This window comes from Streptomyces sp. cf386, assembly GCF_900103585.1.
Lineage (GTDB): Bacteria > Actinomycetota > Actinomycetes > Streptomycetales > Streptomycetaceae > Streptomyces.
This window is the reverse complement of record NZ_FNHV01000033.1, coordinates 1-85,745: the sequence shown is the minus strand read 5'-3', so window position 1 is coordinate 85,745 and position 85,745 is coordinate 1. Positions and strand designations below refer to the sequence as shown.

The window sequence follows — 85,745 nt, the reverse complement described above, 5'->3', positions numbered from 1 at the left end:
CGGGACGGTGACCGGCTGCGCTTCGTCGGCGCCGCGACCCGGCGGATCGCGCGCGGTATCGACCTGGACGAGATCGTGATGGGGCTGTGCCGGGCGACCGTGCCGACCTTCTCCGACGCGATCCTCGTCTACCTGCGCGACCCCCTCCCCGTCGGCGACGAACGGCCCACCGGCCCCGTCGTCCTGCGCCTGCGCCGCACGGACCGCATCCCCGAGGAACGGGACACCGACGGCGGCTTCCTGCCCGCGCAGGCCCAGCCGGAGCCGACGGAGCTGGCCGAGTTGTCGGCCCTGACCGCCGAGTTGTGCGAGGTCCGCCCCGGCGGCGCGCTCGCCGAGGTCCTGCGCGGCGTACGCCCCGTCTTCGCCGACGCACCCGCAGCCCGCGCCGCCCTGCCCGAACTCCTCGGCGACGACGGCGAACTGATCATCCCCGACGGACAACGCGCCATCCTCGCCCCCCTACGAGGCCGCCGCCGCGTCATCGGCGCCGCCGTCTTCCTACGCCGCCCCGACCGCCTCGCCTTCGAACCCGACGACCTCCTCGTCGCCGCCCAACTCGCCACCCACAGCGCCCTCGGCATCGACAAAGCCGTCCTCTACGGCCGCGAGGCCTACATCGCCGACGAACTCCAGCGCACCATGCTGCCCGAAACACTCCCCCGCCCCACCGGCGTCCGGCTCGCCTCCCGCTACCTCCCCGCCGCCGAAACCGCCCGCGTCGGCGGCGACTGGTACGACGCGATCCCCCTGCCCGGCAGCCGCGTCGCCCTGGTCGTCGGCGACGTCATGGGCCACTCCATGACCTCGGCCGCGATCATGGGCCAACTGCGCACCACCGCCCAGACCCTCGCCGGCCTCGACCTGCCCCCACAAGAAGTCCTCCACCACCTCGACGAACAGGCCCAACGCCTGGGCACCGACCGCATGGCCACCTGCCTGTACGCCGTCTACGACCCCGTATCCCACCGCATCACCATCGCCAACGCCGGCCACCCACCACCCGTCCTGCTCCACCTCGGCGGCCGGGCAGAAGTACTCCGCGTTCCCGCGGGCGCCCCGATCGGCGTCGGCGGCGTCGACTTCGAGGCCGTGGAACTGGACGCGCCGGCCGGAGCGACGCTGCTTCTGTACACCGACGGCCTGGTCGAGTCCCGGCTGCGCGACGTCTGGACCGGCATAGAGCAACTACGCGAAAAGCTCGCCGCGACCGCCCAGCTCACCGGACCCGACCACCCCCCGCCCCTCGAAGCCCTCTGCGACGAAGTCCTCGACATGCTCGGCCCCGGCGACCGCGACGACGACATCGCCCTGCTCGCCGCCCGCTTCGACGGCATCGCCCCCAGCGACGTCGCCTACTGGTTCCTCGAGCCCGAAGACGCCGCCCCCGGCCGCGCCCGCCGCCTCGCCCGACGCGCCCTGGCCCGCTGGGGACTGGAAGAACTCACCGACTCCGTCGAACTCCTCGTCAGCGAAGTCGTCACCAACGCCGTCCGCTACGCCACCCGACCCGTCACCCTGCGCCTGCTACGCACCGACGTCCTGCGCTGCGAAGTCGGCGACGACGTACCGCAGTTGCCGCGGTTGCGCCAAGCCCGCGCCACCGACGAAGGCGGACGCGGCCTCTACCTCGTCAACCGACTCGCCCGCCGCTGGGGCGCCACCCGCCTCAGCACCGGCAAAGTCGTCTGGTTCGAGGTCGGCTCCCCTTGAACCGCCCCGCCTCACGGCAGCGGCTGCTCCGCCCAAATGATCTTCCCGTGGGGTGAGTACCGCGTGCCCCACCGCTCGGTGAGTTGCGCGACGAGGAACAGGCCCCGGCCTCCCTCGTCCTCGGTGCGGGCGCGGCGCAGGCGGGGGGAGGTGCTGCTGCCGTCGGAGACCTCGCAGATCAGGGCGCGGTCGCGCAGGAGGCGGAGTTGGATGGGGCCGGTGGCGTGGCGGATGGCATTGGTGACCAGTTCGCTGGCGATCAGTTCGGTGGTGAAGGCCAGCTCGTCGAGATGCCAGGCGGCGAGCCGTTCGGTGACCGCCACGCGCGCGTGGGAGACGATCGCCGGGTCACTGGGCAGGTCCCACTGGGCCACCCGGTCGGGGCCCAGGGCGTGGGTGCGGGCGACGAGCAGCGCGACGTCGTCGCCGGGGCGGGCCGGGAGCAGGGCGTCGAGGACGGCCTCGCAGGTCTCCTCCGGCGGGCGGCCGGCGCAGGTCAGGACAGCGCGCAGCCTGTCCAGGCCGGCGTCGATGTCGCGGTGCCGGTCCTCGATCAAACCGTCGGTGTAGAGCACGAGTTGGCTGCCCTCGGCGAGCTCCAGCTCGACCGTCTCGAACGGCATTCCGCCCAGGCCGAGGGGCGGGCCGGAGGGCAGGTCGACGAACTCGACCGTGCCGTCGGGCGCGACGACCGCGGGCAGGGGGTGCCCGGCGCGGGTGAGGGTGCAGTGCCGGGACACCGGATCGTAGACGGCGTACAGACAGGTGGCGCCGACGATGCCGGAGTCGGGGGCGCTCTCCGCGGCCCAGCCCTCGCCGCGGTCGAGTCGGCCGACCAGGTCGTCGAGGTGGGTGAGGACGTCGTCGGGCGGTAGCTCCAGGGAGCAGAAGTTGTGGACGGCTGTGCGCAGTCGGCCCATCGTGGCGGCGGCGTGCAGGCCGTGCCCGACGACGTCGCCCACGACGAGCGCGACCCGGGCCCCGGACAGCGGGATGACGTCGAACCAGTCGCCGCCGACGCCGGCCTGCGCGGGCAGATAGCGGTAGGCGACCTCGACGGCGCTCTGTTCGGAACGGCCCCTCGGCAGCAGGCTGCGTTGCAGGGTGAGGGCGGTGTTGTGTTCGCGGGTGTAGCGGCGGGCGTTGTCGATGCAGATCGCCGCGCGGCCGACCAGCTCCTGGGCGAGGGACAGGTCGTCGTTCTCGAAGGGGGCGGGCTGCAGGGAGCGGTAGAAGCTGACCACGCCGAGGGTCGTGCCACGGGCCCGTAGCGGCACGGTGATCAGGGAGTGGATGCCGGCCGCGAGCACCCGCTCCAGCCGCTCCGGGTCCTGTGCGATCCAGCCGCCCGCCTCGGACAGGACGGGTTCCAGTACGGACTGTCTCGTCTCCAGGGAGCGGGCCTGCGGCGTGGACGGAACGTACTCGACGTGATCGCCGACGTCGTAGAGGTTGTGCGGATCCCGGCGGACGGCCCGGATGGCCACCCGCCGCAACGCGGTCCGGCCGCCGACCGCCTCCGGTTCCTCGCCGCGCAGCACGGAGTCGGGCAGGTCGACGGCGACGAAGTCGGCGAACCGGGGGACGGTCACCTCGGCGAGCTCCTCCGCGGTGCGGGTGACGTCGAGGGTGGTGCCGATGCGGACGCTCACGTCGTGCAGCAGCTCCAGGCGCCGGCGCGCGAGGACGGCCAGCCGGCCGACGCCGGGCTCGCCCACGAGGAGCAGCCAGCCTTCGGCTCCGGCGCCGTCCGGCTCGGGTTCGGGGAGGGTGGAGGTCCGGGGCGGGGATACGGCCGGGTGCGGGGCACCGGTCCCGTCGGGGTACGCGTCCGGTGTGGGCGGCCGGGGAGTCGGGCCGGGCGGTGGGAGTGCTTCGGTGGACTCCGGTGCGGGCCGGGGCGGGGGCGCCGCGGGCCCGGGTGGCGCCGGACGCAGATGCCTCAGGCGGGGCCCGCCCAGCACCCGCACCTCCACCGCGACCCCGCTCTCCCCCGCCGCTCCCCGCACCTGCCGACGCCACAGCATGGCGGTCCGGCCGCTCGGCAGGGTGATCTCGTCGAGGGTGCGGTGCGGTGCGGCGAGGAGTTCCTCGGCCTTCTCGCGCAGTACCGCCAGATCGATCCGGGCGAGGGCGCCGCCGTCCTGGCCGGGCTGCGGTTGCGCGGACTGCTTCGGCCGGCCCGCCGTATGGCCGTCGCCCCGCCGGTACGCGGCGAGGAGCGCGCGTTCCCGTCGGGTGGCTTGCTCCAGCAGCAGGGCCTCGATGTCCCGGGCGGCCTCGCGGACCATCCGCACCATGGCCGGATCGCCCTGGTCGCGCAGGCAGGTGAGATCGAGGACGGCCTCGATGCGCCCGCTGAGCGGGTCCCGGACGGGCGCCCCCGCACACGCGAAGGGCTGCAGGCAGTCGGCGAAGTGCTCCCGGCCGGCGATGTAGACGGGGCCGCGCTCGGTGAGGGCGGTGCCGATGCCGTTGGTGCCCACGACGGGTTCCGAGGCGTCGAACCCGGGGGCGAACTTGACCGCGTCGAGGCGCTCGCGCAGTTGTCGGTCCCCGCCGAGCCGCTGGACCATCCGGCCTTGTCCGTCGCAGAGCGCGATCGCCATGCCCCCATCGGCGAGGGAGGCGGACAGCGCCTTCAGGACCGGGTCGACGGCGCGCAGCAGCCGGTCGTCCAGCGTCACGTCGCCGGTGTAGCGGACCAGCAGCCGGTGCGGCTCCAGCCCGGCGGAGCGGCATCGCTTCCAGGAGTCGAGCACCGAGTCCCGCACGTCCGACTCGACCAGTGAGCCGGCGAGGAACCGTTCGTGTGCATCGGCGAGCCCGCCGATGTCGTCCCAGGCGACGGACAACGGGATCACTTCCCTCACCTGAAGCCGTCCCGGTCGCGCGCGCCGCCGCTCGGCCCACGGCCGGTGGGCTTCCTCAAGCGCTATCACCCTAGCCCCAAGGTGATGTGCCTCACAACGGCTCTCCCGCGGCCTCGCGGAGGGGGCGCGTCCGCCGGCCGAGGGCCGGATACTGGACGTCATGCGGTTACCGCGAGGCGCCTCGTGTCTCGCCGCCGGACTCGCGCTGGTGGCCGCCGCGGGCTGCACCGGAGGCGGAGGCGACGCCGAGGACACGGCGCGCACCGAGACCTCGTCGACGTCACCCCGGACCGGCGGCGAACCCCCCGCCACGACGCCCTCGCCCTCCCCGACGCCCGCCGACCCGGTTTCCCTCCCCGCCCTGATGCAGCGCGAGCACCGGGGTTCCGACCTCCGGCTCGGTGCCGTACGCGTCCGTACCGACGCCTATACGCAGTACGCCGTCACCTACCGCGCGAACGACCTGACGATCTCGGGGATCATGAACGTCCCCGAGGGCGAGGGCCCGTTCCCGGCGCTGGTCCTGGCACACGGCTACATCGACCCGGACGTCTACACCACCGGCCGCGGCATGCCCCGGGAGCAGGACCTCCTCGCCCGCAACGGCTATGTCGTCCTGCACACCGACTACCGCAACCACGCCGGCTCCGACGACGACCCCGACAACGACGTCAACCTGCGGCTCGGCTACACCGAGGACGTCATCGCCGCCGTGCTCGCCCTGCGCTCCGCCGCGCGGCCGAACGTCGACGACGAGCGGATCGGGCTGCTGGGGCGGTCGATGGGCGGTGGGGTCGTGTACAACACGCTGGTCGTGGCGCCGGGGCTGGTCGATGCCGCCGTCGTCTTCGCGCCGGTCAGCTCGCGGCCGGAGCAGAACATCGACCAGTTCCAGCGCCCCGAGGGCGACCCGCTCGTCCAGGAGATCGAGACCGCGCACGGCACGCCGAAGGAGAACCCGGAGTTCTGGCGGCAGATCTCGCCGGTCACCTACGTGGACCGGGTCACCGAGCCCCTGCTGATCCACCACGGCACCGCCGACGACACCTGTCCCCTGGCCTGGACGAGGGAGACGGTCGCCGCGTTCGAGGCGGCCGACAAGGACGTGAAGCTGCGGACGTACCGGGGCGAGGGGCACACCTTCGGGCCGCGGTGGCCGGACTCCATGGACGCCACGATGGCCTTCTTCGAGCGGCACCTGCGCTGATCGGCGAGAGGACGAGGGGAGAACAGGGAATGCCACGGGTCGCGGTGAACGGCGTGGAACTCTTCTACGAGGTGGCGGGCGACGGCGATCCGCTGGTCCTGGTCCATGGGTCCTGGGGCGACCACTACAACTGGGTGCCGGTCCTGAAGGCTCTCACCCGGGACCACCGGGTGCTGGTGTACGACCGTCGCGGACACAGCCGGAGCGAGCGCCCACCCGGGCAGGGGTCACGTCGCGAGGACGAGGACGACCTGGCGGCGCTGATGCAGACCATCGGCTTCGCCCCGGCGTTCGTCGCGGGCAACTCCTTCGGCGCGTCGACCGCGCTGGGCCTGGCCACCCGCCGTCCGGAGCTCTTCCGGGGGATCGTCGCGCACGAACCGCCGCTGATGGGCATCGTGGCCGACGACCCCGGGTCACGTCCGCTGATGGCGGCCACCGGGCGGCGTATGGCGTCCGTCGTCGACCGGTTGCGGGCGGGTGAAACGGTCGCGGGGGCGCGGCAGTTCGTGGAGGAGGTCGCCTTCGGTCCCGGGGAGTGGGAGCGGATGCCGGACCGGGTGCGGGAGACGTTCCGTGCCAACGCGGCCACGTTCGCGGACGAGCAGAGCGACCCGGCGTGGGCCGACCTCGACCTCGGCGGCCTCTCCGGCTACCCGGGGCCCGCCCTGCTGACGAAGGGCAGCGAGAGCCCGCCGTGGTTCGCCACGATCGTCGGGCGGCTCCACGGTGCGCTCCCGCGGTCGGCGACGTACACCTTCGAAGGCGCCGGACACGTCCCGCACGTCACCCACCCCACCGAGTACGCGCGTCAGGTGGCCGCCCTGGTCGCGGAGGGCCGTCGAGCGTCGTAGCGGCCGATCGACCGGTGCCGTGAGCACGTCTCGCGGTGGGGTGTGAGGGACGACGCACAGCGGATCGCAAGTTTTTTCCCGCGGCGGTGATTGTTTCCCGTGATCCATCCGTACCTCAGGGGGTACCGGCCGTTCACGACAGGAGTCACGATGCCCATCTCGCGCCGCATGGTAGGCACCGTCTTCGTGGGAGGTGCCCTCGTCCTCACCCTCTCCGCCCTCGCCTACCCCGCCATGCTGGGCGTGGAGACCACCTCTGCCAACCAGGACCGCATCATCGCCAACACCCAGTACGGCCCGCTGACCGAAGCCGACCGGGACTTCGTCGTCAAGGTCCGCGCCGCCGGGCTGTGGGAGCACCCGCTGGGCCTGATGGCGATGCAGCGTGGGACCACCCCGGCGATGAAGGAGGCCGGTGAGCACCTGGTCGTCGGGCATGCCCGGCTCGACCTCGCCTGCCGCAAGCTCGCGTCCGAGCTGAACATCACGCTGCCGAACCAGGCCAGCCCGCAGCAGCAGCAGTTCGTGGCGACCGTGGACTCCAAGACCGGCAAGGAATTCGACGCCACGGGTGTCGCCATCATGCGGGTGACGCACGGGCAGATCTTCCCGGTCATCGCGAAGATCCGGGGCACCACGCAGAACAGCATGGTCCGTCAGCTGGCCGATCTGGCGAACGACACCGTGCTCGACCACATGACGATCCTGGAGAAGACGCAGCTGGTCAACTTCGACGCCAACAACTTCCAGCAGACCACGCCGCCGAAGCTCCCCAAGGACCAGATGACGCCGCCCGCGCCCCAGCCGGGTGCGCCGGTGCTCACACTCGCCATCCCCAAGGGCCTGGAGGACCTGAACACCGCGTCCCCGTCGGCGCTGCCGAGCGCGGACGTCAAGTGACAGCGACAGCGCCCCGGAGCGACGCCGGGGCGCTGTGAGTCCAGCGGGACGCCGTATCAGCCCGTCTTCCACCCCCACGGCGTGTCCAACCGCTCCCACTCCGCGGCCCACTGCTCCAGCCGCCGTCGCTCCAGCCCCAGGCGTACCGTCCAGGAGAACCCGAGCACGACGCCGCCGGCCGCCCCTGCGGCCAGGACGCCTCCGGCGATCGCGTGCAGCAGGATCTCGGTCTCGGACAGCGGCTCGTTGACGACCACACCGTTGCGGTCCGTCCACACCTCGACCTTGCTGCCCGCGTGGGTCTTGGGCGGCACCCGTGCCTCGTCGGTGCGGATCGTGCCGTCGGGGTCGGTCCAGCGGACCGTGCCCCACACGAGATGGTCGGTGGTGACCTGTGAGGCCCCCGGGGCCTCCGTGCCCTTCACCAGTACGGCTGTCACCTGGTGGCTCCTGGCCCGCTGCTCCTCGGCGGAGTGGGTGACCGCGTCCGCCGCCACCACCCCCGCGAACAGGGCGCCGGCCAGCGCGAACACCCACGCGCACAACACGACCCAGGCCTCGACGAGGTCACTGCGCCGCCGCAGCGGACTGCGTCGCCACCGCCACAGCCGCACCCTGGGGCGCTCCGAAGCAGCCATGCCGACACCCCCTTGAGCACCGACGGCACATATCTCCAGTGTGCGCCCCCTGCGGCAGGCTGCCTCCTCAACGAATCCACTTCGAAGGCATTCAACGAACCCGCAACGAAGCCATTGAATGAGGCATTCATCATCCCTAGCATCTCCCGGTGGATACATTCACCCCGGGAGGATCCTTGCTGCCGTCCCTTCGTGTCAGACATCCACACCGACCGCTCATATCGGCCACCGCAGCCCTGCTCCTGACCCTCGGCCTCACCGCACCCGCGGCGAGCGCCGCGCCCGAACCCTCCGCCCCGCCCCCGCAGGTCTGGCCGACGCCCCGGAGCATGCACACGGGCCCGGGCCGGCTCACCGTTCCGGACAAGGTCGTCGAGGTCGTCGGCCCGGACACCGACCCCTCCGCCCGGCGCCTCGTCACATCGGTCCTGCGCGACGCCGGCGCCCGACGCATCGTCACCGTGCCCGCGGGCGAGAAGCCACCCGCCTCCGCCCTCACGGTCTACCTCGGTGGCCCCACCGAAAACACCGCCACCGGGCGGGTGTTGGGGCAACTCGGCGCCAAGTCCCCGGCAGGGCTGCCCTCCGGCGGCTATGTCCTCGCCTCCGGCCGCTCCCACGGCCGCGGCCTCGTCGCCCTCTCCGGAGTCGACACCACCGGCACCTTCTACGCGGCCCAGACCCTGCGCCAGCTCGTCACCAAGAACCACGTGCCCGCGGTGAACGTCCGCGACTGGCCCACGGCCGCCCTGCGCGGAGTCATCGAGGGCTTCTACGGCACCCCCTGGTCGCACGCCGAACGCCTCGCCCAACTGGACTTCTACGGCCGTACGAAGCAGAACGTCTACGTCTACTCCCCCAAGGACGACGACTACCTCCGAGCCCGCTGGCGCGACGAGTACCCGCCCGCCGAACTGGCGAAGCTGAAGGAGCTGGTCGACCGGGCCCGCGCCAACCACGTCCGCTTCACCTACGCCCTCTCCCCCGGGCTCTCCGTCTGCTACTCCTCCGCCGCCGACATCAAGGCGCTCACCACCAAGTTCGACTCGCTGTACGCCATCGGCGTGCGCTCCTTCGCAATCCCGCTGGACGACATCAGCTACACCAAGTGGAACTGCGCCGCGGACGAAGCGGAGTTCGGCACGGGCGGGGGCGCGGCGGGAGCCGCGCAGGCCCATCTGCTCAACACGGTGTGGCGGGAGTTCAGCGCCGAGCACCAGGACCTGGAGCCCCTGGAGATGGTCCCCACCGAGTACTCCGACCTCGCCGACTCGCCGTACAAGAAGGCGCTGCGCGAGAAGCTCGACCCGTCCGTGGTCGTCGAGTGGACCGGCGTCGGCGTGATCGCGCCGACCATCACCGCAGAGCAGGTCGCACAGGCACGTGAGGTGTACGGCCACCCGATCCTGGTCTGGGACAACTACCCGGTCAACGACTACGTCACCAGCCGCCTCCTGCTGGGCCCCTACACGGGCCGCGAGCCGGGCGTGGCGAGCGCCGCGACCGGGGTGACCGCCAACCCGATGGTCCAGGGCGAGGCGAGCCGGATCGCGCTGTTCACCTCGGCCGCGTACCTCTGGAACCCGGACGCCTACGATCCCCGGGCCGCGTTCCTCGCCTCCGTACGGGATCTCGCCGGGCCGGGAGCATCCAAGTGGCTGCGCATCTTCGCCGAGAACAACTACTCCTCCCAGCTCGACCCGACCGAGTCCCCCACCCTCACCGCCCTCATCGCCGCCTTCCGCAAGGCCTATGAACAGGACAGCGGGCTCGATCGGGCGGCTGCGCGGCTGAAGTCGCACTTCACCGACATGGCCGCCACCCCGGCCCAGCTGCGCGCCCGCCTCGACAACCCCGGGTTCCTCGCGGAGACCTCGGCCTGGCTGGACAAGCTCGGCCGCTACGGCACCGCGGGCGAGACGGCCGTGGAACTGCTGCTCGCGGGCAAGCGCGGGGACGCCGACGCCGTGTCGACGTACTGGAACCGGCTCAGGGGCGAGCGCAAGGCGCTGGACGCCATCCCCCAGCAGGTGTCCCCCGGAGTGATGGACCAGTTCCTCTACACCACGCTGCTGGAGAACGCCCCCGATGCCGGTGTCGACGCCGCCTTCACCCCCAACTCCCTTTCGCTGAAGCCGGGTTCATCGCAGACGGTGACCCTGGACCTGTCCGACGAGCGGTCCACGTCCGCCAGGACGGTCACCTGGAGGCTGGACGTGCCCGACGGGGTCACGGCCTCGCCGAGCGAGGGCAGCGTGACCGTCCCGGCCGGGGGCAGCGCCTCGGCCACCGTCACGCTGACCGCCACCGCGCCGGGCGTGCACTCCGTCGTCGTCTCGGGTGACGGCATCCTCACCCGCGCGATCCCGGTCCAGGTCACGGACGGCACCGGCACGTCCCGCGCCCTGACGGCCAACTTCAGCGGCGCGTCGGTCAGTTCGATCGACCTCGGCTCCGGTACGACCACGGACATCGCCGTCGGCAACAACCCCGGCGAGGTCGTCGTCAGCGCGGACGGGCGCACCGCCTACGCCGCCAACCAGGGCTCGAACACGGTCAGCGTGATCGACGTGGCGCGGAGCACGGTCACCGCCACGGTCGCCGTGGGCCGGGTCCCGGCCGGGCTCGCTCTCACCCCGGACGGCGGCACGCTCTGGGTCGCCAACTACACGGACGGCACGGTCCAGCCCGTGGACACGCAGACGCTGAAGGCGGGGGCACCCGTCGCGGTCGGCTCGGGTCCGGAGAACATGGCGGTCACGCCGGACGGCAGGACCCTGTACGTGGCCAACATCCACGACAACACGGTGAGCCCTGTCGACCTCGCCTCCGCGAGCGCCGGGAAGGCCATTCCGGTCGGCCCCCGGCCCTTCAACGTCGTCGCCGCGCCGGACGGGAGGACGGTGTACGTGTCCAACTCCGGCGGCTCGACGGTGACTCCGATCGACACGGCGACGAACGACACCGAGCCGACCCTGCTGGTCTCCGGTCAGGCCTATGGGCTCGGTCTGTCGCCGGACGGCCGGACGCTGTGGGTCAGCCCCAGCACCGGGGACTACGTCACGCCCGTCGACACGGTGAGCGGCGCCCCGGGAGCGAAGGTGACGGTCGGGCGGTCCGCCTTCGACGTCGGTCTGGACTGGAGCGGCGGCACGGCATACGTCACCACGGCCGACGCAAGCGCCCTGGTCCCGGTCGACACCGCGTCGGGCGCGACCGAGGAGCCCTTGCGGACAGGGGCCTATCCGCTGGCCGTGGCGCTGACGCCGGTACCCGTGGAGTGATCAGCCCCCTGGAGTGATCAGCTTGCGGTGCGCCGGATCCGTCCGGCGTACCGCTTCTCCAGTTCCAGGTTGCCCTCGAAGCCGCCCGGCACATTGGCGGAGACGTAGACCGGCGGGTGCTCCCCGGTGGCGAGGAGCTGGGCGGAGGCCTCGGCCACGGCCATCTGGACGAGCATCACACCGGTCAGCGTGGACAGGGCGCAGACGGCGCCGCCCTCGGGGAGATCCAGCAGTGCGTCGCCGCGCGGGGCCCGGTTGTCGAGGACGACGTCGGCGAGGTCGGCGAGCTTCTTGCCGCTCGGATGGCCGGCGGGGACGGCGCGGGTGTGGGAGAGGGAGGTGATGGCGAGGAGGCGGTGGCCGCGTTCCTTGGCCTGCAGGGCCATCTCCACGATCACGTTGTTGACCCCGGAGTTGGAGATCACGACGAAGAGGTCCTGGGGACGCGGTGCGGCGAGGTCGTAGATGCGGGCGGCGACCCCCGCCTGACGTTCCAGGAGCGGATCGTCGAGGACGGTCGGCGCGTCGCCGCCGTACAGGACGAGGTCGGCGATGCTCAGCCGGTTCGTCGGCACCAGCCCGCCGGCCCGGCCGGCGAGTTCGAGGACGATGGCCTGGGAGTGGCCGGTGCCGAAGGCCTGGAGCACGCCGTCCGCGCGCACGCAGTCGGCGATCAGCTCGGCGGCGCGGGTCACGTCGTCGCGGGCGGACTCGGTCAGGCGGTCGAGGACGGCCATGCTCTCGCGTGCGAAGCGCCGGGCGCTCACGGACTCGTCGGACACGCGTCACTCCCCACCGGTGGATTGAACCACCTCGTACTCACCCATCGATGAATCAATAAATCACACACCGGTTGGTACGGGCAATGAAGCGGAACGAGCAATGAAGCGGTGCGGACCATTGAGCCGTACTCCTCGGTCCTGGTATTCAAGCTGTGCGCCAAAGGGTGGCTGATACCTTCTCTGCATGCCCTCGACGGACGTCACCACACTGATCCGCACCGAGCTGCCCCGGCTGGCCGGCTCCCTGCGGAAGGTCGGCGAGCTGATCCTGGAGGATCCGGCCGCCGTCACCCACTGCTCGGCCGCCGAGCTGGGCCGCCGCACCGGCACCTCGCAGGCGACGGTGACCCGCTTCTGCCGGGCCATCGGCCTCGACTCCTACCAGCATCTGCTCATCGAGCTGGCCCAGGAGCGCGGCCGTGGCGAGGTCTCCGACTGGGGCACCGCCGAGATCGGCCCGGACATCTCGCCCGACGACAGTCTTGAGCGGGTCGTCCAGGTGGTCGGCAGCGCGGATCTGCGCGCGATCCAGCAGACCATCGAACGGATCGACCTGGACGCGCTGGAGCGGGCGGCCCAAGCCCTGGCCCGCGCCCGCCGCATCGACGTCTACGGCGTGGGCGGCAGCGGCGCGGTGGCCCAGGAGACGGAGACGCGGCTGTTCCGCATCGGCTGCCAGGTCCGCGGCTGGACCGAGGTGCACGGCGCGGCCACCTCGGCGGCCCTGCTCACCCCCGCCGACGTGGCCATCGGCATCTCCCACTCCGGCGCCACCCGCGAGACCCTCGAACCGTTCGAGATGGCCAAGGAGCGGGGCGCCACCACCATCGCCATCACCACCGACCCGCGCTCTCCCCTGGCCAAGGCCGCCGATATCCGGCTCATCTCGTCCACCTCGGAGACCAGCTTCCGCACCGGCAGCATCGGCGGCCGGCACTCCGTCCTGATGATCGTCGACTGCCTCTACGTCCGGGTCGGCCAGGTGTCCTACCAGCGGGCGAGCGCCTCGCTGGCGCTGACCGACCACATCACACCGCAGCACGCGGTGAAGTCGCGCCGGGCGCGCTGAGCCTGTCCAGACGGTTCAGTCCGGCCGGGACTGCATGGATGAACCACCGAGGAAACATACAGATGGTTGTTTGAACCATCTCCTCGGTGCCAGGATGGGGCTCCCCACGAGCACTCGTAGGAGCCCCATGCGCGTCATCTCTGTCGAGTCGACCGAACTGTTCGTCGGTACCGAGGACGATCCGCTCCAGGTGGTGAGTGCCGAGATCGGGCACGTCCCCGGCCGGACGGTCCGCCTCACCGTCGAGGGGCCGGGGGTCCACGGCAGCGCCGAGGCGACCACGGGAGACGACGGCACCGTACGCGCCGAGATACCGGTCACGACCGACCTCGCCCCCGGTGACCGTACGCACGTCAGGGTCACGGCCACGGACGCCGACGACCCGGCGCACACCGCGGAGCACTCCGCCCCGTTCACGGCCGCCGAGCCCGGCTGGACCATGTTCATGGTCAGCCACTTCCACTACGACCCGGTCTGGTGGAACACCCAGGGCGCCTACACCGAGACCTGGGACGTCGCCGACGACCCCGCCACCACCGGACTGCCCGCCCGCACCTTCGACTCGCGCGGCCAGTCCGGGATGAGCCTGGTGCGGGCCCACTGCGATCTGGCGCGGCGCGACCCGGCGTACACCTTCGTGCTCGCGGAGGTCGACTACCTCAAGCCCTACTGGGACGCCTTCCCGGAGGAGCGCGCCTTCCTGCGCCAGCTGATCCGCACCGGTCGCGTCGAGATCATGGGCGGCACCTACAACGAGCCCAACACCAACCTCACCGGCGCAGAGGCGACCGTACGCAACGCGCTGTACGGCGACGGCTTCCAGCGCGGCATCATCGGGGCGTCCCCGGAGACGGCCTGGCAGCTGGACGCGTTCGGGCACGATCCGCAGTTCCCGGGGCTGATGGCGGACGCGGGGGTCAGCTCCAGTTCCTGGGCGCGCGGGCCCTTCCACCAGTGGGGGCCGACCCTCTCCGTGTTCGGCGAGGAGCCGCGGGATCCGAACCGGATGCAGTTCCCGGCGGAGTTCGACTGGATCGCCCCCTCGGGGCGCGGGATCCTGACCGCCTACATGGTCAACCACTACGGCGCCGGCTGGGCGATCGACAACGCGCCCACCCTCCCGGAGGCGGAGGCGGCCGCGCTCAAACTCTTCAAGGGGCTGAAGCAGGTCGCCCTCACCCGTAACGTCCTGCTCCCGGTCGGCGGTGACTACGCGCCGCCGTGCCGCTGGGTGATGGGCATCCACCGGGACTGGAACGCCCGCTACGTCTGGCCGCGCTTCGTCAGCGGCATCCCGAGGGACTTCTTCGCGGCCGTGCGGTCGGAGCTTGAGTCGGAGGGCCGCAAGGCGTCCCCGCAGACACGGGACATGAACCCGATCTACACCGGCAAGGACGTCTCCTACATCGACACCAAGCAGGCCCAGCGCCACGGCGAGACGCTGCTCGCCGACGCGGAGGCCTGGGCGACGCTCGCCTCGCTGCTCACCGGGCACCCCTACCCGGACGCGGCGCTCGACAAGGCCTGGCGGCAGCTGATCTACGGCGCCCATCACGACGCCATCACCGGCTCGGAGTCGGACCAGGTCTACATCGATCTGCTCACCGGCTGGCGGGAGTTGTACGACCTCGCCGAAACCGTGCACGCCGACGCGACCGACGCCCTCGCGGGCAGGGTCGCCCAGCTTCCCGGCGGCACACCGGATTTGGTGGTCTTCAACGCGGCGACCTGGGAGCGGCGCGACGTGCTGGCGGTCGAGGACCCGGGGCTCGTCCCGCTCGACGACACCGGACTGCCGCTGCCCGCCGTACGGGAGGACGGCGAGCTCCGTGTCGTCGTCCCGGAAGTGCCCGGCATGGGCCTCAAGGCGCTCCCGCTCGCGGAGGGAACCGTCGCCGAGTGGACGCGCGCCGAAGGCGCCACCATCCGCAACGAGTTCTACGAGGTGACGGTCGACCCCGCGCGCGGAGGAGCCGTCAGCAGCCTGCGGGCGCTGTCAGAGGACGGCCGGGAACTGCTGCGCGCGGGCGACATCGGCAACGAGCTGGTCGTACAGGAGGAATACCCGAGGCACCCGCGCTTCGGCGAGGGCCCCTGGCACCTCACACCGACCGGTACGACGGCCGCCCGCAGCCGGGACGTCACGGCCGACATCGATGTCGAGCACTCCCCCGCCGGAGCACGCATCACCGTCCGCGCCGACCTCGGCCTCTTCCGCTACACCCAGCGCCTCACCCTCTGGAAGGGCGTCGACCGCCTCGACCTCACCACCACCATCGACGGCTACCACGGCGCCGACCGCCTCATCCGGGTCCGCTGGCCCTCCGACGTGCGCGGCGGGCTGCCGGTGCACGAAGTGGCGGACGCGGTGATCGGGCGTGGGTTCGGGTTCGTGGAGGTGGACAGCGAGCAGTTCCCGTGGACGCTGGACAACCCGGCCAACACCTGGTTCGGGCTGGGGTCCACCGCCCGGGTCGCGGTCGCCGACGGCTCCGGCCGTCCGCTCGGTGAACGGTCGATCGGTGTCGCCGAGTTGGTGTACGCCTCCTGGGACGAGGCCGGTGAGCTGGGCACCGGGCTCGCGGCGGCCCTGGTGCGCGTGGGCGTGACGGCGACCTCGACGATCGCCGGGGGCCCGCGCTACGGCGACCTGGAGGTCGACTCCAACCTGCCCGACATCCGGATCGCGGTCGGCGCGCCGGAGCGCAACTCGCTGGTCGCCGAGGCCCTCGGCTGGGACCCCGCGGCCGGGCGCGAACTGCGCCGACAGCTCACCGAGCGGGGCGTGGCCGCCGTCTGGGTCGCGCCGCGCGCCTCGCTGCGGGAGGAGTGGGTGCCCGGCGCCGACCTGCGCGACCTGGAGCGACTGCCGCTGCTCGTGGTGGCGGGCGCCCGGCCCGAGGACGACGCCAAGGCCGTGGACGCGCTGATCGCCGATCTGGACGACGCGGTACTGCGGGCCACGGCGGCGGGCAGCGGGGAGGCGTTGCCGCCCGGCGACGCGTGGGACGGCCGCAGCTTCGCGGTCCTGAACCGGGGGACGCCGGGCTGTGTGGTGACCTCGTCGGGCGACCTCTACATGTCCCTGATGCGTTCCTGCACGGGCTGGCCCTCCGGCATCTGGGTCGACCCGCCCCGTCGCACGGCGCCCGACGGATCCGCGTTCCAGCTCCAGCGCTGGTCCCACACCTTCGAGTACGCCGTGGTCGCGGGCGCGGGCGACTGGCGCGAGCTGCGACTGCCACAGGCCGGGCATGCCTTCAACCATCCGCTGACCGCGCGGTTGCGTCAGACGGCCGCGGAGGATGCCGTACTGCCCAGGAAGGCCGTGCTGTTGGGCCTCGATCCCGCCGGGGAGGTGCTGCTCGACGCGCTCAAGCCGGTGGGGTCACCGCTGGCGCGCGGGAGTGTGGCGGCGGTCGATCCCGGGCGGGGCGTCGTCGTGCGGGTGCACGAGGTGAACGGGCGGCCGGTGCGGGCTCGGGTGATTGGGCCTCGGGAGTGGACGGACGGTGCGCGGGCGGACGTACTGGAGCGGCGGGGTGAGCCGCTTGCACCCGGCGACGCGGGGGCACTCGAACTCGACCTGACCGGCTTCGAGGTGACGACCCTGCTCGCCACGGCCGCCGAAACGGAGCCCTCACCCGGCCCCGGCATCGCCGCCCACGAACCGGCCCAGCCCGTCCCCACCCGCTACTGGCTCCACAACTCCGGCCCCGCCCCACGCGGCAACATGCCGGTAGCGGTCTACATCTCGCCCACCACCCTCACCGTCGCCGACGCCCCCGTCCCGGCGACGGTCCGGATCAGCTCGGAACTGACCGACGTCCCGGTGTCGGGCACGGTGACCCTGCACGCCCCGCCCGGCTGGTCCGTCGAGCCGGCGGAGCTGCCGTACGCGCTGGGACCGGGCGGGTTCACGCTCACCGAGGCCACGGTGACACCGCCGGACGGGGCCGAGCCCGGGCGGCACTGGCTCGCCGCCCGGCTGACGTATGGCGGGCAGACGTACGAAGACGTCGTGGCGCTGGATGTGGGGGACGGGCACAGGGGTCCAACGCTGGTCACAGAGCTGGGAGTCGGTCGGGTCACCGTGCGCCGGGGCGAGCGGGCCCGGGTCCCTGTGACCCTGCGCAACCCGACCCGGGGCCCGGTGAGCGGCTCGCTCTGGGCTGTCTCCTCGTGGGGGACCTGGGCGGGTGTGACGCCGGGCTGCCAGGGCTTCACCGTGGCAGGCGGGGAGCGGCTGGAGTGCGCGATCGAGGTGGACGGCGGGGCGGTGCCACCGGGTTCGTACTGGCTGATGGCGAAGGTGGGCTGGCACGGGTGCGTGGCGTATACGGCGGCTGTGGAGCTGGAGGTGACGTCGTGAGGGAGCACGCCTCAGGTCCGGATCACGCGGCCATGGTCCACGGCCGAGCCGTCGCAAAGGCCCGTGTCGACGCCCTCCTGACGGCCGTACCGCCCCCCGACCGCGCGGCCCGCCCCGAGGCGCTCGCACGGGCAGAGCGGCAGCGGCGGCGGTGGGCGACACAGGTGGTGGTGATCGACGAACTCGCCCTGCGGGCCTGCGCGGAACGCGGACTACGCGACGGCGGTTCGGCAACGCCCCTAAGGGGCGCGGGCGGTGTCGATAGGCGGCTCCGCCGCGTGGGCGCGACCAGCCACAACGGCGCCGCAGACGAACGACTACACCCCCCGGCACTCCCCGCGGAGCGCGACGTCGCAGACCTCGGCAGCATCGTCGCCGCAGCCCTCGCCCACTCCCCCGCCGCACGCCTGCTCCTCACCACGCTGGAGTCCGAACAGCACATCCCCGAAGAGGCCGTACGGGACTACTACGAGCGCAACCGGGACCGCTTCCTGACCCCTCAGGCCCTCAGGCAAGGCGTCGACCCCTACGGCACGTCGGCCGGGCCGACGGACTTCCTGCCGTACGAACAGACCCGCGACGGCATCGAGCGCGAGCTGCGGCAGGCGGCGGGCCGTTGGGCGTTCTTCGGCTGGCTGGACCAGGCACGGAGCGGCGTCGAGTACGCCCCCGGGCACGAGCACCCGGGCGACCCGACCCATCACGACCACGAGCACCGGCACTGACCGAACCCGAAAAGCAACACGGCAACCCATTGACCTCCGATGAATTCTGGTCCACCTTTTCATCAATCAGAGTCCAAGTTGGTGATTTGAACCAGCGAACCCGTCGGCTCGGTCGGCCGCAGGAGGGCACCCCATGCGCGCAAGCAGACTTCCCGGATCCCTGGCATGTTTCCTCGCCCTGGCGCTCGCAGCCGCCGGCTGCGGCCTCTCCGGCGGCTCCGACGACGGCGACGCCACCGCCGGCGGCTGCAAGGTGGACAAGGCGAACGTCGGATCCGGTGCGCTCTCCGGGGACGTCAAGGGCACCATCACCTTCCAGACGACCAACCTGAAGAAAGACTTCGGCGACTACTTCAACGGCGTCATCGCCGCCTTCGAGAAGGAGCACCCGGACGCGAAGGTGAAGTGGATCGACGACCCGGGCGACGCCACCTTCACCCAGCGCCTGGTCGCCGACGCACAGGGCTGCACCCTGCCGGACGTGGTCAACATCAACGTCAACACGGCGATCGCGCTCACCAAGAACGGCTATCTGCTGGACCTGGACAAGAAGGCGCCGGACGCGGGCAAGCCGTTCGTCCCCGCGCTGTGGAAGTCGAGCCTGTACGCGGACGCCTCCGGCACCAAGGTTCACTCCGTACTGCCCTGGTACTCCGGCGGCATCGTGCAGACCTTCAACACCGAGCTGATGAAGAAGGCGGGCCTGGACCCGGCCAAACCTCCGACGACCGTCCTCGGCCTCTTCGAGGACGCCGAGAAGGTGGCCAAGGCCTCGGACGGCAAGTACTACGCCTTCCTCGCCAACCCGCAGCTGCGCATCCCGGCCGACTGGCAGCAGATGGGCATCCAGATCTTCTCCGCCGACGGCAAGTCGTTCACCTTCGCCGACGACCAGAAGACCGTGCAGTGGGTCGAGGCCATGACCAAGCTGTACAAGGCCGGCGGAATGCCCCGGGACTCCCTCTCCTCCACCCAGGACCCGGCCAACGTCTACGGCCAGGCCAAGCTGGTCTACGGCCCCACCAACCCCAACTTCCTGCGGTTCATCCAGCAGAACAACCCGACCGTGTACAAGAAGACCGGCGTCGCCCGCTTCATGCTGGACGACCTCGGCCACACCGTCGGCGCCCCGCAGTACATAGGCACCGCCTCCACCAGCAAGAACGCGACGACCGCCCTCTCCTTCGCGCAGTTCCTGACCAACGCGCAGAACCAGCTGGAGTGGGCGAAGGACCCGAACGTGGTGATCTTCCCGTCGACCACGGCCTCCCTGGACGACCCGTTCTTCCAGTCGGTCAAGGGCACGGACCCCTTCGCCGAGGCCCGGAAGATCGTCGCCAGTGACCGCAAGACCGCGACGGCGGACGAAGTCGCCCTCACACCGGGCGAGTTGAACGCCATCTCGGCCCAGATCCAGCTGGCCATGCAGGGCAAGAAGAGCGCGGCGGACGCCCTCAAGGACGCCCAGTCCAAGGCCAACGAGCTGATCGAGCAGGCAGGCTGACGATGGCTCAGCACACCGTGGGCAAGGCGCCCGCTCCGACTCCCCTGGGATCGGGCGCCCCCCGCCCCGGCTCCGTACCCGAACCGCCGGGGCGCCTGCGCCGCGTCCTGCGCTCCGTGGTCCCCGGCCCGACCGCGGACGCGGGGGGCGCGGCGCTCTACCGCCGCTGGTGGCTGCCCTGGCTGTGGATGCTCCCGGCGATCGTCGGCACGACGGTCTTCGGGGTGTTTCCGTTCCTCAACACCCTCCTGGTGTCCTTCACCGACGCCAAGCCGCTCGGCGGCGCGTACGACATGGTGGGCCTGGACAACTACACCCGGATGCTGGGGGATTCGGACTTCTGGCTGGCGACCCGCAACAGCATCCTGTACGCGGTGATCGTCGTCCCGCTGATGGTCCTGCTGCCCCTGCTGCTCGCGATCCTGGTCGAGCGGAACCTCCCGGGCATCGGCTTCTTCCGCTCCGCCTTCTACACCCCGGTCCTCGCCTCCAGCGTGGTCGTGGGCCTGAGCTGGCAGTGGCTGCTGAGCGACCAGGGTCTGGTCAACACCTGGCTGGAGAAGGCGCACATCATCCGCGACGCCATCCCCTTCCTGTCCGACTCATGGCTGATCCTGCTGTCGGCGATGGGCCTGACGCTGTGGAAGGGCCTCGGCTGGTACATGATCTTCTACCTCGCCGCGCTCGGGAACGTTCCCAAGGAGCTGCACGAGGCGGCGGCGGTGGACGGCGCCGGCGCGATCCGCCGCTTCTGGCACATCACCGTGCCCGGCGTACGCACCTCGATGATGCTGGTCGGCACCCTCACCGGCATCGGCTCGCTGCGCGTCTTCACCGAGATCTACATGCTCGGCGGCGCGACCGGCGGCCCCGGCGGCGCAGACCGCACGCTCCCCTTCTACATCCGGGACGTCGGCCTCGACCCCCTCACCGGCAACGCCGGCTACGGCGCGGCGGTCAGCGTCGCCCTGTTCGCCCTGACCCTGGGCCTCACGCTGCTCGCCCAGCGCCTGACGAAGGAGGACGAGGGATGACCACGGCCGTCGAGAAGAACCGGCGTCTGATGCCCCGCTGGCGGGACTACGGCCGCCCGCGCGAACTCGTCGTCCGCTACCTGCTGTTGGTGTTCGTCCTGTTCATCACCGTGGGCCCCCTGATGTGGCAGGTGCTGTCGTCACTCAAGGGCCCCACCGAGGACGTCTTCGGCGCGGGCGCCTCCCTCATCCCGCACCACCCCACCCTGCGGGCCTACAAGGAGGTCTTCGACCAGGTCCCGGTGTGGACGTACATCAGGAACAGCCTGTTCATCGCGGTCATCTCCATCACCAGCCAGCTGGTCTTCTCCACCATGGCCGGCTACATGCTCTCCAAGCCCGGCTGGAAGGGCCGCAAGCTGGTGTGGGTGGTGCTGATGGCGTCCATGATGTTCCCGTTCGAGTCGATCATGGTGTCGCTCTTCCTGAGCGTCCGGGACCTGGGCCTGGTCGACAACCTCGTCGGCGTCTGGCTGCCCGGCTTCGTCGCCGCCATCAACGTCCTCATCATGCGGGCCGCGTTCCTCGCCGTACCGCGCGAGATCGAGGACGCGGCGATGCTGGACGGCGCGGGCGAGTGGAAGCGATTCCGCCATCTGTACCTGCCCTCCGCGTACGGCGCGATCCTGGTCGTCACCATCAACACCTTCATCAGCGCCTGGGACGACTTCCTCTGGCCGCTGATCGTGCTGCGCTCCGAGGAGCACTTCACGCTGACGCTGGGTCTGGCCCGGCTGCAGACGTCGTCGTTCGGGTACGACCAGCGGCTGGTGATGGCGGGTTCGGTGATCTCGGTGATTCCGGTGCTGATTCTGTTCGTCATCACGCAGCGCTGGTTCTACAAGGGGGTCTCGTCGGGTGCCGTGAAGCTCTGAGTCGGTACGGCGGCCAGTGCCGCCCCCGCCGATTCGGCGACGCGGAACTCGACGACTGTGCCGGGCGGGACGGCGCCGGCCGGGAACGTGACCGTGCGGGTCTCGCCCGGCGCCAGGTCGACGGCCTGGAAACCGCACAGCTCTAGGGTGCGCGGCCACATGGGGGTCCGCAGTCGGCGCAGATAGAGCTGGGCGACGGAACGGCCGTGACGGGGGCCCGTGTTGGTGATGTCGGCCTCGACGTCGCGCCCGGACAGCCGGGGCGGGCCGAACTCAAAGGTGGTGTACGACAGCCCGTGCCCGAAGGAGTACCGCGGCTCGGCGCTTTCGTCGACGTAGCCGCCGTACTCCGTGTCCTTGTGGTTGTAGTAGACGGGGAGCTGGGCGGCGGAGCGCGGCACCGAGACCGGCAGCCGGCCGACGGGTTCGGTGAGCCCGAGCAGCACCTCGGCGATCGCCTCGCCGCCCCACGGGCCGGGGTACCAGGCGGTGAGCACGGCGGCCCCGGTGTCGGGCAGGACGTGCGGGCGGCCCTGGATCAGGACGACGGCCGTCGGTGTGCCCGTCGCGACCACGGCGGCCAGGAGCGCGTACTGGGCGCGGCCCAGCCCCAGCCCGGCCAGGTCGGCGCCCTCACCGCACGTCATGTGCGAAACGGCGGTCCGCGCGGCCCCGTTGGCGTCGAACTCCGTGTCGGGCGTACGGGCGCTGCTGCCGCCCAGCACCAGCACGGCCAGATCGGAGGCGGCGGCCGCGGCGACCGCCTCGGGGATGCCGGAGAGGTCGTCGCCGGTGAGGGCGCAGCCGGGGGCGTGACGGATGCCGACGCCGGGCGGGGCGAGCCGCCGTAGACCGTCGAGCACGCTCACTCCGGTGCCGGGGCGTTGCGGAGCCGTGTAGTCGCCCGACTGGTGTGCGGCGGTCGCGGACTGGGGACCGATGACGGCCAGGCGGGAGACGGTCGCGGCCCGCACGGGAAGGCTTCCGTCGTTGCGGAGCAACGTGACGGAGGCGCGGGCGAGTGCGGTGCTGATGTCCCTGCCTCCGGTCGGCGGGGGCGTCGAGTGACGCCGGTCGAAGAGCCCGAGGCGGAACTTGAGGCGCAGGACGCGGGCGACGGCGGTGTCGAGTGCCTCTCCGGTCACCAGCCCTCGTTCGCAGGCCTCCTCCAGACGCGTGAAGCCCTCGTCCCAAAGGCTCAGATCCACACCGGAGTTGAGCGCGAGGGCTCCCGCGGAGGCCTTGTCCCCCGTGATGCGCGCCAGCCGGTCCACGGCCAGTCCGTCCGCCATGACCAGCCCCTCGAACCCCCAGTGCCCCCTGAGGAGTTCGGTGAGCAGCGCGCGGTTGCCGGAGCAGGGCATCCCGTCGACCTCGTTGTACGCGGACATGACGGCGGCGGCCCCGGCGCGTATTCCGGCGCGGGCCGCGGGGATGTGGATCTCGTGCAGTTCTCTCAGGCCCAGCTCGGACTCGGCGGAGTTACGGCCGCCGACGGTGGCGCCCTGGCCGGCGAAGTGCTTGAGGACGACGGGCGCCTTGTCGAGGGCGAAGTACTCCCCCGTGCCCTGCATGCCGCGGACCACGGCCTCCGTCAGCCGGGCGGCCAGGTACGGGTCCTCGCCGAAGCACTCCTCCGTACGGCCCCAGCGCGGGTCGCGGGCGATGTCGAGCGCCGAGACCAGGGCGACATGACCGCCCCGGGCACGCAGTTCGGCGGCGGCGTGGGCGGCGGCGCGCTCGTACAGCTCCGGGTCCCAGGTGGCGCCGACGGCCAGATTGACCGGGAGGACGGTGCCGTCGAGGGCCATGAGCCCGTGCGGCATCTCCTCGACGAACAGTGCCGGGATGCCCAGCCGGCTGCGTTCGACGACATGCCGCTGCACCAGGTCGGCGAGCGCCGCGGCGTCCTCGGCACCGGGTCCGCCGCCGTGGTCGACGCCGGACCAGGCGTCGGCGCGCTGGAGCCCGTAGAGGGCGCCGAGTCCCTCGAAGCGGTCGGTCTCGGCGTACAGGGCGTCGGTGAGTGCGAAGCCGCCGTCGGGGGTGCGGCGGTAGGCGTTCCAGCCGTACATGCGCTGGTTGAGCTGGCCGACCTTCTCCCGCAGGGTCATGCGGGAGAGCAGGTCGCGGACTCGGGCGTCGACGGGGGCGGCGGGGTCGAGGTAGCGGGGGCGGTCGGCGGCGAGGGGCATGGCCGCGTGGTCCGGAGTCGGCATGCGGCCGGTCCCTTTCTTGCGCGTTCTTGAGGGCGGTTCGTGCGTTCAGAGGGCGAGGCGCGCGAGAGCCACCGCGCCTTGAGAGCCGTCCGCCACCCAGTCGAGGGTGAGTCCGAGCGGCGCCAGCCGGGCGGTGAGCGGCTCCGTGAGCGGCCCGTCGGGGCCGAGCAAGCCCCCTGTGGCGACGACCCGCTCGCCCGGCCGGGGTTCGAGGGCGCGGACATAGCCGGTGAGGTGGTCGGCGGCCGTGCCGAGGATGCCCGCGGCGACGGCGTCCTGATGCCGGGCGGCCTCGGCGACCAGCGGCGCGAACTCGGCGAGTGCGACCGGCGGTCGTCCCATGACGGCGGGGAGCAGATGCATGCGGTAGGCCTCACGCCGGGCCCGCGTCCAGTGACCTGCGGCGTACGGCCGACCTTCGCCGTACGGCCCCGGAACATCGCCCGGCAGTACGTCGCCCGGCACCCCCAGCGCCCGCCCCACGGACGCGGCCAGCGCCGTCGGCGCACCCCGCCCGTCGGCCATGCGCAGCGCCACCCGCACCGCCTCGCGCCCGATCCAGAAGCCGCCGCCGTCGTCGCCGAGCAGCCAGCCGTCGCCGCCGGCGGTCGTGGTGCACGCACGTGCGGTGATGCGGGCCGCGACCGCGCCGGTGCCGGCCACCAGGGCGAGGCCGTCGGCGGGATGTCCGGGCGCGGAGGCGAACCCGGCCTCGATGTCGCTGTGGATCTCGACCGAGTCGGCGTCGATGCCCAGCCGGCTCAGCGCGACGGTGAGCGCGGCATGCGCCTTGACCCGGCCCGGCTCGTCCGGAGCGGTCCGCGAGGCGCCGGCGAACCCGCCCGCCACGGCCACGACCCGGCCGCGCAGCCCTTCCGGCACGGCGTGCGCGAGGGCCTCGGCGAGGTGCTCGGTGAGGTCGTGGCCGGGCACGGTGAGGGCGTTGCCCGGACCGCCGACGCCCTCGCCCTCCGGGTCGCCGTCGTGCGCGGGCGCCAGGAGGGCGCGCGTGCGGGTGCCTCCGGCATCCAGGCCGACGACGTACGCCGAGGTTTGGTTCAAATCACTATTCATCGTTGCCCATGGTGGTTGATACATTCGCGGCAGACAAGAGACAGATGGCGGCCAAGAGACAGACGGCGGCCAAGGCCAGAGCAGATCCGGCCCGAGGAGGATCCCATCCACCCGCTCCGCTTCGGCGTCAACTACACGCCCCGCCACGGCTGGTTCCACTCCTGGCACGACTTCGACCCGGCACGCGCGCGTGCCGACCTGGACGCGATAGCCGGGCTCGGTCTCGACCACGTCCGTGTCTTCCACCTCTGGCCACTGCTCCAGCCGAACCGCACCCTCGTGCGCACCGCCGCCGTCGACCAGCTGGCGCACCTCGTCGACCTGGCCGGCGAGGCCGGTCTGGACGTCCTGGTGGACGGCGTGCAGGGCCATCTGTCGAGCTTCGACTTCTACCCGGAGTGGACCCGCAGCTGGCACCACCGCAACGTGTTCACCGACCCTGAGGCCATCGCCGCCCAGGCCGACCTCCTGCGCACCCTCGGCCGCGCCCTCGCGGGCCGCCCCCACCTGCTCGGCCTCCAGCTCGGCAACGAGCTCAACAACCTGGTCGAGCACAACCCGGTGACGGCGGACGAGGTCGACCACTACCTCGACACCCTGCTGGCCGCCGCCCGGGACGGACTCGGCGAGCACGGCGGCCTGGTCACGCACTCCGCGTACGACGCCGCCTGGTACGGCGACGACCACCCCTTCACCCCCGAGGCCTCCGCCCGCAAGGGCGACCTGACCACCGTCCACCCCTGGGTGTTCTCCGGCGACTGCGCCCGCCGCTACGGCCCCCGCTCCCCGCAGGTCCGGCATCTCGCCGAGTACGGCACCGAGTTGGCCAAGGCCTACGCCACCGACCCCGCCCGCCCCGTCTGGGTCCAGGAGACGGGCGCACCCGAACCGCACATCCCGGCCGCCGACGCCCCGGACTTCGCGCGCGCCACCGTACGGAACGCGGCCGAGTGCGCGGGGCTGTGGGGCGTGACCTGGTGGTGCTCCCACGACGTGGACCGGTCGCTGGCCGACTTCCCGGAACTGGAGTACACGCTGGGCCTGTTCGACTCCTCCGGCCGCCCGAAGCCCATCGCCGAGGCCTTCGCCGAGACGGTGGCCGAGCCGCACTCCGTCCGGCCGCGCGACACGGCCCTGATCCTGGACTGCACTCCCGCCACCCGGTCGGTGTCCGGGCCGGGCGGCGCGTACTTCGAAGCGTGGATGCGGCTGCGCGCGGAGGGGGTCCGTCCGGCGGTGGTCCTGGCAGGGCGGGCGCAGGACGCGGAGTACCTGGCGGCGCGGGGGATCAAGGAGGTCGTACGGCCGTCCTGAGCGCCGTGGGCCGGTCGCTCAGGTGCCCGCCAGCACCTCGGCGACCGCCCGCAGGTTCACCCGCCCCCGCCCGTACGAGCACAGCGCACCGCCCTCGGGCAGTCCCGTGTCGACCAGGACCGCGTCCGGCCGCCGGGCCGACAGGGTGTCACGCAGCCGCGCCTGCCAGGGATGCAGGCCGGCGTCGCAGGTGGCCACGACCAGCGGAGCGGAGCCGCAGCGGCCCACGATGCCCTCGACGAGGGCGTCCGGGTCCGTGCACTCCCCCGTCACCGCCGTCCCCGTCGCCGTGGGGTCGACGGCACGCACCTCGGTGAGCAGGTCCTCGCCGCCCCAGTTGAGCGCGGGATACGGCGACGGGAACAGGTCGACGACATGGGCGCCGCGCACGGCGGGCGGTACGCCCCGGCTCCGTACGGCGCGACGCGCGGCGGTGAGACCGGCCTCGGCGTCCCAGTCGGCGACGTCGGCGGGCGGGGCGGCATAGCGCTCGGCGAGCCGCCGCACCCGTCCTGCCGCCTCCTCGATCCGCTCCTGCGCCAGCACACCGGTCCGCAGCGCGTCGAGCACCGCGTCCCGGCAGGCCAGCGTGACGTCCAGATCCGCTACGGCGACGATGACCTGGTCGGCCCCGGCGGCAAGCGCGATGCGCGCGCCGGCCGCCTCGCCGTACTGGTCGGCGATCGCCCTCATCTCCAGCGCGTCGCTGACGAGGACGCCGTCGAAGCCGAGGTCGTGGCGCAGCAGGTCGCCCAGGACGCGGCGGCTGAGGGTGGCGGGGCGATTGGGGTCGAGCGCCGGGAAAATGACATGGGCGCTCATCAGCATCGGCACACCCGCGGCGACGGCCGCGCGGAACGGTTCGAGGTCGGCGAGCAGTTGGTCGTACGGCCGCGGGTCGACGGCCATGCCGTGGTGGCTGTCGGTGACGGTGCCGCCGTGGCCGGGGAAGTGCTTGGCGCAGGAGGCTATGCCGCGGGCCTCGGTGGCGGTGATCCAGGCGAGCAGATGGCGGGCGGCGAGTTCGGGGTCGGCGCCGAAGGAGCGGGTGCGCACGATCGGGTTGTCCGGCCGGTGCTGGAGGTCGGCCACCGGGGCGTAGGAGGCGCTGATGCCGAGGGTGGCCAGGTGCCCGGCCAGTGCGTCGGCGCAGCGGGCGGTGAGGTTCGGGTCGTCGACGACGCCGAGGGCGTAGGAGCCGGGGACCTCGGGGGCGCCGGCGGCGACCAGGTGGCCGATGCCGCCGCCCTCGTTGTCGATGGCGACGAGGAGGTCGGGGCGGATGGCCCGCAGCTCGTCCGTGAGGCGGCGCACCTGCCCCGCGTCACGGACGTTGCGGGTGAACAGGATGACCCCGCCGAGACCCCGGTCGATGAGTTCCTTGAGGGTGTCCGGCACGCTCGCGGCCCCGTCGAACCCGGCGACGAGACAGCGGTGGGCGGCTTCGTCCAGGTCGACGGGGAGTGCGGTGGTCGACCCGAGGGAGTCGTACTCGAAGTGGCTCACCCCCGCAATGCTCTGGCTCGGCCAGCCGAAAGTCAACCGTCCGATGGATGGCTGATTCAACGCCTGGTCTGCAGCTCGTCATCGGCCCGTCTACGGCCCGTCATGCGGACAGTTTCTTCGCCTTCCGCACGGCGTCCGCGAGCCGTTCGAGGACCGGCGCGTACCCGGCGTAGCTGTAGCGCTCCTCCATGGCCCAGGGCACGGTCTGGCCCGCCTTGACCGCGGGCAGCTGCCGCCAGGTCGACTTCGCGGCGAGCTGCTCGGCGCTCATGGCGGAGGAGCGATTGTCGACCATGATGAGGTCCGCATGGTACTTGTCGGTGTTCTCCCAGCTCAGGAACTCCCAGAAGCCCCACTCGTCGGACTTCTTCCCCTCGACGAACTCCACGCCGAGGTCCTTGAAGTAGTTCAGGTCGCAGTAGGAGTCGGGGACCGCGACATAGAACTGCTCGGCGTCGCCGGTGATGGCCATGACCTTCAGCCCCTTGTTCGCCGCAGCAGCCTTGCGCAGGGTCTCGACCGCCTTGTCGAAGCGGGCCCTGCCATCGGCCGCCTTCTTCGCGTCCAGGTCGGCGCCGAGCGCCTCGGCCAGTTCGGCGGTGCGCTTGAGCGGGTCGAGCAGGGAGGTGCGGGCGACGCCGATGCCGACGCTCGGGGCGAGCGCCTCGATCTTCTTGCGGCTCTCCTGCGGGACGTACCAGAGGTCGGGCGCCGGAAACATGTTGCTGATCAGCAGGTCGGGCTGGAGCGCGGCGTACTTCTCGACGTTGAACTGCCCCCACTCTGTGCCGAGACTCGTCAGCTTCGACACGTCCATGTCGCCGGCCTGCGGATTGGGCTTGCCGTCGACGGGCCGGGTGGGCCCGAAGACGCCGTCGCACTCCACGCCGTAGTCGTACAGCGCTGCGGCGGTGCTGACGAAGGCGACGAGGGTTTCCGGCGCCTTGTCGAGGGTGACCGTGCGCCCTCGGTCGTCCTTGAACGACCAGCGTTCGCCGCCGGCCCCACCCGACTCGTTGTCGGCGCTCTCACCCCCGCCGCAGGCGGCGAGTATCGGGCCGAGCGCAAGGACGCCGCCCGCGGTGAGCAGTCGACGGCGGGACATGACCGGTGCCATGGAAAAGACCTCCCCCTGAATGAAAATTAAGGGAAGGCTAACCTAAGCAACGCGTAGATCAAGGGCCCCTGCGGCAGCGGACCGGCCGCGAGCGGAAATCCACTTGTACGGTGATCATCCCGACGTCTACCGTCGGCCTTCATCGGCGTGTAGCTCAGCAGCAGAGCACCGGGCTTGAGACCCGGAGGGCGCAGGGGCGGAACCTGCCACGCCGGCTTATGAACGACAACGCTGAGCAGCAGCCCCTCACCGCGGCCCCGTCCTATGCGGCGGCCCAGCTGGCCAAGGCCTTCACCACCGCGCTGACCCACGCGGACGCCGACACCCGGCGCCGGGCCGAGGTGCGCGGGCAGCGCTGGCGGGAGGTCCTCGCAGGGATGTCGGCGGGCCGGCTGACGGTCGGTTCGCGCACCCCCGTGGCCGGGCTGCCGGCCTGGGTGACCCCCGAGGTGGTCCGGGGCGGCTTCGCCACGGGCACCCCGGGTGCGGGCGGCCCACTCCAGCCGCACGAGACCGAGGCCGCGCGGAGTTTCGGGGTACCGGCCGACCGGCGCGCGCTCTTCGCCCACTGCCTGACCGAGGACGGACTCGCTTGGCTGTGGGCCCGGCTGGACACCGGCCACTACGAGATCGACGTACCGGAGGAGGCCGCACTGCTCACCATGGCCTGGCTCGTACGGCACGGGGAGACGGACGCGGCACTGGACCTCGCGGCAGAACTGGAGCCGTTCGCCGACCGCCTGCGCTTCCTGCCCCGCCCGACGGACCCCGGCATGGCGGGCACCCGCCCGACGGACAGCCCCGCCCCGGACGCACGAACAGCAGACGTCGGCCCGCCCGTGCATCGCCGCACCGTCTCCGACGCCGTCGGCACCCTCGTACGGCGGCGGCCCAACGCGGCCGTGGAGAGCCAGCGTGAGGCGCTCGCCGTGTGGCAGCCGTTCGGTGACGAGTTGCTCGTCCACTGGCTGCGGACGGCGCGGGACGGCCGGGTGCTCGAACTCGACCCGGATGCCGACTGGTTGGCGAGCGGCGCCGCCCTGCTGGACCGTTACCGGCTGCTGGCCGCGGAGCACACCCGCTGCTCCAAGCACCGCAACCCGAAGCAGAACCTGGGCATTCTGCGCGGCGCGCTGGAGGAGACGGTCGCCGGCCGGCCCCTGGACGCGCGCCGGCTCGGTCTGCTGCGGCACGCCGTGGCGTCCATGGTGCGGCGGCGCGGGCTGCCCGGATCCGCACCGCACACGTCCCTGCGCCGCGCCCAGGCCGAGCAGGCGGCACTCCCCTCCCACCACGCCCTGGCCCAGGTGGCGCTGGGACGGCTCGCCGGGCTCCCGCAGGAGACGGGCGTCCCGGAGGTCGCCCCCGTCGTCGCCCCGGTGACGCGGGAGGAGAGCCGGGAGACCGGCCTGCCCGCCGGGGCGGCCGTACCGCCCGCCGTCCGCAGGGTGGTCGAGGCCACACTGAGGGCGCCGATCGGCACGCTCGTGGAGCGCGGCGTCGTCCCGTCCGCCGAGGTCATGGCCGAACTCGTACCGCAGTTGGTCGCGGCCACCACCGCGCAGGCGTACCGCGACGAGACACTGCGGACACTGATGGCCGCGAACTACCGGGCGTTCCGCAATCGCCGCTCCCTGCTCCTGCTCAACCTGGAACGGCAGGTACGCGTCGAGGAACTGCCCTGGGTACGGGCGGTGTCCGGGCAGCGCGCCGCGGTGCTGGGCAAGCCGGACAGCGACGGTGCGCTCGCCGTGCTGCGGCAACTCGGCGAGCTGGCCGTGCAGGCGTTCCCCGGCACGATCCTGCCCAACCCGCTCGTCCGCGAGCTCGGCGTGCTCGCCCGCCAGGGCGACCTGGGCGCGCCGTTCGTCGAGGAGTTGGCCGCCGACATCTTCATGGACACGTTCAGCCCGAAGTTCCTCACGGCGGCACGGATCGCGGGCGAACTGCTCCGCGGCACGCTGTACGAGCGGTACTACGGCATCGACTACGCGGCGATCCGCAACCTGGCGATCATCGAGACGGGCACGGCGCTCAGCCACTCCCGCGGCGCCCGTACGTCCCCCGGTTTCGCGCGGCTGTGCGCCGAGCGGGCCGCGGCGGCGTCCGGGACCAGGGCCGGGTCCTGGTCGGTGGCGGCGAACGGCACGGTGATCGAGCAGGCGCAGATCCTCACCACGCATAACCTGGCCACCCTGGTCCACCGGGTGGGCATCGCCCCGCGTCCCGACTGGGCCGACCTGGCGCGCCACGGCTTCGGCACGGTGTGCCGGCTGACCGCCCGCGTCCACCACAACCCGCGCCCCTTGGCCACCATCAAGGACGCGGCGTACGCCTGGCGCCAGACCCTGTTCCACCTGTCCCTGTGCCCGCCCGACGAACAACGGCGGGTCATCGCAGGCTTGGACGAGGAGACGGCCCGCCACCCCGCCCACGTCACGACCCGACTGGCCCCCGTGCTGGCGGGCCTGGTCCTGGTCGCGGAGGGCGGAGGCTTCGGAGCGGACGGGACGGCGGACGGGGGACGCGCCCGGCGCCTGCTGGGGTGGAGCAGCGGCGGGCATTGGATGCGGTGAGGGTGAAGGCGGCGGCTCGCGGGCACCATCCGTAGCAGGACCACGTCGCCCGCTCGCCGACGCCGCTTCCGCTCCCGGACACCACGGCGTCACGTCGAACGGGCACGTTTCCGTCGTCCCCTCCTGCCTCGCCCTCCCTCTAGCCGTCCGCCCCGCGTCCGCGCGGGTGGGACGCGGAAGGACGACCGCGCTGTGTCCTCGCTCCCGCTCAGCGATCTCCCCGGACCGCTGCCCGCCACGGCCGCCCCCGCTCCGGCCCACTCCCCGCTCCCTCCCCTCTCCCCTGCCCACCGCACCCGCTTCTCCCCCGCCCGCCTCACCCGCCACGCGCTCACCCTGCTCCCGCTCCTGCTGATCGGCGCTTGGGCGGCGGCCGACTGGCACACCGTCCACGACGGGGCGACCCGGCTCGCCTCCGCCGACCCGTGGTGGCTGCTCTCCGGCCTCTTCTTCACCTGCATGGGCTGGGTGGTCGCCGCGGTCGTCCGCCAGGGGGCCATTCCGGAGCGGCTGCCGCCCGGCCGGCTGCTCGCGTCGCAGTTCGCGGCCGGCGCCGCCAACCAGGTGCTGCCGGCCAGCATCGGCGCCCACGCCGTCACCCTGCGTTTCCTGCAGAGCCAGGGCATACCCCTGGCCCGCGGCACCGCCTCGCTCGCCCTGTACTCGCTGGTCAAACCGATCGCGAAGACGGCGGTGCTGCTCGGCTTCCTCGTGGCCTTCCCCGAGCTGCTGCACCTGGGCGAACTCGTCCCGAACAGGCGGACGTTGCTCCTGGTGGCCCTCGGCGTGACGGCTGTGCTCGCCACAGCGGGCATCCTCGCGGCGACCGTACGCCCCCTGCGCCGCCCCCTCGTCTGCTTCGTACGCACCGCCCTGACCGACGCCCGGATCCTGCACACCCGGCCCAGCCGCGTCCTCGCCCTCTGGGGCGGGGCGGCCGCCACCCCGCTGCTCCAGGCGAGCGTGATCGCCTCGGTCGGCTTCGCGCTCGGTCTGCCGCTGTCCTGGACGCAGGTGACCCTCGCCCTCCTCCTGGCCAGCACCGCGGTGGGTGCCGTACCGGCACCGGGCGGCATCGGCCCCGTGGACGCGGCTCTGGTGTTCATGATGGTCACCTTCGGCGCCCCGATGGGCCTCGCCGCGGCCACCGTCATCGGCTATCGCGTCCTGACGGTGTGGGTCCCCCTGCTGCCGGGCGCACTCGTACTGTCGATCATGGTGCAGCGCAAGATGCTCTGACGCGAGATCCGGCGAGCACCCCGCTGATCCCAGGCACCCGTTGATCCCAAGCACCCGTTGATCCCAAGCACCCCGCCGATGGATGCACACCCCATTGAATAGACGCAACGACTAGTCTAGTCTCTTGAATAGACGCAACGGTAAGTCTCGCCTTGATCGCGCCGCGCGTCGTCTTCCGCCTACGACCGCTCATGAGAGGCCACAGCAGTGGGGAACCCGACCGTCCACTCCATGGACCGGACCAGCACACCAGAGAGGGTGAGGGGCGACGGGCTCGCCGTGTTCAGCGTGGCCTTCGCCTTATGGATCACCATGGCGGGCACCACCGCACCGACCCCCCTCTACCCGCTCTACGGCGCCGAGTTCGACTTCACGCCCTTCACCGTGACCGTGGTCTTCGCCGTCTACGCGCTCGGCGTCGTCGTCGGCCTGCTGGCCCTCGGGCGACTCTCGGACCAGGTGGGACGCCGCCCCGTGCTGATCGCGGCCACGCTGCTGTCCGTGTGCGCCGCGGTCGTCTTCCTGTACGCCGAGAACGTCGGAGCCATGCTCGTCGCCCGGGTCATCTCCGGCTTCTCGGCGGCTCTGGTGACCGGCGCCGCCACCGCCTCGCTCGCGGAACGGCTCGGGCCGGACGCCCGCGTGAAGCCCGCCACCGTCGCACTGTTCGCGAACATGGGCGGCCTGGCCTGCGGCACGCTGCTGGCCGGCATCCTGGCCGACGTCGCCCCATCCCCGCTGCGCACGCCCTGGGTCGTCATGCTCGCTCTGGCCGCCATCGGCATGCTCGGGGTCATGGTGAACGGAGAGAGCTCCGAGCACCGCTCCGGCTTCTCGTTGCAGTTCCAGCCGCTGCACGTGCCGGGCGAGATCCGCTCGGACTTCCTGCGCTCGGCGATGGCGGCCGGTTCGGGCTTCGCCGTGCTCGGCGTCCTGACCGCCGTGACCGGCCTGTTCCTGGGCACGGTGCTGGACGAGCCCAGCCATGCGCTGACCGGCCTCGTGGTGTTCATCGCCTTCGCATGCACCGCGTTCGGCCAGCTCCTGGTCCGCGTCCTCAAGCCCGCCACCGCTCTGCCCACGTCCTGCGTGGGGCTGATCGTCGCCGCCGGCCTGATCGCCACGTCGATGGCCACCAGCACCCTGGCACCCCTGCTGATCGGCGCCGCCGTCAACGGGCTGGCGACGGGAATCGCCGTCGGCCACGGCATCGGCAGCATCATCACACGCAGCGCCCCTCAGCACCGCGGCGCGTCGGTCTCCACCTTCTTCGCCATCCTGTACTCGATGCTCGCGGTGCCCGCGATCGGCGTGGGCGTCCTGATCCGCGAGACCAGCCTGCGCCCCGCCGGTGAGACGTTCAGCGCGGTGGTCGCCGCACTTTCCCTCGGCGTCCTGCTCAGCCTGGTGCGAACCGGCAGGAAGGCCGCCTGAGCCCGGCCGGCCGGACACGGGTCCGCGGTGGAGCCCCTGTGCCAGAATTCTCAGCAGACGCACGACTCGAAAGGTTGACGGGACCATCAGCGCCACGCGGAAGCCACAACCGGACTGCGAACAGACCACGGTCATCAGCCGAACCGGCCCACGCCGCAGCGAGAGCGTCCGGCTCGCGGTGCTGCACGCAGCGGATGATCTCCTCGTCGAGCGAGGATTCACCGGTCTGACCATCGAGGGAATCGCCCAGCGCGCGGGGGTCGCCAAGCAGACGATCTACCGCTGGTGGAAGTCGAAGGTCGACATCCTGCTGGACACACTCATCGACGACGCCCGTGAGGCCCTTGAGTGGCGGACGGACGAGGCCGCGAGCGCCGAGGCGAACCTCGCGTCCCATCTGCGGCGTGTGGCCGACTTCTTCGAGGAGCCGGCCGGCCAGGTGCTGCAGGCACTGCTCGGGCACGCCCAACTGGAGAGCGACACGGCCACGTCACTGCGGGACGGCTTCCTGAAGGAGCAACGCGAACGCGACGCGGCCGGCCTGCGCGAACTCCTCGCCCGCGATCTCGACCTCACCGTCGACGACCGGACCCTCGACCACCTCGTGGATCTGCTGCTCGGCCCGCTGTACTACCGGGCGCTCGTGTTCGGCGCGCCCATCGACAAGGAACTCGTGGACTCCACGGCCCGGATCGTCCTCGCCCTCGCTCGAGAGTCGTCACCCAGGGCTTCTTGACTGACCGTTGTCCTGACCGACCGTTGCAGGTTGATACAACCGCTCCTGATTCCGTCGATGACGGCCTCGGTACGCGAAGCAGCACCCAGCTTGATGCCGTCGAGGACTTGGCGCTCGCGTGGCGTGAGCATCGAAGCCGACCTCGGCGCTAACAACGGCTAACACAATGAGGTGGATCAGCCCTGGTGGCCGCGTCCGGGGCGGGAGTTGAGCGTTCGTTCCGGTGTGGGGACGTCACCGTGGATCGTGTCGGATGAGCTGTGGGACCGCTTGGAGCCGCTGCTTCCGCAGCGCGAGCGACGCTTTCGGAATCCGGGCCGCAAGCCGTTGCCGGACCGGGAGGTGCTGTGCGGAATCCTGTACGTGTTGCCCACGGGGATCCAGTGGGAGTACCTGCCCAGGAAGCTGGGCTTCGGCTCGGGCATGACGTGCTGGCGCAGGCTGCGGGATTGGAACGAGGCCGGTGTCTGGCAGCGGCTGCACGAGGTCCTGCTTGCTGAGCTGAACGTGGCCTTACGGCTGGACTGGTCTCGCTGTGTGGTCGACTCCTCCCACGTCCGGGCGCCAAAAGGGGGCAGCACACGGGCCCGTCGCCGGTCGACCGCGGCCGGGCCGGCTCGAAGCACCACCTGATCACCGACGGGCACGGCACCCCGCTCGCGGTCCTGCTGACCGGCGGCAACCGCAACGACGTCACCCAGCTGATCCCGCTGCTCGATGCGATCCCGCCCGTCCGCGGCCAGGTGGGTCGTCCGCGCCGCAAGCCCGACTCGCTGTTCGCCGACCGCGGCTACGACCACGACATCTACCGCGACCAGGTCCGCGCTCGCGGCATCGTTCCAGCCATCGCCCGCCGTGGCACCCGGCACGGCACTGGGCTGGGTACTTACCGGCGGGTGGTCGAGCGCACGTTCGCCTGACTGCACGGCTTCCGGCGACTGCGCATCCGATGGGAACGCAGGGCGGACACCCACGAGGCGTTCCTCAGACTCGTCTGTCCGGCCCAACTCCGGGTCGCTGAGGTTCTCACCCGAGCCTAGCGTCTTCCACTAGGGCCGGACGCCAGCCGGACGACCGGCTGACCGCCCAGAGCCTGCGGTCAGGAGGAGCGCAATGAACGGGGTACCGCAGCGGGGCAGCGAACAAGAACCTGCCCCGACGTACGAGGAGATCCAGGCCAGGATCGGAAAGCGCCTGGACGACGTCGCTAAGATCCTGGCAGGCGCCCTCGTCGCCGTTGCCGGCGTCATGACCCTGCTCGGCCTCAGCAGCGACGTCGTGTTCGTTGCCCTCAACAACGACTCGTGGCCCATCTATGTGGCCTCGCTCTGCGCCATCCTCGCCATCGTCTGCAGCATTGTGGCTCTGCTCGTCCACCCCACACGGCGGGGCAACCTGTGGGAGACCGTTGTGCTCATTCTCGGGGTGATCCTCTATATGGCGGCTCTGAGCGTGGCGGTTATCGGCGCGGCAAAGGCTGCTGGGGGAAACGGGCGGCCGACCATCACCCACATCAAAGCCGAGGGCCCTCGGTCCAATCTGAAATTAAGTTTCGATGTTCATGCTGACGGCGTCGAGACGGGCGCCAGCATTGATGTGTTTGTAAACGCTGTCAGGGCCGACTTGTCCGAGCCTGTTGTTGAGTCGGTCGACGCCTACTCAAGCGAGCTCAGACCCAACGACAAGGGCGTGGTCGAGCAGCGGGTCAGTATGCCGATGTCCCTTCCACCACAGGCCGCAGGCATCAGCATCATGGCCCTCAATGCGGGCGACGGAATCCAGGACGAGTGCGGCTCGCTCACACAGCGCGGGCCGACGTGCGCAAGGTTCCGGATTCCCTAGCAGCAAATCGCATCGAGCAGAGGGATCAACCGGATGACGTCGTTGCGGTGTGGACGGTCACGTAATTCCCCAGCCAGAAGTTCACGTTCTTCCTCATGGGGATCCCGGAGTCGACTCCGTCGGCACCATCCGCCCATCAGAGCAGCCCTTTCTTGCGAAGGGCTTCGGCTACCCGGCCTACATCTGGATCGACACATCGCGTCCGGCCGCCTTAGCTGTTGCCGAAGATAGGCACTTTAATCGCCTATGCACCGAAAGGTCTGCTTGTATGTTCCGCCGTTGGTTCACAGCCGCCCTGGGCGCGCTCGCGCTCCTGCTCCTCACACCCGGGTCACTCCCTGCGGCCTCGGCCGCCGAGGCCCCCGCCCCTTTGCGGGTCATGACCCGCAACCTCTACCTGGGCGCCGACCTCGCGCCCGTCCTCGCCGCCGGTAACCCACAAGCGCTCGTCGCCGCGGTGACCGCGGTATACGCGAACGTCCAGGCGACCAACTTCCCCGAGCGCGCCGAGGCATTGGCCGACGAGATCGCCGGCAGCGACCCCCACCTCGTGGGCCTCCAGGAAGCCGTGCTGTGGCGCAGCCAGACACCAGCCGGACCGGGCAGCGCCACCCACGTCGAGTACGACTTCCTGCAGATCCTGCTCGACAAGCTTGCCTCCCGGGGCAAGCACTACGCGGCCGTGGCCACCGTCACCGTCGGCAGCGACTTCGAGGCCCCGCGCTCCCTGCCCGGCGGCGGTCTGCAGGACATCCGGCTCACCGACCGCGACGTGCTCCTGGCCCGCACCGACCTGCCCGCGCGCGTCTTCTCCGTGGCCAACCCTCAGGCCGCCCGGTTCCAGGCCCACGTGCCCATCTGCCGCCCGTTGTTCGGCTGCGTTCCGCCCGGCAACGTCCCCATCCGGGTCGAGCGCGGCTGGGTCGCTGCCGACGCCACCGTGCGCGGCAACACCGCCCGGGTGGTCACCACCCATCTGGAGCCCGCCTCTCCCACCGTCCAGGAAGCACAGGCCGACGAACTGCTCACCGGCCCGCTGAACACCACACTCCCCACCGTGCTTCTCGGCGACCTCAACTCGGCCGCCGGCGGAGTCGGCGCAACACCGGGGACCACCACCCAGACCTACAACCACCTGCTGGCCGCCGACTTCACCGACGCATGGACTGCCACCCGCCCCGGCAACCCCGGTTTCACCTGCTGCCAGGCCGCCAACCTGATCAACCCCACGTCCAGCCTCGCCCAGCGCATCGACTACGTGCTCTTCCGCGGCAGCGGCGTCACCGCGCTGGCGAGCAACCGGGTGGGCGACACCCAGGCGGACCGCACTCCGTCAGGACTGTGGCCCTCGGACCACGCCGGCGTCAGGAGCGTGCTCCTGCTGCGTTGAATGACACCCGCACAGGAGCAAGGCCTTTCATGAGGGGTTGCCCCATCACGCCCTCCAAACGGGCACCCCTTCGCCATGGGGAGCCTCCGCCTGGGGAATTACGTGACGCTCAAGGCCTCGATCGTGGGGAAAATTCTGAACGCTCACATGCGGCCCCGGATACAGCCATCAGGACTGATCCACCTCATTGTGTTAGCCGTTGTAACTCCTCGAATGCCGGACGCGATACGCGAGACATGAGCCCCCCTGTCATTCACTGGTCAATAACCACCAGGCAACGATTGCGCGTTGCGCATTACGCTCCGGTCAATAGAGTGAAATCCGAAGGTGAGCCGATGCTCATTGACCGCGACCGGCGAACAAACCGCCTGCCCCATCCGGCGGCCTGTTCACGCTCGACCCGCTGGAGCACACGCCCGTCACAGCAGGCTCCTCACAGGCCACGACGGCTCCGATCCGGCTGGCCACCGGCGAATTTCAGAATTTCATCAGAGGCCATCCGGAATACGTCCAAGGAGCTACTGAAATGACCACAGCAGCGCATTGACGCGACCGAGCAGCCGAGAGTTCGGCACGTCCTATGGATGCACCGCCCTCCATATTGCGGCGGCCCTGCGGGACAACAGTTCGGGAATGCCGTACTCCGTTGATCTGCACGCGGGAAAGTGCGCCGCGGCCCGGCACCATCTGAAGTCGCTCCTCGGCCTGGACCGCCGGCGCGCCTACGCGAAGGGCTACTGGAAACTGGACGAGGCCGGGAACCGCCCGCTACTCCTCCTCGACCCGCACCACCGCCACGGTGATGTTGTCGGGCCCGCCCGCCTCGATCGCGGCCTTCCACAGCTCGAAGGCCGCCCGGCCGTCGTCGTGCCCCCGCAGGATCTCGTCCAGTACGTCCGTGGTGAGCGGGTCCGTCAGGCCGTCCGAGCAGATGAGGAAGCGCTCGCCCGGCGCCATGGTCGCGGAGGTGACATGGGGGTGGACGGCGCGGAAGATGGGCGAGCCGCCCAGGCACTGGGTGACAAGAGCCGTGGTCTGCCCGGCCGGATGCGGCGGGCTGTCGTCGATGCTGAGCTGACGCAGCCCGTCGGGGGAGGCCGCGAAGACCTGGCTGTCGCCCACGTTGAACACGAACAGCGAACCGGGCTGTACGACGACACCGGCGACCGTCGTCCCCATGCCGACGAGGTCGGCTCCCTGCTCGGCGTCGGCGGCCTGGAACACGGCGCGGTTGCAGACGTTCAGCGCCTCCCGGACGGCGACCTCGCTGGTCAGCGCGGGCCCCAAGGACGCGATCTGTCGGACGACCAGAGCGCTGGCCACCTCCCCGCCGGGATGCCCGCCGAGCCCGTCGGCCACGGCGACGACGAGGGGGGTGCCGAGCGGGAAGATCAGGGTCTGCGGGTTCTCGGTCACGGTGGCGCACAGCGTCCACGGCCCGACGACGAGGCTGTCCTCGTTCCGCTCCCGCAGCAGCCCGGGATGGCTGATCGCACTCACAGCGACGTACGACATGCGGCGCCACCGCCTTCCCGCACCACCGGACCGACCATGGGGCCGACCCGCCGGGCCGGACCCCTCCTACGAGTCTAGGAACACCCGCATCCCCCGTGCCAGCGCGACCGCAATCCGCCGGCCGCGCCCGCCCTGCCCGCGTCAGTCCTCGCGGGCATCAGTCTTCCTCGGCCGTCAGTCCTCCTCCGCCGCCAGCCGCAGCGAGATGCTGTTGATGCAGTACCGCTGATCGGTCGGCGTCGGATACCCCTCGCCCTCGAAGACATGCCCGAGATGCGACCCGCAACGGGCACACCGCACCTCGGTCCGCACCATCCCGTGCGAGCGGTCCTCGATGAGCTCCACCGCGTCGGTGTCCTTGGGGTCGTAGAAGGACGGCCAGCCGCAGTGGGACTCGAACTTGGTGGTGGAGGTGAAGAGTTCGGCGCCGCAGGCGCGGCAGGAGTAGACGCCCGTCGTCTTGGTGTTGGTGTACTCACCGGAGAAGGCGGGCTCCGTGCCGGCCTGCCGGAGGACGGCATACTCGGCCGGGCTCAGCTCCGCGCGCCACTCCTCGTCCGGCTTTTCGACGTCGTACGACATGAATGCTTGCCCCTCACTTCGCCAGGCGGTCCAGGATGAGCGGGCCGAGGTCGGTGACATCGCCCGCGCCCATGGTGAGAACGAGATCACCGGGCTTCGCCATTCCCGCGATGAGCGCGGGCACCTCGCTCTTGTCGGGCACCGCCGTCACCTCGGCGCCGGCCGCCCGGGCCGCCTCGATGATCAGGTCGCTGGTGACGCCGGGGATCGGGTCCTCGCGGGCCGGGTAGATGTCCAGGACCAGCGAGGAGTCCGCGAGGGCGAGGGCGTCGCCCATCTCCTTGCCCAGTTCCTGGGTGCGGGAGAAGAGGTGGGGCTGGTAGGCGACCAGGATCCGGGCGTCACCGGCGGCGGCGCGCATGGCCTCCAGGTCGGCCGTCATCTCGGTCGGGTGGTGGGCGTAGGAGTCGATGACCTGGACGCCCGCGGCCTCGCCCTTCAGCTGGAGCCGCCGCTTCACGCCCGTGTAGGCCGCAAGCGCCGGGGCCAGCTCGGCGGCCGGCACGCCCAGCGCCGCGCCCGCCGCGAGGGCGGCCACCGCGTTGAGCGCGTAGTGGCGCCCGGGCACCGAGACCCCGAAGGTGAGTTCCTGGCCGTCCAGCAGGACGGTGACCTGGCTCTTCAGCCCCTGCGCCAGCACGGACAGGACACGGACGTCGGCGTCCTCCGCCTCGCCGTAGGTCACGGTCCGCACGGCGCCCGACACCCGGTGGGTCAGCTCCCGCGCCCCGTCCTGGTCCGCCGAGATCACCAGGGTGCCGCCGTCGACGATCCGGTCGGCGAACGTCGCGAAGGACTCGTAGATCTCGTCCATCGACGCGTAGTTGGCGTGGTGGTCGAGCTCGACGTTCAGGACGATCGCGACCTCGGGCGCGTACTTGTGGAAGCTGCGGTCCGATTCATCCGCCTCTGCGACGAAGATGTCGCCGTCGCCGTGCAGGGCGTTCGAGCCGGGGGCGTCCAGGTCGCCGCCGATGGCGTACGACGGCTTCAGGCCCAGCTCGGACAGGGAGACCGCCAGCATCGACGTCGTGGTCGTCTTGCCGTGCGTACCGGCGACGGCGATCGGACGCAGCCCGTCCATCAGCGCGGCCAGCGCATCGGCACGGTGCACGACCGGGATGCCCATCTCGGCGGCGCGGGCCAGCTCGGGGTTGTCCTGCCGGATCGCCGACGACACGACGACACAGCTGGCGTCGTCGGCGAGGTGCTCCGCCGCATGCCCGATGTGCACGGTCACGCCCAGCGCCCGCAGCGCCTCGGCGGTCCCGGACTCCTTGGCGTCGCTGCCGGCCACCCCGGCCCCACGCTGCGCGAGAATCTTCGCGATCCCCGACATCCCGGCCCCACCGATGCCGATGAAGTGCGGTCGGTCCATGGCGGAGGGAATGCCGGGTGCCATGTGTGTTCTCCCAGGATTGCGGTACGACGGTGAGCCCTCAGCCTATTAGCTGGCGGTGATCGCAACGCCCAGGGGCGCGGGGAACTGCGCGACCAGCCCCACACAACCCGCAGCCGGCAGGTCTCACAAGCCCCTACGGCGCAACCCCGAAAACCCCTACGCCTTGCTGTGCGAGAACAGCTTCAGCACCGGCACCCCCACCTTGTGCCTAGCCCTCGACGCCCAGTCACGGTGGAAGAACTCCTCCACGTAATGAGGGTCGGTCAGCACGATGACCTCATCCGCCCCGACCTCTTCCACCACGGCCTTCAGCGCATCGAGCGGATGATCCTCCAGCAGCCGCCCCTCGGCCTCCGCACCGGCCCCGCGAAGCGCCGTGAGCGACACCTCCAGCGCCCGCTCCCCCGTGCTCATCGCCTCCTCCCCCTCCGGCGTCTTCCCCTCCCGAACGGCCTCGTCCAGCTCGCCGAGCGCGATGTCGTCGATGGCGCGCAAGAGCCTGTCGGCCTGCTCGCCCCGCGGCTGGAGCAGCACATGGAAGGCGACCTGCTCATCCCCGTGCAAGGTGGTGACGAACTCCACGTCGGCGGAGGTCAGGGCCTTCTCGATCATCAAAACGCTTGTGAACACCGGGCGCCCCTTCTGCGGAAACCATCCTGCCCCGTGCTCGCACGGGGGCTGCGAGTTTTAGTGTGCCCGGCGGAAGCTAAACGGAACGGTGGATTCCGCCGTTTTCAGGACCACGGCACCGATGGAACCCATGTCCGGACCAACCTCACCTCCGCCGGTACCGGCCGAACAGGAAGCCCTCCTCCTCCAGCAAGGACGCCAGCTCGAACCGTGCGGGGACCGCCACCGAGGGCCCGCCGGCGATGCGCTGGGCGTCACCGGCGGTGAGCATCGGGGAGATCGTCAGACAGAGTTCGTCGAGCACTCCGGCGGCCACCAACTGGCCGAGCAGCCGTGGCCCGCCCTCGGTCAGCAGCCGGGTGTGGCCAAGCTCGGCGAGGGCCTGGACGGCACGGACGGGGTCCACGCCGACGCCGTCACCGGCGATCACCACCCGCGCGCCCGCCTTCTCCGCGGCCGCGATCCGGTCCGGGGCCGCGGCGGCGCCGGTGAGGACAAGGGTGGGCACGAGGGGCGAGGTGAAGAGCGGCAGGCTGTAGTCCAGGTCCAGGCTCGCGCTGACCACCGCGATGGCCGGCGCGGGCCCCTGCCCGGCGGCCCGGCGCGCCTCCGCGAACTCCGCCCGCGCGCGTGCCGGACGGTACCCCTCCTGACGTACCGTTTCGGCACCCACGATCACCACGTCCGCCAGCGCCCGCAGCGTGCCGAAGATCCGCATGTCGGCCGCACAGGAGATGGGCTGCGAACGCCCGTCGTGCTGGGCGGCACCGTCCAGCGTGGACACCATGTTGGCCCGCAACCAGGGCTGCCGACCGCCGGGCCCCTGCCGGGGGTAGGCATAGGCGACGGCAAGCTCGGCGAGACTCCACTCCCGATCGACCAGATCGGCACCGGGGAAACCGGCCCCGCCGGCGGCACCGCGACGAGCCCCGCGCCCGGGACCACCGACCTCATCGGCACCGACGTCCGCGGGACCACCGGACCCGTCGACCCCGGCCACCCCGCCCGCCTGCCCACCATCCTCGGCCGCCCCACCCGCCGGGCCACCGTCCCCGGTCAGCCCACCCGCCGGGCCACCGTCCTCGGCCGCCCCGGCCACCGGCACACCGTCCCCGGCCAACCCGCCCGCCGGGCCACCGTTCCCGGCCACCCCGCCCACCTGCTCGCCGTCCCCAGTCGGGCCACCCGCCGGGCCACTGCCCTCAGCCGCCCCGCCCGCCTGCCCACCACCGGTTGCACCGGCACCGGCAGCAGCGGCCTCACCGCTCGGGCGGCCGCCCACGGGAGCCGTCGCAGCGCCCCCGGCTCCCTGCCCGCGGTCGGCGGTCCGGCCCGTTCCTCCGGTGCCCCCGGTGACGGGACCCGCCGCGCTGATTCCCGCCCCTCGTCCGTCACGTGCTGCGCCGGACGCTGAGGCCGCTCCGGCGCCCCTACCCTCAGCACCCCCACCGGGGGCACCGACCACAGGCCCCCCTTCGGCAGCTCCGGACCCGTCGTCCCCGGCCAAACCGCCGGAGGCCCTCGCTGCTGTTTCGTCGGTCACAGGGAACAGGCGTCGCATGTCATGGAGTGTGGCACGGCGCTTAGCATGGTGAACCGTGTCGTCCTCCTCCGCCGCCTCCGGTCCGCAGTCGATAGCCGAAGCGAGCCCGCTGTCCCTGTGTGCCCGTGAGCCGCATGTCCCCGCGGACCGGCTGGTCGCCGAGATGGTGCCGCCGCCGCGCTTCGACTCGGTCCGGTTCAGCACGTACATACCGGACCCGAACCAGCCCAGCCAGACCGAGGCGGTCGGCGTGCTGGAGGCCTTCGCGGGCGGGCTCGGCGGTGCGCATGCCAGCGGCGCCGGGAAGGGCGGCAAGCGCGGCTTCCTGGGGTTCGGCAGGTCCAAGGCGCCCAAGACCCCGGCCGGGCCCCGCGGCGTCTACCTCGACGGCGGCTACGGCGTCGGCAAGACCCATCTGCTCGCCTCGCTGTGGCACGCCACCCCGGCCGAGCCGTCCCTCAAGGCGTTCGGCACCTTCGTGGAGCTGACCAACCTCGTCGGCGCCCTCGGCTTCCAGCAGACGGTGCAGACCCTCTCCGGTCACCGCCTCCTGTGCATCGACGAGTTCGAGCTGGACGACCCCGGCGACACCGTCCTCGTCTCCACCCTGCTGGGCAAGCTGGTCGACGCGGGCGTCGCCCTCGCCGCCACCTCCAACACCCTGCCCGGCAAGCTCGGCGAGGGCCGCTTCGCGGCGGCCGACTTCCTGCGCGAGATCCAGGGCCTGTCGGCCCGCTTCCGCACGCTGCGCATCGACGGCGAGGACTACCGCCACCGCGGCCTGCCCCAGGCGCCGGCGCCGTACTCCGACGAACAGGTGACGAAGGCGGCGTACGCCACCGAGGGCGCCTCGCTGGACGACTTCCCGCACCTGCTGGACCACCTGGCCCGGGTCCACCCCAGCCGCTACGGCGCGCTGACCGACGGGCTCACGGCGGTCTGCCTGACCGATGTGCAGCCGATTCCCGACCAGTCGACGGCCCTGCGTCTCGTCGTCCTCGCCGACCGGCTCTACGACCGTGAAGTCCCGGTCCTGGCCGCCGGCGTGCCCTTCGACCAGCTCTTCAGCGAGGACATGCTGAAGGGCGGCTACCGCAAGAAGTACTTCCGCGCCATCTCGCGCCTCACCGCCCTGGCGCGCGACGCGAAGGGCATCGTCGGCGCCTGACGCCCCTAACTCGCCAACTCCCCCTGGTCAAGGGGGAGTTCAAGCCATGCCACCCTCGCGTTTCAGGCTCTCTTCAGCTTGAAACGTTAAGTTAACCCTGCAAACAACTTTGCCGGGCTAATGTGTTTCTTGACCAACGGTTGACCAGTTGTTGGCTCGCGCAAGAGGTGTGGACTGACCGGAGGGGGGCGCATGTTCCGAGGTACGACGGCCCGGACCGTGGTTTCGATCCTCGCCGCCGTCCTGCTCGCCCTCCAGTTCTTCGCACCCACCGCGCACTTCGCAGAAGCGCATACGGTCAGTCAGGCAGAGGCCAAAGCCCAGCCCGGAATCAAGCTCTCCGGGAAGGCGCTGCGCGACGAAACCCTCACGTCCCGCCACTGCATACCGTCGGGCCATGGGGACCCGACCGGTCCACTGCGCACCCATGACCGTCTGCGCACGGCCGATTCCGGGCCCGAGGCGCCCTATCGGCCCCTGCTCGCCCGGGACCCCGCGGCCACGCACGAGCCGGTCAGAACCGGCGCCGCACACCAGCGCACGTCGAGACCCTCGGTGTCCCGCACTCCGGCCGCACTTCAGGTCTTCCGCTGCTGAGAAGCAGAGCAGTCCCCCCCCCCACCTCTGTCATGTAAACCCCGACGCGCCACTGCGGCGCGCCAGGAGGAGTCACCACATATGCAGCCCCTCATCGACAACGCCCGTTCGTTCGGACAGCGCCCTGAGGAGTTCGCCCAGCTGGCCGCCGGTCAGTCCCCCCAGGTTCTGTTCATCACCTGCTCCGATTCCCGGGTCGTCCCGGCCCTGATCACGGGCGCCCGACCCGGCGAGCTCTTCGAGCTGCGCACCGCGGGCAACATCGTCCCGCCGTACGCCTCCGAGCACCCCACCAGCGAGGCGGCCACCATCGAGTACGCCGTGGAGGTCCTCGGCGTCAGCGACATCGTGGTCTGCGGCCACTCCCACTGCGGGGCCGTCGGCGCGCTGGTGCGCGGCGACGACCTGGACGCCGTACCGGCCGTGCGCGACTGGCTCTCGAACGCCACTCCGCGGCCGACCGGTGCCGTCGAGGACCCGGAGGTCGCCGAGGGCGTCCAGGCCCATGTGCTGACGCAGTTGCTGCGGCTGCGCTCGTACCCGTTCATCGAGCAGAAGTTGAAGGAGCGTCAACTGACCCTGCACGCCTGGTACTACGAAGTGCACAAGGGCGCCGTGCGCGCCCACTCCGCCGAGACCGACGCGTTCGAAGCGCTGTGATCGGCATGATGACCAAATACCCTCACCTGCGGCAGGACTTCGCCGCCTCACTGGTCGTCTTCCTGGTCGCGCTGCCGCTGTGCGTCGGCGTGGCCGTCGCCTCCGGAGTCCCGGCCGAGCTCGGGCTCGTCACCGGCATCGTGGGCGGCATCGTCACCGGGCTGATGCGCGGCAGCAGCCTTCAGGTCTCCGGACCGGCCGCCGGTCTGACCGTGCTGGTCTTCGAGGCCGTGCAGGAGTTCGGGCTGCCGGTCCTCGGGGTGCTCGTGCTCGCCACCGGTATGCTCCAGCTCCTCATGGGCGCTCTGAAGCTGGGGCGCTACTTCCGGGCCATCTCGGTCTCCGTCGTCGAGGGCATGCTGGCCGGTATCGGCCTTGTGCTCATCGCCGGACAGCTCTACTCGGTCGCGGACGCCAAGGCGCCCGCCTCCGGTCTGGAGAAAATAGCCGGGCTGCCCGGCGCGCTCGTCGAGGCCGTCGGGAACACCGAGGCGCTGGCCTCGGTCGGACTGGGCGCCGGCACCATCGCCATCCTGGTGCTGTGGAAGCGGATGCCGAGCAAGGTTCGTACGATCCCCGGTCCGCTCGCCGCGGTCGGGCTGGCGACGGCCGCCGCCGCGGTGTTCTCCCTGCCCGTCGCCACCGTCGAGGTCAAGGGCCTGCTGGGATCCATCCAGCCGCCGTCCCTGAGCGCCTTCGGTGAGCTCGCGGATGTCGGCGTGCTGGCCACGATCGTCGCCTTCACACTCATCGCGTCGGCCGAGTCGCTGTTCAGCGCCGCGGCCGTGGACCGGCTGCACGACGGGCCGCGCACCGAGTACGACAAGGAGCTGATGGCCCAGGGCGCGGGCAACACCGTCTGCGGTGTGCTCGGCGCGCTGCCGATGACCGCGGTCATCGTGCGCAGCTCCGCCAACGTCCAGGCGGGCGCCAAGACCAAGGCGGCGCGCGTCATGCACGGCGTGTGGCTGCTGCTGTTCGCGGCGCTGCTGCCCGCCACGCTGGCGCTGATCCCGATCCCCGCGCTGGCCGGCATCCTGGTCCACTCGGGCTGGAAGCTGATCCCCTTCCGCGGGATCGTCTCCCTGTGGCGGGGCCACCGGGGCGAGGCGCTGATCCTCGTCGTCACCGCCGTCTCCATCGTCGCGGTGAACATGTTCGAGGGCGTGCTCATCGGTCTGGCCCTGTCCATCGCCAAGACCGCCTGGGAGGCCTCGCACCTGAAGCTGGAGATCATAGACAAGGGCGCCGGCCCGATCCAGGCGCACCTGTCGGGCAACGCGACCTTCCTCAGGCTGCCGAAGATCCTCGACAGCCTGGAGGCGCTGCCTCAGGACCGCCCGGTGGAGCTGGACCTGTCCGGCCTGCACCACCTCGACCACGCCTGCCGTACGGCCCTGGAGAACTGGGCCGAGCGGCACAGCGCGGCGGGCACGGACCCGGTGCGGGTCACGGACCCGGTGCGGGTCACGGCGCCCTGACCGGCGTACGACTCCTGTTGAGAGCCTGTTCAGGCTCTGAGGTATGACCCCTGGTCCGGGGCCGTCCATGGCCCCGGACCAGACACCGGGCATATCGTTACAGGTGTATACGGAACGGGCCTCTCGGCGAGGAGATCGTCATGGTCGAGGAGCTGCTGGGCGTGGCTGCGGGCGTCGCCGCGGCGGGAGTCGTGTACGTCGCGGCCGCCGCGCGGGTCGTCAAGCAGTACGAACGCGGGGTGATCCTGCGGCTCGGACGACTGCGGGGCACCGTGCGCGAGCCGGGATTCACACTGATCGTCCCTGCCGTGGACCGGCTCCACAAGGTCAACATGCAGATCGTGACGATGCCCGTGCCGGCCCAGGAGGGCATCACCCGCGACAACGTGACCGTAAGGGTCGACGCCGTCGTGTACTTCAAGGTCGTGGATCCGACGGCCGCGATCATCAGCGTCGAGGACTACCGTTTCGCGGTCTCCCAGATGGCGCAGACGTCGCTGCGCTCGATCATCGGCAAGAGCGATCTGGACGATCTGCTGTCCAACCGCGAGAAGCTCAACCAGGGCCTGGAACTGATGATCGACAGCCCCGCGGTGGGCTGGGGCGTGCAGGTCGACCGTGTCGAGATCAAGGACGTGTCGCTGCCCGAGTCGATGAAGCGCTCCATGGCCCGGCAGGCCGAGGCCGACCGCGAGCGGCGGGCCCGGGTCATCAACGCCGACGCCGAACTCCAGGCCTCCAAGAAGCTGGCCGAGGCCGCGCACCAGATGGCCGACGCGCCGTCCGCCCTCCAGCTGCGCCTGCTGCAGACGGTGATGGCGGTGGCCGCGGAGAAGAACTCCACGCTGGTGCTGCCGATCCCGGTGGAACTGCTGCGGTTCCTGGAGCGAGGGGCCGACAGGCCGCCGCAGGACCGGCCCGCCCAGCGGCCGCCGGACCACGCCGTCGAGCCGGCCCCTGACCAGACCGCCGTCGATCCCACCCCCGAGCACATCGCCGTCGAGGAATCCACGCCGGACACCGACGGGCAGCCCGAGCAGAAGTGACACACGCTACGCGCGTGGTTCACGGGACTCGCAGCAGGTGATAGACACGGCGGGGTCACAGTTCCTGTCCGCCAGCAGGAAGGCTGCTCCATGTCCGAAACAGCGTCGACGCGTCGTCAGCTCCTCGCCCGTTCCGGCGCGTTGGGCGTCTCGATCGCCTTCGCCGGAAACCTCTCCGAACTCTTCGCGGGCACGGCCGCCGCGCGGAACCTGGGCCACTCGGGTTATGGCCCTCTGGTCCCCGACCCGAAGGGTCTGCTCGATCTGCCGGAAGGTTTCCGCTACCGCGTCCTCTCCCGCGAGGGCGACCGGCTCCGCTCCGGGGAGGGCAAGGTCCCCTCCAACCATGACGGCATGACCGCCCTCGCCGGATACGGCCGCCGTGTCCACCTGGTCCGCAACCACGAGAACCGCAACACCGCGGCCATCCCCGTCCCGACCGTGGCGGGCCTCACCTACGACCCGGCGGGCAAGGGCGGCTGTACGGCGCTGACGCTGGACTCCCGCAACCACGTCCTGTCCGAGCGGGTCGCCATCGCCGGTACGGCCGTCAACTGCGCGGGCGGGCCCACGCCTTGGGGCACCTGGCTGACCTGCGAGGAGACCGAGGACCGGGCCGGCACCAACGGCTACACCAAGGACCACGGCTTCATCTTCGAGGTCGACCCGGCGAACCCCTACCGCTCCGGCGCGGTCCCGCTGACCGCGATGGGCCGCTTCCAGCACGAGGCGATCGCGGTGGACCCGCGGCACGGCATCGTCTACGAGACCGAGGACGCCTTCCAGAAGCCCTTCGGCCTCTTCTACCGCTTCCTCCCCCACGCACCGCGCGGCGGTCTCGGCTCCCTGCGCGCGGGCGGCCGGCTCCAGGCCATGCGGGTACCGGGCGTACCCGACCTCTCCTCGATCCAGGAGACGGGCGCGAGCTTCGAGAACATCGAGTGGGTCGACGTACCGGACCCCCTCGCCGCGCAGACCCCCATCCGCCACCAGGACTTCGGCCCCAAGGGCATCACCCACGCGCAGAAGCTGGAGGGCTGCTACTGGGGCGGGCGCAACGTCTACTTCGTGTCCTCCTTCGCCCGCAGCGCGGAGGGCTCGGCGGCGGACCACTACGGCCAGATCTGGCGCTACGACCCGCCCGCGCGCCGTCTCACGCTGGTGATCGTCTTCGGTCCGAACACGGACCTCCAGCTCCCCGGCGAGTCCCCGGACAACATCTGCCTCGCGCCCAGCGGCGGCTTGATGGTGTGCGAGGACGGCAACGGCGCCCAGCACGTCTACGGGGTGACGCGACGCGGCGAGGTGTACGCGATGGCGCGCAACGCCCAGAACCTCGGCACCCCCGAGGAGCCGGAGTGGGGCGAGTTCGCGGGGGTCACCTTCTCGCCCGACGGGGAGACGATGTACGTGAACTGCTACACGCCGGGGACGACGTTCGCGGTGACGGGACCCTGGCGAAGGTAACGGTGACGGGCAGCGGCCCCCTAGCGGAACTCTCCTTTCCGTTCGTCCTCTAACCTGTGCGGCATGAACGCACCGGGGGATCTCGTCGACGGCCGTTTCGAGCTGGTCGAACGGCTGGGCAGCGGAGGAATGGGCACCGTGTGGCGGGCTCGCGACACGGTGCTTCACCGCGAGGTCGCGCTCAAGGCGGTGCGGTCCGACGCGGACACGGTCGGTGTGATGCGCGAGCGCGTGATGCGGGAGGCGCGGGCGCTGGCCCGGCTCAGCCACCCGCATGTGGTGACGGTCCACCAGATCGTGGACGCCGAGCCGCACCCGTGGATCGTGATGGAGCTGGTGCCGGGCCTCTCGCTCCAACAGCGACTGGACGAGGGCCCGTTGACCCCGGCGGAGGCGGCCCGCATCGGCCGCCAGGTGCTCGCCGCGCTGCGGGCCGCGCACGCGGCGGGCATCCACCACCGGGACGTCAAGCCCGCCAACATCCTCCTGCGCACCGACGGCAGCGCCGTCCTCACCGACTTCGGCATCGCCGCCCTGCAGGGCACGACGGGCCTCACGGCCACCGGCGAGCTCGTCGGATCGCCCGAGTACATGGCCCCCGAGCGCATCCGGGGCCACGAGGACGATCCGGCGGCCGACCTCTGGTCGCTGGGCGTGGTCCTGTACGTGTGCGCGGAGGGCATCAGCCCCCTGCGCCGCCCCACCACGCTGGCCACCCTGGCCGCCGTACTCGACGACCCGCTCCCGCCCCCGACCCGCTCGGGCCCGCTGACCGCGGTGCTCGACGCCCTGCTGGTACGGGACCCGGCGGCACGCCCGGACGCCGCCCGGCTGGACGCGATGCTGGCGCAGGTCGAGGCAGGGGCGACCCCGCACTGGGCGCAGCCGACGCTGACGACCGCCGCACCGCCCCCGTCCACGCCACCGACCCCCACCCAACTGGACACCCCGCGTCCCACGGTTCCGCAGCGGGTGCCCGCCCCTCGACGCCGTACCCCCCTCGTGGTGGCCGTGACCGCGGCGCTGGTGATCGGTACGGCGACGGCCCTGGTGTTCGCGCTGCGCCCCGGCGGCACCGACGGCGACGACAAGACCCGTGTCGCGACCAGCCCGAGAACCACGGTCTCCACCCCCGGCCCGGCGAAGCAGAAGCCGACCACCCCCGCACCGTCACCCACTCCCACCCCCACCCCGACCAGCGCAACACCCTCGGACGGGCGCTGGATCGCCCAGCTCCACTCCGAGCCCATCGCCGCGGGCACCACCGTCCGGGACCAGACGCTCGCCAAGATCCGCCGAACGGTGCCGGAGGCGGCTGTCCTGCGCAGCGGCGACTACGCCTCCCTGCGCCCCGGCTTCTGGGTGTTCTACGCCCCGGGCCCCTTCACCGACGGCCACGCCGCCCTGGCCTTCTGCGCCGAGCGCGACCGAACCACCCCGACCACCTGCATCGGCCGCTACCTGAGCACGAACGCGTCCGACTACGCCCTCCAGTGCCGCCCTCCGGCCACCGCCCCGACGGGGCGGTGCACGCGCACCGACTGAGAAGACCGGCCCCGCCGGGTGAGTGACACCGGCCCGGCACACCCATGCGCGCACCGGAATATCCCTTTAATCATCATATCTTCCTGCGGTGATCACTCTTGTACGACGCGTCACCGCCGTCTGCGCCCTGGGGGCAGCGCTCACCGCGTGCGCCCCGGCCGATGAGTCCCTCGCGCCCCGCCCCGCGCCCAGCGCCTCCGCCGCCTCTCCCGCCGCCCCGGCGTCCAGACCACCGACCCTGGCCCCCGGCCCCGCCGGTCTGACCCCCGTCTTCGAGCACGGTCCCCGGACCCGGGACAGGACCGTGGCGCTCACCTTCGACGCCGACATGACCGCCGATCAGGGGCCGCGGGCGGAGCGGGGGGAGCGGTTCGACAATCCGGGGCTGGTCGCCGCGCTGCGGGAGTTGAAGGTGCCGACGACCGTGTTCATGACCGGGCGGTGGGCCGAGGAGTATCCGGAGCAGGCCCGGGCCATCGGGCGGGATCCGTTGTTCGAGGTGGGCAACCACTCGTACAGCCACTACGCCGTCACCGACGACTGCTACGGGCTGCCGACCCTCGCCGAGGACCGGGTGCGGGCGGATGTGGAGCGGGCGTACGCCGTGTTCAGGAAGGTGGGGGTGCGGGATGCGATGCCGTACTTCCGGTTTCCCGGCGGCTGCTACGACCGGGGCGCTCTGAGGGCGCTGACCCCGGCCGGCGTCACGGCCGTGCAGTGGGACGTGGCGAGCGGGGACGCCTTCGCCACCGACGCCGACGCGGTCGCCGAGGAGGTGCTGGGCGGGGTGCGCGCGGGGTCGGTGGTCGTCATGCACTGCACGCTCAGTGCCGCGCCGACGACCGAGCGGGTGGTCCGGCGCATCGTGCCCGAGCTGCGGGAGAGGGGCTTTCGGTTCGTGAAGGTGTCCGAACTGATCGGGGCGGCGGGCGGGCAGGGCTGAGCGGCCTACGCTGGGGGGTATGAGCGAGGACTACTGCACGATCCGTGACGCGGTGAAGCCGCCCACGGCCGACGGGCCTCCGTATGCGGAGTGCGTGCTGTGCCGGGAGCCCACGGAGTACCCGGAGTCGTACAAGGGGATCACGCTCTGCCCGGTGTGTGAGTGGCACGAGGCGCAGCGTACGGCCTGTTCCGGGTGATCCGCTGTTCAGGGTGATCTGCGGGAGGTCAGGGCGCAGGCCGCGGCCGTCGCCGCCGCGGTGAACAGGGTCGCTGCCATCAAGGGCAGGACCGGCAGGGGAACCGTGCCCGAGCGGGAGCCCGTGACCAGGCCGCTGACCGCCGCCTGGGCCGGGGAGCCGGTCACCACCACGGACAGCAGCGCCGCGAGCAGCATCGCCGGGACCGCACGGCCGGTCGAGCGCAGCACCGGCCAGGTGGTGAGGGCGCCTACCGCCGTACCGAGCAGGGCGCAGGCCAGCGCGGCGAGCAGACCGGCGGCGCCCGCGGGCAGCCGTGGCACCCGGATCTGGTGATCGGCACTGGCCGGGTCGCTGATCAGGGTGACGACGACGATCGCCGCCGTACCGAGCGCCGCCGCCGCGGCCAGCGCCACCAGCAGCGCCGCGAGGTGCGCCCGGCCCGGGCCGACCGCCGCGGCGACGCAACTGCGGGCGGCGGGCGGCTCGTTGGTGACGCAGATCCGCACCAGCCAGGCGGCGACGGGCAGCAGGGCCGCGGCCGTGAAGCCGAGCGAGTCGAGGATGGGCTGGCCGCCCTGTACGCCGACGGCGAGGAAGGCGGCGTACAGGATGAACGGCGGCAGCCAGCGCTGCGAGCGGGCCAGCAGGGCGGCCTGGTAGCGGAGGAGGGCTCTCATCGACGTCATCGGCGACTCTCGGCTTCGGAAGGGTGCTCGGAAGGGGTGGTGGTCTCCTGGCTCACGCTCACCACGTGCCAGGACGGGCGGGTGGTCAGCAGAGCGCGGAGGAGTACGTCCGAGTGGGAGGCGGGTGCGGTGAGGCGGTGGGTGCCGGGGGTGGTCTCGTCCGCTCGCGTGGCGATACGGATCGCCTCGGCGGGCAGGCTCGCGCCGCTCGGGCCCCGGACGACGACGGTCGTGTGCGGGCCGGTGGGCGGGGAAGTCCCTTGGTCGGTACGGAGGTTCAGCGCCCCGTCGTGCACGGTGTACGTCGCGTCGGGCGCCCCGGCGAGGCGGCGCGGGTCGTGGTCGACGAAGACCACCGCGGTGCCGGCGGCGGTCCGTTCGGCGACGGCACGCTCCAGTTCCGCGCGGGCGGCCGAGTCGAGGCCGGTCCACGCCTCGTCCAGGACGAGCAACTCCGGGTCCGCGAGCAGCGCCTGGGCCACGGCGACCTTCTGGCTGCTGCCCTTCGACAGCTGGGCCATCGGCGTCCGGGCGTACGGGGCCGCGCCGAAGCGGTCGAGCCACTCCAGGGCGGCACGGGTGGCCGCCGGCCGGGACAGACCGTGGACCGTGCCGAGGTGGGTGAGGTAGCCGAGGGCGGTGAAGGGGAGGGCGGTGGGGAAGCGTTCGGGGACGTAGGCGGTGCGGGGCGCTCCGCTGATGCGGCCTTCCGAGGGGGCGTCCAGGCGGGCCAGGAGGCGCAGGAGGGTGGATTTGCCGGTGCCGTTGGGGCCCTCTATGCGGATGAGTTTGCCGGGGGGCACGGTGAGGTGGACGCCTCGTAAGACCCATGGGCCGCGTAGGCCGTAGCGGCGGCCTACGTTGTCCAGACGAAGATCGCGTTGCATGAGCACATCTTCGCGCAGATCTTCGTCCTGGCAGACTGGCCCCCGTGAGTTCCGACAGCCCCACCACCCAGGACAGCCCGTTCCGGTCCGAATCCGGTGACCGCGATCATGCCCCGCAATTCGTACTGCCCCTCGTCGTACGGATCGAGCGGGACGCTCCCCCCGCCCGGACGGACGCGCTGGAGACCGCCGCCCGCGCCGTGCTGGTCATGCTCAGTGACGAGCGGTCCGTCGGTGACGGTGAGTGGGCTCAGGCCATGCGGGACTGGGAGGACGCGCGGATCCGGAAGGTCGTGCGGCGGGCCCGTGGGGCCGAGTGGCGGCGGGCGGAAGGGCTGCCGGGGATCACCGTTCCCGGTGAGTCGGCCGAGGTGCGCGTCTTTCCGCCCGTGCCGTTGGACGGGTGGCCCAAGGAGTTGGCGAAGCTCCAGGTGTCGGGGACCGAGCTGGACGATCCGGAGCCGCCCTTGGCCGCCGATCCGTCGGCGCCCGTGCTCTGGGTGAATCCGGAACTCGACATGTCGGCCGGCAAGACGATGGCGCAGACGGGGCACGCGGCACAGATCGCCTGGTGGGAGCTGTCGGACGAGGAGCGGGGGGCCTGGCGCGAGGCGGGGTTCCCGCTGGCCGTGCGGACCGCGGAGCCGGGGCGCTGGTGTGAACTGACCGGCGCCGGGCTGCCGTTGGTGCGGGACGCCGGGTTCACGGAGATCGCGCCGGGGACGACTGTGGTGGTCGAGGGGCATCACCGGGTGGGATCGCTGCCGCCGCGGGTACGACGGCCGCTGGTCCTGCGCTGAGCCGCCTGCGAGGCGCCCCGCTCCGTATCGGCGGCAGCCCGCTCAGGCCGTGCCGAGCGTCAGCCCGCCGGCCGGGGCGGAGGTGTTGCGGGGGCCGCTCAGGCGGCGGCCGGCCGCCCCGTAGACGCGGTCCACGGGAAGCCTGACGACCAGGCGCCGTTCGGCGACCATGGCGGCCCGGAAACCGTTCCAGTCGGGGTGTTCGCCCTGGAATCCGCGGAAGACCTCGATGAGTTCGTCGGCGACCACGTCGTGCGGGTCCGTGGTGATGGGCGTCAGCTCCGCCTGGCCCTCGGCGATCATGTAGGCGTAGCCGTTGGGGCTGGTGACGAGGAAGCTGGCTCGTGGATCGCGGCGCAGGTTGCGGGTCTTGGCCCGGTTGTAGGTGACCATGAGCCGGATCAGGCGTGCCTCCGGGTCGTAGGCGTAGCCGACGTTCGACAACTGGGGGCGGCCGTCGCGCTTGAGGGTCACGAGCGTGCCGATCCGTTGCTGACCGAGCAGCTGGAACAGGGCGTCGTCACCGGCCTTCGCTGATTGCTCTGCCATGCGGTGAGCGTAGGGGAAGGGGCGGCTGTCCAGGCGGGGCGCGAGCGGGCCGGCGCGGGTGCGCGGGCATGGCTGAGCGGTGCCCTCGCCGCCGACGGGGGATGGAGGCGGAGAGGACACCGCGGTACCGGGGGCGCGGGGTCAGGTGGTGGCCAGCGCCTCCGTGGGCGGCAGCCGGGCGGCGCGGACGGCGGGGTAGAACCCGGCCAGGCCGCCGATGACGAGGGTCGCCCCGACGCCGCCCGCCATCGCCCAGGTCGGCACCACCGAGGGCCAGCCCTGGTAGGCGGCGTATCCGGAGGTGACGGCGATGCCGAGGAGGACGCCGCCCAGGCCGCCGAGCGCGGACAACAGCAGGGCCTCGCACAGGAACTGGCTACGGATCTGCCCCCGCGTCGCGCCGAGGGAGCGGCGCAGGCCGATCTCGGAGCGGCGCTCCAGCACGGAGATGACCATCGTGTTGGCGACGCCGACCCCGCCGACGAGCAGGGCGACCGCGCCGAGCCCGAGGAGCAGACCGCTCAGCGTCTCGTCGGTGGCCTCCTTCGCCGCGAGGGCGTCCGAGGGCCGCGACACATTGGCCTCGCCGGGGTTCTCCGGGTTGGCGGTGGGGCCGAGGACGGACTGGACGTCGGTCACGGCCCACTCCTCGGTGCGGGTGTAGACGGTCGTCGGATAGCCGTCGAAGCCCAGGTGCTCCTCCGCGACCGGCCAGCCGACCAGGGCGGCGGAGTCCAGCTCGGGCACCAGGTCGTTGGGGGCGAGCAGGCCCACCACGGTGAACCACTGCTCGCCGATCCACACCCTGGTGTCGGCGCCGGCCCGGAACACCCCGAGCTGCTCGGCGGCCTTGGGGCCGAGGACGACGGCGGGATACCGCGCGTTGGCGGCGTTCAGCCAGCGGCCGTCGACGACCTCCACGCCCGCACTGCGCGGCAGGTCCGTGCGGGCCGCGGACACGGTGAGGCCGCCGGTCTCCTGCTTGGGGACGCGGTCGTTGCGGTAGACCTTGGCGTCGGTCCGGCCGACGGCGGACACCGCCGTGACGCCGTCGATGTTGCCGATCATGTCGACGGCCTCGTCGGGCAGATGGGCGGCGCCGCCCGAGAAGGACTGGCCCGCGGTGACCGTGAGCAGATTGGTGCCGAGCGCCGCGAGCCGCCGGTCGAGGTCCTCCGTACTCGACGTGGAGATGCCGACCACGCCGACCATGGCGGCGATGCCGATCGCGATGCCGAGGGCCGACAGGAACACCCGCAGCGGCCTCGAACGCAGTCCGGATCCGCCGACCCGCAGCACATCGGCGGGGCCGAGCCGGGCGGGCTTCGGGCGGGGGCGTGCGGCGGAGTCGGGCGGGCCCTGCGGCGCGCGTGCCGTCGTCAGGCTCATCGCGTGGCCTCCTCCAGGACAGCGGTCGCGGGCGTCCCGTCCGGGCGCCCGCGCGCGGTGTCGTACTCGATGCCGCCGTCCTTGATCCGCACCTCGCGCGGCAGTGCGGCGGCGATGTCCCGGTCGTGGGTGATCACGACCACCGTGGTGCCCGCCCGGTGCAGTTCGTGGAGCAGGTCGAGCACGACGGCGCCGGAGCGCGAGTCGAGCGCGCCGGTGGGCTCGTCGGCGAGCAGCAGCGGTGGATCGCCGAGCACCGCGCGGGCGATGGCCACCCGCTGCTTCTCGCCGCCGGAGAGCTGGTGCGGCTGATGGTGCAGACGGTGCCCCAACCCCACCCTGCGCAGGGCGCGTTCGGCGAGCCGGCGCCGCTCGGCTCGGGAACGGCCGCTGTAGAGCAGCCCGTCCGAGACGGAGTCCAGCGCCGGTACGCCGGGGGCGAGATGGAACTGCTGGAAGACGAACCCGATCGCCTGGGCGCGCAGCGCGGACAGCTCCCGGTCGGTGAGGCGGGCCACGTCGTGTCCGTCGATGCGGACGGTGCCGGTGGAGGGTCTGTCGAGGGTGCCCATGATGTTGAGCATCGTGGACTTGCCGGAGCCGGACGGGCCCACGACGGCGAGCAGTTCGCCGCGGTGGATGACGAGGTCGGCGTCCCTCAGGGCGCGGACGTCGCCGTACGTCTTGGAGACCCCGGCGAGTTCGACCACCGGGCCCGCGGTCACGGTCACCTGGGCACCCCCACGACCGTGCCGTCCGCGATGCCCTTGCCGGAGATCTCGACCATGCTGTCGGCGAACATGCCGACCTCGACCCGCGTCGGCCGCACCTCGCCGTCGGGTCCGACGACGTCCACGGCGTAGCCTCCGCCCTGTCGTGCCACCAGGGCGTTGATGGGGACCACGAGGACGTTCTCGCGGGTCTCCGCCTTCAGGGAGACGTCGACGGCGGCGGCCTGGTAGCGGCCGAGCTCCTTCTGGGCGGCCACCTTCAACTCGACGGGCAGGGTGGCCTTGTCGGCGTCGCCGGAACCGCCGTTGCCCGAGCCTCCGCCGGACCCGGCGGCGTCCTGGCCGGTGGTCGGGGTGCCGATGTCGGTGACCTCGGCCTGCACGGTGGTGTCGTCGGGCAGGGTGACCGTGGCCTTGGTGCCCTTGCGGACCAGGTCCTCGTACTGCGCGTCGAGATCGACGCTGACGACGCGCTCGGTGCCGGTCCAGGTCAGCACGGCACCGCTGAGCGGCGCCCCGGGCACCGCCTTCACGTCCGCGACCCGGCGGGGACCGTCGGCGATCACGGCGTCGCCGGGCCGTACGGTGCCGGTCTCCTCGCGGCCCAGGTCGTCCTGCCAGTCGCGTACGGCGTCGGCGGTGCCGGAGGTGTACTCGTCGTCGACGGTGAAGCCCGAGTAGCCGAGCGCTGCGAGGTTCTTCTCCAGCATCCGCACGTCGGCGCCCTCGGTGCCCTCCTCCATCTGCCGGTAGAGGGGGAGCGAGCCGTACAGGAGCGGGACCTTCTCCTCCGCGACCCGGTAGACGGCATCGCCCCGTTCGATGACATCGCCGTCAGCGGGCACCCAGGTGACGACTCCTCCCCCGCCGCCCTGCCGGCCGGCCGGTGCCTGTACGGCCGACACGTCGCCGTGGCCCAGGGTGCCGTCCACGGTCTCGCTGCGGGTGAGCGTCGTGCGCTTCACCTCGGTGGTGTTCGGCGGGGCGTCGGGCGCGGTCCGGTCCGTGCCGCCGCCGTCGCCGCCGAGGACCCCGGCGCTCGCCGCCCCGGCTCCGGCGACCACCGCGATCGCCAGCACGACCAGCCCCGCCATGCGCAGGGGGCGGCGCCGTCGGGAACCCGTGGAGGCGGAGGGGTCGTCGCCGTCCGTCCGGGCCGGGGCGGTTTCCGGTACGGCGGTGTCGAGGGGCCCGGGGCGGGAGCCCACGTCCGGTGTGGTCGTGGGCCTCGCCTCCAGGTCCCCGGCGTTCGGCGGTGACACCTCGCCCGGCTTGCGCAGTTCCAGCGCCACCGAGGAGTCCGGGGCGCCGTCGGTGCCCGCGGGGCCCAGGGGGCCGGGGGCACCGTTCGGGTGCGGCGCCTCGGTGTCCGCGTCGTGTTCCCGCTCGCGGGTCTCGTCGGGTGCGGTCACTGGCCACCGCCCGAGCCGGTGAGACCACCGCCGGGCCACTTGTCCTGGCAGGCCATCCTCGCCTTCTGGAACTCCTCGCCGCCGGGGTTGATACCGCTGCCCCCGAAGTCGATGCTCATGTTGCCGCCGTTGATCTCCGGGTCGGGCAGGTCCGGCAGGCCGTTCTCCCGCATGCACTTCGCCCAGGCGGCGACCTTCGTGGAGTCGAGCGCGCCGCCGCCGGCACCGCCGCCGCCGACCTCGCCCTGGGGCATCTTGTCGCGGCAGGCCTGTAACGCCTGCTGGAACTCGGCCGAGTTGGGGTCGATGCCGCTGTCCGGGCTGAGTGCCAGACCGCCGCCGGGCTCCGGGTCGGGGAAGGCGGCCACGCCGTTGTCCCGCATGCATTTCGAGAAGGCCAGGGCCTGGTCCTGCGGGCTGGTCGGTGAGGCCTCGGCGCCGGCGGGGCCCGCGGCCTCGTTCGACGACGAGCCGTCGTCGGAACAGCCGGTGAGGAGTGCGGCGGTGAGCAGCGCGGATACCGCGAGCACTGTGGAAACGGTTCGTTTGTGAGTAGTGGGCATGGGGCCAAGTTCTACGCGGGCGGCGGTCACAGCGCGGACACAACAGACGCCTCGGATACAGGCTCCTTGCGCACCCGTCGCGCACATGCCACAGAACCGCGGCCCGCGTCGTCCCCTGTCAGTGGTCGGTGCCGTCGGCCCGGTCGTCGGACAGCTCACCCACCCCGGCGATGCCCCGCTCCAGCAGGTCCACGAGGGTGTGCCTGCTCTTGCCGCGGGTCTCGGGACCCGGGCCGCCGTCCTGCTCGGCGAGGTCGTACAGGGCGGCCAGCACGCCGGCGAGTTCCTCCTGGAGCCGGGTGAGCACGTCCGCGACGGCCGCGGCGTTGGACTCCACGATGTCGCCCCACAGGCGCGAGTCACCGCCCGCGATGCGGGTCACGTCGCGCAGTCCCTGCCCGGCGAGGCGGGCCGCCGGTACCGGGCCGTCCCGCAGCCGCGCCGCCATCAGGCTGGCCACCAGATGCGGTGCGTGGGAGGTCAGGGCGACCGCGTCGTCGTGCGCGCGGGCCCGCATCACACGGGGTACCCCGCCGCACAGCGCGATCAGTCCGAGGGCGCGGTCGAAGGCGGGCTTGGTGGTGAACCGCGTGGGGGTGAGCACCCAGGGGCGGTCCCGGAACAGCTCCGCGCGGGCCGCGAGGGGGCCCGAGCGCTCGCGGCCCGCCATGGGGTGGCCGCCGACGTAGGAGGACGGGTCGGGGGCGGTGGCGAGGATCTCGCGTTGCGGGAGGGCCTTCACACTCGCCACGTCGGTGTAGCTGCGGGCGAGGCCCTGTGACTGCACCTGTGCCAGGACCGGGGCGATCTGGCTGGGCGGTACCGCGAGGACCGCCAGGTCGACGGGGTGGGGCGGGGGTTCGGACCGGCCGGCGCCGCGGGCCTCCGCAGCGCGCAGGGCGGACTCGTCCCGGTCCGCGAGGTAGACGGTCACGCGCTGTCTGCTCGCCGCGAGTGCCACGGAGGTGCCGATGAGGCCGGTGCCGACGACTGCCAGCGTGCGGATGGTCACGGCGCACCACTCGGGAGGGTCTCCCCCGCGCCTTCTCGCCCGGACAGCCGTTCGCCGATCAGCTCGGCCAGCCGGTCCAGCCCTTCCTCGATCCGGTCGGGCGTCAACGTGCTGATGGACAGGCGCAGTTGGTGATGCCCGGCGGTGGAGCCGTAGAAGTGGTGCATGGGTGTGAAGAGCACGCCGTGCTGCCGGGCCGCGTGGGCGAGCAGCTCGTCGTCGACGGTGAACGGGACGGTGAGCACGACGAAGAAGCCGCCCGTCGGCGCGTTCCAGGAGACCTCGGGGTGCCCGCCGAGGCGCCGGTCGAGGCCGTCGAGGACCTGCCGCAGGTTGCGGCGGTAGACCTCCGTCTCCCGGCGGTTGGCCCGGGCCATGCTGCAGCCGTGGGCGAGCAGTTTGCCGCCGACGACCGCTTGGGCGATGGGCGCCGTGTTGACCGTGAGCATGCTCTTGATCTTCGACAACTCGTCGGCGAGCAGCGTGCCGTCGCCGGACGCCCCGCTCACCCGCTGCCCTGCCACGACGTAGCCCACGCGGGCGCCCGGCATCCCGGTCTTGGCGAACGAGCCCAGGTAGACGACGCGTTCGTGCCGGTCGAGTGCTTTCAGCGTGGGCGGTCGCTCGGCGGCACCGTTCAGCAGTCCGTAGGCGTTGTCCTCCAGGAGCAACAGGTCCTCGGCCGCGGCGAGTTCGAGGAGCCGGTGACGGTCGGCGAGGGACATGCTCACGCCGACCGGGTTGGCGAAGTCGGGCGTGACGTAGCAGGCGCGGACGCGGTGGCCGGCGGCACGTGCCCGGTGCAGCCGCCCCGCGAGGTCGTCGAGGTCGATGCCGTCCGTGCCGGTGCGCACGGGCAGGACGGGCAGGTCGGCGAGGAGCGCGGCCCCGGTCAGGCCGACGTAGGTCGGGCTCGGCGCGAGCAGCGCGTCCCGGTCGTTCGCCCGTAAGGCGCGCAGGACCAGGAACATCGCCTCCTGGCAGCCGACGGTGACGACGACGGACGCCGGGTCGGCCTCGATGCCCTCGTCCGCGGCGAGGCTGCGCGCCACGAGGTCGCCGATGATCCCCTTGGTGTCGCCGTACTGGAAGAGCGTGCGGGCGACCTGCGGCTCGCTCATCCCCCGTTCGGTGCGCAGGTGGTCACAGAAGGTCCGCAGGTACTCGTGGAGCAGTGACACGTCGTAGAAGCCCTCGTAGGGGCGGCCCGCCGCGAAGGAGATCGCGTTCGGGTAGGTGCCGGCGATCTCGTTGAGCAGGTTCATGGACGCCATCGACGCGTCGCCGAGCGAGGCGTGCAGGGTGGTCGCGGGCAACTCGGCCCGAATGATCTCGGAATTCAGGATTTCCATCACCTGAGTCCTTCATTTTGACAGATGCGGTATTCCGCCGACCTCCGTACGATCGGGGCCGCATCAGAAGTATTCGACCTCGCCGTCCGGCGGTAAAGACGCCCACGGAAATGGAACAGCCAAGTCCGCGTGGCGCATTCGGGCGGCGGTCCGAGGAATTCGAATCCGCACCCTCTCCCCGCACGAGGACTCTCATGACGGATTTACTGACCGATCTCGCCATCGATTACGTCGAGTTGTATGTCGACGACCTCGACCGGGCCGTGTCCGCCTGGGTCGACGGCTATGCCTTCACGGTCGTCGGCACCGGCTCCTTCGCCGAGCACCGCGGCATCGCCCTGCGCCAGGGGCGGACGACCCTGGTGCTCACGGCAGCGACCTCGGCACACCACCCCGCGTCCGCGTACGTCGCCACGCACGGCGACGGCGTCGCCGACCTCGCCCTGCGCACCGCCGACGTGTCCGCGGCCTTCGCCGCCGCGGTGGAGGGCGGGGCGCAGCCGGTGCGCCGGCCCACCCGGCACGAGGGCGCCGGGCCGCGTGTCACGGCCGCCGTCTCGGGGTTCGGCGACGTGGTGCACACCCTCGTGGAGCGGGCTTCCGGGGAAGGTCCGGGGCTGCCGGCCGGGTTCGTGCCGGTCCCGGGCGCGGCGGACACCTCCGGCGGCGAGGTGGGGCTCCTGGACGTCGACCACCTCGCGGTGTGCCTCGACGCGGGCGAGCTCGACCACACGTCCCGGTTCTACCAACAGGCCTTCGGCTTCCGGGAGATCTACGAAGAGCGCATCGTCGTCGGCGCCCAGGCGATGGAGTCCAAGGTCGTGCAGAGCGCCGTGTCGGAGGCGGTCACCCTGACGCTCATCGAGCCCGACCCCGAGGCGCAGCCGGGGCAGATCGACGAGTTCCTGAAGAGCCATCACGGTCCGGGCGTCCAGCACCTGGCGTTCTCCAGCGACGACGCCGTCCGCTCGGTGCGGGCGCTCTCGGCGCGCGGCATCGCGTTCCTCAGCACTCCGGGGACGTACTACGACCTGCTGGGCGAGCGGATAGGCCTCCAGGCGCACACCCTGGAGGACCTGCGGTCGACGAACCTCCTGGTCGACGAGGACCACGGCGGCCAGCTCTTCCAGGTCTTCACCGCGTCCACGCACCCGCGCCGCACCCTCTTCCACGAGGTCATCGAGCGCCGGGGAGCGCGGACGTTCGGCAGCTCCAACATCAAGGCCCTGTACGAGGCCGTGGAGCTGGAGCGGGCGGGGCGGCGTGCCGAGCACTGACGGGGGCGGGCCGGGCGGGGCGCAGGCTCCGGGGGCGCCCCACGCCCTCGACGCACCACCGCCCGGTCCGCGGGAGTTGCGCGACCTGGACGACGTCGAGCGGGCCGCGGCGGCCGTACTGCCCCGCGACGTGTGGGACTTCGTCGCCGGCGGCAGTGGCCGCGAGCTGACCCTCGCGGCCAACCGGGCGGCCTTCGACCGGGTCTTCGTCACCCCACGGGTACTGCGGGACGTCTCCGGCTGCACCACGGACACGACGCTGCTCGGGCGACCCGCGCGGATGCCGGTGGTGGTCGCGCCGGTCGCTTACCAGCGGCTGGTGCACCCCGACGGGGAGCCGGCCGCCGCACGAGCCGCACGGGACGCGGATGTGCCCTTCACGGTCGCGACGCTGAGCAGCGTGCCCGTGGAGGAGGTGACGGCGGTCGGCGGCCGGGTCTGGTTCCAGCTGTACTGGCTGCGCGAGCGCGGACGTTCCCTGGACCTGGCCCGCCGTGCCGAGGACGCGGGCTGCGAGGCGCTGGTGCTCACCGTGGACGTGCCGTGGATGGGGCGTCGCCAGCGCGATGTGCGCAACCGGTTCGCGCTGCCCGGCCATGTGCGGGCCGCGCATCTGGCCTCCGGCGCGCAGTCGGCGGCCCATCGGAGCGCCGGGGACGGTTCCGCGGTGGCCGCGCACACGGCGGCGGCGTTCTCCCCCGGGCTGACCTGGTCGGACGTGGAGGCGGTGCGGTCGGTGACGCGACTGCCGATCGTCCTGAAGGGGATCCTCGCACCGGACGACGCGCTGCACGCGGCCCGCCTCGGGGTCGACGCCGTGGTGGTGTCCAACCACGGCGGACGCCAGCTCGACGGCGCACTGCCCGCTGTCGAGGCACTGCCCACCGTGGCCGAGGCGGTCGGGGACTCCTGCGAGGTGCTGATGGACGGCGGGGTCCGCAGCGGCACGGACGTGCTCAAGGCGCTGGCTCTCGGCGCCTCGGGGGTGCTGGTGGGGAGGCCTCCGGTGTGGGGGCTCGCCGCGGGCGGACAGGCCGGTGCACGGCGGGTGCTCGACCTGCTGGCCGAGGAGTTGCGCGACGCGCTGGGACTGGCGGGCTGTGCCTCGCCGGCCGGCGCGCGGGAGCTGCGGGCGGTGCGGCTGCCGTAAGTCGGAACATCAACCGCGGTCAGTACATCATCCGCGGGTCGGTGTAGTGCTTGAACTCCAGGAGGTTGCCGGTCGGGTCGATCAGGACCAGCGTGCGGTGCTCCTCGACCGTTCCCTGGAACCGGGACCGCACCTCCTGGAAGACCGGCACCTTCCGTACCTCGACCAGACGCAGCAGCGACTCGAAGTCGGCGGGCGCCCGGAACGTCACCCCGAAATGCCGTGGGTACAGCTGCGGTCGGGCCGCGACGGGTTCGTCCGGTGAGTGATGGCAGACGAGTTGGTCGCCGAAGAAGTCGAATGTGACACGGTCGGCATAGCGGCGGGCGATCGGGCAGCCGAGCAGCCGATTGTAGAACCGTGCGGCGGCGTCCAGGTCGTTGGCCGGTACGGCGATGTGAAACGCGTCCGCGGAATTCCTCACGAGGTCACTCCGAATTCTCGGGATTCCTCGGTGTCCAGCAGCGTGTCGGCGCGCAGGCCGAGCCGCAGTGTCTCCACTGCGATGATGTCGGACAGGGCGATGTTGCCGAGATTGACGTCGCCGCCGACCCGTTTCACGAAATACGTCTGGAGTTTTTTCGTGGGCGCCTCGAAGATGAGCAGATCGGTGGGCAGTCCGGCGTCGAGCACGTCCTCGACGAGTCCGAACCGCAGCTCTCCGTCGGCCCGGCAGATGCCGCTGGTGCCGCTCTCGCGCGCCTCCAGGATCACCGAGCGTGCCCCCGCGTCCAGGTCGCGCCGTATCCCGGCGATCCACTGGCTCGGCGCGAACAGTTCGGAGCGGTGCGGGTCCTTGAACCCCACTTCGGAGATCACCTCGAAGTCCGCGGCGAGCCGGGTGATGTACCGGCTCTTGTCTTCCGGGGCGAGGTCGATGGTGCCGTCGGACACCTCCACGCGGTCGCATCCGTGTTCCAGACACAGGCCGCGGTAGTCCTCGAACCGGCCTCGCAGCACGTACTTCTCGAAGAGGGTGCCGCCGAACATGTAGGAGATGCCGTGCTGCCGCAGCACCTCCGTCTTGTGTTTGATGCCGGTGGTGACGAGCGCCGTCCCCCAGCCGAACTTGACCAGGTCGATGAGGTCTCCGGCGCTGTCGACGACGTCCTCGAACCAGCGCAGCGGTGCTCCGGGGTCGATGACCATGGTGCGCCCGCGGGTGCGGGGCTTGGGTTCGCGTGCCGGCAGCTCCAGCGGACGGTGAGCGGCCGGCGGCGTACAGGAACGCGGCGTGAAGGACTGCGGCATGATCTGCCAACTCCCTTGATCGGTAGGGGACTTATCAGGATCGGAACTCCGCCGCGAGCAGGCTCTTGGACACCTTTCCCAGAGCGGTGCGCGGCAGGGCCGGCACCTCGTGGATCTCCTGCGGCAGCTTGTACGGGGCGAGGCGGGCGGCAAGGAACGAGATGAGGCCGGCGCGGTCGGGGTCGTCCGCCACGATCCAGGCGGCGACGCGCTGCCCGAGCCGGTCGTCGGGCACACCGATCACCGCCGCCTCCACGACGGCCGGGTGGGCGAGGAGCGCGTCCTCGACCTCGCCCGCGCCGATCCGGTAGCCGCCGCTCTTGATCAGGTCGGTGTCCTTGCGGCCGAGCAGCCGCAGCGATCCGTCCGGCAGCCACTCGCCGAGGTCTCCGGTGCCGAACCAGCCGTCGTCGTCGACGGCGGGGCCGCGCCCCAGATAGCCGGAGAACAGCCCGCTGCCACGCACCTGGACCTCACCGCCGATACCTGCCCCGTCCGCCCTGTCCGTCCTGTCCGTCCCGTCCTCGTTGTGCAGCCGCACCCGCATCCCCGGGACCGGGAGTCCCACCGAGCCGGTCGGCCGGTCCGTGCGCAGGTCCGCCGGTCGGGGGGAGGCGATGACGAGGGTCTCCGTCATGGCGTACCGGTTGAGGATCCGGTGCCCGGAGTGCCGTAGTACGCGCTCGGCGACCGCGCCGGGCAGGCGGTCCGCGCCGGACACCAGCAGCCGCGCCGACCGCAGTTGTGTCAGGTCGGCCGCGCCCATGGACCCCCACAGGGCCGGCACTCCGAAGTAGACCGTGGCGTGCGGTACGGGGGTGAGGTAGCGGCCGGTGTGTACGAGCGGGGAGCCGATGCGCAGAGGGCCGAGGGAGCCGAAGACGAGGCCGTGCACATGGGACAGCGGCAGGGCATGGGCGAGGACGTCGTCCGGGGTCCACTCCCACAGTGCGGCGAGGGCGTCGAGGCTCGCGGCGATCGCGCGGCGCGGGACGACGACGCCCTTGGGCGGTCCGGTGGAGCCGGACGTGTACAGGATGAGCGCGGGTGTCTCGTCGGGGGATGGCTCGGGTGGCGGCGCTGCGCGGCCGGTGAGGGCGGGCTCGTCCAGGACGAGGTCGACCCCGGAGTCGCGCAGGATGTGCGCGCGTTCGTGCGCGCCGGCCGCCGGGTGCAGCGGGACCGCGGTGGCCCCGGCGGTCAGGACGCCGGCGACGGCCACGACGGTGGCGACGCTCGGGTGTGCCACGACCGCCACCCTGCGGGCGCCGGCCACGGAACGGGCCAGCGCGCCTACGGCGCCCGTCAGTTCGTCTCCTTCGAGGCGCTGCCCGGCCACGTCGATGCGGGCCCGTCCTTCCCGCAGGGCCGGCAGCAGTGCCGGTGGGTGCTCCGCCCGCATGCCCGCGCCCTACTCGGCGGGGTCGGTGACGAGGGCCGCGACCGCCGCGACGAACTCACCGAGCGTCGGGTTCTCCCAGATGTCGCGCACGCCGCCCAGTTCCACCTGGTACGTCTGCTCGACCGTGGTCATCACGTGCAGGGCCGCCAGTGAATGGCCGCCGAGTGCGAAGAAGTCGTCCCCGTCGGCCACTTCGGGCACCTGCAGGGCCTCGCACCACAGGGGCGCCACGACGTCTCGTACCGCCGTCCGGGTCGCCTCCGTCGTACTCACGGCGCTTTGCTCCATCACTCCTCCTCCAGGTCGTGGCCCGGTCGGTCGGGCTCGTGCAGGGTGATCGCGCCGGACGGGCAGCGGTCCGCGGCCGCCCGCACCGCCGGCACCAGGCCGGCCCGGGGTGCCGGGTCGACGAGCAGGACCCTGCCGTCCCGGTCCGACTGGTCGAAGACGGCGGGGAGATGGGCCAGGCACTGGCCGGAGGCCACGCACCGGTTGCGGTCGACCTCGACGCGCGGCCCCACCGTCCGGGTCCCCGTCTCGCTGATGTCCCTCATCTCACTCATCTCCTCTCACCAGGTGACCGGCAGACGGTCCACGCCGTGGGCCAGGGCGTGCACCCTGAACGGGACGGTGGCCGCGGGCTCGGCGAGCCGGAGCCCCGGGAAGCGTCCGAACAGGGCCGGGTAGCAGACGCCGAGCAGCATGCGGGCGAGGGGCGCGCCCAGGCAGTGGTGGATGCCGTGCCCGAAGGCGACGTGGGCGGTGGGCTCGCGGGTGATGTCGAAGCGGTCGGGATCCGGCAGCAGGGCGGGGTCCCGGTTGGCCATCGGCAGGGAGCAGAGGACGTACTCGCCCTCCTTGATGAGCTGTCCGCCGACGGTGACGTCCGTGCGGGCGATGCGGGGAGTCGGCGCGTGCGGCACGGTGAGGTGGCGGAGCAGTTCGTCGACCGCGCGGTCGACCGCGCCGGGGTCGTCGCGTACGGCCGCCAGCTGGTCGGGGTGTTCGAGGAGCAGCAGGGTGCCGAGGCCCAGCATGCCGGAGAGGTTGTCGAGGCTCGCCAGCACCAACAGGACACATACGCCGCGCAGTTCCTTGTCGGTGATCTCGTCGCCGTGTTCGCGCACCAGCATGCCGAGGAAGCCGTCGTCCGGGTCGCGGCGCTGCCGTGCCACCATCGCGGCGACGTACCGGGAGAGCAGTTCCCCCACCGCGGCGCGCCGGCCGCGGCCCTGGCCGGCGGCGAGGAAGCCGTGGCAGCGGTGCAGGAACTCGTCGCGGTCGTCGCGGGGCACGCCGATGAGCTCGCAGAGCACGGCGCCGGGTACGGGCAGCGCGAGCGTCGGGACCAGGTCGGCGGGCGGGCCGGCCGCGGCCAGGGCGTCCAGGCGGGCACCGACGATCGTGTCGATGCGCGGCCGGAGTCTGCGGATCCGGCGGAGGGTGAACTCCGGGGTGAGGAGCTGCCGCAGCCGGGTGTGCTCGGGTGGGTCGTAGTCCATGAGCTGGCCCACCATCGGGTCGGGCCGCACCCCGGCGTCACGGCTGGTCGCGGTCCTCGACCCGAAGCGGCGGCGGGTGGAGAAGCGCACATGGTCGGCCATGACCTGGCGGACCTCGGCGTAGCCGGTGACCAGCCAGACGGACTTGCCGTCGGTGCCCGGCCCGACCTCGACGCGGGTGACGGGACCGCGGGCGGCGAGGTCGCGCAGGTCGGCGGCCGGGGCGAACCGGTCGCGGCGCGCGTAGGCGAGTGGAGGCTCGGCCGTACCGCGACCGGCCGCCCGGGACGCGGCCGGTGTGTCCGCGCCGGGCGTGGCTGCCTGGGACATGGCTCCTCCTACCGAGTGACGGGCTACCAGGTGACGGGCAGTGTTTCCACGCCGTACGGCGCCTGCGGCCGGAACTGGATCTCGTCCGGGGGGACGGCGAGCCGGAGCGCGGGGAAGCGGCGCAGCACCGCCGGATAGGCGCTGCGCAGTTCCATGCGGACGAGGGAGGCGCCGATGCAGTAGTGGATGCCGTGGCCGAGCGCCACGTGGGGGGCGGCGTCCCGGGTGATGTCGAGGTCGTCCGCGGTGCCCTCGGGTGTGCCGCGGTTGGCCGCGATCAGCGAACAGGCCACCCGGTCACCGGCCTTGATCACCTGGCCGCCGAGAGTCACGTCCTCGCGTGCGGTGCGGGGTGTCGCGGTCGGGATCACCGAGAGGTAGCGGATGAGTTCCTCGACCGCGTGGTCGGTCAACTCCGGTCGTGCGCGGAGCTGTTCGAGCTGTCCCGGGTGTTCCAGGAGGGCGAGGACGCCGAGGCCCAGCATCGCCGCCACGTTCTCGACGCCCGAGCCCATGACGAACGCGCCGAGACCGACCAGTTCCTCGTCGCTGACCTCCGCGCCGTGCTCGCGCACCACCCTGCCGAGGAGGTCGTCGCCGGGGTCGCGGCGCTTGCGCGCCACGAGCCGGCCCATGTACGCCAAGTAGGCGCCGCCCGCGGTCACTTGGGCGCGTCGACCGCGGAACGCGGGGCGGCCCACCTTGAGCAGCCGGGCCAGCTCGGCCCGGTCGTCGCGCGGCACGCCGAACAGCTCGCACATCACCAGGCCCGGCACGGACCAGGCGACGTGGCGCATGAAGTCGGCGGGCCGCCCGGCCTTCTCCAGGGAGTCGAGGCAGTCCTCCACGATCCGGTCCACGGCGGGTTCGAGGCCCCGCATCCGGCGGACGGTGAACTCAGGGGCGAGCAGCTGCCGCAGCCGGGTGTGGTCGGGCGGGTCGTACTGCACGAGGTTGCCCACCTGCGCGGGCCGCCCCGAGGTGCCGGGCAGCTGGGTGCTGAACCGTTCCGTGTCGCCCAGGACGGCACGCACCTCGTCGTGCCCGGTGACGAGCCAGCCGGTGCCGGCCGACGGGTCGTCGGTGAGGTCGGTGCGGGTCAGCGGCGCCCGTGCGCTCAGCCCGGTGAGTTCGGGCAGGGGGTCGAGGCGGTCGCGCCGGTTGTGCATCGAGAGGTCGGTCGGCCGCGCCATCAGCGCATCCCCTCACTCACCCGCGCCGTCGGCGGTGCGCGCCGCCCGGTCCGTGTCCTGCCAGAACATGCCGTCCGCGGACGGCACCAGGCCGCCGTCGAACAGGGGCGCTTCCGGTTCGGCGTCCGCGCCGAGCAGCGCCCGCATCTGGACCTGGCCGCCCTCCTGCATCACCTCGCGCACGACCGACGACTTCATCAGCGGCACCATGCTGTCGTCGGCGTCACCGGCGAGCGTGCCGACCGCGTCGGCGAACTCCGCGGAGCCCGCCGCGAGGCGCTTGGCGACGACGTCGGCGTCGGTGAGGACCTGATCGCCCGAGGAGACCCCGCCGATCAGCTCGACGAAGGACTGCAGCTCGGGCCGGTCGGTACGGGTGACCTTCTTGGCCTGCCAGAAGTAGGAGTCCTCGTCGTGGTGCATCTCGTAGAAGGAGAGCAGGAACTCGTAGAAGACGCCGTACTCACGCCGGTAGCGGGCCTCGAACTCCCGCATGGCGCGGGGCTCTTCGACTCGTCCGGCGAGCACGCTGTTGATGGAGCGGGCCGCGAGCAGCGAGCTGTACGTCGCGAGGTGGACGCCGGAGGAGAACACCGGGTCGACGAAGCAGGCGGCGTCGCCGACCAGGACCATGCCGGGGCGGGAGAACGTCGTGTGGTGGTACGAGTAGTCCTTGCGGACCCGGAGTTCGCCGTACGGTCCGCTCGTCACGCGTCGGGCGTCCGCGAGGTACTCGCCGATGAGGGGGCACTCGTCGACCAGGGCCATGAGCGCCTTGTGCCGGTCCCCCTGGATCTTCTCCGCCATCTCGCGCCGGACGACGGCGCCGACGCTGGTCAGGGTGTCGCTGAGGGGGATGTACCAGAACCAGCCGCTCGGGAACGCGACGGACAGGATGTTGCCGGAGTTGGGTGCGGGCAGCCGCTTGCCGCCCTCGAAGTAGCCGTACAGGGCGAGGCTGCGGAAGAACTCCGAGTACTCGCGGGTGCCGCCCACCCGCTGGTAGACGCGGCTCTTGTTGCCGGAGGCGTCCACGACGAACGAGGCGAGGGCCCGGCGTTCGGCTCCGTCGGCGTCGGTGTACCGCACCCCGCGGACCCGCTCGTCGTCGGCGATCACGTCGACGACGGCACAGCCCTCGCGGACGTCGGCGCCCACACGGCGGGCGTTGTTCAGCAGGATCTCGTCGAAGCGGGACCGCTCCACCTGGTACGCGTAGGACGTCGGCCCGGACATGCGCGGGGAGACGGAGAAGGAGAAGGTCCACGGCTCCGGGTTGGCGCCCCAGCGGAAGGTGCCGCCGCGCTTGCGCGGGAAGCCCGCCTCGGCCAGCTCGTCCGCGACCCCGGTCATCCGCAGCACGCCGTGCACGGTGGACGGCAGCAGCGACTCGCCGATCTGGTGGCGCGGGAAGAACTCCTTCTCCAGGACCAGCACCCGGTGGCCCTGCATGGCCACGAGTGCGGCCAGGGTCGATCCGGCGGGACCTCCGCCGACGACCACGACGTCGAATTCCTCGGATTCCGGCAACGTACATCCCCCTTCAGGTTTGTTCGTGTTTTCCCGCACCGGGGAATCACCCCTCCCGGCCGTGGAATTCCGACTTCTCGGTCGAGTCTCGTAATGACGACGTACGACCGTCAAGCGTGTCCAATTCCGGTGCACCGCCGGCCGTTACCGGTTTTCCCACGGGCCCGGCACGCAGGCGCCTTCCGCGCTCGACGAGCGAGATCAGCGGCCCCGTCATGAACGTGGTCACCAGCGCCATCAGAACGAGAATGGTGAAGAGTTCCTCGCCGATGATCCCGGCGTCCAGGGCGACGTTGAGGACGATCAGTTCCGTCAGGCCGCGGGTGTTCACCAGGGCCGCCACGAGCGCCGACCCGTGCGGGTCCATGCCGCTGATCCGTGCCGCGCCGTAGGCGGGCAGGAGCTTGCCGAAGGTGGCCACGGCGAGGACGAGGAACAGCAGGCCGGCACCGGCGCCGTCGACGGAGCCGATGTCGAAGGACAGGCCCGTCGTCACGAAGAACAGCGGCAGCAGCAGCCCGGCGCTCTCCTCCATGGGACGGAGCACGTCGGCGTCCGGCACACCGTTTCTGCGGGGCATCGCGATACCGGCGAGCAGGCCGCCGAAGACGGCGTGCAGACCGAGCTCCGCGGTGACCCAGCCGCTGCCGAGGGCGAGGGCCAGGGCGAGCGTGCGCTGGTTGGCCTGCAACGCGCCCGACCGTTCCAGCCACCGTGCCAGCAGGGGGCGTACGACGAGGAACAGCCCCGCCACGAACACCACGCTCAGCAGCAGCGTCATCGGCCAGGCGGGCCCGGTCGCGTGCCCGGTGCCGACCAGCGCGACGGCGAGCACCAGCCAGGCCACCACGTCCATGAGTCCGGCGGCGGCGGTGGCCACGCTGCCCGCCGGGGTGCCCGCGAGGCCACGCTCACGGACGATCGCGGCGAGTACGGGGAGCGCGGTGACGGACAGGGCGACCGCCATGAACATCCAGAACGGCCGTCCGTCCGCACCGTCCGCGCCGTCGGGCCGGACCGCCGCGAACAGCCCGGGGAAGCCGCCCGCGAGCCCCGCCCCGATGCCCGCGGGCACCAGGAACGCGCACAGCGCCACCGTCGTCGAGGCTCTGCCGCCCCGGCGCAGCTGCCGCGGGTCCATCTCGTACCCCACGACGAACATGAACAGCACGACGGCGACCTGGGAGAGCACCGTCAGGAACGGCAGTACCTCGGCCGGGAAGAGACGGTCCGTCGGGTTGCCGGGCAGTCGCCCGAGCAGGGTCGGCCCGAGCGCGATCCCGGCGATGATCTGCCCGATGACCTCGGGCTGGCCGCAGCGCCGGGCCAGACCGCCGAGGAGCCGCGAGGCGACGACGATGAGGGCGACGTCGCCGATGGCGATGGCCGCGATGGATTCGGTGTTCATCCGCGCCCCGCGCTACGGCGTGGAGCTCTCGGCCCGGCTCATTTCGTCCACCAGGCTCTTGGGGCGCATGTCCGTCCAGTTCTCCTCGATGAAGTCAAGGCATTCCTGACGGGCGGCCTCACCGTGCGCGACGGTCCAGCCCTCGGGTATTTCCGCGAAATTCGGCCAGAGCGAGTACTGGCCCTCTTCGTTCACCAGGACGACGAAGGTGCCGTTCTCGTTGTCGAAGGGATTGGTCATTTTCCTCAGTCCTTCCGGGGTTCTTCGGTGGCGAGTTTTTCGGTGACCCTGCGCATGATCTGCGCCAAGGGGCCGGGCTGGAGCATGTCGTAATGGCTGACGGCGATTTCGTGCGACTCGATCCGCCCGCCGACGTAGGGCCGCCACGCGGCGGTCGCCTCCGTCACCGGCAGATCGGCGGGCCGGTCCTCGGTGGCGACGAAGAGCAGCAGGTCGCCGCCGAAGGTCCGCGGGGTGTGGTCGGGCGTGAAGCCGGCCATGTTCCGCAGCACCTTCTCCAGGTTGGCCAGGGACTGCTCGCTCAGGCCGGTCGAGCGGTAGAGGTCGGCGATGCCGCCCTCGTCCTGCCGCAGCACGGCGTAGCCGTCCGCCGGTCCGCCCTCCTCGCCGCGCATCCGGGACTGGGCGGAACTCGTGGGGTAGGCGTCGAGCAGCGCGAGCAGCGCCACCTGTTCGCCCAGTTCCTCCAGGCGGGCCGCCACGGCCTGGGCGAGGGTGCCGCCGATGGACCAGCCGAGCAGGTGGTAGGGGCCGGAGGGCTGCGCGGCACGGATCTCGTCCGCGTAGTCGGCGGCCATCTCCTCGATGCTGCCCGGCAGCGACTCGGGACGGGCCAGACCGCGCGCCTGGATGCCGTACACGGGCACGTCGCCGGGGAGGTACGGCAGGAGCGCGGCGTATCCCCAGCTCAGCCCCATGCCGGGGTGCACGCAGAACAGGGGCGGGCGGCTGCCCTCGGGGCGCAGCGGCAGCAGGACGTTCAGGTCGCCGCCTCCCACGCCGGTACGGCGGCCCGCGCGTCCGCGTCGGGTGGCGGGGTCGGTACCGGCCCGCACGGTGAGCCCGCCTGTCGCGTCCCGTCGCGCCCGGTACCCGGTGCGGAACATCCGCTCGCCGACGGGGCCGAACGGGCAGGCGACGAACCGCTCACCGGTCGTGCCGGGGAGGCCGAGGTAGCCGCGGGCCAGTGAGGCGCCCGCCAGGTACAGGTCACCGAGGGCCCCCGGGGGCACCGGTCGCAGGAAGTCGTCCAGCACGTAGGCGCGGGTGTTGGCCACCTGGCGTCCCGGGGAGGGCTGTTCGCCGGTAGCGACCGTCGCGGTGGCGGCGTCGCGCTCCGACCGGGCTCCGCCTTCGTGCTCCAGCCAGGTGCCGCCCGTCTCCGCGGCGCTGTGTCCGGCGGGGAGCGGTGTCGCCTGCGCCGTGCCCAGGGTCACCTGGCCTCCCGAGCACAGGGTCGTGAGCAGCGGGGTCAGGAGGTCCGCGGCCGGGGCGCGGCTGTCCAGTCGTAGCGGTTCGTCGGTCTGCGTCGTGCGCGCACGGTGCGCGAGCTGGTTGACCAGCGCGCGGTGGGAGACGACCGCCACGGCAGCGGGGTGTGCCGCGCTGTCGAGCAGCACGGCGGGGTGGTCGGGGCGCGGGCGCGGCAACACATCGCCTGCGCCGACTTGTCCCCGACTCCCCTGCGCGACAAGGGAGTCGGGCCCGTCCGCGGGCGGCCGATCCGAGTCCGTCGTCCCGCCCGTCACCGGGTCGTCCAGCAGGACGACGGGGACGCCGTGGTCGGCCGGTACGGGCCCGGCGGCATCGCACAGCAGGACTGCGGGCCGGTTCCGGTCGTCGCCCTCCCAGGGCCGGGACGGATCGACGAAGCGGCAGGCGGCCCCCGACTTCAGCACGCCGAGCAGCGCGATCACCAGCATCAGGGTCGGCGGTGTCGTCACGACGACGACGCGCTCGGGGCCCGCGCCGGCCGCCACCAGACGCCGGGCCACCTCGTCGGAGGCGGCGTCCAGCGTCTCGTACGTCATGGACGCCTCGTACATGCCGGGGATCCGCTGGTCGAGGACGGCCACGGCGGCCGGGGTGCGCGAGGCCTGCGCGGCGAACAGCTCCACCGTGGTGGCGTCGGGGAGCGGCGTCTCGGTGGCGTTGCCGAGGTCCACCGCCCGTCGGCGCTCGTCCTCGTCCAGGAAGACGTCCAGCCCGCTCAGCCGCAGCTGCGGGTCGGCGGCGGCCTGTTCCAGGAGTCGGGTGAGCCGGTGCGCGAACGCCGTGACGGTGGGTTCGTCGAACAGGTCGGCGGCGTAGCGGACCTGGCCGTCGATGCCTCCGAAGTCACCGTCGGACAAATAGCGTTCGGCGAGATCGAGCGAGAGGTCGGTCTCGGTGGCCTGCGGGCCCGTCTCCAGGCGGAGGGTGCGGATCCCGGGCAGCTCCCAGGGGTCCCAGGCGTCGGCGATGTCGTCGCGGACGTCGAGCATGACCTGGAAGACCGGGTGGCGGGCCAGCGAGGGCGGCAGGCCGAGGACGTCCACCAGCCGCTCGAAGGGGACGTCCCGGTGCGCTGCCGCTTCCTGGTACGTCTCCCGGGCCCTGGCGAGCAGGTCCGTGAAGGTGGGGTCGCCGGAGGCGTCGCCGCGCAGGGCGAGGGGGCCGGCGAAGGGGCCGACGACACCTTCGAGGGCGGGGTCGTCGCGGCGTGGGATCAGCGTGCCGAGGGTGATGTCGTCGCCGGCGCCGAGCCTGGCGAGCAGGGCCACGAGCGCGCTGTGCACCACGGTGAACGGCGTCGCGTCGACGGATTCGGCCAGGTCGGTGAGGCGGGCGTGAAGGTCAGCGTCGAGGCGCAGCGGTACGGCACCCGTCCGGTGGGAGGCGACCTGGGGGCGCGGCCGGTCGGCGGGCAGGGCGAGTTCGGAGTCGATGCCGGCGAGGGTGCCCTTCCAGTAGTCGAGCTGGTCGCCCGCCAGGCTCTCCCTGGCCTGCTCGCCCCGGAGCAACTCCCGCTCCCACCGGGCGTAGTCGGCGAACTGCGCGGGCAGCGGCGCCCGTTCGGGCATACGGCCCTCACGACGGGCGGTGTAGGCGGTGGCCAGGTCGCGCAGCAGGATGTCGACGGAGGCGTCGTCGGCCGCGATCCGGTGCACGACCAGGAGCAGTACGTGATCGGTTTCGGAGAGGGCGAACAGGTGCCGGGTCCAGGGGGTGTCGCGGGAGAGGTCGAAGGGGTGGCGGGCACGTTCGGTGAGGACGTCGGCGAGCTCGTCCTCCTCCACCGGCTCCTCGGCCAGGAGATCGGTGGTCAGGGGGCCGTTGGTGAGGGCCTCCTCGACGGGCAGAATCCGCTGGTGCAGCTCTGCCCCACGGGTGCCGGGGAAGACCGTGCGCAGGACGGCGTGGCGGGCGGCGAGGTCCGTGAGGGCCGCCCGCAGCGCCTGCTTGTCCAGTTCGCCGGTGAGCCGCAGGGCCACCGGGATGCGGTCCACGCCCGCCTGCTCGTCGAGCCTGGACGTCAGCCAGGTCTGCAACTGCCCAGCCGTGACGGGGACTTCCGCCTCGTCCGCCGGGGGCCCCGCGGCGCCGAGGACCGGGCGGGCACGGGTGGCGAGGAGGCGGGCGACGCCGGCGGGTGTGGGCGAGCCGAAGAACTGCCGGATGGGCAGTTCGGCGTCGAACTCCTCACGGATCCGGCCGGCGAGCCGCATCGCGAGGCCGGAGTCCCCGCCCAGCTCGAAGAAGTTGTCGTCGGAGCCGACGCGTTCCAGGTCGAGCACCTCGGCGAAGAGACGGCAGAGCTTCTCCTCGGCCCCCGTGCGCGGCCCGCGTCCGGTGACCCGGGCTCCGAAGTCCGGGGCGGGCAGCGCCTTGCGGTCGACCTTGCCGTTGCGGGTCACGGGCAGGGCGCCCAGGGCCAGGACGGCGGCCGGAACCATGTAGTCGGGCAGGCGCCGGGCGACGTACTCACGTATCCCGTCCGGGTCCACCGTCTCCGTGGCGGCCGGGACCACATAGCCGACGAGGCGCCGGCCGCCGGGACCGTCGTCGCGGGCGACGGCCACGGCCTGGGCGACGGCGGGGTGCGCGGTCAGGGCCGCCTCGATCTCGCCGAGTTCCACCCGGAAGCCCCGGATCTTCACCTGGGCGTCCGCGCGGCCGGCGAACTCCAGCTCGCCGTCGTGCGTCCAGCGGGCCAGGTCCCCCGTGCGGTACATCCGTTCGCCGGGCAGGAACGGGCAGGCCACGAAGCGTTCCGCGGTCCGGCCGGGCGCGTTCCAGTAGCCGCGGGCCAGTGCCGCGCCCGCCAGGTACAGCTCGCCGGTTGCGCCGGGCGGCACGGGCTGGAGGAAGGCGTCGAGCACATGGGCCCGGCGGCCGGGCAGCGGACGGCCCACCGGCAGCACGGCCAGGTCCTCGTCGCCGGGCCGCAGGGTGTGCCAGGTGAAGCAGAGGGTGGTCTCCGTGGGGCCGTACAGATGCCGTACGGCCACCTCCGGGCAGGCGGCGCGCACCCGCGCCACCGCGTCGACGGGCACCACGTCCCCGCCGGTCAGGACCTCCCGCAGCCCGGTGAAGCACTCGGGAGTCTCACCGGCGAGCACCCGGAACGTGCCGGCGGTGAGGTGCAGGGTGGTGACGCCGTCGGCCACGTACCGGCGCACCTCCCGGGCGTCGACCACACCCGGTCCGGCGACGACCACGCGGGCGCCCACGGCCAGCGGCGCCCATGCCTCGAACAGGAAGGCGTCGAAGGCGTGCGGGGCGTGCAGCAGGACGGTGTCGTCCGGGCCCAGCCGCCAGCCGGGCTCGCCGACCAGCGCGGCCACGCTCCCGTGCGGGACCGCGACGCCCTTGGGCTCCCCCGTCGAGCCGGAGGTGTACATCACGTACGCCAGCTCGTGCGCGGTGACCGGGAGGGCGGCCGGGTCGGCCCCGTGCGCGAGCACGTCGGCCCGTACCGCCGGGTCGTCGAGGGCCACGACGCCCTTCGCGCCGTCCGGCACCGCGGCGCGCGTCGCACCGGTGCACAGCACCGCCGAGGCTCCGCAGTCCGCGAGGACCGCCGCCACCCGCTCGGCCGGGTTCCCGGGATCCACCGGCACCTGCACGGCCCCGGCCCGCCACAGCGCCAGCAGCGCCACCACCACGTCCGCGGACCGTTCGAGCACCACCGCGACACGGTCACCGCGCGCCACGCCCACGTCCGCCAGATACGCCGCGAGCCGTCCCGCCGACGTCCACAACTCGCCGTACGTCAGGGCCTCTTCGTCCGATACGAGTGCCACGGCGTCCGGTGCGCTCGCGACCCGCTCGGCGATCAGCTCGGGCACCGTGCGGTCCGGCGCCACGCCGGGCACGGCACTTCCCTCGGGGAGCGCCGGTTCGGTGACGCGGACGCGGCCCGTCGGCACGGTCGGGTCGGCCACCAGCTGCTCCAGGACCCCGACCAGGGAGGTCAGGACGGCCTCGGCGGCGGCCCTCTCGAAAAGGTCGGGCCGGTATTCGAGCCGGAACCGGGTGCGCTCGCCGGGGGCGACCACGAGGGTCAGCGGATAGTGCGCCGCCTCGCGGGCGAAGCCCTCCGGCCGGATGACCGGGGTGTCGGGCGCGCTGGACCGGCCCGCTCGTGCGGCGGGCTGCCGCGGGAAGTTCTCGTAGATCACGAGCGTGTCGAACATCGCGCCCGGACCGGCGAGTTGCTGGACCTCCAGCAGGCCGAGGTGCTGGTGGCCCATCAGCGCGGACTGCCGCTCCTGAAGGCCCCGCAGCAGGTCGGCGACCGGCTGGTCGCCGTCGAGCCGCACCCGTACCGGCAGGGTGTTGATGAGCAGCCCCACCATCGTCTCCACGCCGGGCAGATCCGCGGGCCGCCCGGCCGCCGTGGCGCCGAACACCACGTCCGTGCGCCCGGCCAGCCGGGCGAGGACCAGCGCCCAGGCGCCCTGCACCAGGGTGTTCACGGTCAGTTCGCGGGTGCGGGCCAGCTCGGTCAGAGCGCGGGCGAGCGGGTCCGGCAGCTCGCGGTCGACGTGGTCGGGGAAGGCGGGCAGACGGTCGGGGACGACCGGTGCGACCAGGGTCGGCTCGTCGGCCCCGGCCAGCTCCTCCCGCCATGCGGTGCGGGCCGCTTCCTTGTCCTGCTTGCCCAGCCACAGCAGATAGTCGCGGTACGACGTCGTGCGGGGCAGCCGCGAGACGTCGCCCCCGCCCGCGTACAGGGCGGCGAGTTCGCCGATCAGCACGGGTGCGGACCAGCCGTCCATGAGGATGTGGTGGCTGGTGATCACCAGGCGGTGGCGGTGCTCGGCGAGCCGGACGAGCAGGACCCGCAGCAGCGGCGCGGTCGCCAGGTCGAAGCGCTCGGCGCGTTCGCGCTCGGCGAGGCGTTCGGCGGTGGCGTCGGCCTCGGCCCCGGGCAGGTGCGACACGTCCTCGGTGCGCCACGGCAGGGTCACGGTGCGCGCGATGACCTGCACCATCTGTGCTCCGCTGACCTGCCGGAAGCAGGCGCGCAACGCGGCGTGCCGCTCCAGGAGCGCCGTCCAGGACGCACGTAACCGTGCTTCGTCCAGCGGCCCGTCGACGGCGAGAGCGGACTGCACGGTGTAGACATCGGGCCCTTGGTCGTCGAAGGCGGCGTGGAAGAGCAGGCCTTCCTGCAGCGGCGACAGCGGCCACACGTCCTCGACTGCGGATCGGGTCATCGCTTCTCTCCTCGGCAGGGTGTGGGCAGCCGGTCAGGACCGGTCGTCGTCGGTGAACCCGGCTTCGAGTTCCTCGATCTGGTTCTGCGCCAGGTCGAGGAGGGGGAAGTCGGAAGGGGTGTGCCCGCCGGCGGCGGGGCCGGCGGTGTGGGCGGCGAGGCCGCGGAGCATGTCCAGCCAGGCCTGCCCGAGCCGTCGGGCGGCGGCGTCGTCGAGCACGCCACGGGGCCAGCCGAGGGACAGGGTGAGCTCGGGTCCGTCAGCAGTGTCCACCACGACGGCGCCGGCCTCCAGCGCGTGCGTGGACGGCATGTCCGGGTCGGCGCCACCGCCGATTTCCCCGGTCAACTGCCAGTCCGCTGGGGCCCCTTGGCGGGTTCCCGCGGTGAAGCGGCCGAGGTAGTTGAAGCCGATCTGGGGTGCCGGAAGGGCGGCCAGGGTCGGTCCGGTGTCGGGGTTGAGGTGCCGCAGCAGTCCGTGGCCGAGCCCGTCGCCGGGCACCGTTCGCGTCTGCTCCTTCACCGCCTTCAGCACGGATCCGCTCGACGGGCCTCCGGTGCGGGCTTCGTCCAGGTCGACGCCGCTCAGGTCGAGGCGCACCGGGTGCGTGCGGGTGAACCAGCCCACCGTGCGGGACAGGTCCACTCCGTCGACCGGTTCCCGGCCGTGGCCCTCGACGTCGACCAGCAGGACCCGCTCGCGGTCCGCCCGGGTGGCCGCCACGGCCGCCGCGAGGCCGGCGAGCAGCACCTCGTGCACACCGCAGTGGAACAGGACGGGTGTGGTGGCGGTCAGGGTGGCCGCCTCCTGCGCGGGCACCGTCCACGAGGCGTGGCGCACGGTGGCGGCCGTATCGACCGCCGGGTCCAGCGCGCGGTCGCCGACGAGGGGTTCGGCGACGTCGAGGAGCCGCGTCCACTGCGGCAGCTCGGCGGTCCGGCCGGGTGCGACGGCCTGCTCGGCCAGCAGGGTCGCCCATCGCCGGAACGAGGTGACCGCCGGGTCGAGTTCGGGTTCCCGTCCGGCCGCGGCGGCCCGGCAGGCCTGGGCGAGATCGGGGACGAGGACCCGCCAGGACACCCCGTCGACGGCGAGGTGATGGACGACGAGCACGACGCGTCCGCTCCGCTCGGGCCCGGCGTCCACCCAGACCGCCCTGAGCATCGCGCCGGCGGCGGGATCGAGCCGCCCCACGGCCTCGCGTGCCGCACGGACCGCGAGCGCGTCGAGATCCTGCGTGGCCACGTCCCGTGCGTCGACCCTGACGACGAGTTCCTCCGCGTCCACGGACCCGGCCGCGCCGACCATGAGCCGGGCGCCCTCGGCCACCCGGGCCCGCAGCATGGCGTGCGTGGCCAGCAGGGCGCCGGTACCCGCCACGAGGACCTCGCGGGTGAGGTCCGGCGGGGCCCCGAGGACCACCCACTGCGCGAATCCGGGGCGCAGGACGTGCTCGCCGAGCTCCCGCATCACCGGGGTCCACGGCACCTCGCCGATCGCGACGTCCTCGGCGTCGGGACCTGCCGGGCCGGTCGCGTCGACGGCGACGGCGACGACGGCGAGGCGTTCGGGGGTCTTCTCCTCGAAGACCTGACGCGGCGTCACCACCAGTCCGGCCTGCCGGGCCCGGGAGGACAGCTGCATCGACGAGATGGAGTCGCCCCCCAGCTCGAAGAAGCTGTCGTCGGCCCCGACCCGGGCCAGGCCCAGGACGTCCGCGAACACCTCGCACAGGACGGTCTCGGCGGGCGTACGCGGCTCACGGCCCCCTGCCCTTCCGGCGAAGTCCGGGGCGGGCAGCGCGGCCCGGTCGAGCTTCCCGTTCGCGGTGCGGGGCAGGTCGTCGAGGGGTACGAAGGCGGTCGGCAGCATGTACTCCGGCAGGCGCGTGGCGGCGAAGTCCCGTACTGCGGAAGCTAATTCGTCGGTCCACGGCCTGCTCTGCGCGGTACGACCGGATGGCGGGGCGGCGCCGCTCTGCGCGGAACGACCCGTCTGCTCGGCGTCGCCGACCTGAGGCCCGGTACCGCCCGGCTCGGCCGCCCGCGTGACGACGTAGGCGACGAGGCGCTGTTCGCCCGGGCGGTCCTCGCGGGCCACCACCACGGCCTGCGCGACCGCCGGGTGCGCGGTCAGGACGCTCTCCACCTCCGCGGGTTCGATGCGGTGACCCCGTACCTTCACCTGACCGTCCGCACGCCCCGCGAAGACCAGTTCGCCGGTGTCGGTCCAGCAGGCGAGGTCCCCGGTGCGGTACATGCGCGCGCCGGGCGTGAACGGGCAGGCGACGAAGCGCTCGGCGGTCGGTCCGGGCCGCCCGCCGTAACCGCGGGCCAGCCCCGGGCCCGCGACGTACAGTTCGCCGACCGCTCCCGGGGGCAGCGGCTGGAGGAAGGCGTCCAGGACGTAGACACGTACGTTCGGCGGGGGGCCGCCGATGGGGACGGGATCGGCGCCGGGGGCGAGCGGTTGGCTCATCGCCGCGCACACGGTCACCTCCGTGGGGCCGTACGCGTTCACCATCCGCCGGTCGGCGGCCCACCGGTCCACCAGCGCCGGCGGGCAGGTCTCGCCGGCCACCACCAGCGTCCTGAGGGAAGCGGGCAGATGCTCCTCGGTGGCGAGCACGCTGGGGGGCACGGTGACGTGGGTCGCGCCCCACTCCCGTACGGCGTCGGCGAGCGTCACCCGCGGCGGCAGCCCGTCCTGGTCCGGCACCACGAGCGAGGCGCCGGACAGCAGGGCCATGCACAGTTCGGAGACGGCGGCGTCGAAGCCGAGCGAGGCGAACTGCAGGACCCGTGCGTCGGGTCGCACCGCGAACCGCTCGATCTGGGCCCGTGCGAGGTGGGCGAGTCCCTGGTGGGTGACGACCACACCCTTCGGGGTGCCGGTCGACCCGGAGGTGTAGATCACGTACGCGGCGTTCTCCGGGCGCAGGGTTCCGTTCCGCTCCCCGTCGTCGAGGGGACCGCCCGCGCGACGGGCCACGCCCGCGATGACGTCCGGGTCGTCCAGGACCACGATCCTTCCCCGGAACCCGTCGGGCACCGCGCGCCGGGTCCGCCGGGTGCACACCACGGCCGCCGGGTCGGCGTCCCGCACCAGGAACGCGACCCGGTCCGCCGGGTGGCCCGCGTCCACGGGGACGAAGACACCGCCCGCCATGGACACGGCCAGCACAGACACGACCATCGCCTCCGAGCGGGGCACCAGCACGGCGACCCGGACCTCCGGTCCCACGCCCGCGTCGACGAGGTAGCGGGCCAGGCGGCCGGCGGATGTCTCCAGTTCGGTGTACGTCAGGGTGTGCTCGCCGGCGCCGACGGCGTCCGGTGCGCCCGGGGCTCGCGTCGCGGAGGCGGGCACCGTGCTCGGGGCTTCCGTCGCGGACGCGGCGATCGCGGTGGTGCCGCGCGACACCAACGCCACCGCGTGCGGCGATCGCCGTACCTGACGCCGGAACAGTTCCGGCAGCGGGGCGGCCTCGACCGGCTCCCGTGTGCCGCTCCACGTCCCCACCACCAGCTCGCGCCGGGCCGGGCTCAGCACACCGACCCCCGCGACGGGGGCGTCCGGGCCCGCGGCCAGCTGTTCGAGGACGTGCCCGAGGGAGGCCGTCACCTGCTGGGCCCAGTCCTGCCCGAACACCTCGGGGCGGTAGATGAGTTCGCCGTGCAGCCGGTCCCCCGGCACCGCGATCAGGGTGAGCGGGTAGTGGCCGGTGTCCTCCGGCCTGCCGCCGGGGCGGATGGTCAGGGTGTCGGGCGAGGGCTCGGCGAGGCGGGGGCGCGGATAGTTCTCGTACACGAAGAGCGCGTCGAATACCGCGCCCGGACCGGTGAGCTGCCTGATCTCGGACATACCGATGTGCTGGTGCGCCATCAGCGCGACCTGCCGCCGCTGGAGGTCCTGGAGGAGTTCGGCGACCGTCCGGTCACCGCTGAGCGGCACGCGTACCGGCAGCGTGTTGATGAAGAGCCCGACCATGGACTCCACACGCGGCAGCTCCGCCGGCCGCCCCGCGACCGTCGCGCCGAACACCACGTCGGTCCGGCCGGCGAGTCGGGCGAGGAGCAGCGCCCAGGCGCCCTGCACCACCGTGTTCACGGTCAGGCCGCGATCGCGCGCCAACTCGGCCACCGCGCCGGTGAGTTCCTCGGTGAACTCGAAGGCCACCCGGGCCGGAACCGTGGGCACCCCGCCCTGTTCCCCGGGTGCCACGAGCGTCGGCTCGTCCACGCCCGCGAACTCGGCCCGCCAGGCCTCTCGCGCCGCCTCCTTGTCCTGCGTGCCGAGCCAGGCAAGGTACTCGCGGTACGAGGTCGCCGGGGGCAGTGCCCGTGTGGACCCGCCGGCCGCGTAGATCGCGGACATCTCTCCGATGAGCACCGGCAGGGACCAGCCGTCCGTGACGATGTGGTGGCTGGTGACGATCTGGACGTGCCGGTGCTCGCCGAGCCGGACGAGGGTCAGGCGCAGCAGCGGGGCCCGGGTCACGTCGAGACGGCGCGATCGCTCGCCCCGCACCAGCCGGTCGAGCCCGGCCTGCGCCTCGGCCTCGCCCAGCCCCGTCAAGTCGGCCTCGTGCCAGGCAAGTTCCACGTCCCCGGCGACAACCTGCACCGCCCCGCCGGAGTCCTGCTGGTGGAAGCTCGCCCGCAGGATCGGATGCCGGTGCAGTAGGGCCCGCCAGGAGGCCCGCAGCCGCTCCACGTCCAAGGGCCCGTCCAGGGCCAGGATCCGCTGCCCTTCGTAGAGGTCGGGTCCCTGGTCGTCGTAGGCCGCGTGGAACAACAGCCCCTGCTGGAGCGGCGACAGCGGCCAGACGTCCACCAGGCCGGGCACCTGGGCCTCCAGCTCCTCCACACTCCGCTGCGTCAGGGCGAGGAGGGGGAAGTCGGAGGGGGTGTGTCCGCCGACCGCCGGATCACCGGCGGCGCGATCGCCGACGGCCCGATCACCGCCGACCGGATCGCCGACGTGGGTCGCGAGACCGACGAGAGTGTCCCGCCAGATCCGGCCGAGGCCCTCCGCCGCCGTCTCGTCCAGCAGGGTCGTCGGCCAGCCGAGCGTGACGGTCAGGACCGGGCCGTCCGGGGTGTCCTGGACGGTCGCGGCGGCTTCGAGGGTGTGCAGGGCGGGCATGTCCGGGCCTGCCGAGCCGCCGATCGCGGTCTGGCCGGTCAGCTGCCAGGCCTCCACGGCGGTGGCCGACTGCCGGCCGCCGCCCGTGGTGAAGCGGCCCAGGTAGTTGAAGCCGATCTGCGCGGCGGGCAGATCGGCCAGGACGGGGCTCGTCTGCGGGTTGAGGTACCGCAGCAGTCCGTAGCCCAGGCTGTCGCCACCGGGCAGGGACCGTATCTGTTCCTTGACGCCCTTCAGCAGGGCACCGGCCGCTGGTCCACCGTCCAGGACCTCCTCCAGGTCCACGCCGGTGACCGCGAGCCGTACCGGGTGGCTGCTCGTGAACCAGCCCACCGTGCGCGACAGATCCGTACCGGCGACCGGCTCGCGACCATGCCCCTCCACGTCGAC

At 72.3% G+C, this 85,745-nt stretch carries 64 protein-coding genes, 1 tRNA gene and 1 pseudogene; 33 read left to right on the top strand and 33 right to left on the bottom strand.

Annotated elements, in window-relative coordinates; genetic code table 11:
* The coding region (locus tag BLU79_RS44425; RefSeq protein WP_093911743.1) for an ATP-binding SpoIIE family protein phosphatase at positions 1 to 1,713 on the top strand (1,713 nt) is incomplete at its 5' end.
* An 11-nt stretch (positions 1,714 to 1,724) separates the two neighbouring features.
* Here the strand turns inward: BLU79_RS44425 and BLU79_RS44420 are convergent.
* The gene (locus BLU79_RS44420; RefSeq protein WP_256333719.1) at positions 1,725 to 4,577 is read right to left on the bottom strand and encodes a SpoIIE family protein phosphatase; all 2,853 of its coding nucleotides are present in this window, start codon (positions 4,575 to 4,577) and stop codon (positions 1,725 to 1,727) included.
* Between the two features lie 169 nt (positions 4,578 to 4,746).
* On the opposite strand from BLU79_RS44420, the gene BLU79_RS44415 reads away from it, so the two are divergent.
* From BLU79_RS44415 to BLU79_RS44405, 3 genes are all read left to right on the top strand, one after another.
* On the top strand, positions 4,747 to 5,793 hold the full coding sequence (locus tag BLU79_RS44415; RefSeq protein WP_256333718.1) for an alpha/beta hydrolase family protein: 1,047 nt from the start codon (positions 4,747 to 4,749) through the stop codon (positions 5,791 to 5,793).
* Positions 5,794 to 5,822: 29 nt separating this feature from the next.
* Complete coding sequence (locus tag BLU79_RS44410) at positions 5,823 to 6,647, top strand: alpha/beta fold hydrolase (RefSeq protein ID WP_093911741.1); 825 nt, start codon at positions 5,823 to 5,825, stop codon at positions 6,645 to 6,647.
* Positions 6,648 to 6,797: 150 nt separating this feature from the next.
* On the top strand, positions 6,798 to 7,547 hold the full coding sequence (locus BLU79_RS44405) for a DUF4142 domain-containing protein (RefSeq protein WP_093911740.1): 750 nt from the start codon (positions 6,798 to 6,800) through the stop codon (positions 7,545 to 7,547).
* A gap of 56 nt (positions 7,548 to 7,603) precedes the next feature.
* Here BLU79_RS44405 and BLU79_RS44400 read toward each other — a convergent pair whose 3' ends face one another.
* Positions 7,604 to 8,185 carry an Rv1733c family protein gene (locus BLU79_RS44400; RefSeq protein WP_177001427.1) on the bottom strand — a complete coding sequence of 194 codons (582 nt, stop codon included), beginning with the start codon at positions 8,183 to 8,185 and terminating at the stop codon, positions 7,604 to 7,606.
* 218 nt (positions 8,186 to 8,403) lie between these two features.
* Between BLU79_RS44400 and BLU79_RS44395 the strand changes: the two genes are divergently transcribed.
* Positions 8,404 to 11,469 (top strand): beta-N-acetylglucosaminidase domain-containing protein, encoded by a 3,066-nt coding sequence (locus tag BLU79_RS44395; protein ID WP_093911756.1) that lies wholly within the window; start codon positions 8,404 to 8,406, stop codon positions 11,467 to 11,469.
* 17 nt (positions 11,470 to 11,486) lie between these two features.
* Here the strand turns inward: BLU79_RS44395 and BLU79_RS44390 are convergent, their stop codons facing one another.
* Positions 11,487 to 12,251: a sugar isomerase domain-containing protein gene (locus tag BLU79_RS44390; RefSeq protein WP_093911738.1), complete on the bottom strand. Its 765-nt coding sequence runs from the start codon at positions 12,249 to 12,251 to the stop codon at positions 11,487 to 11,489.
* A gap of 184 nt (positions 12,252 to 12,435) precedes the next feature.
* Here BLU79_RS44390 and BLU79_RS44385 point away from each other — a divergent pair, with 184 nt between their 5' ends.
* The 6 genes from BLU79_RS44385 (at position 12,436) to BLU79_RS44360 (ending at position 21,830) form a co-directional block, all read left to right on the top strand.
* On the top strand, positions 12,436 to 13,320 hold the full coding sequence (locus BLU79_RS44385) for a MurR/RpiR family transcriptional regulator (protein WP_093911737.1): 885 nt from the start codon (positions 12,436 to 12,438) through the stop codon (positions 13,318 to 13,320).
* 127 nt (positions 13,321 to 13,447) lie between these two features.
* On the top strand, positions 13,448 to 17,692 hold the full coding sequence (locus BLU79_RS44380) for a glycoside hydrolase family 38 N-terminal domain-containing protein (RefSeq protein ID WP_093911736.1): 4,245 nt from the start codon (positions 13,448 to 13,450) through the stop codon (positions 17,690 to 17,692).
* Positions 17,693 to 17,724: 32 nt separating this feature from the next.
* Positions 17,725 to 18,417 (top strand): malonyl CoA-ACP transacylase, encoded by a 693-nt coding sequence (locus tag BLU79_RS44375; protein WP_093911735.1) that lies wholly within the window; start codon positions 17,725 to 17,727, stop codon positions 18,415 to 18,417.
* Between the two features lie 133 nt (positions 18,418 to 18,550).
* A complete protein-coding gene (locus BLU79_RS44370) occupies positions 18,551 to 19,921 on the top strand; it encodes an extracellular solute-binding protein (protein WP_177001426.1) in 1,371 nt (456 codons plus the stop codon).
* A 2-nt stretch (positions 19,922 to 19,923) separates the two neighbouring features.
* On the top strand, positions 19,924 to 20,955 hold the full coding sequence (locus tag BLU79_RS44365) for a carbohydrate ABC transporter permease (protein WP_093911734.1): 1,032 nt from the start codon (positions 19,924 to 19,926) through the stop codon (positions 20,953 to 20,955).
* Positions 20,952 to 21,830: a carbohydrate ABC transporter permease gene (locus tag BLU79_RS44360; RefSeq protein ID WP_093911733.1), complete on the top strand. Its 879-nt coding sequence runs from the start codon at positions 20,952 to 20,954 to the stop codon at positions 21,828 to 21,830. The genes BLU79_RS44365 and BLU79_RS44360 overlap by 4 nt, the downstream gene beginning before the upstream one ends.
* Here the strand turns inward: BLU79_RS44360 and BLU79_RS44355 are convergent.
* Positions 21,794 to 24,049: a glycoside hydrolase family 3 N-terminal domain-containing protein gene (locus BLU79_RS44355; RefSeq protein WP_093911732.1), complete on the bottom strand. Its 2,256-nt coding sequence runs from the start codon at positions 24,047 to 24,049 to the stop codon at positions 21,794 to 21,796. The two genes, BLU79_RS44360 and BLU79_RS44355, sit on opposite strands and share 37 nt — an antisense overlap.
* 45 nt (positions 24,050 to 24,094) lie before the next feature.
* Positions 24,095 to 25,123, bottom strand: a complete 1,029-nt coding sequence (locus BLU79_RS44350; RefSeq protein WP_093911731.1) for a BadF/BadG/BcrA/BcrD ATPase family protein — start codon at positions 25,121 to 25,123, stop codon at positions 24,095 to 24,097.
* Between the two features lie 84 nt (positions 25,124 to 25,207).
* Between BLU79_RS44350 and BLU79_RS44345 the strand changes: the two genes are divergently transcribed.
* Positions 25,208 to 26,437 (top strand): glycoside hydrolase 5 family protein, encoded by a 1,230-nt coding sequence (locus BLU79_RS44345; RefSeq protein ID WP_093911754.1) that lies wholly within the window; start codon positions 25,208 to 25,210, stop codon positions 26,435 to 26,437.
* An 18-nt stretch (positions 26,438 to 26,455) separates the two neighbouring features.
* On the opposite strand, the gene BLU79_RS44340 is transcribed toward BLU79_RS44345, so the two are convergent.
* A complete protein-coding gene (locus tag BLU79_RS44340) occupies positions 26,456 to 27,943 on the bottom strand; it encodes a glycoside hydrolase family 3 N-terminal domain-containing protein (protein WP_093911730.1) in 1,488 nt (495 codons plus the stop codon).
* A gap of 100 nt (positions 27,944 to 28,043) precedes the next feature.
* A complete protein-coding gene (locus tag BLU79_RS44335) occupies positions 28,044 to 29,060 on the bottom strand; it encodes an ABC transporter substrate-binding protein (protein WP_093911729.1) in 1,017 nt (338 codons plus the stop codon).
* 143 nt (positions 29,061 to 29,203) lie between these two features.
* On the opposite strand from BLU79_RS44335, the gene BLU79_RS44330 reads away from it, so the two are divergent.
* The 8 genes and pseudogenes from BLU79_RS44330 to BLU79_RS44295 all read left to right on the top strand — a co-directional run bounded on the left by BLU79_RS44330 (position 29,204) and on the right by BLU79_RS44295 (position 38,277).
* Positions 29,204 to 29,275: transfer RNA gene (locus BLU79_RS44330), tRNA-Ser, on the top strand.
* A 3-nt stretch (positions 29,276 to 29,278) separates the two neighbouring features.
* Entirely contained in the window at positions 29,279 to 31,636 is a 2,358-nt protein-coding gene (locus BLU79_RS44325) for a hypothetical protein (protein ID WP_093911728.1), read from the top strand.
* A gap of 192 nt (positions 31,637 to 31,828) precedes the next feature.
* A complete protein-coding gene (locus BLU79_RS44320) occupies positions 31,829 to 32,875 on the top strand; it encodes a lysylphosphatidylglycerol synthase transmembrane domain-containing protein (protein ID WP_093911727.1) in 1,047 nt (348 codons plus the stop codon).
* Between the two features lie 231 nt (positions 32,876 to 33,106).
* Positions 33,107 to 34,309, top strand: a complete 1,203-nt coding sequence (locus BLU79_RS44315) for an MFS transporter (protein ID WP_093911753.1) — start codon at positions 33,107 to 33,109, stop codon at positions 34,307 to 34,309.
* Between the two features lie 178 nt (positions 34,310 to 34,487).
* On the top strand, positions 34,488 to 35,045 hold the full coding sequence (locus BLU79_RS44310; protein ID WP_093911726.1) for a TetR/AcrR family transcriptional regulator: 558 nt from the start codon (positions 34,488 to 34,490) through the stop codon (positions 35,043 to 35,045).
* Between the two features lie 225 nt (positions 35,046 to 35,270).
* Positions 35,271 to 36,085: pseudogene (locus BLU79_RS44305) on the top strand (IS5 family transposase).
* Positions 36,086 to 36,158: 73 nt separating this feature from the next.
* Positions 36,159 to 36,887, top strand: a complete 729-nt coding sequence (locus tag BLU79_RS44300; protein WP_093911725.1) for a hypothetical protein — start codon at positions 36,159 to 36,161, stop codon at positions 36,885 to 36,887.
* A 268-nt stretch (positions 36,888 to 37,155) separates the two neighbouring features.
* Positions 37,156 to 38,277: an endonuclease/exonuclease/phosphatase family protein gene (locus tag BLU79_RS44295; RefSeq protein ID WP_093911724.1), complete on the top strand. Its 1,122-nt coding sequence runs from the start codon at positions 37,156 to 37,158 to the stop codon at positions 38,275 to 38,277.
* Between the two features lie 768 nt (positions 38,278 to 39,045).
* On the opposite strand, the gene BLU79_RS44290 is transcribed toward BLU79_RS44295, so the two are convergent.
* The 5 genes from BLU79_RS44290 to BLU79_RS44270 form a co-directional block, all read right to left on the bottom strand.
* Entirely contained in the window at positions 39,046 to 39,792 is a 747-nt protein-coding gene (locus BLU79_RS44290) for a PP2C family protein-serine/threonine phosphatase (protein ID WP_093911723.1), read from the bottom strand.
* Between the two features lie 174 nt (positions 39,793 to 39,966).
* A complete protein-coding gene (msrB, locus tag BLU79_RS44285; RefSeq protein WP_093911722.1) occupies positions 39,967 to 40,374 on the bottom strand; it encodes a peptide-methionine (R)-S-oxide reductase MsrB in 408 nt (135 codons plus the stop codon).
* Between the two features lie 13 nt (positions 40,375 to 40,387).
* Positions 40,388 to 41,776, bottom strand: a complete 1,389-nt coding sequence (gene murC, locus BLU79_RS44280) for a UDP-N-acetylmuramate--L-alanine ligase (protein ID WP_093911721.1) — start codon at positions 41,774 to 41,776, stop codon at positions 40,388 to 40,390.
* Positions 41,777 to 41,932: 156 nt separating this feature from the next.
* A complete protein-coding gene (locus BLU79_RS44275) occupies positions 41,933 to 42,406 on the bottom strand; it encodes an indole-3-glycerol phosphate synthase (RefSeq protein WP_177001425.1) in 474 nt (157 codons plus the stop codon).
* Between the two features lie 145 nt (positions 42,407 to 42,551).
* On the bottom strand, positions 42,552 to 43,193 hold the full coding sequence (locus BLU79_RS44270) for a pyrimidine reductase family protein (RefSeq protein WP_093911751.1): 642 nt from the start codon (positions 43,191 to 43,193) through the stop codon (positions 42,552 to 42,554).
* Between BLU79_RS44270 and BLU79_RS49590 the strand changes: the two genes are divergently transcribed.
* The 10 genes from BLU79_RS49590 (at position 43,161) to BLU79_RS44220 (ending at position 53,055) form a co-directional block, all read left to right on the top strand.
* Positions 43,161 to 43,820 carry a hypothetical protein gene (locus BLU79_RS49590; protein WP_256333717.1) on the top strand — a complete coding sequence of 220 codons (660 nt, stop codon included), beginning with the start codon at positions 43,161 to 43,163 and terminating at the stop codon, positions 43,818 to 43,820. The two genes, BLU79_RS44270 and BLU79_RS49590, sit on opposite strands and share 33 nt — an antisense overlap.
* A 184-nt stretch (positions 43,821 to 44,004) precedes the next feature.
* Entirely contained in the window at positions 44,005 to 45,117 is a 1,113-nt protein-coding gene (zapE, locus tag BLU79_RS44260) for a cell division protein ZapE (protein ID WP_093911720.1), read from the top strand.
* A gap of 192 nt (positions 45,118 to 45,309) precedes the next feature.
* A complete protein-coding gene (locus BLU79_RS44255) occupies positions 45,310 to 45,714 on the top strand; it encodes a hypothetical protein (RefSeq protein WP_093911719.1) in 405 nt (134 codons plus the stop codon).
* An 81-nt stretch (positions 45,715 to 45,795) separates the two neighbouring features.
* Positions 45,796 to 46,374, top strand: coding sequence for a carbonic anhydrase (locus BLU79_RS44250; protein ID WP_093911718.1), 579 nt, complete (start codon positions 45,796 to 45,798; stop codon positions 46,372 to 46,374).
* 5 nt (positions 46,375 to 46,379) lie between these two features.
* Positions 46,380 to 47,855 carry a SulP family inorganic anion transporter gene (locus BLU79_RS44245; RefSeq protein WP_093911750.1) on the top strand — a complete coding sequence of 492 codons (1,476 nt, stop codon included), beginning with the start codon at positions 46,380 to 46,382 and terminating at the stop codon, positions 47,853 to 47,855.
* Between the two features lie 140 nt (positions 47,856 to 47,995).
* On the top strand, positions 47,996 to 48,901 hold the full coding sequence (locus BLU79_RS44240) for a slipin family protein (RefSeq protein WP_093911717.1): 906 nt from the start codon (positions 47,996 to 47,998) through the stop codon (positions 48,899 to 48,901).
* A gap of 90 nt (positions 48,902 to 48,991) precedes the next feature.
* On the top strand, positions 48,992 to 50,368 hold the full coding sequence (locus BLU79_RS44235) for a PhoX family protein (RefSeq protein ID WP_093911716.1): 1,377 nt from the start codon (positions 48,992 to 48,994) through the stop codon (positions 50,366 to 50,368).
* A 63-nt stretch (positions 50,369 to 50,431) separates the two neighbouring features.
* A complete protein-coding gene (locus BLU79_RS44230; protein ID WP_093911715.1) occupies positions 50,432 to 51,913 on the top strand; it encodes a serine/threonine-protein kinase in 1,482 nt (493 codons plus the stop codon).
* 88 nt (positions 51,914 to 52,001) lie between these two features.
* Entirely contained in the window at positions 52,002 to 52,856 is an 855-nt protein-coding gene (locus BLU79_RS44225) for a polysaccharide deacetylase family protein (protein WP_093911714.1), read from the top strand.
* Positions 52,857 to 52,875: 19 nt separating this feature from the next.
* Positions 52,876 to 53,055: a hypothetical protein gene (locus tag BLU79_RS44220; RefSeq protein WP_093911713.1), complete on the top strand. Its 180-nt coding sequence runs from the start codon at positions 52,876 to 52,878 to the stop codon at positions 53,053 to 53,055.
* An 8-nt stretch (positions 53,056 to 53,063) separates the two neighbouring features.
* On the opposite strand, the gene BLU79_RS44215 is transcribed toward BLU79_RS44220, so the two are convergent.
* Together BLU79_RS44215 and BLU79_RS44210 are read right to left on the bottom strand one after the other, a co-directional pair.
* Positions 53,064 to 53,735, bottom strand: coding sequence for an ABC transporter (locus tag BLU79_RS44215; RefSeq protein ID WP_093911749.1), 672 nt, complete (start codon positions 53,733 to 53,735; stop codon positions 53,064 to 53,066).
* A gap of 5 nt (positions 53,736 to 53,740) precedes the next feature.
* On the bottom strand, positions 53,741 to 54,631 hold the full coding sequence (locus tag BLU79_RS44210; RefSeq protein ID WP_093911748.1) for an ABC transporter ATP-binding protein: 891 nt from the start codon (positions 54,629 to 54,631) through the stop codon (positions 53,741 to 53,743).
* A gap of 44 nt (positions 54,632 to 54,675) precedes the next feature.
* Between BLU79_RS44210 and BLU79_RS44205 the strand changes: the two genes are divergently transcribed.
* Entirely contained in the window at positions 54,676 to 55,431 is a 756-nt protein-coding gene (locus BLU79_RS44205) for an aminoacyl-tRNA hydrolase (protein ID WP_093911712.1), read from the top strand.
* Between the two features lie 42 nt (positions 55,432 to 55,473).
* Here the strand turns inward: BLU79_RS44205 and BLU79_RS44200 are convergent, their stop codons facing one another.
* From BLU79_RS44200 to BLU79_RS44170, 7 genes are all read right to left on the bottom strand, one after another.
* Entirely contained in the window at positions 55,474 to 55,980 is a 507-nt protein-coding gene (locus tag BLU79_RS44200; protein ID WP_093911711.1) for a PPOX class F420-dependent oxidoreductase, read from the bottom strand.
* Positions 55,981 to 56,121: 141 nt separating this feature from the next.
* Positions 56,122 to 57,369: an ABC transporter permease gene (locus tag BLU79_RS44195; protein WP_093911710.1), complete on the bottom strand. Its 1,248-nt coding sequence runs from the start codon at positions 57,367 to 57,369 to the stop codon at positions 56,122 to 56,124.
* Positions 57,366 to 58,100, bottom strand: a complete 735-nt coding sequence (locus BLU79_RS44190; protein ID WP_093911709.1) for an ABC transporter ATP-binding protein — start codon at positions 58,098 to 58,100, stop codon at positions 57,366 to 57,368. Before BLU79_RS44190 ends, BLU79_RS44195 begins: the two co-directional genes overlap by 4 nt.
* Positions 58,097 to 59,512, bottom strand: a complete 1,416-nt coding sequence (locus BLU79_RS44185; RefSeq protein ID WP_256333716.1) for a peptidoglycan-binding domain-containing protein — start codon at positions 59,510 to 59,512, stop codon at positions 58,097 to 58,099. Before BLU79_RS44185 ends, BLU79_RS44190 begins: the two co-directional genes overlap by 4 nt.
* On the bottom strand, positions 59,509 to 60,042 hold the full coding sequence (locus tag BLU79_RS44180; RefSeq protein WP_256333715.1) for a hypothetical protein: 534 nt from the start codon (positions 60,040 to 60,042) through the stop codon (positions 59,509 to 59,511). The genes BLU79_RS44185 and BLU79_RS44180 overlap by 4 nt, the downstream gene beginning before the upstream one ends.
* A 151-nt stretch (positions 60,043 to 60,193) precedes the next feature.
* Positions 60,194 to 61,087 carry a prephenate dehydrogenase gene (locus BLU79_RS44175; RefSeq protein ID WP_256333714.1) on the bottom strand — a complete coding sequence of 298 codons (894 nt, stop codon included), beginning with the start codon at positions 61,085 to 61,087 and terminating at the stop codon, positions 60,194 to 60,196.
* The gene (locus BLU79_RS44170; protein ID WP_093911708.1) at positions 61,084 to 62,439 is read right to left on the bottom strand and encodes an aminotransferase-like domain-containing protein; all 1,356 of its coding nucleotides are present in this window, start codon (positions 62,437 to 62,439) and stop codon (positions 61,084 to 61,086) included. The genes BLU79_RS44175 and BLU79_RS44170 overlap by 4 nt, the downstream gene beginning before the upstream one ends.
* A gap of 194 nt (positions 62,440 to 62,633) precedes the next feature.
* Here BLU79_RS44170 and hppD point away from each other — a divergent pair, with 194 nt between their 5' ends.
* Together hppD and BLU79_RS44160 are read left to right on the top strand one after the other, a co-directional pair.
* The gene (gene hppD, locus BLU79_RS44165; RefSeq protein ID WP_093911707.1) at positions 62,634 to 63,716 is read left to right on the top strand and encodes a 4-hydroxyphenylpyruvate dioxygenase; all 1,083 of its coding nucleotides are present in this window, start codon (positions 62,634 to 62,636) and stop codon (positions 63,714 to 63,716) included.
* A complete protein-coding gene (locus BLU79_RS44160) occupies positions 63,703 to 64,866 on the top strand; it encodes an alpha-hydroxy acid oxidase (RefSeq protein ID WP_371132067.1) in 1,164 nt (387 codons plus the stop codon). The genes hppD and BLU79_RS44160 overlap by 14 nt, the downstream gene beginning before the upstream one ends.
* A gap of 19 nt (positions 64,867 to 64,885) precedes the next feature.
* Here the strand turns inward: BLU79_RS44160 and BLU79_RS44155 are convergent, their stop codons facing one another.
* The 12 genes from BLU79_RS44155 to BLU79_RS44100 all read right to left on the bottom strand — a co-directional run.
* Complete coding sequence (locus BLU79_RS44155) at positions 64,886 to 65,290, bottom strand: VOC family protein (protein ID WP_093911705.1); 405 nt, start codon at positions 65,288 to 65,290, stop codon at positions 64,886 to 64,888.
* On the bottom strand, positions 65,287 to 66,117 hold the full coding sequence (locus BLU79_RS44150; protein WP_093911704.1) for a phosphosulfolactate synthase: 831 nt from the start codon (positions 66,115 to 66,117) through the stop codon (positions 65,287 to 65,289). Before BLU79_RS44150 ends, BLU79_RS44155 begins: the two co-directional genes overlap by 4 nt.
* A gap of 34 nt (positions 66,118 to 66,151) precedes the next feature.
* Complete coding sequence (locus BLU79_RS44145; protein WP_093911703.1) at positions 66,152 to 67,519, bottom strand: AMP-binding protein; 1,368 nt, start codon at positions 67,517 to 67,519, stop codon at positions 66,152 to 66,154.
* Positions 67,520 to 67,528: 9 nt separating this feature from the next.
* Positions 67,529 to 67,807 carry a phosphopantetheine-binding protein gene (locus tag BLU79_RS44140; RefSeq protein WP_093911702.1) on the bottom strand — a complete coding sequence of 93 codons (279 nt, stop codon included), beginning with the start codon at positions 67,805 to 67,807 and terminating at the stop codon, positions 67,529 to 67,531.
* A complete protein-coding gene (locus BLU79_RS44135) occupies positions 67,807 to 68,073 on the bottom strand; it encodes a ferredoxin (RefSeq protein WP_093911701.1) in 267 nt (88 codons plus the stop codon). Before BLU79_RS44135 ends, BLU79_RS44140 begins: the two co-directional genes overlap by 1 nt.
* Positions 68,074 to 68,088: 15 nt before the next feature.
* The gene (locus tag BLU79_RS44130) at positions 68,089 to 69,351 is read right to left on the bottom strand and encodes a cytochrome P450 (protein ID WP_093911700.1); all 1,263 of its coding nucleotides are present in this window, start codon (positions 69,349 to 69,351) and stop codon (positions 68,089 to 68,091) included.
* Between the two features lie 23 nt (positions 69,352 to 69,374).
* On the bottom strand, positions 69,375 to 70,544 hold the full coding sequence (locus tag BLU79_RS44125; protein ID WP_093911699.1) for a cytochrome P450: 1,170 nt from the start codon (positions 70,542 to 70,544) through the stop codon (positions 69,375 to 69,377).
* A gap of 12 nt (positions 70,545 to 70,556) precedes the next feature.
* Positions 70,557 to 72,074, bottom strand: a complete 1,518-nt coding sequence (locus BLU79_RS44120) for a tryptophan 7-halogenase (RefSeq protein ID WP_093911698.1) — start codon at positions 72,072 to 72,074, stop codon at positions 70,557 to 70,559.
* Between the two features lie 46 nt (positions 72,075 to 72,120).
* Positions 72,121 to 73,482 (bottom strand): cation:proton antiporter, encoded by a 1,362-nt coding sequence (locus BLU79_RS44115; protein ID WP_093911697.1) that lies wholly within the window; start codon positions 73,480 to 73,482, stop codon positions 72,121 to 72,123.
* Between the two features lie 12 nt (positions 73,483 to 73,494).
* Positions 73,495 to 73,722 carry an MbtH family protein gene (locus BLU79_RS44110; RefSeq protein WP_093911696.1) on the bottom strand — a complete coding sequence of 76 codons (228 nt, stop codon included), beginning with the start codon at positions 73,720 to 73,722 and terminating at the stop codon, positions 73,495 to 73,497.
* Between the two features lie 5 nt (positions 73,723 to 73,727).
* Positions 73,728 to 80,207 carry an amino acid adenylation domain-containing protein gene (locus BLU79_RS44105; RefSeq protein WP_093911695.1) on the bottom strand — a complete coding sequence of 2,160 codons (6,480 nt, stop codon included), beginning with the start codon at positions 80,205 to 80,207 and terminating at the stop codon, positions 73,728 to 73,730.
* 33 nt (positions 80,208 to 80,240) lie between these two features.
* Positions 80,241 to 85,745, bottom strand: a 5,505-nt coding sequence (locus BLU79_RS44100; RefSeq protein ID WP_143052586.1) for a non-ribosomal peptide synthetase, incomplete at its 5' end; no start/stop codon positions are given.

Excerpts from the sequence above, each read along its gene's own strand:
- BLU79_RS44110 (WP_093911696.1), bottom strand. The coding sequence starts at position 73,722 with ATGACCAATCCCTTCGACAACGAGAACGGCACCTTCGTCGTCCTGGTG.
- BLU79_RS44240 (WP_093911717.1), top strand. The coding sequence starts at position 47,996 with ATGGTCGAGGAGCTGCTGGGCGTGGCTGCGGGCGTCGCCGCGGCGGGA.
- BLU79_RS44235 (WP_093911716.1), top strand. The coding sequence starts at position 48,992 with ATGTCCGAAACAGCGTCGACGCGTCGTCAGCTCCTCGCCCGTTCCGGC.
- BLU79_RS44270 (WP_093911751.1), bottom strand. The coding sequence starts at position 43,193 with ATGGTGTCCACGCTGGACGGTGCCGCCCAGCACGACGGGCGTTCGCAG.
- BLU79_RS44370 (WP_177001426.1), top strand. The coding sequence starts at position 18,551 with ATGCGCGCAAGCAGACTTCCCGGATCCCTGGCATGTTTCCTCGCCCTG.
- BLU79_RS44115 (WP_093911697.1), bottom strand. The coding sequence starts at position 73,482 with ATGAACACCGAATCCATCGCGGCCATCGCCATCGGCGACGTCGCCCTC.
- BLU79_RS44210 (WP_093911748.1), bottom strand. The coding sequence starts at position 54,631 with ATGCAACGCGATCTTCGTCTGGACAACGTAGGCCGCCGCTACGGCCTA.
- BLU79_RS44415 (WP_256333718.1), top strand. The coding sequence starts at position 4,747 with ATGCGGTTACCGCGAGGCGCCTCGTGTCTCGCCGCCGGACTCGCGCTG.
- BLU79_RS44350 (WP_093911731.1), bottom strand. The coding sequence starts at position 25,123 with ATGAATAGTGATTTGAACCAAACCTCGGCGTACGTCGTCGGCCTGGAT.
- BLU79_RS44410 (WP_093911741.1), top strand. The coding sequence starts at position 5,823 with ATGCCACGGGTCGCGGTGAACGGCGTGGAACTCTTCTACGAGGTGGCG.
- BLU79_RS44405 (WP_093911740.1), top strand. The coding sequence starts at position 6,798 with ATGCCCATCTCGCGCCGCATGGTAGGCACCGTCTTCGTGGGAGGTGCC.
- BLU79_RS44135 (WP_093911701.1), bottom strand. The coding sequence starts at position 68,073 with ATGAGGGACATCAGCGAGACGGGGACCCGGACGGTGGGGCCGCGCGTC.
- BLU79_RS44200 (WP_093911711.1), bottom strand. The coding sequence starts at position 55,980 with ATGGCAGAGCAATCAGCGAAGGCCGGTGACGACGCCCTGTTCCAGCTG.
- msrB (WP_093911722.1), bottom strand. The coding sequence starts at position 40,374 with ATGTCGTACGACGTCGAAAAGCCGGACGAGGAGTGGCGCGCGGAGCTG.
- BLU79_RS44385 (WP_093911737.1), top strand. The coding sequence starts at position 12,436 with ATGCCCTCGACGGACGTCACCACACTGATCCGCACCGAGCTGCCCCGG.
- BLU79_RS44325 (WP_093911728.1), top strand. The coding sequence starts at position 29,279 with ATGAACGACAACGCTGAGCAGCAGCCCCTCACCGCGGCCCCGTCCTAT.
- BLU79_RS44365 (WP_093911734.1), top strand. The coding sequence starts at position 19,924 with ATGGCTCAGCACACCGTGGGCAAGGCGCCCGCTCCGACTCCCCTGGGA.
- BLU79_RS44400 (WP_177001427.1), bottom strand. The coding sequence starts at position 8,185 with ATGGCTGCTTCGGAGCGCCCCAGGGTGCGGCTGTGGCGGTGGCGACGC.
- BLU79_RS44220 (WP_093911713.1), top strand. The coding sequence starts at position 52,876 with ATGAGCGAGGACTACTGCACGATCCGTGACGCGGTGAAGCCGCCCACG.
- BLU79_RS44335 (WP_093911729.1), bottom strand. The coding sequence starts at position 29,060 with ATGGCACCGGTCATGTCCCGCCGTCGACTGCTCACCGCGGGCGGCGTC.
- BLU79_RS44230 (WP_093911715.1), top strand. The coding sequence starts at position 50,432 with ATGAACGCACCGGGGGATCTCGTCGACGGCCGTTTCGAGCTGGTCGAA.
- BLU79_RS44250 (WP_093911718.1), top strand. The coding sequence starts at position 45,796 with ATGCAGCCCCTCATCGACAACGCCCGTTCGTTCGGACAGCGCCCTGAG.
- BLU79_RS44380 (WP_093911736.1), top strand. The coding sequence starts at position 13,448 with ATGCGCGTCATCTCTGTCGAGTCGACCGAACTGTTCGTCGGTACCGAG.
- BLU79_RS44125 (WP_093911699.1), bottom strand. The coding sequence starts at position 70,544 with ATGGCGCGGCCGACCGACCTCTCGATGCACAACCGGCGCGACCGCCTC.
- BLU79_RS44150 (WP_093911704.1), bottom strand. The coding sequence starts at position 66,117 with ATGCCGCAGTCCTTCACGCCGCGTTCCTGTACGCCGCCGGCCGCTCAC.
- BLU79_RS44170 (WP_093911708.1), bottom strand. The coding sequence starts at position 62,439 with ATGGAAATCCTGAATTCCGAGATCATTCGGGCCGAGTTGCCCGCGACC.
- hppD (WP_093911707.1), top strand. The coding sequence starts at position 62,634 with ATGACGGATTTACTGACCGATCTCGCCATCGATTACGTCGAGTTGTAT.
- BLU79_RS44215 (WP_093911749.1), bottom strand. The coding sequence starts at position 53,735 with ATGAGAGCCCTCCTCCGCTACCAGGCCGCCCTGCTGGCCCGCTCGCAG.
- murC (WP_093911721.1), bottom strand. The coding sequence starts at position 41,776 with ATGGCACCCGGCATTCCCTCCGCCATGGACCGACCGCACTTCATCGGC.
- BLU79_RS44140 (WP_093911702.1), bottom strand. The coding sequence starts at position 67,807 with ATGGAGCAAAGCGCCGTGAGTACGACGGAGGCGACCCGGACGGCGGTA.
- BLU79_RS44355 (WP_093911732.1), bottom strand. The coding sequence starts at position 24,049 with ATGCCGACTCCGGACCACGCGGCCATGCCCCTCGCCGCCGACCGCCCC.
- BLU79_RS44145 (WP_093911703.1), bottom strand. The coding sequence starts at position 67,519 with ATGCGGGCGGAGCACCCACCGGCACTGCTGCCGGCCCTGCGGGAAGGA.
- BLU79_RS44375 (WP_093911735.1), top strand. The coding sequence starts at position 17,725 with ATGGTCCACGGCCGAGCCGTCGCAAAGGCCCGTGTCGACGCCCTCCTG.
- BLU79_RS44295 (WP_093911724.1), top strand. The coding sequence starts at position 37,156 with ATGTTCCGCCGTTGGTTCACAGCCGCCCTGGGCGCGCTCGCGCTCCTG.
- BLU79_RS44255 (WP_093911719.1), top strand. The coding sequence starts at position 45,310 with ATGTTCCGAGGTACGACGGCCCGGACCGTGGTTTCGATCCTCGCCGCC.
- BLU79_RS44290 (WP_093911723.1), bottom strand. The coding sequence starts at position 39,792 with ATGTCGTACGTCGCTGTGAGTGCGATCAGCCATCCCGGGCTGCTGCGG.
- BLU79_RS44105 (WP_093911695.1), bottom strand. The coding sequence starts at position 80,207 with ATGACCCGATCCGCAGTCGAGGACGTGTGGCCGCTGTCGCCGCTGCAG.
- BLU79_RS44245 (WP_093911750.1), top strand. The coding sequence starts at position 46,380 with ATGATGACCAAATACCCTCACCTGCGGCAGGACTTCGCCGCCTCACTG.
- BLU79_RS44300 (WP_093911725.1), top strand. The coding sequence starts at position 36,159 with ATGAACGGGGTACCGCAGCGGGGCAGCGAACAAGAACCTGCCCCGACG.
- BLU79_RS44315 (WP_093911753.1), top strand. The coding sequence starts at position 33,107 with ATGGACCGGACCAGCACACCAGAGAGGGTGAGGGGCGACGGGCTCGCC.
- BLU79_RS44130 (WP_093911700.1), bottom strand. The coding sequence starts at position 69,351 with ATGTCCCAGGCAGCCACGCCCGGCGCGGACACACCGGCCGCGTCCCGG.
- BLU79_RS44360 (WP_093911733.1), top strand. The coding sequence starts at position 20,952 with ATGACCACGGCCGTCGAGAAGAACCGGCGTCTGATGCCCCGCTGGCGG.
- BLU79_RS44195 (WP_093911710.1), bottom strand. The coding sequence starts at position 57,369 with ATGAGCCTGACGACGGCACGCGCGCCGCAGGGCCCGCCCGACTCCGCC.